This window comes from Pseudomonas sp. Choline-02u-1, from assembly GCF_002836515.1.
Classification (GTDB): domain Bacteria; phylum Pseudomonadota; class Gammaproteobacteria; order Pseudomonadales; family Pseudomonadaceae; genus Aquipseudomonas.
Window position 1 is genome coordinate 228,960 of sequence record NZ_PJBC01000067.1, and the last position, 95,146, is coordinate 324,105.

Consider the following 95,146-nt stretch of genomic DNA (forward strand, 5'->3'; position numbering starts at 1 on the left):
TGGGTGACCCGCATCGTCGAATCCGCAGCGTTTTCCCATAAACACTCGGCGCCGGATATACAGGCGCTGATCGTCGACCACGATGGCAAGGTGCTCTACCCCGAAGCGCTGATGGGTCAGCAGCTGGCAATGAACGATTCGGTATTGCCGGGCTGGACGGCGGCCAACGGTTTCCTGACCAGCATGGTCACCGTGCCGACGCCATCGGGTACGGCGCTGTCGTGGTCGATCGCTATTCGTCAACCACTGGAGACCGCCCTGCAACCGGCGCGGACGCTGCAATACGAATTGCTGATACTCGGCGTATTCGCCGCCATCGTTTTCGGGCTGGTGGCTTATTACCTGGCGCTGTATCTGAGCCGCCCGATCGAACAACTCGCGCGCTCGGCCAAACAAGTGCAAAACAATCAGGCCGGCGCGCAATTCCAGCTCCAGCATCCGGTGCTGGAAATCGCTCAGCTCGGCCAGTCCATCGATGCGATGACGCAATCACTGCTCGGCAAGGAACGCGAACTGCAGGAGGCCAATGCTTCCCTGGAAGACACCGTGGCGCAACGCACCGCCGCACTCACCCAGGCCAACGCCGAGCTGCTGAGTCTGGCGACACACGACGGCTTGACCGGGGTTTACAACCGCCGTCGCTTTGACGAAAAAATCACTGAGTATTCGCTGCTCTCCCGACGCACCGGGCGCCCATATGCCCTGCTGCTGATCGATGCCGACCACTTCAAACGCATCAATGACAGCCACGGCCACGCGGTGGGTGATGAGGTCCTGCAGCAACTGGCGACGTTGATTCAGAACAGCGTGCGCAGTACCGATTTCGTCGCGCGTTACGGTGGTGAAGAGTTCGCCGTGCTGCTGCCGGAAGTGGCACAACCCGACACCCCGGAGGTCGTCGCCGAGAAGATCCGCGCGGCGGTGGCCGAAGCGGACTTTCCCGGCGCAGGAAAAGTCACGGTGAGCGTTGGCCTGGCGCTGGCAGATCCGGCAGACAACAACCACACAGCCCTGATCAAACGCGCCGATCAGCAGCTGTATCAGGCGAAGGCTGCGGGGCGCAATCAGGTGGCGTTTCATGCCCACTGATACTTCGTATATCAGCCAGAGGCAGGTCGGCTCGCCGGCCGCCATCGCTGGCAGGCCTGCTCCCACAGGGATTGAGTCAACCTGTATCGCGAGCAGGCTCACTCCTACAAGAGCGAGAGCAAAAGATCGCAGCCTTCGGCAGCTCCTACAGAGATCGCGTCAACCATGAGGTCGAGTGTCAGCTCGCCTGCTCTTGATCTTGATCCACGGGCGACTTCGGAAGGCTGAGCGGATCGATCCCGCAGCGAAGGAGCCCGAGCCTGCGAGGGCCGAACGCAGAAGCAAGCGTTTTTTGCTTATTTTTTTACTGGGCCGGCATTCCGGGCGCTTGTAAAAAAAGTGAGTCGCCGTGAGGGCGAAACCCTAAGCAGCCGTTACCGCAGCAATGGATATGTACCCGGTCAAAACTACCCAAACACCCTGGAACAGCGCGTTCCCGTAGTTATTCAGCACTGAACTTCTGCAGATAAGCCAACAAATTATTCAACTTCTCCTCATCACTCAGCCCCCAAAAGATCATTCGCGTCCCCGGCACCACCCCTTTCGGATCCTCCAGATAAGCCTTCAACGTTGCCCGATCCCAGGTAATCCCGGAATTTTTCATCGCATCGGAATAAACATAATTGGCCGAAGTCCCCGCAGCCCGACCAATGATGCCGTTGAGCTGCGGGCCAAAACCCGGGCGGGCCGAGTCACCGACCTGATGGCAACCGCCGCACAGACGCGGAAAGATTTTCGCCCCGGCTGCAGGGTCGCCCTCAGCCTGGGCGCTGGCGCTGCAGATCAAGGCGAGAAGCAGTGTTGTGATGAATTTCATTGAACAGTCCAAACCTGGCTTTTCATGGCGTAGGCGCAGTTTACAGATAAGCGCCGACGATCGTTCTGACGGTGGTCAACGCCTGACGCAGCACCTGCATGTCCACCGAGCCGAGCGCCAGACGAATCGCATGGGGCGTGTTGGTCGACAGCGAAAACGGCTCGGCGGTAGTCACGGAAATCTGCTGCTGCATCAACTCGACCACGATCTGATCGGCGCGCACGTCTTCTGGCAACGGCAGCCACAGAAAATACGAGGCCGGATGAGCAATGCGGCGCAGCCCTTTCAGCACCTCGGCCGCCAGGGCCTGTCGCGCCATGGCATCCTCACGTTTTTGCTGTTCGAGCACCGTGACGGTGCCGTCATCGAGCCAGCCGCACGCAATCGCGGTCATGACCCCGGGCGTGTTCCACGTTGTCGCGCGAATGACCCGCTCCAGTGCAGGCACCTGAGCGAGAGGCGCCGCGATGAAGCCGACCCGCAAACCAGTGGCGATACTTTTCGACAGACCCGAGACGTAAAACGTCCGTTCCGGTGCCAGATCGATCAAGGTTCGCGGCGGGTTCTCAACCAGAAACGCGTAGGCGGCATCTTCAATGAGCGTCAGATCATACCTGCGGGCAATCGCGACCAATCGCTCGCGCTGTTCCAGTGGCATGACCCAGCCCAGCGGATTGTGCAGTGTCGGCATGCTGTACACGGCGCGTACCGCACGCTGGCGACAGAGCTTGTCGAGTGCCGGCAAATCCGGGCCATGTTCCGTCATCGGTATCGCCAGCACTTCCAGGCGCAGCGCTTCGGCCAGCACCTTGAAACCGGAATAGGTCAGCGCATCGGCGGCGATCACGTCGCCGGGTTTGAGCAGGGCCATCAGGGTCACCGCCAAACCTTGCTGAGCGCCATTGACGAACAGCACCTGGCCCGTTTCGACCGTCACGCCGCGTGCCGATAAATGCCGCGCGACCGAAGCACGTTCGTGGGCACGTCCTCCGTGGGGCTGATAACGCAGCAGCGCTTCCAGATCACCGGACAACGCCAGTTGGCGCAACGCCACGCGCAACAATTCGGCCTGACCGGGCAACGCTGGATAGTTGAAATTCAGGTCGATCATGCCGACCGCCACGTCTTTCTGATCGATGCCCTGCCCCGGCGCCAACGATGTTTCACGGACGAAGGTGCCGCGCCCGGCTTCGCCGCTGACCAGGCCCATCGCCTCGAGCTCGGCGTACACCCGTGATGCGGTGGCCAGCGCCAGTCCTTCCTGCGCGGCCAGTTGCCGATGCGTTGGCAATCGCATGCCCGGCGCCAGACGGCCGCAGCGAATGTCCGCCGCATATCGGTCAACCAATGTCTTGTAACGAGAACGGGGCATGCCGGCTGTATCCATGACAATTTTTTGATTGTGCTGATTCTCGGCTCTAGCATCGCAGCAATACAAGCCACTTTTGAGCGCCACCGACATGCACACAACATCGACTGCGGCCAACCCGGCTCTGGAAAAAACCAGTGGCTGGATCAACGGTTTCATCGGCGTGCTGATTTTCAGCGGCTCGCTGCCGGCCACACGGTTGGCGGTGCTGGAGTTCGAGCCGGCATTTCTGACCGTGGCGCGAGCTGCGATTGCCGGAGGGTTGGCCGTGGGGCTCTTGCTGCTGTTCAAACAGCGGCGACCGGCTCGCGAGCAGTGGCTGTCGTTGTTGATTGTGTCGTTGGGCGTAGTCGTAGGTTTTCCGCTATTAACCGCATTGGCATTGCAGCACGTGACGTCGGCGCATTCGATCGTGTTTGTAGGATTGCTGCCGTTGGCCACAGCAATATTTGGCGTATTGCGCGGCGGTGAACGACCACGGCCGGTGTTCTGGATTTTTTCGATTCTGGGCAGCGCGCTGGTGGTGGGCTTCGCTTTGTCCCAGGGGCTGAGCGCTTCACCGACGGGGGACTTGCTGATGCTAGCGGCGATTCTGGCCTGCGGCCTCGGTTACGCCGAAGGTGCGAAGCTGTCGCGCAGCCTCGGCGGCTGGCAAGTGATCTGCTGGGCTTTGGTGTTGTCCTTTCCGTTGATGGTGCTCTTGAGTCTGTGGCTGGCGCCCGCCTCGTTCGCCAACATCAGCCTGTCGGCGTGGATGTGCCTGGGTTACGTGTCGCTTTTCAGCATGCTGATCGGCTTCGTGTTCTGGTACCGCGGCCTCGCCCAGGGCGGGATCGCCGCGGTCGGGCAGTTGCAACTGCTGCAACCGTTTTTCGGTCTGGCACTGGCGGCGACGTTGTTGCGCGAGCAAGTCAGCGTCAGCATGCTGGGCGTGACGCTAGGAGTGATTTTGTGTGTGGCTGGGGCAAAGAAATTTGCCAAATAGGACTCAGTGTTCGGCTTTCCATTGCCGAGGACTGAACCCGGTCTTGCGCCGAAAGGCCCGGGCCAGCGCCGAAGGACTTTCGTATCCGACCTCCTCGGCAATCAGCGCAATCGGCCGGCCTTCGCGCAGACGTTTCTGGGCCAGGCTGACCCGCCAGCTCAACAGATAATCGGCCGGCGTCTGCCCGACTACGCGACGAAACTGCTCGGCAAAACCGGCGCGGGACTGGTTCGCGGCCGCAGCCAGGTCGGCGACGCTCCACGGCTTGTGCGGTTGCTCATGGATCAGGTTCAAAGCCTTGGACAAGCGCGGGTCAGCCAGCCCGGCCATCATGCCCGGCTGCTGATCGCGACTGCCGATGAGATGGCGCAGCAGCAGGATTACCAGCAATTCGAACAGGCGATCCATCACCGCCACTCGCCCGCAATGCCCTTCAAACGCCTCGTTGAACAACCAGTCAAGAGTGCTGCGCAATTGCGGTATGTCGGTGAGTTTCAATACCAGATAGTCGGGCAAGGAGGCTGCCAGGGCATTGCCCGAACCGCCATCGAAGGTCAGCGAGGCGCACACCACCCGGCTGGCCATGGCCTCGTCGGCAAACATGCGGTGGGTGAACGGGCGGGGAAAGAAAATCAGCGACGGCTCTTCCAGACGGATCTCCCGCTCGTTGCTCGGTATGAGCAGCAACGCCCCGGCCTGCAGAACATGCACATGCCCAACCGGCTCGCCCTGGTGAACACTGACGCCGCAAAACGCGCCGCTATGAAAAGTGCCGGCGTTCACGCCGAAATGACCGAGTAGTGTGGAAAGGCGATCCATGGCTGACTCCCAAAAGCATATCTGGACGATCTGCCGCATATCCTCGACGATTTGCCGCCAATACGCCATGGGCCGTCTTTAAGATCTCTCCATCGCCGCTGCACTTCGCAGCGCAACTGAGGAGAATCATCATGAGCCGCATCCCTGCAATCAGCCTCGACACCGCCACCGATGTCACCCGTCCTGCACTGGAAGGCGTGAAGAAAAAAATCGGTTTCCTGCCCAACGTCTTCACCACCCTCGCCCAGGCACCGGTGGCACTCGACACTTATCTGCAAGCTTCGGCCATCCTCGGCAAGACCTCACTGAACGCAAAGGAAAAAGAAGCGATTTACCTCGCCACTTCGCAGGTCAACGGTTGCGACTACTGCCTGTCCGCACACACTGTATTTGCCGACAAGGCCGGGCTTTCGGCACAGGACATCGTTGCGGCACGTCACGGCGAACTGAATGCCTACGCCGCCCTGGCCCGTCAATTGACCGAAACCCGCGGGCACTTGAGCGACGAACAACTCGCTGCTGCCCATGGCGCCGGTATCGATGACCGCAAGATCATCGAAGTGATTGCCTTGGTGGCCTTACAGACGCTGACCAACTACCTGAACAACACCGCACTCACCGATATCGACTTCCCGGCAATCGATGCCTGAGCAGTGGTTCAAAAAACCGTGATAAATCCGCTGGCGCAAGAGCAGGCTTTTGCGCCAGCCATCGGTTTTGCTGCCATGATGGCCGTCCAGAGAATCTGCTGCGCAAACAAGTGCCTGGTGTGCTGAAACCAAACACCCTGCGCGAAGGTCTCTGTCTCAGACAGACGCCCGGAAAAACACGAACCTCATGACAGACTGGTTGCAAGACAACGGCGAGATGGCCGGGCAGATCCGCCGTCACGACTGGGCGAATTCGCCCCTCGGCCCGTTGCAAGACTGGCCCGATGTACTCAAGACCACCGTCTCGCTCAGCCTCGCGTCTCATTTCCCTCAGGCGATCGTCTGGGGCCCGCAGTTGATCACCCTTTATAACGACGCCTTCGTGCCGATTCTCGGCGACAAGCCGCACGCCCTGGGGCGTCCGTTCAGCGATATATGGCAAGAGGCGTGGCACGAAATCAGTCCGATTGCCGATGCGGCGTACGCGGGCCAAGCCACTTACATCGAAAACTTCGCCTTGCAGATCGAGCGCGGCAATGGCCCGGAACAGGCGTTCTTTACCTTTTGCTATAGCCCTGTTCGTGATTCTCGAGGCCAAGTCGTCGGCATGATCGACACTGTCACCGAGACGACCCAGACGGTTTACCTGAACCGGCGACTGGCCGTCCTCGATGCGATTGGCAACGCAGTCACCAATGCCACCGATGCGCAGGCAATCCTGGCAGCGAGCACGCGGCTGATGGTTGAGCAACTGCGTCTGTCCAACTGCGCCTACGCCGACATGGACGCCGATGAAGATGGTTTTACCATTCGCGGCGACTATGCAGCGCCGGGTTCGCAAAGCATCGTCGGCCATTATCAGTTGCGCGATTTCGGTGAGAAGGCTGTGCGTCTGCTGCGCGCCGGTGAGCCGCTGGTTATCCACGACAATCGCAGCGAACTACCACCTGAAGAATCCGCCACGTTCCAGGCCATCGGCATCACCGCCACCATTTGTGTGCCGCTGATCAAACAAGGCCGCCTTACCGCATTAATGGCCATCCATGACAAAGAGCCGCGCATCTGGTCGAGCTTCGAACAGGCCCTGCTGAGTGAAGTCACCGAACGTTGCTGGGCGCACATCGAGCGGGTGCGGGCCGACGCCAACGTGCGCGAAGGATTGCTCGCGCTGGCGGAACTCAATGCCACGCTGGAGCAACGAGTCGAGGAACGCAGCCTGCGTCTGGCTCAAGCCGAATCGGCGTTGCGCCAGTCACAAAAGCTCGAAGCCATCGGGCAGTTGACCGGCGGCGTCGCCCATGACTTCAACAATCTGCTGACGATCATTCGCTCGTCGGTGGATTTTCTGCGTCAGCCCAACCTGTCGCAGGAGCGGCGTGAGCGCTACATGCGTGCGGTTTCCGACACGGTCGAGCGTGCCTCCAAACTGACCAGCCAGTTGCTCGCCTTCGCTCGTCGCCAACCGCTCAATCCGCAAGTGGTCGATGCCGGAGAACGTCTGGCCAACATCGGCGAGATGCTCGAGTCAGTCACTGGCGCGCAGATTCATGTGTGCGTCGAGCGGCCGGATCATCCTTGCTACATCCGTGTCGACCTCAGCCAGTTTGAAACCGCGTTGATCAACATCGCGCTGAACGCTCGCGATGCCATGAATGGTCAGGGCGAATTGAAATTGCGCCTGGAGTGCCACAAACCACTGCCGTCGATTCGCGGCCACGCCGGTTCCAGCAGTCACTTTGTGTCGATTGCCTTGGCCGACACCGGCGCTGGCATCGACGCACACACCCTCGAACACATTTTCGAACCGTTCTTTACCACCAAAGCGGTCGGCAAGGGTACGGGCCTGGGGCTGTCGCAGGTATTCGGCTTCGCCAAGCAATCGGGCGGCAATGTCGATGTTTCCAGCGTGCTCGGCCAAGGCACCGAGTTCACCTTGTACTTGCCGCAGGTACCGGCGGGCGAGGCAGAAGCGGACGAGACAGAGGACGATGGCGAGGTGCAGCCGGCGTGCGAAAAGCGCCGGGTGCTGGTGGTCGAGGACAATTTGGACGTCGGCCGTTTCGCCAATCAGATCCTCCAGGATCTGGGCTACGAAACCGCATGGGCGACCAATGCCGAAGAAGCCCTGCAACTGGCGGGCAGCGATGCCATGGCGTTCGATGCGGTGTTTTCCGACGTGGTCATGCCGGGCATTACCGGTGTCGTTTTGGCCAAAGAGCTGCGCCAGCGCCGTCCCGATCTGCCGGTGATTCTGACCTCCGGCTACAGCGAAGAACTGGCGCGTAGCGGTTACGAAGGGTTTGAGTTTCTCGCCAAACCCTACTCCGCCGAACAGGTCTCACGCATTCTCGGCAAGACCTGGCTCAAGGACGCCACGCCAGCGGCGTCAGTCGTGATCAACGCCAGCGCGCTTGAGTAATTTCTTGCAGCGTTCCGACAGATGAAACACCTGTAAATGCTTGCCAGCCTTGGCGTAGCGTTCACGCAGGGTTTTCAACGCGGCAATTGCCGAATAATCGACAAAGCTCAGATGCCGGCAGTCGAGAATGACCCTGGCCGGGTCGTTGGCCGGGTCGAACTGGTTGAGAAACGGCGTGGTCGAGGCGAAAAACAGTGTGCCGTGCAGGCGATAGAGTTTGCTGCCATCGGCCTCCAGATGTTCATCGGCGTACAACTCGCGCGCTTGCTGCCAGGCGAAATTGAGCGCGGCGATGATGATCCCGCACAGCACCGCCGTGGCCAGATCGGTGAACACGGTGATGGTGGTCACGGCGATGATTACCAGGACGTCGTGCAGCGGCACCTTGTTGATCACCCGCAATGAAGCCCAGGCAAAGGTCTGCTGCGACACCACGAACATCACCCCCACCAGCGCGGCGAGCGGAATACGCTCGATCAGCGGTGACAGAAACAGAATGAACAACAGAATCAGCACACCGGCAACCACGCCGGACAACCGCCCGCGTCCGCCGGAGCTGAGGTTGATCACCGTCTGACCGATCATCGCGCAACCGCCCATGCCGCCGAACGCACCGGACACCATATTCGCCGCGCCAAGCGCCACGCACTCACGGTCCGGGTAACCACGGGTTTCGGTGATCTCGTCGGTCAGGTTCAGCGTCAGCAAGGTTTCGAGCAGACCGACCATCGCCATCAGGATCGCGTACGGGGCGATGATGCGCAGCGTTTCGAAACTCCACGAAATGTCCGGCACAGCGAAAGTCGGCAAACCGCCAGCGATGTGCGCCATGTCACCGAGGGTGCGGGTCGGCAGGCCGAACAGGTAAACCAGCAGGCCGACGCCAAGGATCGCTACCAGTGCCGGCGGCACCGCTTTGGTCAGGCGCGGCAGGAGGTAAACGATGCCCATGGTCAGCAGCACCAGCCCGGTCATCAGGTACAACGGCGTACCGCTGAGCCAGTCTTCGCCGCTTTTGAAATGCTCCAGTTGCGCCAGAGCAATGATGATCGCCAGGCCGTTGACGAAACCGAGCATCACCGGATGCGGCACCATGCGCACCAGTTTGCCCAGGCGCAACAGCCCGAACGCCATCATGATCAGACCGCCGAGCAGCACCGTCGCCAGCAAATATTGCACGCCGTGTTGCACCACCAGCGCGACGATTACCACCGCCATCGAACCCGCCGCGCCGGAGACCATGCCCGGTCGACCGCCAAACAACGCCGTCAGCGTGCAAATAATGAAAGCGCCGTACAGGCCCATCAGCGGATTGAGATGCGCGACCAAGGCGAAGGCAATGCATTCGGGCAACAGGGCGAACGAGGTGGTGAGTCCGGCGAGGACATCGGCGCGCAGACGAATTGGTTTCATGGCTTACCTGATTGAGCGGCATCGAGCATGGCCGCTGTTTTCGCGAAAAAAGAGGGAGGCGAATGTTACGGAATTGTTTGGCCTCGGGCCAGTGAAACGCTGACGTGGATTGGCTCGCGCCAGAAATGGAAAACCCAGTTGCTCAATGATGGCACTCTGCCCATAATTCGCGCCCCTTTATGTTCTGTGCAAGGTATTGCCGTGAAGAAGTCTCTGCTGTTGATCCCGATGCTGGCGCTGCTGCTGCAAGGTTGTGGCATGACCATGACTCGCTACGAGCCGAGCTATGAAAATGTTCAGAAGCTCAAGCAGACCCCGCCGCTGCACGCTATCGGCCATCCGCAGGTCACCGCCGAATCAGGCGAAGGCTCGCTGGTGGTTCGCGCCAACCCGGTCCGCTCGCCGTCCGGCAGCATCCCGGCGCACATTCAGGACGCCATCACTGAAGAACTGCGCAAGGCCGGTCTGCTCGACCCCCAGGCTGAGCGCCAATTGAAGGTTCTCGTGGTGAAAAGCAACCTGTCCGCCGGTATGGGCACAGGTGACGGCCAGCTCGCTGCACGCTTCACTCTGCTCAACGGCAGTGATGTGGTGTATGACGCGACCAAAGATGTCAGCAGCCAGTGGAGCAGCAGCTTCTTCGGTTTCATTGCGATCCCGAACGCGGTCAATGCCTACAACCCGATGCTGCGTGATCTGCTCAAAGAACTGTACAGCGACCCGAAATTCATTCAGGCGCTGAAATAACTCACAAAAAAAAGAGCCGCGATTGCGGCTCTTTTTGTTTCACGCCCGGGGAATACCGGCGTCCAGCGCCGAGTACTTCAGGTTGTTGTTATCAACCATTTGTTTGAGCAGCGCATTGACCTGACGGGTGAAGGTGTCGTTCACGGCGTCTTTCGGCGTGTTGGCCATCAGCGGAATGAACCAGATGCCGATCCACGTACCGATGGCGTCGTGGTTGCTCGCCGTCGTTACAGCCTGACCCTGCCCATCCAGCGCTTCCAGGCTCAGGGTGTACTGATCGCTGCCATAGGCCGGGATGATCATCATGCTGAAACCACTGATGAAGGCCAGCACCATGGAACCGGCATTCGGCGGATGGTTGTACATTTTCAGGCGCAGGCTGTAGTCGCCCGGCTGTTTCTGGAATTCATCCAGCGTGACCCGACCAAACAGGCCGGAGTCGGTAAGAATTTTCTGCAGCTGTGGTTTCAGTTGGTCGCGCGCTTGCGGCACTTCTACAGCGGACGCACTTTTTGGCTCGCCCTGGTAGAAGTCGAAATCGACATAGACGTTTGGCTTGTTGGCGTAGTTGGCCATCGACGGCAGGGTTACCGGCGCCACTTCGTCTTTGGTGAAGCTGGCACAACCACCCAGCGCAAGAACCAGCCCCAGCGCCAGTATTTTCCCGAATTGCATGATGTCCGTCCCTTAAAGAAATACCAGATGATGGCAATACGCCTCCATCGCAGAAGCGGGCGAATTCTAGAGACAGCAATGGATAATGGAAAGACTGAACGGGAAAAATAGTGAGTGCGAAGATTCCAGTCTGGTCAGGGCATGAATTCCAGTTCCAGCGTTTGATTGCTTTTGAAGCGCTCGTACCAGGCTTGCAGAACGTCAGGGAGCTGCCGCTTCCACTGCTTCGCATTGGTGTAGTAACGAAGATGTTCCTTGCCCCGGTCATCGTAGCTTTTGAAGATCAACCAGACTTGCGCGTCGGCCGTACTCATCAGGATGCCGATACCACCGAGGCCGCGCATCCACATTTCTGAAACCTGAGCATCAGGCACATCTTTTGAGGCCTCGCCGACCTGCAAGGAGCCGGACGTCTCGACCAGTTTTTGGTAGTCGGTTTTGAGCAGCGAACGCAGTGCCTGATCTTCTGCGGGGGTGCGGGCCAGGCCCAGGCTGAGCAGATCGTAGTTCAGCTGCAGCGGTTGTACGGAGGCGACATACCGGCCGGCGTAATACACGCCCATGCCACCGCCGCAATCGAAATCGGCACCGGTTTGCGTGACGTTCAGTACGCCATTGATTGGCGTGAAGGTGAGTGTGCAGGCGTCCCTGGCGTAAACGGCTGTTCCATCCTTGAGTATGGCAACGCCGGTCAGGTCCCCGGAATTGGCGCCCTCGCCTGCTGAAATATCGATGTCGATATGCGTGGCATCTCGACGTTGGGTGACGAGCGTCGCCGAGGTCGAGGTGCCGGGCGGGATCAGTTGCCAGGTAGCGTCCCAACTGAACGGCTTGACCGCATGTTCGAGTTCGGTGACGCGCATCAGGTATTCGCGACGCAGACACGCACTCAGGCCGCCGCAGGCGTTGCGGTTTTTCAGCCACTGGCGTTGATCGGTTTTGAGGATTTGGGGATCGGCAACATTGCCCAGCGTGATCCGCCATTGGTCGGCGAGTTTATCGTCCAGCCTGGAGAGATAGGGATCCGCGCAGATGGCTTTTTCGGTTTTGCTGGCGGCGCTGCTGCAATCGAAACTGGTGGCGTGGGCAGAACATGCGAATACGAGAGATGTCAGCGCCACGGCGTGACGCAGGGAAACGGCGAACATCGGGAGATTCCATTCTTGAGACGGCGGCAAGTATGCCAGTACGCTCGGCCCAAATCTCAGGTGTTCCTGGATTTGGGCCGACCCCAATCCTTGTCGGCGCGTATCAGAAGGTGATGTCGGCAGCGGGTTTGACGTCGACTCGCGCCACGGAGCCAGTGAGCGCCGCGAAATCCTTGTTGTGTTGGGCAATGATGTCTTCGGCGCTCATGGTGCCGTTATCGACTGTCGAATGTGCATCTTCTGCAACAATGACGTCGTAGCCCAGCTCATGCGCGCTGCGCACGGTGGCATTGACGCAATAGTCGGTTTGCAGACCGCAGATGATCAGCCGCTCAAAATCTTCGCTGGGCAGCAGCTTGCCGAGATCGGTCTGGTAGAAAGAATTCCCGGTGGTTTTATTTACCCGCAAGTCTGTCGTCGAAGTCAGCAGACCTTTGGCCAATTGCCAACCGTCAGCGCCGCGCACGAATGGACCGTCCTGCTCTTCGTGTTGAATCAGCACCACCGGAACGCCGGCATCGCGGGCGCGCTGGCTCAGATCATTGATCGTGGCGATCACGCGGGCGATTTCAAAGCATTCATATTCACCAGCACACAGTGCTTGCTGGACGTCGATGATCAGTAACGCGGTGGTCATGTCGAGCCTTCCTTGATCAATCCTTGAGAATCGGGCGGGCTTGAGCCCGCCCCTTTTTACTCCGCTCAGTAACCCAATGACAAGCCAGTGTTGCGCCGTGGATCATTGGCGCCGTAGAAGCGGTTCTTGCCAACCGGTTTGCCACCCAGCGACGGCGCGCCGACCAGAATCGCGGCAATGTGGTTGGGATCCTGCGGACCGGCAAATTTGTGGCCCCAGCTTTCCAGGATCTTTTTCGTATCCGGGCTGGCGGCAAAATCCTCCAGGTTGGTTTCTTCCGGCATCCACTGCTGATGGAAGCGTGGTGCGTCGACCGCTTCCTGCAGGCCCATGCCGTAATCGATGACGTTAAGCATGGTCAGCAAGGTCGCGGTGATGATCCGGCTGCCACCCGGCGTGCCGACCACCATCACCACTTTGCCGTCCCTGGTGACGATGGTCGGACTCATCGACGACAGCGGCGCCTTGCCCGGCGCGATGGCATTCGCTTCACCCTGAACCAGCCCGTACATGTTCGGCACGCCGACCTTGGAGGTGAAGTCGTCCATTTCGTCGTTGAGAATCACCCCGGTCTTGCTCGCCATAACGCCCGCGCCGAACCAGTCGTTGAGGGTGTAGGTGACCGAAACGGCATTGCCCCACTTGTCGACGATCGAATAATGCGTGGTGTTGCTGCCCTCATGGGGCGCCACACCGGGTTTGAGTTCGGCCGATACGCCGGCCTTTTGCGGCTGGATGGCGTCGCGTAGTTTGGTCGCGTAATTCTTGTCCAGCAGATGCTCGATCGGATTCTTCACGAAATCCGGATCGCCGAGATAGCTGTTGCGATCAACATACGCATGGCGCATGGCTTCGATCTGATAATGCATACCCTGAGCGGAATGGAAGCCCAGGTCTTTCATTGGATAACCTTCGAGAATATTCATGATCTGGCAGATCACCACCCCGCCGGAGCTTGGCGGTGGCGCCGAGACCACGTGGTAGCCGCGATAATCGCACTCCACCGGAGCCAGTTCGCGAGTCTTGTATGTGTCGAGGTCAGCCTGAGTAATGATGCCGTTGTTGGCCTGGCTGGAGGTGACGATGGCATCGGCAACCCAGCCTTTGTAGAAGCCGTCGGCGCCCTTGTCGGAAATCGTCCGCAGGGTTTTCGCCAGATCCTTTTGCACCAGTTTCTGCCCGACCTGCATCGGCTCGCCGTTGCTGAGGAAGATCGAGCCCGAGTCGCGCATGTCCTTTTTGAACACATCCGTCGCGTATTCCAACAGTTCGACATCGCCCTGCTGCAGCTCGAACCCGTCTTCAGCCAGTTTGATTGCCGGGGCAATCATCTCCTTGCGCTGTTTGGTGCCGTATTTGCTCAGGGCCAGCTCCATACCGGACACGGTGCCCGGTACGCCGACCGCCAGGTGACCGCGCGTGCTCAGGTCTGGAATGACGTTACCTTCTTTGTCCAGGTACATGTTGGCGGTTGCTGCCAAAGGCGCTTTCTCGCGGAAGTCGAGGAAGGTCTTGCGCCCGTCCGCCAGCTGAATGGTCATGAAACCGCCGCCGCCAAGGTTGCCCGCAGCCGGATAGACCACTGCCAGCGCATAGCCCACGGCCACGGCTGCATCCACGGCATTGCCGCCGCTCTTCAACACATCGACACCCACGTGGGTCGCCAGATGTTGCGCGGTGACCACCATGCCGTTTTGCGCCGCAACCGGCGCCACTGACGCCGCGTGAGCCATGAGACAGCTGAGCGCCAGGGTGGTCGCAATGAGCGATCTGGCCAAAGGTTCGTACTTCATGAGTCGATCTCTTTTTTTGTTGTTGGGGGCTGCGCCAAACGCAGGCAACGCTTCAGGAGCAACAAGCAGTATGGTCGGCTTTGCGTATCGCGCCTCCCCGTTCAGCCAGTATGCTGAGCCACGTCATCGCCTTGAGCCGGAGTCGCCGTCATGTCTTACACGTTCATCACCTTGCCCTCGCCCGTGGGTGAGTTGAAGCTGGTCGCGAACGGCAGTCGACTCGCGGCCATCCTCTGGGAAAACGACAGACCGAATCGGGTAAGGCTCGGCCCGCTGAGCGAAGCGCCGGACAGTGCGATCCTGTTGCGGACCGCGCGCCAGCTTGAAGAGTATTTCGCCGGGACACGGAATCGCTTCGATCTCGAGCTGGACTTTGTCGGCAGCGAATTTCAGAAAAAAGTCTGGGCCGCCCTTCTGACGATTCCGTTTGGCGAGACACGCACCTACAGCCAGATCGCCTTGCAGATTGGCCATCCGGCGGCGGTTCGAGCGGTCGGCGCCGCAAACGGGCGCAACCCGATTTCCATTGTTGCGCCGTGTCATAGAGTGATCGGCGCTTCGGGAAAACTCACCGGGTTTGCCGGAGGGCTTGAAGCCAAAGAACGCTTGCTGATACTTGAAGGCGGCCGGTGGGCGCAGATTGGTAAAACCGGCGATCTTTTCTAGGCAGAAAGATCAAAAGATCGCAGCCTTCGGCAGCTCCCACATGAAAATGCGTTAAAGCCTGCGATCTTTCATCAACCGAACAGGTTATTCATCGCCGCGTATTGCAACAGCATGATGGTCTTGGCATCGCAGATTTCGCCGCGCTGAAACGCTGCCAGCGCCTCATCGAATCTCCATTCGAGCACTTCCAGTTCTTCGGTTTCCTCTTCCAGGCCGCCACCGTCGCTGACCTTGGAGGCGGCATCGTATTCGGCGATAAAGAAGTGCAACTTTTCGGTCACCGAACCGGGGCTCATGTACGCCTCGAATACTTTCTTCACGTCGTGCACGCGGTAACCGGTTTCCTCCTCGGCTTCGTCACGAATGCGCTGTTCAGGTGCGGCACCTTCCAACAGTCCCGCCGCCACTTCGATCAGCAGTCCATCGTGGCCGTTGACGAACACCGGCAAGCGGAATTGGCGGGTCAATACCACCGTGCGCTTTTCGCGGTTGAACAGCAGAATCGCCGCGCCGTTGCCCCGGTCGTAGACCTCACGGGTCTGGCGTTGCCACTCGCCGTTGTTGCGGTGGTAATCAAAAGTGATTTTCTTCAGCAGATACCAATCGTGGGACAACACCTGAGTGTCGACGATGTTGACCCGTGCGGCTGTGTTGGACATCGCGTCTGATCCTGTCTTCATGGTTGGACCGCAATGGTCGAACAAATGCACCGACAAAAAAAGCCCGGCAGCGCTACCGGGCTGGTTCAGTCGCCGCTGTTACTGGAAGTCGACGTCGAAGGCCTGGTAAAACGCGTTGCCGGTGTTGGCGACGATCCACATCAGCACATGACGTGCTGCCCTTGGCCGATCAAGACAATTGCGCCTGATACTCCTTTTCGTACTGTCCGGCGAGCTGTGTTTTCTGTTTGTCGTCGAGCAGCTTGCCGGCCATCTGGAAGAACTTGTGCTCTTCTTCTTCGAGGTGGTGATGAACCTTGTCCGAAAGTTTTTTCGCTGTGGCCAGCCAGGCCGGACTGGACATTTCCGTCTCGTCGAGTTCTTCCATCATCTCGTCCATTTCGTGGTGCTCGGCGATGGCGTGGCGGCTCAGATCAACGCCTTCGTCGATTTCCATCAACGGGATGTAGAAGTGCCGCTCTTCGGCGGTTTCATGCGCTTGCAGTTCTGCTTTGAGCTGCTTGTAGGCCTCGACCCGCTCAGGGCTGTCACCGCTGGTCGCGATCAGAGCTTTGGCGTAAGTGCGCTGGCGCTCGTGGCTTTCGCGCAGGGCTTCAAAAATATTCACGGGATTTCCTCATCAATCGCGCTCAGGGCAAGACGCGATAAAGCCTAGACCCCAGCGCTTGATCGACGGTTCCGCTTGTTTGGTCGAAGGGCTTGGAGGCGCTTGCCCGGACGCGTTAGGCTGGCGATCCGATTACACAAGGAAGTCATGCATGAATTTGCGCATCGAGTTGACGCAGAACCCTACCGAGGAACAGCGGCGGGCCATTCTGCAGCCGCTGATCGAGTACAACGATGCACAAACCGGCGGCTCGAAATCCGAGCCGTTCGCCTTGATGGTCAAAGACGAAAATGGCGCGATATTGGGCGGCTTGTATGGACGAATGATTTTTCGCTGGATGTTCATCGAACTGCTGTCAGTGCCGGAACAGTGTCGCGGACAGGGGATCGGCTCGAAATTGATGGCTCAAGCGCAAGCCCTGGCCAAGGAAAAGAATTGCTACGGCCTCTGGCTCGACACCTTCGATTTTCAGGCGCCGGAATTTTACAAGAAGCTGGGTTTCAGCCAGTTTGGGGAAATCGTTGATTACCCACCAGGGCACAAGCGGCACTACTTTCAGAAGCGCCTGATCGATTGAATGTGCCGCCGTCTTCGCGAGCAAGCTCGTTCCCACAAGTCGAACTTCGTTCCAATGTGGGAGCGAGCCTCCTGTCGAAAATACTGGCCATTTCGACGCAAAATCAGAGGCAGGTCGCCATCGCGGCCATCCGCCGCATCGCGACGAAATCATTTTGCTGCGCGTAATAATTCAACGTCGTGCCCGACGCTTCGGTGATCACATCGACAAACGACTCCGCCGAACGCGTGTAAACCGTCGTGCCGCCAGACTTGCGCGATTCCAGATAGGCTGCCGCGTCGACGCCGAACACCGCTTCGTCCTGCCAGGCGAATTGCACACAGCGGGCGACGTCTTTTTCGGGTTTGTCGGAGGTCAGGACCTTGTCAGGGCTCTTGGTGCGAGCATCGTTCATCACCGAACCGGCGCACCCGGCCAACAAGGCCGCCGCCAGCGCTACCATCAGCATTCGCATTGCATTTGCTCATCGTGAAAAAAGCGGACTGTAGCACCGCAACGCGGCAAATCGTTCTGCTTTACTGTTTTTATGCGCGACACGCGCGAGCAGCTGCGGCACCCTACCGTCATCCGTCACACAAGGAAATTACATGGCGCCTAGCGACCAGCGACATGAACAGGCTCTGAAACTGTTTCTCGAGGCGCGACCCGAATTGCGTGAAACCCTCGATCATCTCAACCCGCTGCTGGCCCAGGCCAAGGGCGAAACCCAGGCGCAGTATCGCGAAGAGCGCTTGCACGAAGCATTTGAGGCTGAGGCGGAAAGCCAGGGATTGTTTGCCTGGGAGCTGACGCTGCAGCTAACCGCTGAATCGCCAGAGGACTATCAGGCGCAACGGCTTGAGGTGCATCGGGAAGTCGCGGAAATGGCGGGGATGGACTGGATCGAGTATTGCGATCTCTACGGCATTACTCCGAATTGATGCAGGAGCTGCCGAAGGCTGCGATCTTTTGATTTTGCTCTTCAAGATCAAAAGATCGCAGCCTTCGGCAGCTCCAACAAAGGTATCTGCGTGAAACCCGGGTTTCGCGGCTGGCGTAATAAAGCTTTATCATGGCCGCAGTTTCGCTGATCGAGTCCACCATGAAGTTCGCCATTGCGCTGTTTTCTGCTGCCCATGCGCCCTCCTCGCGCCGGGCCCTGCTGTTCGCCCAGGCCGCGCTGGCCGGCGGGCACGAGATTGTCCGGCTGTTCTTCTATCAGGACGGCATATTCAATGCCTCCGATGCGGTGGTGACACCGCAGGATGAGCTGGACCTGCCCAAACAATGGCGCGCCTTTATCAACGAAAAGCAACTTGATGGCGTGGTCTGCATCGCCGCTGCTCTGCGCCGTGGCGTGTTGAATGAAGAGGAAGCCAAGCGTTACCAGCGTGAAGCGATTTCGCTGAGCGCGCCGTGGGAATTGTCCGGCCTTGGTCAGTTGCACGACGCCGTGCAGGACGCTGACCGTCTCATCTGCTTCGGAGGCGCGTGACATGGCCAAATCGCTTTTGATCATCAGCCGCCAATCGCCCTGGTCCGGCCCAGGCGCGCGGGAAGCGCTGGATATCGTGCTGGCCGGTGGCGCGTTCGATCTGCCGCTTGGCGTGCTGTTTCTCGATGACGGCGTGCTGCAACTGGCCGCCGGGCAAAACGCCAAAGCCTTGCAGCAAAAAGACCTCAGCGCCAATCTGCAGGCGCTGCCGATGTTTGGTGTCGAAGAGCTGTACTATTGCGCGCAAAGCGCCATTGCGCGCGGCCTCGGCAAGGTGTCGCTGGACGAAGCGCAGCCGCTTGCCATTGAACAAATCACCGCCCTTATTGACCGTTACGACCAGGTGATCACCCTCTGATGTCGACTTTGCATGTGTTGTCTCATTCCCCGTTCGGCGACGATCGCCTGAGCAGTTGCCTGCGCTTGCTCGGCAGCGCCGATGCTGTGTTGTTGTCCGGTGATGCGGTGTATGCGCTGCAGCCGGAGACAGCCCCGTTCGAAGCCCTGCAAGAGCGACCCATCAACCTCTTTGTGTTGATTGAAGACGCACAAGCACGTGCGATTGCGGTTCCGGACTGGGCCAAAGCCGTCGACTACCCGGCCTTCGTCGAGCTGTCGATCCATCATGACAAGGTCAACAGCTGGCTATGAATTCTCTGACCGTCGGCGCCCGCGCCATCGAACTGGACAAGGACGGTTTTCTCGTCGACCTCAGCGATTGGTCGACTGAAGTCGCCGCCGCCCTCGCCGCCGCCGAAGATATCGAGTTGACCCCCGAACACTGGGAAGTCCTTGAGCTGCTGCGCAGCTTCTACAACGAATTCCAGCTGTCCCCTGCCACGCGCCCGCTGATCAGGTACACCGCGTTGAAACTCGGCGCGGACAAAGGCAACAGTCTGCACCTCAACCGACTGTTCAAAGGCACCCCTGCCAAACTCGCCGCGAAACTGGCGGGCCTGCCCAAACCGACGAATTGCCTATGAACGACTTCCCTGCATTGACCCTCGAAACGCCCGCCGAGCACCCGTTCGCGCAATTCGTGCGCATTCTCGGCAAAGGCAAGCGCGGCGCCCGCGACCTGACGCGCGAGGAAGCCCGCCAGGCCATGGGCATGGTGCTTGACGATCAGGTTGAAGACACCCAGCTCGGTGCTTTCCTGATGTTGCTGCGGCACAAGGAAGAAAGCGCTGAGGAAATGGCCGGGTTCACCCAAGCCCTGCGCGAACGCTTGCAGGCGCCGGCATTGAATGTCGATCTGGACTGGCCGACCTACGCTGGCAAAAAGCGCCATCTGCCGTGGTACCTGCTGGCGGCGAAATGCCTGGCGCAGAACGGCGTGCGCATCTTCATGCACGGCGGCGGCGCACACACGGCCGGACGCCTGTACAGCGAACAACTGCTGGGCGAACTGAATATCCCTTTGTGCCGCACCTGGCAGCAGGTCGGCGCGGCGCTGGACAACGGTGCACTGGCCTTTATGCCGCTGATGGACTGGGCGCCGCCGTTGCAGAAGATGATCGATCTGCGCAATACCCTGGGCCTGCGCTCGCCGATTCACTCGCTGGCGCGAATCCTCAATCCGCTCGGTGCACGTTGTGGCCTGCAGAGCATTTTCCATCCGGGCTACCAGGCGGTGCATCGCGATGCGAGCGGCTTGCTCGGCGACACGGCCATTGTGGTCAAGGGCGATGGCGGTGAAATCGAGATCAACCCTGACGCCACCAGCCATCTGTATGGCACCAGCGGCGGCCAGAGCTGGGATGAAGAATGGCCACAACTGTCAGCGCAACGTCACGTCAAACCCGCCTCGCTGGACATCGAACACTTGAAAGCGGTTTGGCGAGGCGACGTGGTCGACAGTTATCCGCACATGGCCCTGATTGCGACCATGGCCCTCGCCCTGCGCGGCCTCGGTCAACAGCGTGAAGAGGCGTTTGCAACCGCCGAGCAGTATTGGGCGACACGCAACACATCGATCTAACCGATGATTAGCGCCCGATCTTTGCGCTTTTTGTTCGAACCCACAGGAATAGACTCGACTCCAACGAATATTGGTTTTCAGGAGTCTTGATCATGGGTTTACTTGTCGACGGCCACTGGCAGGACAAGTGGTACGAAAGCAGCAAGGACGGCGCATTCCAGCGCGAACAAGCGCAACGCCGCAACTGGGTAACCGCCGACGGCCAGCCCGGCCCCAGCGGTGACGGCGGTTTCGCTGCCGAAGCCGGGCGCTATCACCTCTACGTCTCCCTCGCCTGCCCCTGGGCACACCGCACGCTCATCGTGCGCAAACTCAAAGGCCTGGAAAGCCTGATTGACGTTTCGGTCGTCAGCTGGCTGATGCTGGAAAATGGCTGGACCTTCGACAAGGGGCTCGGCTCGACAGGCGATAAACTCGATGGCTTCGATTTCATGCACCAGCGCTACACCGCTGATACCCCTGACTACACCGGGCGTGTGACGGTACCGGTGCTGTGGGACAAACAGCTCAAGCGCATCGTCAGTAATGAATCGGCGGAAATCATCCGCATGTTCAACAGCGCCTTCGACGGCCTCACCGGCAATGACCTGGACTTCTACCCCGCGCCGCTACGCAACGAGATCGATGCACTGAACGAGCGGATCTATCCGGCAGTGAACAACGGTGTCTACCGCGCCGGGTTCGCTACGTCGCAGCAGGCCTACGAGCAGGCATTCGACGAAGTATTCGCTGAGCTGGACCATCTGGAACAGTTGCTCGGCGCCAATCGCTACCTGAGCGGCGAATACCTGACCGAAGCCGATGTGCGTCTGTTCACCACCATGATTCGCTTCGACGCGGTGTACCACGGGCACTTCAAGTGCAACCTGCGGCGCATTGCCGATTACCCGAACCTGTCCAATTGGCTGCGCGAGCTGTATCAATGGCCGGGGATTGCCGAGACGGTGGATTTGCAGCACATCAAACATCACTACTACGGCAGCCACAAAACCATCAACCCGACCGGGGTGGTGCCGAAGGGCCCGCAGCAGAATTTCACTGTGGCGCATGACCGGTCGCGGCTGAGCGGCAAAGGCGTCTGGCGTCAACGTTGATTGCTCGACTTGGCGCTCCAGGCTCTGTGGCAAGCGCTGCGACTGCACGCTGCCACAGGTCGGTACGGGAAGCGTTTTCAAACCGCCGAAATCATCCGCTGGCCGTCAAACTTCATCGGGTCTGCAGGAGGGGTTCGATCTGCTGACTGGGCGATTGCGGCGGACGCCATTGCACACCATCTGCCCCAAGCCCGACCGGCGGCTCCTCATGTGCACCCAAACTGCCCTCGACCTGCCCGGCCATGTGCAACGTGCCCGCCATCACCCCCGTAGTCGGATTCTGCAGCAACTTCAGCCAGGCCTTGTCGAACGTGTTGCCAAGGCTGCTGCGGATCAGCGCTTCGCTGTCGGGGCGATCGTTGGCCTGGATGATGGCGCGAATGCCGGCCACGCCAACCGAAATCATTGCTCCGGCCAGTTTGCCCGCCGCTGCCGCCACTGCACTGGCGGCGCCGCGCGGGGCCATTTCCGCTTCGATGCGCTGGCTGGCGCGTTTGGCCACCGGCGCCATCGCCGCGTCGGTGGAGGAAATGCCTTTGGTGCCGCCGTCGGTGTGGATCTTGTCGATCAGCGCGGCGTACGCCGGCAGAGTGTTCAGCGGTTCGGTGCTGATCACCCTGAACAGCGAAGCATCCCGTGCAGGCGGTGGGCCTAGGGCAATGGCAGGGATTTTCTGCAAGCGTGCGTTGAGCTGCGCAATCGGCACGCCATGACGCTGGGCGATGAGCGGCATCTGTTGCGCCATCAACTGCGCGTAAAACGCCGTGGCCTGAGCCAGGATCGCGTCCGGTTCAACCTCCACTGCGACCGGTGCGAGGACCTTTTCCTGATATTGCTCAAGCAGATACGCCGCCAGCCGTTTCGCCGAAGCGTCCTGCTCGCCGCCGGCGCTGATCGTGTACCAACTGACCTTCATCGACAGCCATTCCTGGGTCCAGTAGCTGCTGAACCAGGGGATGAAATTTTCTTCAGTTTGCTGATAGATACGAGTGCGCCAATGTTCCATCGAGCCACGGGCAAACAACTTCACCTGGTCGGTGGCTTGCTGCGAAGCGCTGAGAATTTCGCGGTCGATCTGCTGCCAGGTGTGCGCCGACACCACCACGGCTCGCGGCGCAGTTACCGGCGCCCGGGCCGAGGTGGAGCAGCCGGCAAACAGAAACAGTGCGGCGACGACCAGCGCGCGAGGGTTCACGGTGGTGGTGTCCTTTGGCTTGGGGAGGTGCAGATTTGAGTATAGGTGCGAGGCTTGTGGCTGCTTGGCTGATGTTAGTGGAGAACCCCGCGAACCAATGTGGGAGCGGGCTTGCTCGCGAAAGCGTCTTGCCAGTCGCCATCGATGTTGACTGCTCTGCCGCTTTCGCGAGCAAGCCCGCTCCCACAGGTTTTTCGGCATGGCTGTGGATTGGTGGCGTGCCAGGACCGGCTGGTTTGGAGGTTGCCAAGGCTCTGAGGAGTGTCAGCTATCGACTGTGGGAGCGGGCTTGCTCGCGAAAGCGGTGCGTCAGTCACCCCATGTATCGACTGAGATACCGTTCGCGAGCAAGCCCGCTCTCAAAGGGAATCCCGTTCATCATCACTGTCGTCGATATCCACCATCGCCACGATTGCCTTCCGCCCCTCCCTCGCCAAAGGCACGATTAGCTCATCCGACACACAACCAGGCGTTTACATCATGGTCCACACCCAAGTCACCCTCTCCGTGAGTTTCCCGGTGTTCGGCAGCAACTACTATCAACAGCACGTCGTGCCGCGCAAGGCGCAGGCGCTGGTGTTCAACGAAGACTTCGACGATCTGCTGATGCCCGCCGCAAGCAATCATTTCAGCAATGAAGTGGTCGGCCTCAACGATCAGTTCCGCTTTCTGAGCGACATACTCGCCACCCATTTGCTCGATCACGAGGCCTCGGTGCCTGCGCGATCCCGCGTCCAGGCGAACGCTCGTTTTTTCAACTGATGCACAGAGGGCGTTCCGTTAGCGGCAACGCCCTCTTCATTCATTCAGTCATCATCGCGATCGCGGTGATAACGACGGCCATCGCGGCGGTCGTCATCGCGGTCGTCCCAGCGCCGGTCATGGTCGTAATAGCGGCCATGGTCGCGGTCGTAATGCCGGCCATGCCGATGATCATCATCGAAATCCGCAATACAGCCGCTGAGCAATACGGCGGCGGTCACAGTGAGCAGCATGGTTGTCGCTTGCTTCATTCAACACTTCCCTAAAACCCAAGGTCTTGACGACGGAAAATAGCCACGCTGCCCGCGTCTTCGGGACGCAGTGCGCGCAGCCGCAAATACGACCGGGCAAAAGCACGTTGATTCACTGGCCACTATTGACCGTTTGTCGGCTTGTTCGTCGCAGCCGAACAGCGGCGTAACGCCACCTATACTGCTTGCAACCAACCCCCATGCAATGGATCTGCACCCTCAAATAACAACAAGCAGAGGTGGACCATGGTCTGGCAGCAAATCTATGACCCGTTCGGCAATCCGGTGCTTTCCACGCTGATGGCTGCGGTGCCGGTGGTGGTAATGCTTGCGGCGCTGGCGTTCTTTCACGTCAAGGCGCATCTGGCGGCGCTGCTGGCGCTGGCGTCCGCCCTGCTGATTTCGATCTTCGCCTTCGACATGCCGGCGGGCATGGCCGGCTCGGCGGCGTTGTTCGGTGCGGCGAATGGCTTGCTGCCGATCGGCTGGATCGTCCTCAACATCATCTTTCTGCATCGCCTGACCACCGAGAACGGCTCGTTCAAAGTGCTTCAGGATTCCCTCGCGCGCATCACCGACGATCGACGATTGCAACTGCTGCTGATCGCCTTCTGCTTTGGTGCGTTCTTTGAAGGCGCGGCGGGTTTCGGCACTCCGGTGGCGGTGACTGGCGCGATCCTGATCGGCCTCGGTTTCTCGCCATTGGCCGCATCGGGCCTGGCCCTGATCGCCAACACTGCGCCGGTGGCTTTCGGCGCCCTGGGCACACCGATCATTACCCTCGCCAAAGTCACCGGGCTGGACGAGATGGAGCTGTCGATGATGGTCGGTCGGCAGCTGCCGTTCTTCTCGGTGCTGGTGCCGTTCTGGTTGATCTGGGCCTTCGCCGGATGGCGCAAGATGCTCGAAGTGTGGCCGGCGATTCTGGTGGCCGGGGTCAGTTTCGCCATTCCGCAATTTCTCGTGTCGAACTACCACGGGCCGATGCTGGTGGACGTGATCGCCGCGCTGATTTCCATGGCCTGCCTGACGCTGTTCCTCAAGGTGTGGAAACCGGCGACCATCCACACTTCGGCGGCGCTGTCCGGGCGCGTCGACAACTCGAAAGTCGATGAAGAAACAGTCACCGCCAGTGACGCCTTCAGCGATCAGGCGCGCCCGGCCGTGATGCGCGCGTGGATGCCCTGGATCATTCTCACGCTATTCGTGTTCGCCTGGGGCACGCAGGGCTTCAAGAACATGTTCGACACGCGCCCGGTGATTGACCCGGTTACGCAATCGGCCAAGCTCGACCCGCAAGGCAAACCCGTGCGCGAGGCCAACCCGATCTTCGCCCCGGCAGTGACCTTCACCAACCTGCACCTGCAGATCGAGAAGGTGCCGCCAGTGGTTGGGGCGCCGAAAGCCGAGGAAGCGATTTACAAGTTCACTTGGCTGACCGCCACTGGCAGCGGGATTTTGCTGGCGGCGATTGTTGGCGGTTTGCTGATGGGTTATTCGATCCCGCAATTGATCAAGCAATACCTGCGCACGCTGTGGGTGGTGCGGTTTTCGTTGATCACGATTGCAGCGATGCTGGCGCTGGGCTTTCTCACGCGTTATTCGGGACTCGACGCGACGATGGGCCTGGCCTTTGCGGCGACGGGGATTTTCTATCCGATGTTCGGCACGCTGCTCGGCTGGCTGGGGGTGGCGCTGACCGGCTCGGACACCGCTTCGAACGTGCTGTTTGGCGGCTTGCAACGGGTGACCTCGGAACAACTTGGTATCAGCCCGGTGCTGATGGCGGCGGCGAACAGTTCCGGTGGGGTGATGGGCAAAATGGTCGATGCGCAGTCGATCGTCGTCGCTTCCACTGCGACCCGTTGGTACGGGCATGAGGGCGAGATCCTGCGTTACGTGTTCTTCCACTCGATCGTGCTGGCGATCCTGGTCGGCGGGCTGGTGACGTTGCAGGCGTATGTCGCGCCGTTTACCTCGATGGTGGTGGGTTCACATTAGTCAGATAGACCCATTCCCTGTGGGAGAGCTTGCTCGCGAAGACATACGCTCAGTCAATGAAGAAGTTGAATGTGCCGGCCTCTTCGCGAGCAAGCTCGCGCCCACGGAGTTGATTGATGAACTGCGCACATAACTCTTTAGCGCAAATCCGACAAAACCTTTTCCCCTCTTCGGCGGTCACTCCTTTTACGAGACTGGCATGCATGCCGGCGCGCCCGTTTGGGCCATTTGCAATCCTGCCGCCCGATGAGAGACAAGGAATCGAACCATGCCGATTTCCCGACGCAACTTCATGATCCTCGGCGCCGTAACCGCGACGGCGTTCGCCATGCCCCCCTTTATCAGCCTCAAGGCCTACGCGGCCAGTCTGGAGCAACCGGCCATGAGTCAAGTTACCCTGCAAGTGAACGGCAAACCGCAAACCCTCGAAGTCGACACCCGCACCACCCTGCTCGACGCCCTGCGCGAACACCTGCACCTGACCGGCACCAAAAAAGGCTGCGACCACGGCCAGTGCGGCGCGTGCACGGTGATCGCCGACGGTCGGCGGATCAACTCCTGCCTTACCCTGGCGGTGATGCACGAAGGCAGCGAAGTCACCACCATCGAAGGCCTCGGCATGCCCGACAAGCTGCACCCTATGCAGGCCGCGTTCATCAAGCACGACGGCTACCAATGCGGCTATTGCACGCCGGGGCAAATCTGCTCGGCGGTCGCTGTGCTAAAGGAAATTCGCGATGGCATTCCCAGCCACGTCAGCCCGAGCCTGACTGAGGCGCCCAAACTGATCGCCGCCGAACTGCAGGAACGCATGAGCGGCAATATCTGCCGCTGCGGTGCCTACTCGAACATCATCGAAGCCATCACTGAAGTCGCGGAGGTGCCGGCATGAGAGCCTTCAATTACAGCCGCGCCGACTCGCCTGCCGCAGCCGCTTCCCAGGCTGCGCAAGTCGAAGGCGCCAAGTTCATCGCCGGCGGCACCAACCTGCTCGACCTGATGAAACTCGACATCGAAACCCCAGTGCACCTGATCGACGTCAACCACTTGGGCCTGGACCAGATCGAAGCCACGCCCGAAGGGGGATTACGCATCGGCGCGCTGGTGCGCAACACCGATCTGGCCGCCGACGTGCGGGTGCGCAAGGACTACGCCCTGCTCTCCCGCGCCTTGCTCGCCGGGGCTTCCGGGCAGCTGCGCAACATGGCGACCACCGCTGGCAACCTGCTGCAACGCACCCGTTGCCCCTACTTTTACGACACCCACCAGGCCTGCAACAAACGCAACCCCGGCAGTGGCTGCGCGGCGATCGGCGGCGTCACCCGGCAGCTGGGGATCATCGGCGTCAGCGACGCTTGCATCGCCACCCACCCGAGCGACATGGCCATTGCCATGCGCGCGCTGGATGCGCAGATCGAAACGGTCAAACCTGACGGCAGCAAGCGCAGCATCGCCATGGCGGATTTCCATCAATTGCCGGGCAACACGCCGCACATCGAAACCAGTCTCACGCCCGGTGAATTCATCACCGCCGTGACCCTGCCCGCGCCAGTCGGCGGCACGCACATTTATCACAAGGTCCGCGATCGCTCGTCTTACGCCTTCGCGCTGGTTTCGGTCGGTTTGATCTTGCAAAAGGATGGCACCGGCCGCGTCGCCGTCGGCGGCGTTGCGCCGAAACCGTGGCGGGTCGAAGCCGCAGAAGCGCTGCTGCCCAAGGGCGCCAAAGCGGTCAGCGAACGCCTGCTCGAAGGCGCGACACCTACCGATGACAACCAATTCAAACTGACACTGGTCGAGCGCACGCTGGCCTCGGTGTTGGCGCAAGCGAGGGAAACCGCATGAAATTCGACACGCCCGCCACCACCAACCCCATCGATCGTCTGAAGGTCGTTGGCCAGCCTACCGAGCGCATCGAAGGCCCGTTGAAAACCAGCGGCCAGGCGACCTATGCCTATGAGCAACATGAAGCGGCGGCCAATCAGGCCTACGGTTTCATGGTTGATTCGGCAATCGCCAAAGGACGAATCAAAGCCATCCATCTGGGCGAGGCCAAAGCTGCCCCCGGTGTGTTGGCGATCGTCACTGCCGAGAACGCCGGCAAACTCGATAAAGGTGATTACAACGCCGCGCATCTGCTCGCCGGTCCCGAGGTGCAGCATTACCAGCAAGCCGTCGCATTGGTGGTTGCCGAGACCTTCGAACAGGCCCGCGCTGCCGCGCAGTTGGTCAAGGTCGATTACGAAACCCTCGAGGGCAAGTTCGATCTGGCCAGCGTCAAAGACCTCGGCGTCGAGCCGAAAGACGAGCTGCCCGACGTCAATCACGGTGATTTCGACAAGGCATTGGCCGCCGCACCGGTGCAGTTCGACCAGACCTACACCACCCCGGATCAGTCCCACGCGATGATGGAACCGCACGCGACACTGGCTGCGTGGAAAGGCGACCAACTGACCGTGTGGACGTCGAATCAGATGGTCGCCTGGAGTGTCGGCGACATTGCAAAAACCCTTGGCCTGCCGAAGGAGAACGTTCGCCTGGTCTCGCCGTACATCGGCGGCGGTTTCGGCGGCAAACTGTTCATTCGCGCTGATGTGATCCTCGCGGCCCTCGGTGCGCGCATGGCGGGTCGGCCGGTAAAAGTCGCCCTCGCCCGCCCGCAAATGGCTAACAACACCACCCACCGCCCGGCAACGATTCAGCGCATCCGCATGGGCGCCACGCCCGATGGCAAGCTGACCGCCATCGCCCACGAGGGCTGGTCGGGCAACCTCGCCGACGGCAAGGTCGAATTGGCCGCGCAACCCAGTCAATTGTTGTACGCCGCAGAAAATCGCCGCGTCAGCATGCGGCTGGCCCCGCTCGACCTGCCCGAAGGCAACGCCATGCGCGCACCGGGCGAAGCGCCGGGCCTGATGGTGCTGGAAATCGCCATGGACGAAATGGCCGAACAACTGAAAATGGACCCGGTGCTGTTCCGCATCGTCAATGACACTCAGGTCGATCCGGTGAAAACCGAGCGGCCGTTCTCTCAGCGTCAACTGGTCAAATGTCTACAGCTCGGGGCGGAGAAATTTGGCTGGGATCAGCGCAACGCGCAGCCGGGCACCCGCCGTGAAGGTCGTTGGCTGATCGGCATGGGCGTCGCGGCGGCGTTTCGCAACAACCTGCTGGTCAAATCCGGCGCCCGTGTACGCCTGGAGCGCGACGGCAAGGTGATCGTCGAAACCGACATGACCGACATCGGCACCGGCAGCTACACGATCATCGCGCAGACCGCTGCCGAGATGATGGGCGTCGGCCTGGATGATGTGGTGGTGCGTCTGGGCGATTCGGACTTCCCGGTGTCGGCCGGCTCCGGCGGCCAGTTCGGCGGCAACTGCTCGACCGCCGGCGTGTATGCCGCCTGCGTGAAACTGCGCGAAGCGGTCGCCGCCAAGCTCGGGCTGGCGGCGGATCAGGCCGAGTTTGTCGATGGTCAGGTGCGCATCGGCAACAAGAGCCTGCCGCTGCGCAACGCGGCTGAAGGCGGCGCATTGGTCGGCGAGGACAGCATCGAATTCGGCGATCTGGCCGAGAAGTATCAACAATCAACGTTTGGCGCGCACTTCGTCGAAGTGGCCGTCGATGCCGCCACCGGCGAAGTCCGGGTGCGGCGCATGCTCGCGGTGTGCGCTGCCGGGCGAATTCTCAACCCGACGTCGGCGCGCAGTCAGGTCATCGGCGCGATGACCATGGGCGTCGGCGCGGCATTGATGGAAGAGCTGGCGGTGGACAAGCGTCTGGGCTTTTTCGTCAACCATGACCTGGCTGGATACGAAGTGCCGGTGCACGCCGACATTCCGCATCAGGAAGTGATCTTCCTCGAAGAAACTGACCCGATCTCATCGCCAATGAAGGCCAAAGGCGTGGGTGAATTGGGGATTTGCGGCGTGAGTGCGGCGGTGGCGAATGCAATTTATAACGCCACCGGCGCGAGGGTGCGTGAGTATCCGATTACGCTGGACAAGATTCTTGATTCGTTGCCCGAGATGATCTGAAGAAACGTCGCCGTAAAAACACTCCTGTAGGAGCTGCCGCAGGCTGCGATCTCTTGATCTCCAAAGCAAGATCAAAAGATCGCAGCCTCGTTGCACTCGACAGCTCCTACAGGGTGTTTTGCTTAGCGCGGATATTGCTCATCACTGACCTGCTCCATCCAGTCCACGACCTTGCCATCCAGCACTTCCGCAATCGCGATGTGACTCATCGCCGTCGTCGGCGCCGCGCCGTGCCAATGCTTGGCGCCCGGGGCTATCCACACGGTATCGCCCGGACGGATTTCACGAACCGGCTGGCCCCATTCCTGTACGAACCCAGCTCCCGAAGTCACGATTAATGTCTGCCCCAGCGGATGGGTATGCCATGCCGTTCTCGCGCCCGGCTCGAACGTTACGGTGGCGCCACTGACGCGCCCCTCGTCGGTGCCCTTGAACGGGGCATCCACTCGCACCGTGCCGGTGAACCACTCAGCCGGCCCCTTGGCCGAGGGCTGGGAGCCATTCGGCGTAACGGTGACACGCGGTTTTTCGGTGGCCTGCACCTCGCCAGTCAGTAGCGACAGGGCCAGTGCGGAAGCAGCAATCGGGTTCATAGCGGTTCCTCCGGATAAATAATGGCTCACTGTAGCGGTCAGCACTCTTCGGATAATCGACTAGAATCCAAAAAAACTTATGCAGGACAATCATCAATGCTTCGGGAAAATGCAGCCGACCTGCTCGCCTTCCTCGCCGTTGCCCGTGAACGCAGTTTCACCAAGGCCGCCGCCAAGCTCGGTGTTTCGCAGTCGGCGCTCAGCCACACCATTCGTAGCCTCGAGGCGCGACTCGGCCTGCGCCTGCTGACCCGCACCACGCGCAGCGTGTCGCCGACCGAGGCCGGCGAACACTTGCTGCAAACCATCGGTCCGCGCTTCGATGAAATCGAAGGGGAACTGGCCGCCCTGAGCAACCTGCGTGAAACCCCGGCCGGGAAGATTCGCATCAGTGCCACTGACCACTCGTTGAACTGGATCCTGCGCCCGGTGTTGCAAGCGTTCCTGCCGCAGTACCCGGATGTCGCCGTCGAAGTCTGCTGTGATTACGGTTTCGTCGACATCGCCGGCCAGGGCTTCGATGCCGGGGTGCGTCTGGGCGAGGACGTGGCACAAGGGATGATCGCCACGCGCATCGGCCCGGACATGCGCATGGTCGTAGTCGGGTCGCCCGCTTATTTTGCCCGGCGCGGTACGCCGCAGACCCCGCGCGATCTGACCAACCATGCCTGCAATAACCTGCGCCTGCCCACTAATGGTGGACTGTATGCGTGGGAATTCGAAAAGGAGGGAGAAAGCCTGAAGGTTCGCGTCTGCGGACAAGTCACGCTGAGCGGCGTGTACCCGTTGCTCGACGCCGCGCTGGACGGTTTTGGTCTGAGTTACATTCCGGAAAACGTTGCTGCGCCCTTTCTGGCCGACGGCCGCCTGGTCCAGGTGCTGGCCGATTGGTGCCCGACGTTTTCCGGTTATCACCTGTACTACCCGAGCCGACGCCAGGCAGCGCCGGCGTTTGCGTTGTTGCTGGAAGCGTTGCGCTATCGCGGTTGATCCGGTTCAGCCCAGCAACGCAATCAGCTGATGCCGCTGCGCATCGGTCAGCATCGGCCCAAATCCAGCTCCGGCGTTCTCAGCCATGTAGCGCGGATTGCTCGTCCCCGGAATCACGCAAGTCACCGCCGGATGTGCCAGGAGAAACTTCAGTGCCAGTTGCGGCCAACTGTGGACCTGCACATCCGAGACCCAGGCCGGCAGTGGCTTGCCCTTGAGCCTGTTGAGCAGGTCGCCGCCGCCAAAAGGTCGATTACAGATCACTGCCACACCGCGTTCGCGGCACAGAGGCAGGATGCGCTTTTCCACGCCACGGTCATCGAGGGCGTAGTTGATCTGCAGAAAATCAAGCTTCTCGGCCTTCAACACCGCTTCGACCTCGTCATACGCCGACGGGGTGTAATGAGTGATGCCGATGTAGCGAATCCGCCCCTGCTCTCGCCATTCGCGCAGTGTCGGCAGGTGGGTTTGCCAGTCGAGCAGGTTGTGAATCTGCATCAGGTCGATGCGCTCTGTCTGCAGCAGGCTGAACGACTCCTCCATCTGCGCGATGCCCTCCTCGCGTCCGCGAGTCCATACCTTGGTGGCGAGAAAGGCCGGCGATCGCGGTTCGTGGATCGACAACAGTTCACCGGTGGTCTGCTCGGCGCGGCCGTACATCGGTGAGCTGTCGATCAGCGTGCCGCCCTTCCTGAACAGCGCTTCGAGTACGGCGGGTAATTGTCGGTAAACCGGGTCGCCCGGTGCAGCGTCGAAACCGCGATAGGTGCCCAACCCGACCATGGGCAGCGACTCGGAGCTGGAAGGGATGGCGCGGGTCTGCATGGTCTGGTCTCCTGCCGCGTGTGGCGCAGTGATGGCCGGCGGTGTACCGCTGGCCAACGCCCGATCAATCGTCAACACCACCGCAGCCTCGGCAGCCAGGGTCAGCAAGCGGCGACGGGTATAACCTTCAGTGTGGCGCATGCGGATCCTCCTGCTGCGCGGATCTGTTGCATGGTGTGTGCGCAGGCTGGCAGGCGCACTCGCTGAACTACACTGCCACAGCCACCTCCACACTCCGTTAAAAGTAGCCGAATGTCCCGAACCCTGATGTCACTCGTCGTTTTCATCATTGCCGTGTACCTGGTGCTGTGCGCCGCGCTGTTCGTGTTTCAGCGTTCGCTGATTTGGTTTCCCCAGCCTGCCGCGGTGGTTTCAGCAGATTCGCGATTGAAACTGTCGATGCCGGACGCTGACGTGTGGGTGACTGCGCGAGAACGCAGCGGATCACGGGCGCTGATCTATTTTGGCGGCAATGCCGAGGACGTCTCGCGCAATCTGCCGGAGTTCACTGATGCGTTTCCTGACTATGCGCTGTATTTCCTGCATTACCGGGGCTTCGGTGGCAGCACCGGCTCGCCTTCGGAAGCCGCGATTGCCGAAGATGCGCTGGCGTTGTTCGATCAGGTCTACGCCAGCCATCCACAGATTGCGGTGATCGGCCGCAGCCTCGGCTCGGGCGTGGCGGTGCGCCTGGCCAGTCAGCGGCCGGTGCACAAGCTGATCCTGGTGACGCCGTTCAACAGTCTCGAAGAAATCGCCGCCCGGCAATACCCTTGGGTGCCGGTGAAATGGTTGCTCAAGGATCGATTCGAATCGGGCAAATACGCGGCGCACCTTCGCGTGCCGACGCTGTTATTGGCGGCGAGTCATGACGAAGTGATTGGACGCAGCAGCACGCAGCTGCTGTTCGAGAGTTTTCCTGCGGGCGTGGCGACGCTGAAGGTGGTGCCGGACTCGGGGCATAACTCGATATCCGAGCGTGAGGAATATCTGCGGTGGATAGAGGATGTGTTGAATCGCTGAGGGATGTAGCGATCACGCGGCCGCCTTCGCGAACAAGCCCGTTCCCACAGGAGATTTGTGGGTTGGCGGGGATCCGGGTGCAGCCGAAAACTTGTGGGAGTGGGCTTGCTCACGAAAGCGGCGGGTCAGGTCAAAAATCTGTATCTGACACACTGCCTTCGCGAGCAAGCCCGCTCCCACAAGTGATTTGTGGGTTGGCGGAATCTGGGTGCAGCCGAAAAACCTGTGGGAGTGGGCTTGCTCACGAAAGCGGCGGGTCAGGTCAAAAATCTGTATCTGACACACTGCCTTCGCGAGCAAGCCCGCTCCCACAGGAGATTTGTGGGTTGGCGGGGATCTGGGTGCAGCCGAAATACCTGTGGGACTGGGCTTGCTCACGAAAGCGGCGGGGCAGGTCAAAAATCTGTATCTGACACACTGCCTTCGCAAACAAGCCCGCTCCCACAGGTGATTTGTGGGTTGGCGGGGATCTGGGTGCAGCCGAAATACCTGTGGGAGTGGGCTTGCTCACGAAAGCGGCGGGTCAGGTCAAAAATCTGTATCTGACACACTGCCTTCGCGAGCAAGCCCGCTCCCACAGGAGATTTGTGGATTGCCGGGGATCCGGGTGCAGCCGAAAAACCTGTGGGAGTGGGCTTGCTCACGAAAGCGGCGGGTCAGGTCAAAATCTGTATCTGACACAATGCCTTCGCAAACAAGCCCGCTCCCACAGGTGATTTGTGGGTTGGCGGGGATCTGGGTGCAGCCGAAATACCTGTGGGAGTGGGCTTGCTCACGAAAGCGGCAGGTCAGGTCAAAAATCTGTATCTGACACACTGCCTTCGCGAGCAAGCCCGCTCCCACAGGTGATTTGTGGGTTGCCGGGGATCCGGGTGCAGCCGAAAAACCTGTGGGAGTGGGCTTGCTCACGAAAGCGGCAGGTCAGGTCAAAAATCTGTATCTGACACACTGCCTTCGCGAGCAAGCCCGCTCCCACAGGTGATTTGTGGGTTGGCGGGGATCCGGGTGCAGCCGAAAAACCTGTGGGAGTGGGCTTGCTCACGAAAGCGGCGGGTCAGGTCAAAATCTGTATCTGACACACTGCTTTCGCGAGCAAGCCCGCTCCCACAAGTGATTTGTGGGTTGGCGGAATCTGGCTGCAGCCGAAATACCTGTGGGAGTGGGCTTGCTCACGAAAGCGGCGGGTCAGGTCAAAAATCTGTATCTGACACACTGCCTTCGCGAGCAAGCCCGCTCCCGCAGGAGATTTGTGGGTTGGCGGGGATCCGGGTGCAGCCGAAAACTTGTGGGGGTGGGCTTGTTCACGAAAGCGGAGGGTCAGGTCAAAAATCTGTATCTGACACACTGCTTTCGCAAACAGACTCGCTCCCACATCGGTTAGCGCATATGGCTATGGCTGACTGCTGCTCCGGGCATTTTCATCCCCAGGCGTGGCCGGGCGCGGCATGACGTGCTGATGCCCGGTCGGGTCGTTGAGCTGCACGGCATTGCCCTTCTGCCACGCATCAGCCCCTGGTGCGACAGGCGCGGGTTTGATGTCGGCGCGGGCCTTTTTCTTTTCGGCGCTATCGATGCCAAGACGCTGATCGCGCTGGCGGACCATTTGCGCATCCGCTTGGCCGTCAGCAGTGAAGCCCATCATCAGCTGCGGCACGCCCAGCGGCAGTTGCTTGTCCTGATCGGTGTGCCAGGTGTGCCAGGTCTTGCCGTAGGTGTTGGCGAGCTTCTCCATCAATCGCGTTTCTGCCACTTGCGGAATGCCTGGCGCGATCAACTGGCCGGACGTCACTTCGTGGGCGTGGCTGTGCCACAAGGCTTTTTCCTTCGCAGGCAATTGCGTGAACAGACGCTGGCTGATGATGTACTCCACGCCCATCAACTTCGCTTCAGCGCTGTTGCCGTCGTAGATCACACACTGGAAAACTTCCTCGTTGAGCGCCGAGCAGTAGTGGTGTGCTTCCATCTGCGCGCCGGGATGGCCGTTGTAAAAATGGAAACCATCCAGGTACATGTTCAATGCGCGGATCGGCGGTTTGTCCTGCAACCATTGCGCACCGACTTCGAGCATCTCTGTGTCGGAAGCCTTGGCGTGACCGGGAGTCTGCACCGGCGAATCGGTGTTGCTCATCGCGCAACCGGTCAGCACAGCGACCATGAAACCGATGGGAACCCAACGTCCCTGCGAGGTTGTAGTACGCATGTTTCGCTCCTCAAACATTCAGTGGCGGGCACGTGCTGGCCCTGTTCTGCAACTGAAAGCAGGAGAACGGCAGAGTTCGAAAAAGCTGCGTGCGAATCAGACGGGAGAGATCGTCGCCAGGACGCCAATCAGGATGGTCAAGGTCAGAAAGCCGCCGAGGAAAATCGCCATCTTGTACATGTTGCGCTCCTTGATGCTGAGTGTGCGGTGCACCGGACGCTTCGGAATGATGTCGGAGGGTGAATGTCCGCACTGCCGGGGCATTGTGAGGCTGAGGCTGTGCTGAATACAGAGGCAGATGAAACAGAAAAATACGGATCAGATGCGCATCTGATCCGCTTCGGGGATGAAGCGGTATTCAGGCTGAGACTTGAGGATCCACTTTCGGCGCGGTTGATCTACAGTCATTGCCGACCGACAACAAGAAAAACCGGAGTGACCATGCCCGACCTCGCCTTGCAGCCCAACGTCGCCGCGTCCCTTGAGCGCTGGCACGCGATGATCCGCAGCGGCAATCTCAAAGCCCTGCCCGAACTGCTCGATGCGCAAGCTGTGTTCCGCTCGCCCATGGCCCATACGCCCTACCCCGGCGCGCCGGTGGTGGCGATGATCCTCAACACCGTGTTCGAAGTCTTCGAAGATTTTGCTTATCACCGCGAGTTGGCGACGGCGGATGGCTTGAATGTGATTCTCGAATTCAGCGCCAGGGTCGGCACCAGGGAGCTGAAAGGCATCGACATGATCCGCTTCGACGCCAGCGGCAAGATCGTCGAGTTCGAAGTGATGGTGCGGCCGCTGAGTGGGTTGCAGGCATTGGGCGAGGAAATGGGAAGTCGTTTGGGGGCTTATCTGGCATCCACAAAAGCCTGAATCCAATTACCGGAGCGTAGGAGCTGACGAGTGCAACGAGGCTGCGACCTTTTGATCTTGTCTTCAAAACGTCAAAGTCAAAAGATCGCAGCCTCGTTGCACTCGTCTGCGCCTACCAACAGTCATAAAAAACCCACTGGCCGTCGCCGGTTCAGTGGGTTTGGTGTGTCAGGGTTCTGGTTACAGAGCCATGTCACGTGCAGCATTTTCTTTCGGCGCTACAGCTTTTTCAGCCGCAGGTGCCGCTGGAGCAACGACCTGGCCGATCACCGGAGGCGTCGGCAGTTCGAGGATCTTCGCGGTGTAAGCCCACTCGGCAGCGACCTTGGCCGGATCGCTGTTGAGCTGGGTGCCGTAGCTCGGCACGATCTGGTGCAGCTTGGCCTGCCACTCAGGTGTCGCGACTTTATCTTTGAAGACTTTCTGCAGCACGCTCAGCATGATCGGTGCAGCAGTCGACGCGCCTGGCGATGCGCCCAGCAGACCGGCGATCGAACCGTCTTGCGAAGCCACGATCTCGGTGCCCAGTTTCAGCACGCCGCCAGCGGCTTCATCACGCTTGATGATCTGTACGCGCTGGCCGGCTTGCCACAGGCGCCAGTCTTCAGCCTTGGCGTTCGGGAAGTATTCCTTCAGCGCGTTCATGCGGTCTTCATCCGACAGCATCAGTTGACCGGCCAGGTACTCGACCAGCGGGTATTCCTTGATGCCGACCTTGGTCATTGGCCAGATGTTGTGGGTGGTGGTGCTGGTCAGCAGGTCGAAGTACGAACCTTCCTTGAGGAATTTGGTGCTGAAGGTTGCGAACGGGCCAAACAGAATGACGCGCTTGCCATCCAGAACGCGGGTGTCCAGGTGCGGAACGGACATCGGTGGCGAACCCACCGAGGCTTTACCGTAAGCCTTGGCCAGGTGTTGTTCGGCAATCGTCGGGTTTTCGGTGACGAGGAACGAACCACCCACCGGGAAGCCACCGTATTCCTTGGCTTCAGGAATGCCCGACTTCTGCAGCAGGTGCAGGGCACCGCCGCCAGCGCCGATGAACACGAACTTGGCGTCGGTCTCGGTTTTGCTGCCGTCTTTGAGGTTTTTGTAGCTCACACGCCAGGTGCCGTCGGCGTTCTTGGTGATGTCCTCGACTTCGCTCGACAGTTTCAGATCGAAGTTGGGTTTGGTTTGCAGGTGAGCGGCGAACTGGCGGGTGATTTCGCCGAAGTTCATGTCGGTACCCAGCGGGCTCCAGGTGGCCGCGATTTTCTGGTTCGGGTCACGCCCTTCCATCATCAGCGGTACCCACTTCTTGATCACCGCCGGGTCTTCGGAGTACTGCATGCCAGCGAACAGCGGGCTCGCCTGCAGGGCTTCGTAGCGCTTTTTCAGGAACTTGATGTTGTCATCGCCCCACACGAAGCTCATGTGCGGTGTGGTGTTGATGAACGAGCGAGGGTTCTTCAGCACGCCTTGCTGAACCTGCCAGGCCCAGAATTGACGGGAAACCTGGAACGCTTCGTTGATCTCGACGGCTTTCGGGATCGTTACGTTGCCCTTGTCGTCTTCCGGGGTGTAGTTCAGCTCGGCGAGCGCCGAGTGACCGGTACCGGCGTTGTTCCAGCCGTTGGAGCTTTCCTGGGCGACGCCATCGAGACGCTCGACCATTTCCATCGACCAGGTCGGTTCCAGCTCATTGATCCACACACCCAGTGTGGTGCTCATGATGCCGCCGCCGATCAGCAGGACGTCAACTTTCTTGGCTTCGGCAGCATTGGCAGACGACATCCCCATCGCCAAAGCCAGACCGAGCAAGGCTGTGTTCACTTTCTTAAACATCTGTTGCACCTATGATAAAACGCCTTCCGCCCGTCGTTGTTATCAGTCTGCGTTGCGCTGTGTTGACGCTCAGGCTGGCGTCGCGCAATCGGCACACTTCAATATTGACGGGTGGGCACACAAGGCCGACCTGTAGCATCGACCTCAGTTAATGTCCCTTCTGAACTGACTTTTTATCGTTATTGGCTTCAGCTGCTTGAGCGACAGGGATCCCGTCGGCCCGCTGAAAAGCAGGCCAACCGAATTAGGTCAAAGCAAATTGGCGCGGAGAATATCACGTCAGGACGAACCCGCGCGTCTGTTCCCGACTTGAAAGTCTTTTTGCGCTCAGGGACTTATCGGCCATCAAGCTCCAAACATGACCCCGCTAAAGCATTGGCCAAGAAAATTCTTGCGCGATGCGCATCGCATCTCAGCGAATTTGCCAACGGCTCGTTGCTCACGTCGAAAATAACCTGCTAAGTTGTACGATGACTGACGAACAAGACGCCAGTTCTTCCAATCCAATAACAACAAGGAAACAACATGATCAAATCTCGCCTCCTTATCGGCTTGTTCTGCGCCTTCAGCGCTTGCGCCATGGCTGCCCCTGTCCCAGCGGAAAAAGAAGTGGCCCAAGCGGTCGACCACCTGACCCAGGCAATGCTGCACAAAGACATCGCCGAACTGAACGCTCTCACCGCACCGAACCTGACCTACGGCCACTCCAGCGGCAAGATCCAGGACAAGCAGGAATTCATCGCCGATATCGAAACCGGCCGCAGCGCCTTCAAAACCCTGGAAATGCAGAAGCAGACGATCACAATGTCCGGCGATACCGCGCTGGTGCGTCACCACTTTTCTGCGCAGGCATTAAAGGGAACCGAGGTGATTCCGACCGAGATCGAGAATTTTCAGATCTGGCAGAAACAGGGCGGGAAATGGCTGTTGGTCGGGCGGCAGGCGTTCAGGTTTTGATCAAGGGCACATTGGCCTGATCCACATTTGCCCGAGCCGGCCTCTGCGCGAGCAAGCCCGCGCCCACCAAGGACCCGACATTGCCAAACCTTGTGGGAGCGAGCCTGCTCGCGAAAGCGCCAGACCAGGCATCACAAAACCCTCACATGAATCTCACAACCGAAACCGATCCACCGACCGCGCCAACTGTCCCGCCAGATCCGACAACTCATCCGTGGTCGTCGCCGTCTGCCCGATCACGCGGCTATTGCCCTCGCTCATCCCGGCAATCATCTCCACCTGATGGGCGATTTCGTTACTGGCCATACTCTGTTCGCCAATCGTGCGGGTGATGTCATTGACCAGTTGCGTGGTGTTCAGCGTGGCGTCGAGGATTTCGCGAATCGCCCGCTCGACTTCCGCCGTCACCGCCATGCCCTTGTCGACCTGCGCCACGCCCGCCTCCATGCTGGTTACTGCTTCGCGCGTGCTGCTCTGAATCCGCGCGACCATCGCAGCAATTTCCTGAGTCGAGGCGCTGGTGCGTGCCGCCAGACTGCGCACCTCATCGGCGACCACTGCAAAACCCCGGCCCTGCTCACCTGCCCGCGCCGCTTCGATCGCGGCGTTCAGTGCCAGCAGGTTGGTCTGGTCGGCGATGCTCTTGATCACTTGAATGATGTTGAAGATCGCCTCGGATTCCTGGTCCAGCGTGCGGATCACCTGCGCCGACTGCTGCGCCGAGCGGGCGATGTCGTCCATGTCGCTGACCACTTGATGAATCACCCCGCCACCCTCCTTGGCCAGGGTTTCAGCTTGATTGGCCATGCTCAGGGCGCGCTCGGCGTGGCGGGTGATTTCTTCGATGCTGGCGGTCATCTGACTGGCGGCGGCGGCCATGGTCCCGGCGGCGACGCTCTGCTGCTGGCTACTGTCGGCGACCTGATGGCAGCCGTGGCTGAGCTGCTCGCTCATGCCACTGACGCCGTGAGCGTTGCGCCGGACCACGTCGATCATGTTGCGCAAATCGCGCTGCATGGTCGCTAGGGTGCGTATCAAAACGCTGGCTTCGTCCTTGCCGGCGGGCTCGACAATCGGTTCGCTGAGATTGCCATGGGCAATGCTTTCAGCGATGCGGCTGGCGGATTTGAGCGGCCCCATGATACTCAGGATCACCCAGCGCCCCTGAATCAGCAGCAGCAACAGACTGACGACCAGCACCACTGCCAGCGCAAGATTGGCGTGGCGGATGGCCGCTTCGGTGCCTTCGCTGGTGTGCAGGGTGTTGTTTTCGATCAGTTCGCTGAGCGCGCCCATCTGCTCTTCGAGCTGACTAAAGGCCCTATTGAAAGTACCAAGCTGCTGCTGGGCGGCATCCGGATTGTCCAGCGCCACGCCGACGATCTGCTCGGCGGATTTGATGTAGGTATCGAGGCTCGGCTTGATCTGCTCCAGCGCCGTGCGCAATGCCGGGTTGATCGGCAGCTTCAGGTTGTCATCCAGCACTTCACGAAAATGCCCGGCGTGCTCGGTGAGCGAATCGCGCACTTCTGTGGCGGTGGCGGTGCTTTTGCCCAGGCCGAACAGCATCGCCGAATAGACATCGGCGCGCAGGGCGTCGTGCATCATGTCGGCCTCCATGTGATTGCGCAGCGCGCTCATGCTCACCGTGTTGTCGCCGACCGCCGTGGCCATTCGCAGGTTGCCGACGTAACTGACCAGACTCACGATCAGCGCCGTCAGCAGGCTGGTCGCAATCAGCAGCACCAAACGCAGTTTGATCGACACCGTGGAATCTCCCGTGGGCACGCTGAATTGCGCTTGTCGGAATTCAGTTAAGCCTATTTGCATGGCACTGCCGACAAAGAGCGTATCGGCTGATGTCAGCGGCGACTTGAATCGGGCAAAACTTTTCGACTGCCCGCCCGGTCACACGTTGCAGCGCCTGGATAACGCCCTCATCGCCGGTAAACCCTGGCAGGCTATCAATCCAGCGTTTCGAACATTCATGCAGCTCAAGGAAACGCTTATGAAACGTGCACTGTGGTTTGGTCTGCTCGGCACCCTGGCGATTGGCACCGCACAGGCAGCAACCGAGAAAGTCGCGATCAATCTGGTCAGCGCCGACGGCGCTCCGCGGGCGATCGGCTCGGTGACTATCAGCGAGACGCCGTACGGTCTGCTGTTCACCCCGAACCTGAAGTCATTGCCGGCCGGCATTCATGGTTTCCATGTTCATGAAAACGGCAGTTGCGAAGCCGGCATGAAGGATGGCGTCAAAGGCGCGGCACTGGCCGCTGGCGGACACTTCGATCCGGCGAAAACCGGCAAGCACCTTGGCCCTTACGCCGATGGGCATCTGGGCGATCTGCCGGCGGTGTACGTGACGGCTGACGGTGTCGCTAACTACCCGGTGCTGGCGCCGCGCCTGAAGAAGCTTTCCGAGATCAAGGGCCACGCTCTGATGATTCACGCCGGCGGCGATAACCATTCCGATATGCCCAAGCCACTGGGCGGTGGCGGTGATCGCATGGCCTGCGGGGTGATCTGACCCATCAGCGCGGCGTGCGACGCCAGCGCGTCAACACCAGCAAGGACAGCCCGGCGCCGAACAGCGCCAGGGCCATGTCCTTCTGCGAATCCCATGGATCATTCTGCGCACCGACGAAAGCCTGGCCGGTGTCGTCACCCAGATAAGCGCCGCCAATCCACTCGATCAACTCGTACACCGCCGACGTCGCCAGCACCACATTCAACGTCATCAGCGCCAGCCACGCGCCACGCAATGGCGTCAGGCGCAGCAGCACTTCACGCATCGGCCAGACCAGCAGCAACCCATAGCTCAGGTGCACCAGCCGGTCATAGTGATTACGTTCCAGACCGAAGACTTGGTTGACGCTGACGCCGGTCAGCAGCGTGCTCCACTGGTCGTATGGCACGCGGGAATACGTGTAATGGGCGCCGACTTCATGAACGCACAGGAAGGCGAAAATCATCCCCAGCGACAGTGTCGACAAACGAAAACGCCGATGCGCCAACAGCAGCGCCAACACCAGCGCCAGTGCCAGAACATTCTCCAACAACCAGTCGACGCGGCTGCGCGGGGCGATGCCGAGGGCAAAGGCCAACAGGACAAATCCGCCGAGCAATGCGGCTTCGATTCGCGGATCTGCGGGGCGGGCAACAGTGGGGCTGACTCTGACGAGCATGGTTCGCTTCTCGGCAATACAGGCATGCGGTAGACCTGGGCCGTTTTACCCGGTTCCTTACCGCTGCGTTGTCGCCGCCACGGAACTCCGGTGCGCCGTTTACCTCTGAGGTTATGTAGTCCCTTCTCTTTTTGCTTCGCGCTTGTGGAGGAACACGTCATGCGCAAGTTAGTCCTGATTTCGTCTCTTATGCTTTGCCTGCCGGTTGGTTCGGCGCTGGCCCGCGTCGATGCGGGTGATGTCGCCACTTCGGCGGGTGTCTCCGCGTCGCTGTACTCGACCTTCAAGGATGACAAAATGGTCATTCCGGCCCGTGACGACGTGTCGGCGTTTGTCGCCAGCGGCGGCGCCATTCGTGGGGTTTATCTTGAGTCGGTACTGCAACAGGTGCGTCAGGCCAACCCAGGCCTTGATGCCAGCGATGAAGACCTGGCCAACGCCATTCTGGTGCAATACGAAGGCGTGCATCAGTAGTCACGCGGGAAGCAGCGGCCGATGGACGGCCGCTGAGTGCGCATAGGCAAATGTGTCCGACGGCCTCTATGATGGAGGCCATGACGACGAACGTGCCCTTGCGCTCACCCTGCCCACCCGGCGCCTGCATCTGCGGGCGCAATCCGTTGCTGGAAACGCCCGGCGCCGATCTGCGCATCCTGCGTCTGACCCGCGCCGAGGAGAAAATCCTCTTGGCGCGCCTGGAACAGCTCAAAGACCTCGACGACCTCAAACGCCTGCAGCAACGCATGTATGAACAGCTGGGCATTCGCGTCAACGTTGCCCCGGGCTTCAATGAAGTGCGCACCATGCGCGGCATTGCCATTCAGATCGACGAACTGCCGGGCTTGTGTCGCAAGACACGAGCGGCGATCCCGGCGGCGATCCGCAAAGGACTGGAAAACCATCCGCAAATCGCCTTCGAACTGCTCAACGCCCACGACTTGCTGCGCGACACCTGATCACTTTTTCATGCCGACCCGTTTGCGCATCTCGGCAGTGATCGTCTGACGGGTTTTCTTCATGTCTGCCCAAGGCTCGTCGCCGACTTCGGTCAAACGTTCATGAACGTTGTAAATGTTCCAGTGATTACCGCCCTTGATTTCAGCGACCTCTTCGCGGTACAGCGGCACGGAGACCGGCATGCCTTCACGAGCGCGTGCGGCGTAGGCGCAGATGGTGGTGGCGCCGAGGCCATTGCGCAGGTAATCGATGAAGATGCGGCCAACGCGGTTTTTCGGGCCGGACACCGCGGAAATACGATCCGGCAGCAACTTGGCCATATGGCTGACGATGGCGTGGCTGAAGTCCTTCACCTCGTCCCAGCCGTGCTTGCGCGTCAACGGCACCACCAGGTGAATACCCTTGCCGCCGCTGGTTTTCAAAAAGGCTTTGAGGCCCAGTTCATCGAGCACGGTGAGAGTCAGTGCGGTGGCTTCCACCATGCTTTTCCACGGCAACGCCGGATCCGGGTCAAGGTCGAGGACAAAGCGATCAGGCTTGTCCAGATCCACCTTCGTGGCGTTCCAAGTGTGCAGCTCGACGGTGCTCATCTGCACTGCGCCGACCAGCGCTTCGGGATTGTTGATCATCATCACTGGCTGGCCGGTCACGTCCTTGTCCAGTGCAGTGATCCCGGGGATGGCCAGGCGATCGGCGTTCTTCTGGAAGAACAGTTCGCCGGCAATGCCGTCCGGTGCACGCACCAGCGCCACGGGGCGATCCTTGAGTTGCGGCAGAATGTATTCGGCGACGCTGGCGTAATACTGCGCCAGTTGCATTTTGGTTGTGCCGCTGACTGCGTCGATCACCCGATCCGGGTGAGTGATGCGCACCTTGCCGCCGGCCAGTCCTGATTGCGACGGTGCGGTTTCGGCTTTGCTGGCAGCGGTTTTCATCGCCGGTTGCTTGCCAGCGGTTTTGGTTTTTTCGGTCTTCTCGGTTTTTTCCGACTTGGCAGCTTTCACAGGCTTCGCTCGCTCCTCTGTAATGTCCCTGGCCGGTTTGTCATCGCGCAGACCATGGAAGACGGCGTGGCGCACCGAGCCGTCCTTGGTCATCTCGGCGAATGCCACTTCCGCCAGCAGTCTGGGCTTGAGCCAGTGCACGCCTTTGGCCTCGAAACCACTGGGCGGATTGACCACCGCCGCGCTTTTGGTCTGTAACGGTTTGAGCTGGGCAAGGATGCTTTTCAACGTGGTTTCGTTGAACCCGGTGCCAACCTTGCCGGCGTAGCGCAACTCGCCGCTGTCACGGTCGTGCAGGCCAAGCAGCAAAGCGCCGAAGGCACTGCGCGCGCCTTTCGGATCGGTATAGCCGACGATGACGAATTCCTGGCGATGTTTGCACTTGAGCTTGATCCAGTCGCCGCTGCGCCGCGACACATAGGGCGAGCCAAGGCGCTTGCCGATCAGCCCTTCCATCTGCATCTGGCAAGCACTGTTGAGCAGCGCGTCCGGTGTTTCTTCGAAGGCTTCGGAGAAGCGCAGCGATGAAGAGTCTTTCTGTGCGCCAAGGATGGTGCTCAGCGCCGCGCGTCGCTCTTCCACCGGCACGTCGCGCAAGTCGACACCGTTCAGATATGGAACGTCGAACAGGTAATAAACGATGTTGCCGCTGCGCCCGGCGTCGAAGGCATTTTGCAGCGCCTGAAAATCCGGAACGCCCTGCTCGTTGGCCACCACCATCTCGCCGTCCAGCCACGCAGACTCAAGGCCCAGCGCCGCCAGCGCCTTGGCCTGCAGCGGCAGTTTGTGCGTCCAGTCGTGGCCGTTGCGGGTAAACAGCTGAACCTCATCGTGATCGATCCGCGCCATGATCCTGTAGCCGTCGAACTTGATCTCGTAACTCCACTGCCCTTCGGGTGCGCTGTCGACCAGCGTCGCCAGTTCCGGTTTTATCAGCGCCGGCAGCTTGGCCTTGCGCGCGCCGGTGAGCTGCCCGGACGCTTGCTTGCGCGCCTTGGCGGGGGCCTTTTTTACCGGTTTGGCCTTATCGACGGCAGGCGTAGATTTACCGACGATCGTGCGCTCGCTGAGCACGCTGTCGGGCTCGGCCACCAGCACGTCGAAGTCATCCTGCGGGCGCGCGGCGTTGTCCTGGTGCTTGATCAGAAACCATTGTTCCTTCTTGCCCGGCATATGCGTGCGCACCAGATTCCAGACACCGCCAAGCTTCTCGCCCTGCAGCTCGAACTTGAGCCGCCCCTTGGCATAGGCCTTGTGCGGATCCTCCAATGGAATCCACACGCCACGATCCCAGACGATCACATCGCCGGCGCCGTAATGCCCCTCTGGAATGCTGCCCTCGAACGTCGCGTAATCGAGCGGATGATCCTCGACATGAATGGCCAGGCGCTTGACCTTCGGGTCCAGCGACGGCCCCTTCGGCACCGCCCAGCTCTTCAGTGCGCCATCGAGTTCCAGGCGAAAGTCGTAATGCAGGTGCGAAGCGTCGTGCTTCTGGATGCAGAACTGCAAGGCGTGATCCTTGGCCGACTTACGGCCCGGGCGCTTGACCGCAGCCGGTTCCGAAGTCGCAGAAAAATCACGCATGCGGTTGTAATCGTCGAGGTTCCTGTTCATGAGCACACCGATGGCAAGCGGGTTCTGTTATGCAGAAGAGCGATACGGCAGCGGAAAAATTCAATCGAGGTAAAAAAGCCCCGGACGGATGGAATGGCCGAGGCGTTTAGCGACACATCGAGTAACTGCATGAGCTGGCTAAATAGAGTGCAGACGCTAAGGTTTTTTCAGGGTCTTGAAAGGGAGGCAATGGAATGCCTGCTGCTGCAAAAGCCTGTCGTCTGAGAACGGGCCGAAATTCTGAAACCGGAAGAGTTTATTTACTGACCGCTGTGGTTAACCAACGTGAGCGTGTCTTTACCAATTGGCACGACGGGAGATTAGTGGTCAACGAGTTGAGGAGGTGCAGTGAAGCCGGGTTAGCGATCTCTCTGGCTTGGGTCGTAATGCCAGACCATCTGCATTGGCTAATTGAACTTAATGAGGGCTCGCTTGCAGATTTGATGTGTCGCGTTAAATCACGAAGTTGCCAGGCATACAATCGACAACATGGTCGCCAAGGACAATTATGGCAGCGAGGGTATTACGATCGTGCCTTGAGACGAGATGAAGACCTCAAAGCCGCTGCGCTCTACGTAGTCAAGAATCCCGTGCGAGCCGGTCTGGTAGAGCGCCTTGCGGACTACCCTTTGTGGGATGCCATATGGCTCTGAAGATCAAAGGATCGCAGCCTTCGGCAGCTCCTACAGGTGAACCGTATTTCAAAGGTAGGAGCTGCCGAAGGCTGCGATCTTTTGGGATTTCAAGACGCCTTGCCCGGTGTGCCTTGCGAACCGGCTTGGTGGCGCGTTTGGGGGATTACCCTGGGTGAATGCCATATGGTTTCTGAAGATCAAAGGATCGCAGCCTTCGGCAGCTCCTACAGGTGAACCGTATTTCAAAGGTAGGAGCTGCCGAAGGCTGCGATCTTCATGGACCTCACACACGCCTTGCCCGGTGTGCCTTGCGAGCCGAGTGGTGGCGCGTTTGGGGGATTACCCTGGGTGAATGCCATATGGCTCTGAAGATCAAAGGATCGCAGCCTTCGGCAGCTCCTACAGGTGAACCGTATTTCAAAGGTAGGAGCTGCCGAAGGCTGCGATCTTCACGGATATCAAACACGCCTTGCCCGGTGTGCCTTGCGAGCCGAGTGGTGGCGCGTTTGGGGGATTACCCTGGATGAATGCCATATGGCTCTGAAGATCAAAGGATCGCAGCCTTCGGCAGCTCCTACAGGTGAACCGTATTTCAAAGGTAGGAGCTGCCGAAGGCTGCGATCTTCATGGACCTCACACACGCCTTGCCCGGTGTGCCTTGCGAGCCGAGTGGTGGCGCGTTTGGGGGATTACCCTGGGTGAATGCCATATGGTTTCTCAAGATCAAAGGATCGCAGCCTTCGGCAGCTCCTACAGATGAACCGTATTTCAAAGGTAGGAGCTGCCGAAGGCTGCGATCTTTTGCTGTTGATTCAGGCTTGCCCTTTGGCCTGCTGTTCCAGATGCACCTGCAGATCCGGATCGATGCGTAACGCTGCAGCGAGTTCATCCAGATAGCTGCGTTCGGCGGCCTGTTGATCGTCGACCAGCATGATGCTGGCCAGATACATTTCGGCGGCTACAGCCGGATCGCCATTAGCCGATTGCGCGACTTCACCGGCATCCAGCGGTTTGGCAACTTCGGCGTCGAGCCATTGTTGCAATTGCGGATCGGCGGTGTGTTTGCCGATTTCGCTACTGATCAGATGCTTTTCTGCATCGTCTATACGCCCGTCAGCCTTAGCGGCGGCGATCAAGGCGCGCAGCACCGCGTGGCTGTGAGTTTCGATTTGCGGGCCGGCGAGCAGGTCGGCGGTTTGTGGCAGTTCCTGCGGCGCCTTGCTCGCCTGGCTGCGTTGCCAGGCTTGATACGCCTGGTAGGCCATCATGCCCAGCGACGCGAGGGCCGCGTAATTGGTGCCCCCGGAACGACTTCGGCTGCCACCGCCTAGGGCACTTCCCAAGCCGCCACCGCCGAGCAGGCCACCGAGTAAACCACCGAGGCCGCCGAGGCCACCCGAAGCAGTCGCACCACCCGCTCCAGTCTGACTGCCGCCGCCCAACAGGCCACCGAGCAATCCGCCCAGACCGTCACCGGCCGAAGCGCCACGCTGTTGTCCCGCCGAGGCCTGGCCTCGCAGCAGTTGTTCAAGCAAATCGCTGGTGTTCATGACGTTAACCTCCGAGGCCCCGGCCTGATTGCGTCAAGCAACGATAGACCGACGCGGCCATAGCGCCAGCACCGTTTGGCTGACGCCGGGTCACCGTTGAAATCGCACCCGAGAAATTTTCCGCGAGCCAGCTAAGATTCATGGGTGGTGAACCTTATCCCGGCGAAACCGGTCGATAGCTGCAACCCGACCCGGTTTGCCGACGCCCTTTCTGACGATGGGCGATACCCGGCTTGCTTCACTTTCTGGAGAACGCCCCCGTGATATCCACCGTACACATCGCCAGGCTCAAAGCATGGGGCGCCCATGGTTTTACCGCGACCGGCGTGGTCACAGCCTTCCTTGCCACCCTCGCCCTGCTGGAAAACCAGCCAATCCATTGCCTGATGTGGCTGGGCGTGGCGCTGATCGTCGACGGCCTCGACGGCGCTCTGGCGCGCAAGGTCAATGTGCAATCGGTGTTGCCGAGTTTCGACGGTTCGATCCTCGATCTGGTCATCGATTACCTGACTTATGTATTCATCCCGGCATTGTTTATCTACCGCTACATTCCCCTGCCCGATTACACCCTGCTGCTGACGGTGTCGGTGATTCTGGTGTCGTCGCTGTTCTGCTTCTGCAACGTCAACATGAAGAGCAAGGACAACTACTTTGTCGGCTTCCCGGCGGCCTGGAACGTGGTTGCATTGTGTCTGTACATCATCGGCCCGGGGCCGTGGATTACCTTTCTCACCGTGATCGGTCTGGCATTGCTGACGGTGACGCGGATGAAGTTCCTGCACCCGTTCCGCGTGCGCCGCTTCATGCCGATCAATATTGCGGTGACGGCGATCTGGCTGTTGTGCAGCTTGTCGCTGGTGCTCAATCACCCGGTGATCAATCCGTTGGTGATGGGTTTGTGGCTGCTGATGTCGGCTTACTTTCTGGGGATCTGCATCTGGCGCACGGCGCTGGAGTGGTTTGACCGGCCTCAGATGAAATAGGAATCCGGACTGAAATGCAGGTCCTGTGGGGGCGGGCTTGCCCGCGAATGCGGTGTGTCAGTCAACACACAAACCGCCTGATGCACCGCATTCGCGAGCAAGCCCACTTGCACATTCGATTGTCGTACTGACGAATCGAACATCAGCGCTTGGTAATCACCACCTCCAGATACTCACTCGGCACCACCAGCGATTGCTCTCCCGCCCGATTCGATCGGCTGAGCAACTCTGTCAAATCATTCTCCAGCGCCTGCCCGGCCTCGGGCGACAGCACCGCAAATGCCTTGTGCACTGGCCCATACCAGTGCCGAAAGATGTCAATGAAATGCGCCGCCGACCGGTAGCGGAAGTTGAAATGGCTGCGCGTCACGCGCACGACAAAATCGCGATCATCGAAATGTTTGTGCAGCCACGCATCCGAGCCCCAGTTCGATGGAGGCTGAGCAACTGCGGGCGGGGGCAGATGCTGGCCGAGAATTTTGAACATCTGGCCGACAAAGCCCTCCGGCGTCCAGTTGGCCATACCGATCCGTCCGCCGCGACGACAGACTCGCCCCAACTCAGTCGCTGCGGTCACCTGATCGGGTGCAAACATCACGCCGAAAGTGGACAGTACGGCGTCGTAGCTTTCATCGGGAAAAGGCAGTGCCTCGGCATCGGCCACCTGAAAAATCACCTCCAGATGCTCGGCCCGGGCGCGGTCCTGGCCACGCTCCAGCAAAGCCGCCACATAATCGGTCGAGGTCACCACACAACCGCGCCGCGCCGCCGCCAGAGTTGCGTTGCCGTTACCGGCGGCGACATCCAGCACTTCCTCATCGCAGCGCAGATCGCAAGCCTCGGCGAGGCTTTCGCCGACGATTTGCAACGTGGTGCCGATCACGGCGTAGTCGCCACTGGCCCAAGCGACTTTCTGACGTTCCTTCAGGGCAGTGAGATCAATCGGGGTACTCATGACAGCGAGCTCCGTGGCAGAGAGAATGCACAGGCGTCGACGCGGCCCGTGCTTGCTCACTATCGCGCCGAGGCTGCCCGGCGTCCCTGTCAATCGTCCGGCAACCCCGTAAACCGGGCACTTTGCCGATGAGCGGCGGGGATCTGTCAAGCGCCTGATACACCTTGCGCATTGCCACCGCCGCTGGATTGGTTTCTGATGCCGGCTCGCCTCAGGAAAGGACTCGACCGATGTCACTTCAACTCGACTGGCTCGCCGCACACATGCAGCACAGCGATCGCTACGCGGCATGGATTCATCATCAATTTCATTACGAGTATGTCGACCAACCCTTGGCTCAATGGCAGCGGGAATTTGCCGAAGGCCAAAGCAATGGCGACTGGTCGTGCCTGATTGCCATCGACGGTGAACGGCTGCTCGGCGGCGCAGCACTGGCGCGCGATGACCTCGCTGATCGAGCCGATCTCGGCCCTTGGCTGGCCTGCGTATTCGTTGATCCCCAGGCGCGTGGTCAAGGCCTGGCCGAGCGGTTGATTGAAGGGATATGCGAAGAGGCGAAAAAACGAGGAGTGGCGCGCCTGTATCTGCACACGCAGGACAAACACGACTACTACAACAGACGCGGCTGGCAGGTCCTGCAGCATTTTCAAGCGTGGGACAAAACGCAATGGCTCATGGTCCGCGACCTTTGAGCCATTGCGTTGTTTTGATCAGGCGGCCGGTGCCTTGGCCTCTTCCAGCAACTGCTTGATCATGTGTTCCTGCGCCTCATAGCGACCTTCGCCGAAGTGGCTGTAGCGCACCTGGCCCTTGGCGTCGATCAGGTAATGCGCCGGCCAGTATTGGTTGTCGAAGTTGCGCCAGATCGCGTAGTCGTTGTCGATGGCCACCGGATAGGTGATGCCGAGTTTTTTCACCTGATCCTTGACGTTGTCGATGATGCGCTCATAGCCGTATTCGGGGGTGTGTACGCCGATGACCACCAGTCCATCCTTCGCGTATTTCTTCGCCCACTCTTTGACGTACGGCAGGGTGTGCTGGCAGTTGATGCAGTCGTAGGTCCAGAAGTCCACCAACACCACTTTGCCGCGCAGGGATTCGGCGCTCAGCTCTGGTGAGTTGAGCCATTGCACAGCGCCGGCAAGCGACGGCATCGGGCCCTGAGCTTCGTCCATCATCGAGTCGGCGCGGACTTTGCTGACAAAGTAGTCGACCACTTTCGGCACGTTTTCCAGGACGTTTTTCTCCACGCTGGCCACGCCTTCGGACGAGGTATTGGCGAGCAGGGATTTGTCCGCGCCCGTCGCAATCACCGCGACCGTAGCGAGCACCGCCACCCCGGCACCACGGCGCAACCAGCCGCTGAACGGGATCGACGGTTTCAGCCGATTGACCAACCCGCGCCCGGCGAAAATCAGCGTACCCAAGGACAAGGCGCTGCCGGCGCCGTAAGCCAGCAGCAACAGGCTGGTCTGGGCATTTGCGCCTTGCAGCATCGCGCCGGTGAGAATCACGCCGAGGATCGGCCCGGCACACGGCGCCCACAGCAGACCGGTGGCGACACCGAGCATGATCGAGCCCATCGGTCCTGCACGTTTACGTGTGTCCTGATCGAGACGGTTGCCCAGCGCGACAAAGGGGCGGGTCAGCCAGTCGCCGACGCGGGCCGAGATCAGTGACAGGGCGAACAGCGCCATCACCAACAGAGCAATGTGGCGGCTGGTGTTGCTGGCCTGAATCACCCACTCGCTGCTGACCACGGCGAGGCTTGCGATCAGCGCGAAGGTGAGTGCCATGCCGCCGAGGGTCGGCAGGATTGAGGAGCGTGTGCGGTTGGCGCCAGCGAACAGAAACGGCACCACCGGCAAGATGCAGGGACTGAGGATGGTCAGCAGACCGCCGAGAAATGCGATGAGGTACATAAGTGGTCACCTTGAAATGGGGGCTGGACACGCAACCGGACAGCGAGGAGAAACACCCCCCTCGCTAGCCTGTTTTGTTAACGCCGTGGCTCATGCGCTCTGGCCATCCAGCCATTGCCCCTGGGGCGTGCGACTGGCACCGTTTTCCGCGACCAGTTGGCCCTGAGGTGTACGGCTGGAACCATCAGCAGCAACCATCTGGCCCTGCGGCGTGCGGCTCGACCCATCAGCAGCAACCATCTGACCTTGCGGCGTGCGGCTGAAGCCGTCAGCGGCGATCAGTGCATCACTGCCCTCCTTCGCCACTGTGGTCAGCTGGAAGCATATGCTGCTGGCGCAACTGCTCTGCTCTACGGCACTGTTGGCGTGGGCGGCGGCGCCGGTGAAAGCGAAGGCTGCGGCAGTCAAAAAGCGCGAGACGTTGTTCATGGCAAAACTCCTTGCAGAAAAAGTAGGGATGGCTCAGTTCTGGTTGTTGCAGCCTTCAGCGAATTTGCTGTAATCGAGCTCGCGGGTTTTGCCGGCAGAATCGAGGTAGGTCATGCGCGCCTCGGTGATGCCACAAGTCACCGAGGTGTCCTCAGTCATCGACAGCACTTTCTTGATATCCAGATGGGTGCCGTAGGTGTAGGTTTGCCGGCTGACGTCAGCTTCGGCGTGGGCCGACAGGGTGCAGATGTTCAGCGCGGCGAACAGGCAAGCGGCGACTACGGATTTGTTGATCATGGTGGTGTCCTCAAGGCTTCAGTGGGTTTGAGCCGAGGCGGTCTGTGTGTGCCTCGATGGAGCCTATTTGAGGCTCTCGAGGTATCGCGTCTGTGTCAGGAAAGGACGAGAATCACTCGTTGTGTATCCACGCCGCGTGTAGATACACAGCGATACAAAACCCGCAGAAAATCGCGTTTTTGCGTCGGCGTGTATCCGCCGTTGCGGCAGATACACTGCAATACAAAGGCAGGCAGGCGTGCAGTTCACGGCGCTATAGACTGCACGGCATTCCCCCTTTGACAGAGGCTTGAACCGATGGAACATGTCGATCACATTCTCATCGTCGACGACGACCGCGAGATCCGTGAGCTGGTAGGCAACTACCTGAAGAAAAACGGCCTGCGCACGACAGTGGTCGCCGATGGCCGGCAGATGCGCAGCTTCCTTGATGCCAACACCGTCGACCTGATCGTGCTCGATATCATGATGCCGGGCGACGATGGCCTGCAGCTGTGCCGCGAATTGCGAGTCGGCAAACACAAGGCGACGCCGGTGCTGATGCTCACCGCGCGCAACGATGAAACCGACCGCATCATCGGCCTGGAAATGGGCGCCGACGATTACCTGACCAAACCCTTCGCCGCCCGTGAACTGCTGGCGCGGATCAACGCCGTGTTGCGCCGCACGCGTATGTTGCCGCCGAATCTGGTGGTCACCGAAGCCGGACGCCTGCTGGCATTCGGTCGTTGGCAACTGGACACCTCGGCCCGGCACTTGCTCGACAGCGACGGCACCATGGTGGCCCTCAGTGGCGCCGAATACCGCCTGCTGCGGGTATTTCTCGACCATCCGCAACGGGTGCTCAGCCGTGACCAATTGCTCAACCTGACCCAGGGACGCGAAGCCGATCTGTTCGACCGTTCCATCGATCTGCTGGTCAGCCGCCTGCGTCAGCGTCTGCTCGACGATGCCCGCGAGCCGGCTTACATCAAGACCGTGCGCAGTGAAGGTTACGTGTTTTCACTGCCGGTCGAACTGCTCGGGGCGTCGGCATGAAACTCAAGCTGCAATGGCCGCGCACACTCGCCTCGCGCCTGTCGCTGATTTTCCTGATCGGGCTGATTCTGGCGCAGGGCCTGTCGTTCGGCGCGCAGTATTACGAGCGTTACCAGAGTGCGAAAAGCACCATGCTCGGCAACCTCGAAACCGACGTCTCGACGTCGATGGCGATCCTCGATCGCCTGCCCGCCGCCGAACGCGAGGCCTGGTTGCCGCGTCTGGCACGGCGCAATTACGGCTACCTGCTCAATGAGGGCGAACCGGGCATGCCGGTGACCTCGGCTGAAGAGTCCGTTGCCATTGCCTCGATTACCGCGGCCATCGGCGATACTTATCCAATCGTGTTTACCGAGGTTCCCGGTGGGCAGAGACGACATTTCCAGGGCCATCTGCGCCTGAGCGACGGCAGCCCCGTGACCATCGATATCCGTCCGGCGATGGTGCCGTTGTCACCGTGGTTGCCGGTGGTGCTGCTCGGCCAACTGGCGTTGCTGATCCTCTGCACCTGGCTCGCCGTGCGCATCGCCATTCGTCCCCTCACCCGCCTCGCCAACGCCGTGGAAACCCTCGACCCCAACGCACACCCGGTCAAACTCGACGAGCAAGGCCCGACTGAAGTGGTTCACGCGGCGCGGGCGTTTAACGCCATGCAAACGCGCATTGCCGCCTACTTGAAAGAACGCATGCAACTGCTGGCGGCGATCTCCCATGATCTGCAAACGCCGATCACGCGGATGAAACTGCGCGCGGAGTTCATGGACGACTCGGTCGAGAAAGACAAACTGAGCAGCGATCTCGGCGAGATCGAGCATCTGGTGCGCGAAGGCGTGGCCTATGCCCGCAGCATTCATGGCGCCACCGAAGAAAGCCGCCGTACCGATCTCGACTCGTTCCTTGACAGCCTGGTCTTCGACTATCAGGACATGGGCAAGGACGTTCAGCTCGGCGGCAAAAGCAAAGCGGTAATCGAAACCCGTCCGCAAGCCCTGCGTCGGGTGCTGGTGAACCTGACCGACAACGCCCTGAAATTCGCCGGCGCCGCGCAATTGCAGGTCGAAGCGCAGGGCAACAGCCTGTCGGTGAAAGTCCTCGATCGCGGCCCGGGCATCGCCGAGGCCGAACTGGCGCAGGTGCTGGAACCGTTCTACCGCGTGGAAAACTCGCGCAATCGCGACACCGGCGGTACCGGGCTCGGATTGGCGATCGCCCAGCAATTGGCGATGGCGCTGGGTGGCTCGCTGCTGTTGAGCAATCGTGAAGGCGGCGGGCTCTGCGCTGAACTGAAGTTGCCGCTGCACGGCTGACAGCCACTGTTTAAATTTCCCTCCTGCCGCCCTGCTGTTTCCATCCGAACAGCAGGCATCTGCCTACAACCTCGCCGGAATTTCCCGACTGTTGCGCCCGGGCGAAGCCCCCTATGGTTATGCATGCGCAGACGCCTCGCTACTGTCAGACCTGACAGTAGCGAGGCGTCTGCCCTGTGCTGTTTGATGACGGCTCGCGAACCGTAACGAGGATCAGCCATGACTCTGCTCGAATCCGTCACCCAGGTATGTCATCGGCTGGCGCCCGGCGGCTGGCGTTCGCTGATGTTGGCCCATGGCCTTGATCTGTTGGCAGAGCCACTGGCAGCCGAGCTGCGACGACCACTGACGGTTAATCGCTGCCTGAGCGGATTCGAAGATTTCGACCCCAACGGAGTCTGCGCAATCGAAGCGGCGGCGCCCTCGCGCAGCTTGCTATATCACGCGCTGGCATCACCGCAAGTGACCGTCGACGAAACCGGAACAGATCTGCTGCTGTTGCCGACTCCGGGCGAAATCGAAACCGTTCTGAACTATGTCTACAGCATCGCCCCGCCCACCCTCGATCAACTGCGCCTGACCGCCGCTGGCGCGCCCTTGGCGGTAGTGGCCTTTGCCAGTGAATATCGCTGCGCGGCCGACACCGTGCACGGCCGACACGCCGATCTTTGCTTTTCGCGCACCGGCATTGCCCGCGTCGGCACGATGCCTGCCCGGTATGACGCCAGACAGCGATGCTTCCTGCCCTTTGTCGACGGCGACGCCCATGGCATCCGGGTCATGCCGGTGCGCTACAGCGCGTACATTGCCATGCAATTGCGTGGTGATGCGCAGCGCTTCGGGCCGATGGACTTTCAGGCCGACGTCGATCCCGAGCTGGATTTCTGGGTGCCGCTGCACAAGCTGTTCGATGGCGACCAGTGCCTGGCGGGCCTGCAACTGGCGGTGACCCTGGAAAATCATCAGATCAACGAGAAGTTGCGGCACATCCATTTACGTCACAGTGGCACCGGCTGGGCGGAACCGCAGATCAGCCAGCCGCCCTTTGTCGTGACCGATGATCTGGCTGCCTGGGCAACTGTGGAGGATTTCGGCACCGGACTGCTGCTGCCAGAGCCGAAAGCACGGCTGGTCGAGCCCGCCAGACTCGAGGGCCGACCGCTATCGTTTCTGATGCCAGCCAACACCGGCGGCATGGTGCATGGCCGACACAAGGTTGACGCAGACGGCAGCATCAATGATTTGAACAACCACCCCGATGTCGAAGCGCTGGTGCGTGCAGGCGGTTATGAGGCCCTGCACTACCAAGACGCGACAGCTGACGGATGGGTTCGGCCACACTGCCCGGTCCTCAACGACCTGCTGCCGACGGTGGCTGCCTATTCGATTATCGGCCCTCCGGATTTTTACCCACTGTGCAGTCAGCGCAAACTGCTGCGCTGGGTCCGCGAAGAGCCGCTTTTCCCCGATCCCGACATTTGGCACGCCCGCCTCGAAGCGCTTTCCAACGTGCGGTATTGCGCCAACCTGAATCTCAAGGATCAGTTGTTTTCTGACAAGGATCGAGGGGTGACGGCGATTGTCGCTTCGGCTGAACCGCGCCTGCGCGCGTCATCGCATATGCCGCTCGCTCAGAGTTCGCGACCTTCCTCGCTGCCCGACGGCGCCGCCGGGGTTTTCGGTCCGGGCTGGGAAGTAGGCTGGATTCGACAGAAAACTTCCGATGCGCAATGGATCAATGTGTTGGCCGGCTATCAGATGGCAAGCCCGTTTCCCGAAGATGCGAAAATCTGCGCGGCTCTGGGCTCCTTCTGGCCGGGGGTGGCACCGGACTCGGTGCGCGTTTTCGAACCACGTTCAAGTCTGCACACCATCATCCCGTTGACCGATCAGGAAATTAACCAGCACGGTGCCATTGCCTGGGACGATCAGCCGGGTCCGCAACTCATCGTTCAAGACAATCGCCTGTTTGCCCAGTACCACGCCTATGCCCACGCCGATTACACCCAGGTCGCCCTGGACGGGCTTTTTTCCCTGAGCCTGACCGGCCGCACATCACAACCCGCGTATGAGCGGCGGGTCGTTTCGATGCATCGGGTTTATCAGGTGCTTGGCGCTGACGATGACAACGCCCAGCGCAATGCCTGGCCGCTGCTGTCGTTTCTCGAGGTGCAGCAACCGGACAACGAACTCGATACGGCCCAGCAGGAAGCCGGCATTGTTCTCGAGGGCTGGGTGCAGCGTTTTTCGATGTACAAGCGCGGGGCTGTCAGCACTGCCGATGATGATTTCAAATTGCGTCACGTCGAAGTGGAGCGACAGGTCCTGTTGTTCGTCAGCACCGATACCATCCTGATGAAACAGGATGCAGAGGCCTGGCAGATCGCTGATGAAACACTTTGATGTTGTGGTGATTGGCGCAGGCCCTGCGGGCTGCGCCAGCGCCATCAGTTGTGCCCGCCGAGGGTTGCGCGTGGCTTTGCTCGAACGGCACGCGTTTCCCCGATTCCGCCCCGGCGAAAGCCTGCATCCGGGGATCGAACCGTTATTGCGACAGCTCGGCATCGCCGATCTGCTCGGTGCCTCGTCGACTCTGCGCTTTGAAGGCCAATGGGTGCACTGGCACGGCCCGGCGCGTTTCAACGCTTTCGGCACGGATGCAAATGGCCCATGGCGCGGCTTCCATATCAGCCGCGCGCAATTGGACAGGGCGTTGTTGCAGCAAGCGGCGTCCACGGGGGTCGAGGTGTATCAGCCATGTCGGGCGCAGCAGGTGCTCACCCATGGGCGCCGAGTCATCGGTGTGGAGACCGACAGCGGCTGCCTTTCTGCCTCGTATTTGATCGACGCCAGTGGAGCTACCGGCTGGCTTGGCCGCAAACTGCACCTGACGGAACAAATCGATTCTCCTGCGTTGGTGGCTCGCTACGGTTATTTGCAGGGTCGCTGCGAGCCCTACGCAAGCCATCCGCATTTGCTGGCTACCCCTGATGGCTGGACCTGGATCGCTCAGGTCAAGGCACAGTTGCTGCACTGGACACACCTGACGCTGGAAGCCGAGGCTACGCCGGGGATAAATCCTTGCCTGCGAATATTGCCCGCAGACCTGCAGGCATTACCGCAGGCGGGCCCGATACGCGGTGCGGATGTGAGCTGGCGCATAAGCGAGGTTGTGGCCGGTGATGGGTACTTTCTTGCGGGTGATGCTGCAAGCCGGCTCGACCCGGCTTCGTCGCACGGGGTGCTCAAGGCGTTGATGAGCGGCATGCAGGCCGCTCAAGCCATTCACGACGGCTGGTTCCGACCGCTACTGCGACCGCTCGCACAAGCACAGTATCAGCGATGGCTGCGCTGCTGGTATGAACACGACCTGACACAGCTGCGCAGTTTCTATGGTCAACACCCGTTCCCGCCCCGATGGCTGGGCACTGATTGAGCAAAAGGAGTCTAGACTCATTCATTACCCAGTCGAGGGGGCCGCAGGACTTCTGCTGTGCCCTGCCCCTATCCGTGACCACCGCCCGGTGGCGCCTGCCTCGACATTCAACGCCGCCGGACGGTGATCCTGTTTCAGGAGCACACGTGATGAATGAGGCGAAGCTCAACGAATTCATGGGCAAACTGGTCAACGACATGGGCGGCGCGGCGATGCTGGCCAATGTCATTGTCGGCGAAGAACTCGGTCTGTACCGGGCAATGGCCGACAGCCAACCGATCAGCCCCGAAGCCCTCGCGGCAAAAACCGACTGCAACCCGCGCCTGGTGCGCGAATGGCTGAGCGCCCACGCCGCGTCCGGTTACATGGAGCACCTTGACGGTCAGTTTCGCTTGCCGCAAGAACAGGCACTGGCGCTGGCAGTGGAAGATTCCCCTGTGTACGTGGCCGGCGGCCTCGGCGTGGTCGCGTCGTTTTTCCATGACAAGGACAAACTGGTCAAGGCCATGCGCGGCAACGGCGCTCTGTCCTGGGGCGATCACCACCCGTGCATGTTCAGCGGCACCGAACGCTTCTTCCGCCCCGGCTACAAAGGTCATCTGATCGCGGAATGGCTGCCGGCACTCGACGGTGTGGTGGCCAAACTCGAACGCGGCGCCAAAGTCGCCGACATCGGCTGCGGCCACGGAGCGTCGACGGTGATCATGGCCCAGGCGTTTCCCAAGTCACAGTTTGTCGGTTTTGACTTTCACGTGCCGTCGATCACGGTTGCCACGCAACGCGCCGAAGAAGGTGGCGTGGGCAACCGCGCCAGATTCTTCGAGGGCACGGCGAAAAACTATCCTGGCGGCGACTATGACCTGGTCTGCTTTTTTGATTGCCTGCACGACATGGGCGACCCGGTCGGTGCCGCCCGTCATGCGTATGAGTCACTCAAAGACGACGGAACAGTGTTGCTGGTCGAACCGTTCGCCAACGATAAACTGGACGACAATCTCAACGCGGTCGGGCGCCTGTTCTACGCCGCCTCGACGTTTATCTGCACGCCCAACTCACTGTCTCAGGAAGTCGGTCTCGGGCTCGGTGCGCAGGCAGGTGAATTGCGCTTGCGCAAAGTCTTTGCCGAAGCCGGGTTCAAACAGTTCCGCCGTGCCACGCAAACGCCGTTCAACCTGATTCTGGAGGCGCGCAAGTAACCCATGCGGATCGCGTGATAACCTGCGAGCACTGTCCAATCTGGAGTGCTGAGCATGCTCGACAGCCCGATCCGTGAACATTTCGACACGCTGCTGCAGGCCATGGCCGAAGACAAGTTTCTAGTGCTGACCGGCGCCGGCATCAGCACACCTTCGGGCATTCCGGACTACCGCGACAGCGACGGCGTGCGTCGCGGACGGCAGCCGATGATGTATCAGGAATTCCTTGCCGCCCCGCAATCACGTCGTCGCTACTGGGCACGGGCCATGCTCGGCTGGCCACGCGTGCGCCAGGCGCGACCGAACGCCGCGCATGAAGCGTTGGCGACGCTGCAACAGCGTGGCCGAATCAGCGCTTTGATCACGCAGAACGTCGACACCTTGCACGATCAGGCCGGCAGCCATGATGTGATCGAACTGCACGGCAGCTTGCATCGGGTGCTGTGCCTGGACTGCGGCCAGCGCAGCCAGCGCGACGAGATTCAGCAGCAGATGGAAGCACACAATCCCTATCTGAGAGGCGTTGACGCGGTGCAGGCGCCGGATGGCGATACCCTGCTTGATCCGGCGTTCGAGGCGCGCTTTCAGGTGCCACAGTGTCCGCATTGTGCGGGTGAGCGGATGAAGCCGGATGTGGTTTTTTTCGGCGAAAACGTGGCGCCGCCGACGGCGGCACGGGCAATGGCGGCTGTCGAAAATGCGGCGGGGTTGCTGGTGGTGGGGTCGTCGTTGATGGCGTATTCGGCGTTTCGCCTGTGCCGGGTCATCGCCGAGCGCGGCAAGCCGCTGATTGCGATCAACCTGGGCAAGACCCGGGCCGACGATTTGCTCGATTTGAAGATTGAAGGGTCGTGCGAAGCGCTACTGCCGCTGCTGGCACAGCGTCTGCAATTCTGAAGCCCACTTCGCAGGTGCTCAGGGCAGCAGACGTTCGCTCAGGTTTTCCTGCTGGAGAATATCGAACAATGCCTGGGCCGCCGCCGACAGCTCATTGCCCGGTTCGGTCAACACGCCAATTGCCCGCTCGACCGAATCATTCAAGGTCAGACACTGCGCGCCCAGCTCGCGCATTTGCCCCGCACACAACGCCGGCACCGCGCTGACCCCGAGCCCACTGGCCACCATCCGGCCGACCGTCGCCAATTGATGGCTTTCAAATTCCACGGGTAACTTCATCCCGCGCGCCTGCAGATGCTCTTCAAGCATGACCCGCACTGTCGAGGGCCGCTGCAGGGTGATGAACGGTTCTTGCAGCAAGGTCTGCCAATCAATGTCGGCGCGTTTGGCCAGCACTGAATCCGCCGGCACCACTGCGACAAAGCGGTCGACATAAAGCGGCGTGAACGTCATCGAAGTGCTCTGCATTGGCGCGAACGCCACGCCAAGTTCAACCTGACGATCGCGGACCATTTCCAGCACTTGCTCGTTGATCACGTCATTGACCGTCACGTTGACGTTCGGATATCGCGCGCGAAAACTCTTGAGGATCGGCGGCAGCAGATTGCCAGCAAACGACGGCATCGCCGCCAGCGTTACGCGCCCGCGCTGCAGGCTGAAGCGCTGACGCATTTCGTCCTCGGCGTTGTCCCAGTCGGCGATCAAGCGGCGCGCCAAAGGCAGCAGCGATTCCCCTTCCGCGGTCAGCGCGACATTACGGGTGTTGCGGCTGAACAGGCGCCCGCCCAAGCCTTCTTCCAGCGCCTTGATGGTCAGGCTGAGCGCCGACTGCGACAGGTGCAGACGCTCGCAGGCCACCGCGAAACTCAGACTATGGGCCACGGCGAGAAAGGCTCGGATCTGCTTGATGGTCATAATAGAGGCTCTGAGCATGAAACTCGGTCATGTAGGAGCTGCCGAAGGCTGCGATCTTTTGACGTTGATTTTTTAAGATCAAAAGATCGCAGCCTTCGGCAGCTCCTACAGGGAATCACCCATTTCAGTAATTTCGGCGATTGTTGAACTTTATCAATCAATCAACCGCAAAAATCAACTTAACAAATATATTTCACGGAGAGACACTCCAGTCATTCGGCTAGCCAGCCGCCCGCAAATAATAAAAGAGGTGCCTATGGCAGGTTTCGACAAGCGTGTGTATTCCTACGAGGAAGCGATGGCCGGGCTGGAAGACGGCATGACCGTTATCGCCGGCGGCTTTGGGCTATGCGGCATTCCGGAAAATCTGATCGCCGAGATCAAGCGCAAGGGCACCCGTGACCTCACCGTGGTTTCCAACAACTGCGGCGTCGACGGTTTCGGCCTCGGCGTGCTGCTCACCGATCGCCAGATCAGCAAAGTCATCGCCTCTTACGTCGGCGAAAACAAGCTGTTCGAGGAGCAACTGCTCAAGGGCGACATCGAAGTTATCCTCACCCCGCAAGGCACCCTCGCCGAGAAAATGCGCGCTGGCGGTGCCGGCATTCCGGCGTTCTTCACTGCCACCGGCGTCGGCACCCCGGTGGCTGAAGGCAAGGAAGTGCGTGAGTTCAAGGGTCGCAAGTACCTGATGGAAGAGTCCATCACCGGCGACTTTGCCATCGTCAAAGGCTGGAAGGCTGACCATTTCGGTAACGTCGTTTACCGTCACACCGCCCAGAACTTCAACCCGCTGGCGGCCACTGCCGGCAAGATCACCGTGGTCGAAGTCGAAGAAATCGTCGAGCCCGGCGAACTCGACCCCACGCAGATCCACACCCCGGGCATCTACGTCGATCGAGTCATTTGCGGCACGTTCGAAAAACGCATCGAACAGCGCACCATCCGCAAATAATTCAGGCCTACGGAGAACAACAACATGGCACTTACCCGCGAACAAATGGCTCAGCGCGTCGCCCGCGAAATGCAGGACGGCTACTACGTAAACCTCGGTATCGGCATTCCGACCCTGGTCGCCAACTACATCCCCGAAGGCATGGAAGTCATGCTGCAATCGGAAAACGGCCTGCTCGGCATGGGACCGTTTCCGACCGAAGAAACCATTGATGCCGACATGATCAACGCCGGCAAACAAACCGTGACCGCACGGATCGGCGCGTCGATCTTCAATTCCGCCGAATCCTTTGCGATGATCCGCGGCGGCCATGTCGACCTGACCGTACTCGGCGCGTTCGAAGTCGACGTCGGAGGCAACATCGCTTCGTGGATGATCCCCGGCAAACTCGTCAAGGGCATGGGCGGCGCGATGGATCTGGTGGCCGGTGCCGACAACATCATTGTCATCATGACCCACGCGTCCAAGGACGGTGAATCCAAGCTGCTGGCCAAATGCAGTCTGCCGCTGACCGGAGCCGGTTGCATCAAGCGCGTGCTGACTGACCTCGCCTATCTGGAAATCGAAAATGGCGCTTTTGTCCTCAAGGAACGCGCACCTGGCGTCAGCGTTGAAGAAATCGTCGCCAAAACCGCTGGTAAACTGATCGTCCCGGATCACGTACCGCAAATGCAGTTCGCTGCCGAGTGAGGAATTCGAAAATGCACGACGTTGTCATTGTTGCCGCCACGCGTACCGCGATCGGCAGTTTTCAGGGCTCTCTGGCCAATGTATCCGCAGTCGATCTGGGCGCGGCGGTGATCCGCCAGTTGCTCGAGCAGACCGGCCTCGACGGTGCGCAGGTCGATGAAGTGATCATGGGTCAGGTGCTGACCGCCGGTGCCGGGCAGAACCCGGCACGTCAGGCCGCGATCAAGGCCGGCCTGCCCCACGCGGTGCCGGCCATGACCCTGAACAAAGTCTGCGGTTCGGGCCTGAAAGCCTTGCATCTCGGGGCACAGGCAATCCGTTGCGGCGACGCTGAAGTGATCATCGCCGGCGGTCAGGAGAACATGAGCCTGTCCAACTACATCATGCCGGGCGCGCGCACTGGTCTGCGCATGGGCCACGCACAAATCGTCGACACCATGATCAGCGACGGCCTGTGGGATGCGTTCAACGATTACCACATGGGCATTACCGCCGAGAATCTGGTGGACAAGTATGAAATCAGCCGCGAACAGCAGGACGCCTTTGCTGCCGCTTCCCAGCAGAAAGCTGCCGCTGCGATTGAGGCGGGCCGCTTCGTTGAGGAAATCACGCCGATCCTGATTCCGCAGCGTAAAGGTGATCCTGTCGCGTTCAAGGTCGACGAGCAGCCACGCGGCGACACCAGCGCCGAATCCCTGGCGAAATTGCGCCCGGCGTTCAAAAAGGACGGCAGCGTCACCGCTGGCAACGCCTCGTCGCTGAACGATGGCGCTGCGGCCGTGATACTGATGAGTGCCGAGAAAGCCAAGTCGCTGGGCCTGCCGGTGCTGGCCAAAATCGCTGCCTACGCCAACGCTGGCGTCGATCCGGCGATCATGGGCATCGGCCCGGTATCGGCCACCCGCCGCTGCCTGGACAAGGCCGGCTGGAGCATCGATCAGCTCGACCTGATCGAAGCCAACGAAGCGTTCGCCGCACAATCGCTGGCCGTGGCCAAAGACCTGCAATGGGATCTGGCCAAGGTCAACGTCAACGGCGGCGCCATCGCCCTCGGCCATCCGATCGGTGCATCGGGCTGCCGCGTGCTGGTGACATTGCTGCATGAAATGCTCAAGCGCGACGCGAAAAAAGGCTTGGCGACTTTGTGCATCGGCGGCGGCCAGGGTGTGGCTTTGGCGCTGGAACGCGTCTGATACGAAGTTCAAGGCCAGCGGCGGATCCACGACATCCGCTGTTGGCTGGCAACAAAAAACCCGGTGCGACTGGCGTTGCACCGGGTTTCTTTTTGCCGTCGAGAATCGTAGGGATGGTCTGGCCTCTTCGCGAGCAGGCTCTCTCCCATTTTGCGATGCATTCCACTGTGGGCGCGGGCTTGTTCGCGAAGGGGCCAGGTCAGCCACCCAATCTATGGCTTGCGCAGCAAATAGGTATCCATGATCCACCCATGCTTCGCCCGTGCCGCTTTGCGCACCCGCTCAATCTCATCGGCGACATCCGCCAGCGTGCCGCTAAGCAGAACCTCGTCCGGCGTGCCCAGGTAAGCCCCCCAGAAAATCTCGGTCTGCCGGTCCGCCACCCGCTGATACGAATCTTCGGCATCAAGCATCACCACAACACTGTCCGCCTCACTCACCTGCCCCGCCGCCAACTGCCGGCCGGTGGTGATTTCCACCGAACGGCCGATCGTATTCAGCGGTATCTTGTGCTGCGCAGCCAGAGCCTGGACGCTGGTAATCCCGGGGATCACCTCGTACTCGAACGCGCAGCGGCCTGATGCCCGAATCGCTTGAAGGATCCGCACTGTGCTGTCGTATAACGCCGGGTCGCCCCAGACCAGGAAACCGCCGCACTGGCCGTCGGACAATTGTTCATCAATCAGCCGTTCGAAGGTCTGTTGTTTGGTGCGGTTCAGTGCATCGACGCTTGCCGTGTAATCGACATCACCCCGCTCGCGCTCCGGACTGCTGGCTTCGACAAAGCGATAAGCGTGATCGGTGATGTAGCGCTCGCAAATCTCGCGGCGCAGATCGATCAGCTTCTGCTTGCCCTCGCCTTTATCCAGCAGAAAGAACACATCGACCCGGTTCAGCGCTTTCACCGCCTGCATCGTGATGTAGTCCGGATTGCCGGCGCCAATGCCGATGACCAGCAGCTGTTTCATCACAATTCCTCTCCCAGAGCCGTGCCCGGCAAGCGTAGTCGCCAGATGCCATTGAAGCGCAGCTCGATCATCGATAGCGGTTCGACGTCGATCGCGTTGAACGTTACGCCTTGCAGCACCTGCATCAACGCCGCGCGCATGACGAACGGATGGGTGACCGCCATCACGGGCCCCGGCGTTGCGGCGATGCTGTCGAGCCATCTTGAGACCCGTTCCGTCAGTTGCCTAAGCGACTCGCCGCCGTGGGGTGCCGCGTCTGGATCGGCCAGCCAAACCCGCAACGCGTCGGCGTGATTGGCCTGCAAACCCTTGATCGACTGGCCGTGCCAGCCTCCCCAATCGCAATCGCGCAGGGCTGAGTCAATGTGCGCGTCGACGCCCAGCCACGCCGCCGTCTGCCGGGTCCGCAACTCTGGCCCGCAAATCAGTCGCGATGGCGGAGCGAATCGCGCCTTGAAGGCGTCAGACGCTGCAGGCAAATCTTCAACAGGCTCGTCCGTAGGAAAACGCGCCAGTTTTTGTGCGACGGTTCGCGCATGGCAAATCAATGTCAAACGGCTACTTGGCACAAGCAGGTTCTCGGTTGAAAGTTAATACAAGTGACGGCACAGCCAATCCGCGAGCCATTGTGCCGTAAAACCGTGGGTATCAGGATTGCCGTCCTGCCATCCGCAGAAGCTTGGATAGGCAATGTCTCACACCAACCAAGGCAATGGACTACAACGCCGAGCTACTTCGGTGTAGCCCTTGTTAAACGGGAACCTTGCACGTTTTTGGTGCTCGCTGCACGTGTACAAAAATTCGCTAGACATGTAGCACTCATTACATAAATACTCTTTTTAACGGATTGTGAAACGAATTCGACACCCCATCCAGCAGGAGCACGGATGCCCCCTCTCAGAGACCTGATCACCGATCCCGGCCTGGATCTGACGCCGTCAGAGCGCAAAGTCGTCCGCGCCCTGCTCGATCAGTATCCGCGTAATGGTCTCGGACCGATGGCGCGGCTGGCCGAACATGCCGGTGTCAGCGATCCGACCATAGTCCGCCTGGTGAAAAAGCTCGGTTTCGGCGGTTATGCCGAGTTTCAGGAAGCCTTGCTCAGTGACATGGACCATCGCTTGCGTTCGCCACGCACACTGTTGCAGCCACGCTCGCAGCAGAACAAGGACGATGCCTGGGCCCATTACCTGGCCGACAGCCACCGTTTGCTGGTCGACACCCAAGCCCTGACCCAACCCGAAGATGTGCGAATCCTCGTCGAATGGCTGCTCGACAGCCGTCATCAGGTCTACTGCTTCGGTGGCCGCTTCAGCATTCTCATGGCCCATTACCTGCTCAACCACTTGCGCCTGCTGCGTCCCGGCTGCTTTGCCCTGGAAGACAACGCCCTGTTGCCTGACCGCTTGTTCGATCTGCAACGCCAGGACGTGGTGCTGGTGTTCGACTACCGGCGCTACCAGACCCAAGCCCTGCGTGTAGCCACTGCGGCGAAAAACAATAACGCGCGAGTGGTGCTGTTCACCGATGTCTACGCCTCGCCGTTGCGCGAAATGGCTGATCTGATCATCAGCGCGCCGGTGGAGTCGGCATCGCCGTTCGATACCATGGTGCCAGCGCTGGCGCAGGTCGAGGCGTTGATTGCCTGCCTGACCTTGCGCGTGCCGGATCCGGCCGATCGCCTGGAAGGCATCGATGCCCTGCGCAACGACTTTGCGACTCATCTGCTGGAGGAAAAATAAGGATGTTCAGCCTTCCCCACCGCTCGCCTCGGGATCTGCCGTTTGCGTTCGACCACACGGCTTTGTTGCTGGTGGACATGCAGCGCGCCTGGCTCGAACCGCAATTCGACCCGCACCTGAGCAGGCCCGATGCCGAGTATTTCCTCCGGCGCACGCGCAGCCAGGTGGTGCCTAACCAGCAACGACTGCTCAGCGCCGTTCGCCAAGCGCAGCAGAACGTGCTGCACACGATTATCGAAAGCCTGACCGCCGATGGTCGCGACCGCTCGCTGGATCACAAACTGTCGGACATGCACCTGCCCAAAGGCAGCTTGCAAGCGCAGATCATCGCTGAACTGACCCCGACGGAAAATGAAATCGTGCTGCCGAAGACCTCATCCGGGGTGTTCAACTCGACCACTATCGATTACGTGCTGCGCAACCTGCAAACCCGCCATCTGATCATTGCCGGCATCGTCACCGACCAGTGCGTCGACATGGCCGTACGCGACGCCGCCGACCGTGGCTATCTGGTGACACTGGTGGAGGACGCCTGCGCCACTTACAGCGCTGAACGCCATCACGCCTGCCTCAACGCCATCAAGGGTTACTGCTGGATCACCAATACTCAGACTGTGCTCGGCCGTATACAGGAGATGCAGCCATGAGCGCACGCCTGACGCCGCTGCCGATGACCACGCTGGTCACCACTGACCTGATCGGCATCACCCGTGGCCGTTCGTTTCCAACCGATGAGCTGGAGCATTACCAGGCAGCCGGTTGCGGCTGGGTTCCGGCCAACAGCGCATTGACGCCGCAAGACATCATCGCTTCAAGCAATCCGTGGGGCGCGTATGGCGACCTGCGGCTGGTACCCGATCTGGACAGCCGCGTCACCGTTGGCAGCGGCCCGGATGCCAATGCACCGGTGCTCGATTTCATCCACGCCGATATTCGCGAGACCGACGGCCAAGCCTGGGGCGCTTGCCCACGCACATTGCTGCGCGATGAGATCGAGCGCTATCGCGATGAACTGGGCTTGCAGGTCAACGCGGCGTTCGAACATGAATTCAATCTGCATGCAGGCTTCGCCGAACACGCAGCGTTCTCCCTGGAAGCTCAGCGCCAGGGCGCCGAATTCGGCGGCTGGCTGCTCAGCGCCCTGCGCGCCGGTGGCGTCGAGCCGGAAATGTTTCTGCCGGAATACGGCAAGCACCAATACGAAATCACCTGCCGTCCGACCCTTGGCGTGGCGGCGGCGGATCGCGCGGTCAATGTGCGCGAAATCAGCCGGGAAATCGCCCGGCAGATGGGCCTCGAACTGAGCTTCGCGCCCAAGGCTGCCGCCGAAGCCGTGTGCAACGGTGTGCATCTGCACGTCAGCCTGCACGACCTGGCCGGCCAGCCGATGCTGTACGACGCCGGCACCAGCAATGGCCTGTCGAGCATCGGCCAGCACTGGGCTGCCGGGATCCTGCATTTTCTGCCGGCGCTGTGCGCGTTCACTGCGCCGACGCCGCTGTCGTACGAGCGCTTGCAGCCGCACCACTGGAGCGCGTCGTACGCCTGCCTGGGGCAGCAGAACCGTGAAGCAGCGCTGCGCATCTGCCCGACCGTGACGTTGGGTGGCAAGTCCGCCGCGCAACAGTTCAACCTGGAATTCCGCGCCATGGACGCCACTGCCTCGCCGCACCTGGCCATGGCCGCGCTGCTGATTGCCGGGCGGCTGGGCATCGAGCAGCGCTTGGCGCTGAATGCGATCACCGATGAAATCCCCGATTCACTCAACGATGAGCAACGCAAGGCCCGGGGTATCGTCGCCCTGCCCGCCTCGCTGTCCCAGGCGCTGGATTGCCTGCGCGACAGTGCAGCTTTCAATGAATGGCTGCCAAAGCCGCTGCTCGACACGTATTACGCCCTGAAAACCGAGGAACTGGCGCTGACGGAACAGCTCTCGCCCGCTGACTTGTGTGAGCACTATGCACACCTGTACTGAATCGGCCGAGCTGGGGTTGTTCGCTCGCCCGGTCTACGACCTGAGTCGCGAGGACTCGACGAACCCGTTGATCCTGGTGTGCGAGCACGCCAGTCGTTATATCCCCGAGGCTCTGAACAATCTGGGCCTGGACGAGGCGGCCGCACGCGAACATATCGCCTGGGACATCGGCGCGCTGCAACTGGCTGAAGCGTTGTCGCAACAGCTCGGCGCTACCCTGCTCAGTGCCAACTATTCACGGCTGTTGATCGACCTCAACCGCCCGCGCCATGCGCCGGACAGCATTCCACTGCAAAGCGAGATCTATCAGATCCCGGGCAATCACGATCTGGATGAAGCAGCCCGCGAATACCGCCGGCAGACCCTGTTCAAACCGTTTCATGCGCGTTTGCAGACCTTGATCGACGAGCGCATTGCCAAAGGCCAAGCGGTGCGGGTGGTCGGCATTCATAGTTTCACTCCGGTGTATTACGGTCAGCCGCGACCGCTGGAAGTCGGCGTGTTGTTCGGTCAGGCGAAAGCCTACGCCCAGCGCCTGCTCGACGGGCTGCAAGCGCATCCGTTGAAAGTCGCGGGCAACCAGCCGTACAGAATCGATCCTTTGGGCGATATGACCGTGCCGGTGCACGGCGATGCCCGCGGCCTTGAAGCGGTGCTGATCGAGGTGCGCAATGACTTGCTGCGCAGCCCCGCAGAAGTATCGCGGTGGGCCGCCTATCTCGCACCGTTGCTGTAGCAATCGCAGTAAATGATGAACCGACGGAACAACTGAAACGACCGATGGCTGACAAGGAGTTGCGCTTCATGGAAATTGAAGAATTCGGCTACAAGCAAGAGTTGAAACGTAGCCTGACGCTGACCGATCTGGTGGTGTACGGGATGATTTTCATGATCCCCATCGCACCGTTCGGAGTGTATGGCTACGTCAACGCCGAAGCTCCAGGGATGGTGCCGCTGGCCTACATCATCGGCATGGTCGCGATGCTGTTCACCGCGCTCAGTTACGGCAGCATGGCCAAGGCCTTTCCGATTGCCGGCTCGGTATATTCCTACGCGCAACGCGGCCTTAATCAACATGTCGGGTTCATCGCTGGCTGGCTGATGCTGCTCGACTATCTGCTGATTCCGCCGTTGCTGTACCTGTATGCGGCGATGGCGCTCAACCATCTGTACCCGGACATTCCCAAGGTTGGCTTCATCCTGGCGTTTCTGGTCAGTGCGACATTCGTCAACCTGCGCGGCATCACTTTTACCGCGCGAATGAACATCCTGTTCCTGCTGGCGCAACTGGTGGTGTTGGGCATCTTCCTGTTCTACGCTTGGAACGCGTTGCACAACGGCGGGGGAAATGGCGAGCTGACCATGGCGCCGCTGTATCACCCGGAAACCTTCAACTTCGCCCTGCTGATGCAAGCGGTGTCGATCGCCGTGCTGTCGTTCCTGGGCTTCGACGCGATCTCGACCCTTGCCGAAGAAATCAAGGGAGACCCGGGCCGCAGCGTGGGTAGAGCGGCGCTGATTACCCTCGCGGTCATGGGCACGATTTTCGTCGTACAGACGTGGATTGCCACCGATCTGGCGGCGGGCATGGGCTTCAAGTCCGCAGACACCGCATTCTATGAAATTGCTGAAATCGCCGCCGGCAGCTGGCTGGCGACCCTGACTGCGGTGGCGACGGCGCTGGCCTGGGGCGTGGCCGTGGCGATCACCTCGCAGGCCGCCGTCTCTCGTCTGCTGTTCGGCATGGCCCGCGACGGCAAGCTGCCGAAGGTGCTTGCCAGGGTTCACCCGAAACACAACACACCGTACCTGAGCATCTATCTGGTGGCGGTGTTGTCGTTGCTTATCTGCTACCTGTTCATCAATGCAGTGGACATTCTCACTTCGCTGATCAACTTCGGCGCCCTCAGCGGTTTCATGCTGCTGCATCTGACGGTAATCAACCACTACTGGCGTCGGCAGAAGTCGGGGCAGGTTGTACGCCATCTGCTCTGCCCCGTGATCGGCTTCATCATCGTCGCCGCCATCATGTACAACATGGGCGTCGATGCGCAGAAGCTCGGCCTGATCTGGATTGCCCTGGGTCTGGTTTACCTGTTCTTCCTCAACAAGCTCGGCGCCAGCACCGCGCTGCCCGATCCGAGTAAAGGCTGACAAGAAAAAGAGCGGCGTCTGACAACAAATCAGGTAACCGCCGATTTATCGCGTGGACATCGACAGTGATAGTCAGGTTCGGCGAACGGGCCGAACCTTTTGATACAGGAGTACATCCATGCTGGTCTTACGCCCAGTCGAGCAGAACGATCTGCCCCAGCTACAGCGCCTGGCCCGCGAGAGCATGATCGGCGTCACCTCGCTGCCGGATGACAGCGAACACCTGCGCGAAAAAATCGCCGCCTCGTGCGCCTCCTTCGACAGCGCCGCCACAGCGCAGGGGCCGGAGAACTATTTCTTTGTGCTCGAAGACCTCGAACGCCAGCAACTGCTCGGCTGCTCGGAGATCCTTGCCACCGCCGGCTTCAAGGAGCCGTTCTACAGCCTGCGCAATCGCCACTTCACCAGCGCTTCGCGGGAATTGAACATTGAGCACGGCGTGCCGGCGTTGTCGCTGTGCCATGACCTCAGCGGGCACACCTTGCTGCGCGGTTTCCACATCGATGCCGCGCTGGTGCGCACACCCTTTTGCGAACTGTTGTCGCGGGCGCGCCTGCTGTTCATTGCCGCGCATGCACAGCGGTTCTCTGAGGCGGTAATCACCGAGATCGTCGGCTACAGCGACGAGCACGGTCACTCGCCATTCTGGGATGCCCTGGGCAAACACTTCTTCGACCTGTCCTACGCGGAAGCCGAGCGTCTGTGCGGGTTGCAGAGCCGCACGTTCCTCGCCGAACTGATGCCGCAATACCCGATCTATGTGCCGATGCTGCCGCAAGCGGCGCAGGATTGCATCGGTCGCGTACACCCGGACGGCCAGGAAGCGTTCGACATTCTCGAGCGTGAAGGCTTCGAAACCAACAGCTACATCGACCTGTTCGACGCCGGTCCGACGCTGTATGCGCGTACTGCGAACATTCGCTCGATCGCTGACAGCCAGACCGCCATCGTTCGCCAACAAGCATCGACCGACGCCCGCGGCCGTTATCTGCTGAGCAACGACGGCCTGCATGATTACCGCGCGATTGTCACCGAACTCGACTATCACACCGACCAGCCGCTGCCCCTGTCGCCCGCCATCTGCGCGGCGCTGAAAGTCAGTGATGGCGGTTCGATACGACTGGTCGCGCTGTGAGCCGCGTTTGCCGTGGGTACCAGAATCGGTACGCAGAAGGAGTTGGAGCATGATAGTTCGTCCGGTAAAAGTCAGCGACCTGCCCGCCTTGATGACCCTCGTCGAACAGGCCGGACCGGGGTTCACCACCCTTCCTGCCAACGAAGACCGCCTGGCGCATCGGGTGCGCTGGGCGCAACGGGCTTTTGCCGAACAGGTGGAGCGGGCCGATGCCGATTACCTGTTCGTGCTTGAAGACGACGAACAGCGCGTCGTCGGTGTCAGCGCGATGGCCGGCGCCGTTGGCTTGCGCGAGCCCTGGTACAACTACCGGCTCGGCATGACGGTCAGTTCGGCACCTGACCTGGGCATTCAGCGGCAGATCCCGACGTTGTTCCTCAACAATGAACTGACCGGTCAATCGGAGCTGTGCTCGCTGTTCCTGCGCCATGACCAGCGCAGCGGCAGCAATGGCCGCCTGTTGTCGCTGGGTCGTTTGCTGTTCGTCGCCGAATTCCCGCATCTGTTTGGCGAGAAAATGATCGCCGAGCTGCGAGGCAGTGCCGATGAAAATGGTTGTTCGCCGTTCTGGGACAGCCTCGGCCGGCACTTCTTCCAGATGGATTTCACCTACGCTGATCACTTGTCGGGCCTGGGCAACAAACCCTTCATCGCCGAACTGATGCCTCGCCAGCCGTTGTACACCTGTCTGCTGACCGAGCAGGCGCAGGCCGCGATCGGCCAGACTCATCCGAATACCCAGCCGGCATTGAAAATCCTTCAGGCGGAGGGTTTTGCGCACCAGGGTTACATCGACATTTTTGACGGTGGTCCGGTCATCGAAGCGCCGATCCGCAGCATCCGCACGGTACGCGACAGCCTCGAACTGGCCCTGAGCCTTGGCACCCCGGACGAGCAGGCACCGCTGTGGCTGATTCATAACCGCCGGTTGGAAAACTGCCGCATCACCGTGGCGCCCGGTCGAATGGTCGGAAACAGCCTGATGGTCGATCGCCTCACTGCCAAACGCCTGCAGCTTCAGCCGGGCAATTCGGTACGCGCGGTGCGCCTGCCCCATCAACAACCACACGCCGTGGCAGCCTGATATTCCCGGCGCGAGAGGTTAAACCTTTCAGCCGCCAGTCCTGCCGCGCAAATTCGTCATGATTCCTGACCCATTCGCGTGATAGCCTTTTCATTCTTCGGCGTTGACACCTTTGCTCAAGCCTTTCCATTTCTTATGTATTGGTGGAACTCGTATGACCAGGCTTTCCCATCAAGATTTGCGCCGTAATTTCCGTCAGCTGCTGGCCTCCGACACCTGCTACCACACGGCTTCGGTGTTTGACCCGATGTCCGCCCGCATCGCCGCTGACCTGGGTTTTGAAGTGGGTATTCTTGGCGGTTCCGTGGCCTCCCTGCAGGTGCTCGGCGCACCGGACTTCGCCCTGATCACCCTCAGCGAATTCGCCGAACAGGCCACGCGCATCGGTCGCGTCGCCCAACTCCCCGTGATTGCCGACGCCGATCACGGCTATGGCAACGCCCTCAACGTGATGCGCACCATTGTCGAACTGGAACGCGCCGGTGTTGCGGCACTGACCATCGAAGACACCTTGCTGCCAGCGCAATTCGGGCGCAAATCCACTGACCTGATTACGGTGGCAGAAGGCGTCGGCAAGATCCGCGCGGCGCTGGAAGCCCGGGTCGACACCGAAATGGCCATCGTCGCCCGCACCAACGCCGGCATTCTGCCGATCCAGGAAATCATCAGCCGCACCCGCCAATATCAAGCGGCCGGCGCTGACGGTATCTGCATGGTCGGCGTGCAGGACTTCGACCAACTGGAACAAATCGCCGAGCACCTGACCGTGCCGCTGATGCTGGTCACCTACGGTAACCCGGCCCTGCGCGATGACAAACGTCTGGCAGAACTCGGGGTGCGCGTGACCATCGACGGCCACGGCGCCTACTTCGCTGCGATCAAAGCGACTTACGACAGCCTGCGCGAACAGCGGCAGATCTTCACCCAGGCCGCCGATCTGAGCGCGACCGAATTGACGCACACCTATACCCAACCCGAGGAATACATTCTCTGGGCCAAGGAGTACATGAGCGTCAAGGAGTAAACGTTGGCTGGGCCAGCGCCATCGCTGGCAAGCCAGCTCCCACAAAGTTTGCGTTGAACCATCAATTGATGTTCAACGCGCAACCTGTGGAGTCTGGCTTGCCAGAAATGAGGGCAGCCGTCACAGCGCTGAACCGGCGTAAGTAACTGAGTAACGTCTCGGCCAATCGATCAATACCGATAAACCGCTGCCGCCCCCGTCTCGGTCGGCATCGAGCGTTCCGGCGGTACAACCACCACCTCACCGCCCTGGCGGATCACCGCCAGAATCAGTTCGTCGAGTACGTCCTTCGAATGAATTTTGCGGCTATCGGCAGCCTCGCGGTTCAGCGCATTGGCCGCAATGGTCCCGGCAATTTCACGTTCGGCCTCAACCAGCAACAAAGCCACCCTGCCCTCTACCGCTGCCTGGGCAATCTCCGACAAATGTTGCCCCACCGCTCCCTGACCGAGCGCCACGCCATAGCGATCGAATGCTTTATTCAGCCCATCGTCATGACGCTTGCGCAACACAACCGCGCAGGCTGCCGCCAGTTGCGCAGGCTGAAGCGTCGCCGGATCCCGCTCGATGCCGTCGGGTAACAGAAACGGGTTATGGCTCACCGTACGGAAGACCGCCTGGTTCTCCGGCAGCGCAACGAGCACCAGCGGCAGGCTGGACTGGCGCGAGCAATGCTCGGTGACAGCTTTATCGACCGCGCGGAAAAACCGCTCTCGGTCGAGGTTGATTTCATCCTGCTTACCGCCACCGCCCGACTCGTGCATCATCGGATCACCACGCTCCCCCCCACCGCTGAAGCCATCAGGGTGGCCCTGCTGATCGCGTGGCGTGAGCTCGTTACCGAGCGCATCCGCCAGTCGGGTGGGCACCGCTTCGGGCAGCTCGACCTCCTGCATCTGCTGCCCCGTCCCTTGATACATCTGCACGCTGTCACGGGACAGGCACAGCACCTGGCAACGATCAATCACCGGCGCCAGGCGCAGCAACGGCTTGAGATACGGATGGCCGTTGACGATGACCGCTTCGCGAACCGCCTGATGCAGGCCGACCACGATGAAATGCTCCTCGCCGCCGAAAACTGCGATGGACTCGGGGCAGGTATTCCAGAAGGACTGATCATCCAGCAGCTCATGAAATGGCGCGAGCACGCTGTCCCTGGGCGACTCGGGAGAATGTTGTTCGAGCAAACCTTCCAGCTGCCTGACCAGATTCTTGAAACGGATCGGGTCTTGCGAGCGTTCCGGAAAGGTTCGATGCGCCGGCATGTACAGGCTGAGGTTGAGACGGTCATTCAGGGCCAGCAGTGTGCTCAGCGTTTCGTGGGTAAAGGGTTGAATCCGGGCCATGACGACACTCCTTACTCTTTCTCCAGGTCAGCTTGTCTGGCGAGAAACTCGTCTTCGAGCATGGCGTCGATTTCCGCTGGCGAATCCTCCCGAACCGGCGGTGCCGTCAGGCGTCCGGTCGATTCGACGCGCGGCGACAGGCGCCCCACCAGATGCTCCAGCGCATGGGCAATCTTTTTTGCCGCTCCGGCGACGGCCAGCTCCAGACTTTCGGCATGATGGCTGGCCGACAGCGAGGTGTGCCCCTTGGGATGCGCCTCGATCTGGCAGCGCTTGTCTTGCGCACCGGATTTCTGTGCGTTGACGTCGCCAACGTGAATTTCCAATCGGGTCAGAAATGACGAATAGCGGTCCAGTTCATCGACCACCGTACTGCCCACCCACTTCTGCAGTTCGGCGCTGCCTTCGATATGGTTGCTGTCTACTTGTACTTGCATGGTGAAATACTCCGCGTGCTCTGGGCTTGAGGGGTAATCAGCAGCTTCCCGGCGGGATGCCGTCCTTGTTGAAGTCCTTCAAGCGCTCGCGCTCCTGTTCGGTGGAATGCGCAGGCATGGTGTCGTTCGGCTCATTGTTCGGCGGGTTGCTCGGTTGATCTTTCTTCTCATCACTCATGATGACGCTCCCATTGGTTGATACGCATGCGGCGCCTTGCGGGCGCTGGGGCTGGTCGTCTTCCTGGCCTGTCGGTAGTCGAAGCGACGAGATTTTCAGGCAATCGCGCTGCTCACGCGCGAGGCTCTCGAGGGTAAATTCACGCGCGTCATCCGCCGCGTTTATCAGCAACTGCCAATCGTCACGGGTGATCCATTCGTGCAGCAGCAATTCGTCGGCACGCTGGATCAGGGTGCGGTGATAATCGTCGGGGAAATCCAGGCGATAGGCGTCGTCCTCCAGCAACAGACGCCACGCTTTCAGTTCCATTTCAAGATCGGTTTCACTCACGGCGGTGTCCTTCTCGGATCGGTGGTTGCACGTTGTCCTCGGTACAGAACCAGGCGTTGCGCACGGCTCAGCTCACCTGCTTCAGCGCATGTTTGAGCGCTTGGCAATCAGCGGATGGCCACTCACCGTGCAAAGTCGACTGCGCCTATCGTGCGCTCATTCCTCTGCGTCGACGGACGGCGTGATACAGCGAAACGGCCGCATTGAAAGGGCTGCGGCCTCATGGAGATGACAAGCAAGCAATCAGGAAGCTTCGGTTTTTTTGCATTGAAAACCGATGAGCGGATGTAGCTTCAATGGGATTGAAGCGCAGCGAGGTTGGCAGAACCGGCACAATCTCAGCGCTTGTGGCGGCTCTTGCAGTGCGCAAGGAACTGTTTCAGGCACAGGCGCAGCTCACTCGAGGAGCCGCGCTCTGGTCTTTTACCGACTGGTGTTCTGATCGTGCCCACCATCAAGACACCCCATGCTTCATCGCGGTTTGGCCAGTTCCATGATCATCCGCGACAACAGATAAATCCGCGGCGCCACGCTCGCCACTTCGGCATATTCTTGCGGGGTGTGAATATTGCCGCCGACAATCCCGAATCCATCCAGCGTCGGCGTCCCCACCCCGGCAGACAGACTGGCATCCGCCGCGCCACCGCTGCCCTCTTCCGTCAACTGGCGGCCGATCTCGCCGTAAATCCCCTGCGCCATGGCCATCAAGCGATCCGACTCGGCTGTCTGCGGCATCGGCGGCAAACCGCGTTGCAAGGAAGTCTTCACTTCGGTTTCAGCTATGAGTTTGTCCTGCGAGACCCGCGCCAGATCCTTCTCGATGCGATCGAACTCTTCCGGCACCGCCGCGCGCACATCCGCCTTGGCCGTGGCCTGATCAGGAATCACGTTGGTGCGATCGCCGGCCTTGAGCACGGTGAAGTTGATGGTGGTTTTCTTCGCCTCATCGCCGAGCTTGCCCAGTTGCAGAATCTGATGCGCCGCTTCCATCGCCGCGTTCCGTCCAAGCTCTGGCGCGACGCCGGCGTGGGCGGCCTTGCCTTTGACTTCGACCAGCGCCGTCGCACTGCCCTTGCGCCACACCACCAGGCCATCGGCCGGGCGGCCCGGTTCGAGGTTGAGGGTCACATCGTGCTGTTTGGCGGTTTTCTTGATCAGGTCGGTAGCAACGTCCGAGCCGGTTTCTTCGCTGGCGTCGAGCAGGAAAGTGATCTGCGCGTAATCCTTGAAGTCGAGGTTTTTCAGCACTTTCAGCGCGTAGATACCGGCGACGATCCCGCCCTTGTCGTCCATCACCCCCGGCCCGTAGGCACGGCCGTCCTTGATGTGAAATGGCCGCTCGGCAGCGGAGCCTTCCTTGAACACCGTGTCCATGTGCGCCATCAGAAGGATTTTTGCCTTGCCGGTGCCTTTGAACGTGGCCAGCACGTGGTTGGATTTTTCCGGCGTGTTCGGCACCAATTCAATGGTTGCGCCAAGTTTTTTGAGCTCATCGATGGCGATGTCGCTGACCTGTTTCAGGCCCGGTTCATAGCCGGATCCGGAGTCGATATTGACCAGTCGTTCCAATAACTTCAGCGCTTCGGGCTGGTACTGCTCGGCATCGGCGAGCACTTGCTTATGCGGTTCAGCGGCGTTTGCGGCCGAGAACGCGAGGGACAGACCGAGGCTGGCGGCCAGCAGGGAGCGGGGAAATGAGAACGTCATGAAGCAGTCCTTGTTTCGTGTCGGAGGGATTCAACCGTAACCGACATTGGCGCAAGGCTCTATAGCGGATGCGACACTTGCCCGACCGCCACCGAACAAATTGCAGGAACTGCCGACATCCATCAAACCGAATCCAGCAGCGCCTGCCTCGGTTTGTTATCGCTGTTGCAGATAACGCGATTGCGCCCACTGGCCTTGGCTTCGTACAAGGCCTGATCGGCATCATCCAGCCACCGCGTGGCGTCGGCATGGCTCGGGTCGTACGCGGCCAGGCCAATGCTCAGACTGACCTTCAGCGCCGGGCTCTGCTCATAGCCCAGAATCGCGAAGCGCTCGCGCAGGGCTTCCATGGCTTGGGCGGCATTGAATAGCGGCAGGTCCGGCAGGATCACGCAGAACTCATCCCCGCCATATCGCCTGGCCACATCGCTGGCGCGCAGGTTGTGCTTGAGCAGTTTGCTCAACTGGCGCAGGACGATATCGCCAGCGACGTGGCCATAGGTGTCATTGATTGCCTTGAAATGATCGATGTCGATCAGCGCAATCGCCGCGCCCTGCTGCTGGCGTGTGCAACGCTGGAACGCAAGGTTCAGTTGATCTTTCCATGCGCCGTGATTGAGCAAACCGGTCAGGCTGTCAGTGCGACTCAACGCCAGCAGCTCACGCTTGTGTCGACCGAGGGTCGAGGCCTGGCGAAAGCAGATCCAGCCCAGCGCCAGCGGATACAGCAACAGCAACGGCAAACAGGCGTAAAGCTGCAGCGGCGTTGTCTGCGGGATGAACGTCGGCGCAAACACCACCAGCCCCACGCCCATACCGAGCAGCTGTGCCGCCGTCCCCGCCAGCAGAAACCGGCCGCCACCGATGGCGACGTTGTTCATGGCCATCATTGAAACCGTGGTTGCACTGGGCAGCGGATTGAACTGCATGGCAGCGACCCAGAAACCGCCCATGAACGCGTCGATCAGTAAATTGCGGTGTTCGGCGCGGAACGGCACGCTCGAGCGGCGCGCCCAATGGAAAGCCAGATGCGGCCAGACCAGGCCGTTGAACAGCATCAGGCCCCACACCCACAGCGGCGGATCGAGGGAATACATTGCGGCGCTGATGCATATGAGCCCGAGCAGCAGCCCGAACACCCGCGACGTATACAGCCTCCTGGCCAGTGAAAGTCCCTTTCCTCGCGTATTTCCCATAAGGGCCTCGACCGCGCGATGCATGGTTACACCCCGACACGGTGTGTTCGGAGTCTATCAGGGCACCGTTAAATAGCCATCACCGGCCAGCGGCCTGAATAGAGCGCTATCAGCGCCGCACACGCGGCCCAGAGTTGGCTATAAATGAAAGAGGGAAAAGGAACGACAATTCTAAGAAGGGGGCCCATGCACACCTACCATGTGTTGATCATCGGCAGCGGTTTCGGCGGCCAGTGCGCAGCGGTCAACCTGCTCAAGGCCGGGATCGATGACTTTCGCATATTGGAACGACGCGAATTTTTCGGTGGCACCTGGTGCCAGAACACCTACCCCGGTGCCGCAGTGGACGTGCCGTCGCCGCTGTATTCTCTGTCGTTCGCGCCCTACCGCTGGTCGCAGATGTTTGCCGAACAGGCGGAACTGCAGCGCTACACCGAACAGGTGATCGAGCAATTCGGTTTGCGCGACCGGGTCGAGTTGCAAGCCGATGTCGAGCGCGTCGAATGGGACGAAGCGGAAAAATACTGGACGGTGCACACCCGCGCCAAGGGCATCTTCCATACGCAATTCCTGATCAATGCTTCCGGGCCGTTGAGTCAGCCGGTCATTCCACACTTCCCTGGGATTGATCGCTTTCAAGGCAAGACTTTTCATACAAATCATTGGGATCACAGCTACGACTATCGCGGTAAACGCGTGGCGATTGTCGGCAGCGGTGCCAGCGCTGCACAGGTAATTCCGGCGATCGCAACCCAGGTCGAACATCTGCATGTGTTCCAGCGCACGCCGCATTGGGTGCTGCCGCGTGCCGATCGTAAATTCGGCCGGCTCCAGCGCTGGCTGCTCGGCTTGAAGCCGGCGTACAAGCTGTTGCGCTGGCTGATCTACTGGCAATTCGAAACCCGGGTCATCGCCTTCAAATACTCGAAACCGGCGATTCACCTGGTCCAGCGACATGCGCTGCGGTTCCTCAAGCGTCAGGTTCCAGACCCGCTGCTGCGGCAGAAGCTAACCCCGGATTTCACCATCGGCTGCAAACGCGTGCTGGTGTCGAGCACGTACTACCCGGCGCTGAACCGCGCCAACGTCACGCTGCACAGTCGCGACCACGGCATCGCTTCGATCGACGAAAGCGGGATCAACACCGTAGACGGCGAGCATGTCAATGTTGATCTGATCGTCTGGTCGACCGGTTACGACGCCACGGACGGGGTGATTTCCTACCCGGTCAGCGGCAAAAACGCCGTGCAACTCAGAGATGTCTGGGCCGAATATCCGCGCGCTTACCTGGGCACCAGCCTGCCAGACTTCCCCAATCTGTTTATCGTCACCGGGCCGAACACCGGCATTGGCCACACCTCGGCGCTGTTCATCATCGAATCGCAGATGAACTACATCCTCGACTGCATCCGTACCGTGCAGGCCAAAGGCCTGCGCAGCATCGAAGTGCGCCCTGACGCGGAACGTACCTACACTGCAATGATCCACCGGGAAATGCAGCGCACGGTATGGAAGTCCGGTGGCTGCCACAGTTGGTACCAGAGCAAGAGCGGCCATGTAATCGCCATGTTTCCCGGCTTCAGTTTCAGCTATCACCTGCTGACCCGGGCGCTGAAACCGGCCGACCATATTTTGTCCTGAACACGTATAAGGAAGACGTCGATGCTTTTGCTGTTTGTCACACTCGCGGTGTTCGTGGCCTGGAGCTGGTTGAGTTACCCAGCGGTGGGCCATTGGCTGTACGACCTGGCCATGGCCATCGAGGCCAAGCTGTACAAACTGCACAAGATCGAAGTGCCGATCGCCGAAATGACCGTGTCGACCTGGCAAGGCGGGCCGTACGAGGCGTCCAGTGCGATTCTGATGCTGCACGGCTTCAGCGCCGACAAAAATCTCTGGCTGCGCTGCGCCCGGCATTTCGTGCGCCGGTACCGGGTGATCATCCCGGATCTGGCCGGCCACGGTGAAACCGGCTTCAAGGCTGGCGGCGGTTATGACATCGCGGTGCAGGCCAAACGCATGATTCAACTGCTCGATGTGTGCGGCGTGGAAAAAGTCCACGTCATCGGCAACTCCATGGGCGGCTACATTGCCGCGTGGCTGGCGGCGACCTATCCGGAGCGAATTGCCTCGCTGGCCTTGATCGACCCGGCCGGCGTCACCGCACCGCAGCCCAGCGACATGGAGCGACACCTGGCGCGCGGGCACAATCCGTTTCTGATCAATTCCCGCGAAGAGTTTCAGCGCTTCTATGCGATGACCATGGAGTCGCCGCCGTGGGTGCCGAAACTGGTGCTCGATGCCGTCGCCCAGCGTTATGAGCAGCAACGTGACGAACTCGAAGAAATATTCCGCGACTTCCATGCCAGTGCGCCGATGGAGCCGAAACTGGCCGCCATCAAATGCCCGGCGCTGCTGCTATGGGGGCGCAAGGATCGCCTGATCGACGTCAGCAGCGTGCCGGTGTGGAGCAAGGGCATCGCCAATCTCGAAGTGGATGTATGGGAACACGTCGGGCACATGCCGATGGTCGAACAGCCGGGAAATACCGCGCGGCTGTACGGGGAATTTCTGGAACGACAGCGATGAACATGGATATTCGCAATGCCCCAGGTGGCGCAACTGATCGTTCCCATGCTCTGCGTGGGAATGCCTCAGGGGACGCTCTGCGTCCAGTGACGCGGAGCGTCACGGGCTACATTCCCACGCAGAGCGTGGGAACGATCAGCGGAGACAGAAGGTTGGCGTTCCCATGAACATCCTTTACGACGAACGCCTCGACGGTCCCTTGCCCGAGGTGAACAAGGCCGAACTGCTAAAGGCCTTGCAACAAGCCCTGCCGGACCTGGACATCCTCTGGCGCGAGGATGAGCTCAAACCCTACGAATGCGACGGCCTCTGCGCCTACCGCACCACGCCGATGCTGGTGGCCCTGCCCCGGCGTCTGGAGCAAGTGCAAACCCTGCTGAAACTCTGCCATCAGAACAATGTGCCCGTGGTCGCGCGGGGTGCCGGCACTGGATTGTCCGGCGGCGCCCTGCCACTGGAAAAAGGCCTGCTGCTGGTGATGGCGCGGTTCAACAGCATCCTGCACATCGACCCCGCTGCACGTATCGCGCGGGTTCAGCCTGGCGTGCGCAACCTCGCCATCTCCCAGGCGGCGGCCCCGTTCGGCCTGTATTACGCGCCGGATCCGTCATCGCAGATCGCCTGTTCGATCGGCGGCAACGTTGCGGAAAACGCCGGTGGCGTGCATTGCCTCAAGTACGGTCTGACAGTGCATAACGTGTTGAAAATCGAAGTGCTGACCATCGAGGGCGAACGTCTGACGCTGGGCTCCGAGGCGCTCGATTCAGCCGGTTTCGACCTGCTCGCCTTGTTCACCGGCTCCGAAGGCCTGCTGGGGATCATCACCGAAGTCACGGTGAAACTGCTGCCCAAACCGCAAGTCGCCAAGGTGCTGCTGGGCAGTTTCGACTCGGTCGAAAAGGCCGGCCGCGCGGTCGCCGAAATCATCGCCGCCGGGATCATTCCGGGTGGTCTGGAAATGATGGACAACCTGGCCATTCGCGCCGCCGAAGATTTTATCCACGCCGGGTATCCGGTCGACGCCGAGGCGATTCTGCTCTGCGAACTCGACGGCGTTGAAGCCGATGTGCACGACGATTGCCAGCGGGTGCGCGAACTCATGACAGCGGCCGGCGCGACTGAAGTGCGTCAGGCTCAGGACGAGGCCGAGCGCGTGCGTTTCTGGGCAGGGCGCAAAAATGCCTTCCCGGCGATCGGTCGATTGTCGCCCGATTATTACTGCATGGACGGCACTATCCCGCGCCGCGAATTGCCCGCTGTGCTGCAAGGTATCGCCAGCCTCGGCGAGGAATATGGCCTGCGCGTAGCAAACGTTTTTCACGCCGGCGACGGCAATATGCACCCGCTGATCCTGTTCGATGCCAACCAGCCGGGGGAGCTGCATCGCGCCGAGGCACTGGGCGGCAAGATCCTCGAATTGTGCGTCAAGGTCGGCGGCAGCATCACCGGCGAGCACGGGGTCGGTCGCGAGAAAATCAATCAGATGTGCGCACAGTTCAACAGCGATGAGTTGCTGCTGTTTCATGCGGTGAAAGCCGCGTTTGATCCGCAAGGCCTGCTCAACCCCGGCAAGAACATCCCGACCCTGCACCGCTGCGCCGAATTCGGCGCGATGCACATCCACGCCGGGCAACTGCCCTTCCCCGAGCTGGAGCGATTCTGATGGCTGATTTCGACGCCGCCAACGCCCTGCTCAATCAGGTCAACGCCGCGCGGGCCAATGCCACGCCGCTGAAGATTCAGGGCGGCAACAGCAAGGCGTTTCTCGGTCGCGAGGTGGCCGGCGAAGTGCTCGACATCCGCGCTCATCGCGGCATCGTTCAGTACGACCCGACGGAACTGGTGGTCACCGCACGTGCCGGCACGCCGTTGTCCGAGCTGCTCGCGGCGCTAGATGACGCCGGGCAAATGTTGCCCTGCGAACCGCCTTCCTTCGCTGATAGCGCCACCGTCGGCGGCATGATCGCCAGCGGACTGTCCGGGCCACGCCGACCATGGTCCGGCTCGGTGCGCGATTTCGTCCTCGGCACGCGAGTGATTACCGGCCTGGGGCAGCATTTGCGCTTCGGTGGCGAAGTGATGAAAAACGTCGCCGGTTATGACCTGTCGCGGCTGATGGCCGGCAGTTTCGGTTGCCTCGGCGTGCTCACCGAAGTGTCGCTGAAAGTCCTGCCGAAACCGCGCCAGTGCCTGAGCATTCGCCTCGATATCGACTGCGCTCGGGCGTTGAGCAAACTAGCCGAATGGTCCCAGCAACCGCTGCCGATCAGCGCCGCGTGTCACGATGGCCAGAGTCTGTATTTGCGTCTGGAAGGTGGCGAAGGCTCGGTGACGGCGGCGCACCAACGCCTCGGTGGTGAGCCGCTGGACTTGGTTTTCTGGCGCGACCTCAACGAACACCGCCTGAGTTTTTTCGAAGAAGGTTTGCCGCTGTGGCGCCTGTCATTGCCCAACAACCTCGGCCCGCTCGAGCTGCCCGGCGAGCAACTGATCGATTGGGCCGGGGCGCAACGCTGGCTTAAATCCGACAGCACCGAGATTCATGCACTCGCCCATTCCTTCGGCGGCCACGCGACGTGCTTCACCCATGGCGCCACCGATTCGCCGTTTCAACCCTTGGCGCCGACCCTGCTGCGCTACCATCGGCAACTCAAGGCGCAACTCGACCCGCAAGGGCTGTTCAACCCCGGGCGAATGTACGCGGAGGTCTAGCCATGCAAACCACCCTCAGCGAGCAATCGCGGCAATTGCCCCGCGCTGGCGAAGCGGAAAAGATCCTGCGCACCTGCGTGCATTGCGGCTTTTGCAACGCGACGTGCCCGACGTATCAATTGCTCGGCGATGAGCTCGATGGGCCGCGCGGGCGCATTTACCTGATCAAGCAAGTGCTGGAAGGCGCACCGGCCACCGAGCAGACGCAACTGCATCTGGATCGTTGCCTGTCGTGTCGCAACTGCGAAACCACCTGCCCATCCGGCGTCGATTACCACAACCTGCTCGACATTGGCCGCGCGGTGGTTGATCGCCAAGTGGCGCGCCCGGCTGCCCAGCGTTTGCTGCGTGAAGGCCTGCGCGCGTTGGCGCCGAATCCGGGGTTGTTCAAAGGCTTGCTGCGCATGGGCGCGACCTTTCGGCCGCTGCTGCCGCGCCGGCTGGAAAGCAAACTGCCGCAGCACGTCGCGGTTATGGGGTCGCGCCCTGCTCCTCGGCATGCGCGCCGGGTGTTGTTGCTCGAAGGCTGCGTGCAGCCGGGCCTTTCACCGAACACCAATGACGCAACCGCGCGGGTGCTCGATCGCCTGGGCATCAGCGTCATAGCTGTGAGCGAAGCCGGTTGCTGCGGCGCCCTCGATTATCACCTCGACGCTCAGGCCAAAGGCCTCGACCGTGCTCGGCAGAATATTGATGCCTGGTGGTCACATCTTGAAAACGGTGCCGAAGCTATCGTGCAGACGGCCAGTGGTTGTGGCGCGTTCATCAAGGATTACGGGCATTTGCTGGCGGATGATCCGGTGTATGCAGAGAAGGCTCGGCAGATCAGCGAAATGACCCGGGATCTGGTGCAAATCCTCGCGGAGGAACCGCTGGAGCAAGTGTGTGCCGCCAGCGAACGACGCATCGCCGTGCATTGCCCGTGCACGTTGCAGCACGCACTGAAACTCGGCGGCGCCGTCGAGGCAGTTCTGACCCGACTCGGCTTCAACCTCACGCCAGTGCCGGACGGCCATTTGTGCTGCGGCTCGGCGGGCACTTACTCGCTGACGCAACCGGCGCTGGCGCGGCAACTGCGCGATCAGCGCCTCAACGATCTGGAAAGTGGCCGGCCCGAGTTGATCGTCACTGCCAATGTGGGCTGTCAGAGTCATCTGGCCAGCGCCGGGCGCACGCCCGTGAAGCATTGGATCGAGTTGGTGGATCAGTCGCTGGCAGAATGAAGTTCGTCGGATTCTTCGTTTGCCCGCGTGGGCGAAGGCTGCGATCTTTTCCAGCACTCATTCCGTGACCATGGCAGGAATTTTTTTCATGACTGTGCAGCCGTTCGTCAGCCCCGACCTGATCCGCCAACGCTTCTCCCGAGCGATGTCCGACATGTACCGCGAAGAGGTGCCACTGTACGGCGCGCTGATGGAACTGGTGGAAAACACCAACCGCGCGGTGCTATCGCAGCAGCCTGATGTCGCCGGACAGCTCAAGCGCAGCGGCGAAATCGAACGGCTGGACATGGAGCGCCACGGCGCCATCCGCGTCGGCACCGCGAGCGAACTGGCCACCCTCGCCCGCCTGTTCGCGGTGATGGGCATGCAACCGGTGGGTTATTACGACCTGACCCCGGCAGGCGTGCCGGTGCATTCAACGGCGTTTCGTGCGGTGCATGAAGAGGCGCTGCAGGTCAGCCCGTTTCGCGTGTTCACCTCGTTGCTGCGGCTGGAGCTGATTGAAGATGCTGAATTGCGTGAGTTTGCCGAATCGGTGCTGGCCGGTCGTTCGATTTTCACCGACTCCGCGTTGCGCCTGATTGAACAGGCGGAAACGGCGGGCGGGCTGAATGACGCCGAAGCCGCAGAATTCGTCCGACAAGCACTGGAGACTTTTCGCTGGCACCACAGCGCCACCGTCAGCGCCGCGCAATATCAGAAACTCAGCGCACAACACCGCTTGGTCGCGGACGTCGTTGCGTTCAAAGGCCCGCACATCAACCACCTGACGCCGCGCACGCTGGACATCGACACTGTGCAGCAACAGATGCCTGTTCATGGCATCACACCGAAAGCCGTGATCGAAGGGCCACCGCGCCGCAACTGCCCGATCCTGCTGCGCCAGACCAGCTTCAAGGCGCTCGACGAGCCGATCGCTTTCATCGATCAGCCCGAAACCCTTGGCAGCCACAGCGCGCGTTTCGGCGAAATCGAACAACGCGGCGCAGCCCTGACGCCAAAGGGTCGAGCGCTGTACGACCGCCTGTTGAATGCCGCACGGGATGAACTGGGCGACTTTCCCAATGAAGCCAACGCCGTACGCTACAACGCGCTGATGAATCAGCACTTTGCGCAATTTCCTGACAGCGTCGAGGGCATGCGTGAACAGGGGCTGGCGTATTTTCGTTATTTCGCTACGGAAAAAGGATTGGAGGCGCAAGGACTTGGCGAATCGTCCCTGCAGGACTTGCTGCGCGAAGGCTATGTAAAAGCGGAGCCGCTGGTGTACGAAGATTTCCTGCCGGTGAGCGCGGCGGGGATTTTTCAGTCGAACCTGGGGGATGCTGCACAGGCGCATTACGGCGAACACTCCAATCGACAGGCTTTCGAACAGGCGCTGGGGCGTTCGACTATTGATGAACTAGCGTTGTATGCCGAGACGCAACGGCGGTCGATTGAGGAGTGTTTGACCCGACTTGCGCGTTAAAACATCAAAAGATCGCAGGCTGCGGCAGCTCCTATAGTGCAAAGTGGCGGGGTTGCATGGATGAAATGTGAGCAACCCAGTTCGTCTGCTTCTTTCAATTTTCAACATCTGTTAAAACGTTAAGCCGATTTGTTTCGGTTTATCCGAGACCATAAGTCGAAAATTTCGAGTCTGAAAACCCAATGAAAACCCGTCACATAATTCTCGCCAACGGATGGACCGCGACCTTCGAAAACATCGGCGAGTTTCGCATGGGCGTCGAGGGCTGGAGCTTGCTTCTACAGGGCCCGGATGATCAGGCGATCAAATACTTTGCCGACCAGATTGTTCTGGCGAACGACGAGGACGGCAACCAAGCCAACACCTGCATCCTGCTCTCGGTCGATGGTGTTTACGGCTATTTGCGTACGGCCGTAGACGGCGACTGGGTGATCGATTTTGCGCGAGGGATGATTGCCCCTCATCGAGTAACGATTCGCCACCATCACGACGTTTACGACGAAAGCCTTGCGCTGTATGAACAGCCGGCCTTCAAACGTGTGCGCCAGTACCTCAGTGTTGCCGGGAAACACATCTATCTGACCTTTCCGCTAACCAGAGATGAGGATTTTCCTAAGTTGTGGGAGCAATACCTGGCAATCCGCAGGCGCCAACTGGATGAGCTTTACTTCGCAAGCTGATGAACGCATGAAGACATCCGGAACACATCCGAACCGTTTTACGTCCTCTCATTCCCCCAGGTTCGACCCTGCCAAATTAAGTTTCACCTAAGCTTCCCCCGCTAGCATCCCGGCTCAACAACCTGTCGTCTTGAGCCGTGGATGAGTCCCTCCGACATGAAAGCCTTCGACCTGCCTGCCCCGCCGCATCCCAACTTCAGCCTCGTCCTGGTCAATTACAAAACCCCGGACATTACTCGCATGTGCCTTGAACTGCTTCGCGAGCATGTTCAGGCGCAGCGCATTCCGGTGTGGGTGGTGGACAACGATTCGGCGGATGCCAGCCTTGATTATTTGCGTTCGCTGGACTGGATCAATCTCATCGAGCGACCGTCGCCGGGCAAGGAAATGGGGCATATTGCCCATGGCAAGGCGCTGGATCTGGCGTTGGCGAAAGTTGAGACGGACTACTTGTTTCTGCTGCACACCGATACCTTTGTCTACGACATGGAAGTGTTCGCGATGATGATGCGCGAGTGCACGAAAAGTGCGGACATGGCGGCGGTCGGTTGTGTGGAGCAACTTGATCGCGGGTTACTTCGCGATACCTGGCGATTAACTTCGCGCTTCTGCAAACATCATGTCCGGCGGCTGAAAGTCCATCTTGGCCTGCGTTCGAAACCACCACGTCCGTATAAAGAAACGCATCTGAAAAGTTTCTGCACGCTATGGAATGCGCGCTTGATGAAGTCCCAGGGGTTGCACTTCTGCATGGATGAGGAGGTGCCGGGATACGCCCTGCAGGATCGAATGGTCGAGTTGGGTTATGGCGTCAGGTTCCTCTCGCCGCGGACGATTTTCCGTTACCTCGATCATATCCAGGCCGGGACCGTCGCGGCGGCAGGCACGTATGGCAAGGATCATCGCCGTACGAAGATGTATCAGGCGACGCTCAAACGCTTTCAGGGGCAGCAAGGCAAGACTGGCGTGCAAGCTTCGGCTTAATCCACGACTACAAAAAAGGGCGACTTCGAAGTCGCCCTTTTTTGTTGTTGAATTTTGTATACATCTGCTGTCGTGGTGGAGTTCGCCCAGTGTTATGGCCTGGCAATCCATGCACCGGTAAAGAGCCGCGACACTGGGCGAACGCCGAGGATTTTAATTCAAACGAGTGCACATGTCCTCATGCACAAAGATGAAATTTTTGAACTGAAAAGTTAAAAACCGTGTTTTACCGATTTTCCTCCAGAATTGTCTTACAAAATATTTAATATAATTGCTCTCACACACAAAGTTGTACAAGAGCAATAAACTTGTAGAGCTAATACTCAACTATCGTGCTGACTGGTCACTTTCAGGATATCGGTGTAAGTGACAATAACGCTCTGCCCTACTTTGAGATCTTTCAACTTGGCTTGAATCTCCGGCTTCTTCACCTCGAGCGTCTTCGATTGTCCGGAAGGATTTTCCAGAGTGACCTGATGGGTCTTCAAATCAATTTTGCTGATTTTCAGCTGCACCTGAACCTGACGATAGGCCTCACCCCCAGGGTTGTCGCTGCCCGGTGCTTTACGGAGTTCGCCGGTGCGTTCGGTGGTGCCAGGCAGACCTTTATCCACTTCGGTGTCGAGATAGGCGGCGACAGACCGCTGCACCTCGATCTTCACCAGGTCGCCCACTTTAAGATTGGCGAGGTTTTTCGCTTTGTCGCTGAGCTGGACGTGGACCTGACGACCTTCGGGACCTTCCAGCACCACCTGATGGTTGGCCGGGTCAACGGCGAGCACTTTGGTGGTAACGGAATCAGCCTCAACGACGGCGGATAATGGAATGTCGGCAGCCAAAGCGCCGAGACTCACGGCAGAAAGCAGTGTTGCGAGGGTGATGGCCTTGGCCAGTGCGTTGAGCTTCATATGCATTACTTTCCCTGTGATGAAATGGCGAAGCCCGCCGCCGAAGCGACTTCAGCGGCGGGCGTGCCAGTGAGCATAGACGCTGTTCAGGGCTTGACCTGGGTTTGTGGCCCGCGGGTGTGTGGCTCGGCGGTCTCCTGGGCGGTGGACTCGCCACTCGCTGTGCCTTTGCCGCTGTCCTGCCGCTGTTTGGGGTCGGTCGGGCGCAAGGCGTCGTTGTCGCGTTCGGTTTCGCCGGCCGGGCGTGGTTCATCGGGGTTATCGTTTGGCTTGCTGGATTTATTCACGGCGCTAGTCCTCAGGCTTCGGGATCGTCGAGTTCGCGGGCGACGTTGACCTCGGGTGAGCGCCGGTGCAGATCGTCTGCTTTGGCACGCAACAACTGCCATTGCTCAAGATCGATCGCGCCTTGGCCGAGCAGGTCGTCGGCGATGCGCTGCAGATCGAGGTAGTGAGCGTCAGGGGAGTCCTGCCAATAGGCCTGATCGTCGAACAGCCGCTGCCAGGTATCGAGGTCTGGGGGTTGCAGGTCGTCGCTCATGGATGGATCCGAAAATGGCGGGTTTCCAGGTAGAGCGATGGGCGCTGGTGAGAGTTCAGTCAGTTCGCTCAACGGTCACGGCGCTGGCGCCTTCGCGAGCAGGCTCGCCGCCGGCGGGAGAGCGGTTCCCGCCGCTAATATCCGGTCATTTCCAGATAACCCTGGCCAGGATGGCTGCCATCGATCTTCACCGGGCCTTCCCAATAGGGAATTCGCAAATCCATCCACGCATTGCGGTTGATCGCGTCGACGCGGATATCGAGTTTCTTGTCTGGAATGCGGATCGACCACGTCACTGGCATCGGTCGACCGGCAACCTTGGCCGTATCCTGCGGCACAAGACTGATCTGCTCGCGGTGCAACGTCTGGATCTGGCCATCTGCGGCGATCCAGGTGCCGGTGAGATAAGGCGCGCCGTCCTTTTGTCGCATGCGATAAAGCATCACGTGTTCGCCGCTGTCCAGGTGCAGCGAGAACCAGTCCCAGCCAGTCTGATTGGCGGTCAGCGGCTGGCTGCTCCATTCGCGATCGAGCCACGCCGGGCCGCTGACGGTGTAAGTCTGGCCGTCGATTTGCAACGTACCGTTGGCTTGGAAAAACGGCTGACTGTAGTAGTACGAGGCCTGGCCTTCTTCAGATTTCTGGCTGAAGCCGTTGTTACCCTGCAGCACCGGCGGGCGACTGGAGGTGAGTCGCAGTTGATAGGCGAAATTTTTGTCACGAGCGCTCAGTTGCATATCGCGCAACGGATCCTGCGCCTGGCTGGCAAACATCCAGTCATCGATCCACGCCTCGAACGGCGCCAGGCGCACGCCCGCCTGCCCTACTCCGCCCCGGGCGTAGCGCTCGGCGGCGTGATGCACCGAGCGCGAGGTGACTGCCGCATGGCCAAGCCAGATTGTCTGATTGCCCCAGCCGGCCTGGTCGGCAACCGGTTTCAGGGCGCTGCGAAACAGCGTCCATTGCACGCCGAAATCGTTGCCCTGCTGATCCTTGAGATTGGCGGTGACGTACCACCACTCGATGCGAAAACCATCATGCGCGCCGTGATCGGCCGGGAAGCTGAATACCCGATCGGGCACCACCGGCGTGAACGATTGCGCTTGATCACCCATGCCGGCAAAGCCCTTTTCCTCGGGTGCAGGCTGATCGCAGCCACCGAGCAGCAACGCCAGCATCAGCACGCGCCATTTAATCCTCATGGGCAAACGTCCTCAGCAAATCCGCCGGTTGCGTGCGGTACAGAGAATACAGCGGCCATGCCGACGCCATTAATGTCGCCAGCAAGGCCAGCCCCATCAGTTGCAACAACTGCCACGGGAACACCCGCAACGGCAGTCGCCAGCCGAACGCCTGCACGTTGATCACCGCATCCAGGCACCATGCCAGAGCGATGCCCAACGGCAGCGCCAAGAGCAGGGTCAGCACTGCCAGCAGCCAGGTCTGGCCGAGGTTGAGCAACATCAATTGTTTGCGCGTCACGCCCAGCGCCCACAGCGGTGCGAGTTGACCGAGTCGGCTCTGGCTCTGGGTCAGCAGACTGATGAACAGCGCCACGCCAGCCACGGCCAAGGTCAGGCTGTTCAACGCTGCCGTCGCGGCAAAGGTGCGTTCGAAGACTTGCACCGACCAGCCTTTGAGCCGCGCCTGATCGACGATGTGGTTGTCATCCAGCTCAAAGCGCGCCTGCAAGGTCTTGAGCAGCGCCGGAATCTGTGGCGGATCGATGCGCAAATTAAAACGGTTTGGCGTCAGCTGCGGCCAGCCCTGCAACAAGTGCCGACTGCTGATCAGCACGTGCCCTTTCGGATTGCCGTAGTCAGCGTAGATGCCGACGATGCGCGGCGACCACGTGCCGTTCGGTGTGGGAATGGGCAGATGGTCGCCAGCTTTGAGTTTCAGGCGTCGCGCCAGTTGTTCGCTGAGCATCACCGCATCATCCGTCGCCAGTTTCCCCCATGGATCGCTGCCGCTGCTGTCGAGCAACGGCCAATGCTGGCGATAGTGCGGGTGGTCGATAATGCCGTAGACATCGGCCGGCCAGCCTTTCAACGTTACCGAGACTTGCCAGTTGGGCAGCACTGCGGCCACGTTGGGCTGCTGGTTGAGCCAGCTGTGCATCTCGCGGGCCTGCGCCGGGTTGGCCGGGTTGATGTACAACTCGGCGCTCAGGCGTTGTTCGAGCCAGTCATTGAAGGTCTGGCGAAAACCGGCGGTCATGCTGCCGGCGCCGATGTTGGCGGCGAGTGCCAGCAGCAGCGCCATCAGCGCCAGACTCAGGGCTGGCAATTGCTGGCGACAGTCGGCGAGAAACCACTGGCCGAGCACCGAACGACTGCGCCCGAGCAACGGATTCAACAACGCACTGAGCAGCACCGGCAAGGCCAGCGCGGCACCGAGCAACAAACCGGCCATGAGCACGAAGCCGCTGCTCAGGCTGTCACCCCAGATCAGCGCCGCCAGCGCAATCGCCAGCAGCACCGTCGCCAGCCAACCCTGCCGGCGCAACCAACGCGAATACTGTTGATGCCAGGCCTGCGGATCGGCGACCGCCAGCAACGGCAGGCGCGCCGCCCGCAGCAGGCTGTTGGCCCCGGCCAGCAACGCGCCGAGCAGACTCAGACCGATACCGCTGAGCCACCACCAGGGACTCAAACGCAACTGCCCCGCCACTTCCGCGCCATACAACCCGCGCAAGCTGGCGGCGACGTCCGGCAGCAGAACGCTGGCCAGCCAATAGCCGCTGATCACGCCGAACAATCCGCCGATCAGCGCCAGTACACCCAGTTCAACCACCAGACACGCGATCAGCATTCGCGCATTGACGCCACAGGCGCGCAACGTGCGCAGCAAGCCTCGGCGCTGTTCCAGAGCGAGGCCAATGGCGGCGTGGGCGATGAACAAACCGACCAGAAACGATAGAAATCCAAGGGCATCGAGATTGAGGTGAAAGCTCTCGGTCAGCCGCGCCAGATTGTTTTCTTCACCGCTGCTTTTGAGCTGCAAGCGATCCTTGAAACTGGCTGGCAAATCCTGATGAAAATCCTTGGGCAACAGAAGCCGCGACAACTGCTCGGGTTGTTCCAGCAAGCTTTGTGCTACGCCGATGTCGACCAGTAACAGGCCCGGCGCCATGTCCTTCTGCGCGAGCAGCGGCGGCAGAGTCTGGCCTGCCGCGGTTTGCGGTGTGTCACCTTCGCGCAAGCCGAGCAACTGCAAGGTTTCCGGGGAAATCCAGGTACTGCCCGGCGGGCTGAAAAATTCGACGATTCCCTCAATCGGCATCGCCTGCCCGGCCACTGCGGAGTCCGCCGGCAGCGACACCGGCTCGATGCCCATCACCTGAATGCGTTGGTCTTCGTGGCCCTTGAGCGTCAGCCGGCCCTGCAACACCGGCGACACCGGCCAGCCCTGACGGCGCAGCTCGATGAACCAGCCTTGGGGAAACGGTGCGCCATTCGGGGTGCTGAGGCTGGCTTGCGGTTCGCCGCCGATCATCTGGCTGGCCCGCGCATAGCTGTCGCGGGCCTGGCTGTTCAGCGCCTCGACGCCGGTGAGCAGACTGGTAGCCAGCCACAACCCGGTCAGCACACTGAAAAACTGCACGGGATGGCGCCGCCAGTGGCTGAGCAGCGCGCGCAGGGTTTGCCGCCAGATCATCAGGCGACCCGCCCGTTCGACAACACCACGCGCTGGGCCAATCGTGCCGCGACGCGTTGGCTGTGGGTGACCATCAATAAGGTCGTCGGTGTGTCATCAAGTAGTTCGAGCAGCAGCCGTAATACTTCATCGCTGGTGGCTTCATCGAGGCTGCCGGTGGGTTCATCGGCCAGGAGCAATTTCGGCTGCGAGGCCAGCGCACGGCCCAGCGCGACCCGTTGCTGCTGGCCACCAGAGAGTTGCTCGGGATACCGCGAGAGCAGATCCCCTAGCCCCAGACGCTGCACCAGATGCGCCTGCCAACGCGGCTCATGGCGCCCGGCCAGGCGCGCTTGAAAGGCCAGATTGTCTTCTACGCGCAGGCTACCGATCAGGTTGAACTGCTGAAACACCAGACCGATTTCCGTGCGCCGCCAATTCGCCAACTGCGCTTCGCTCATCGACTCCAGTCGATGCTCGCCGCTGCGGATGCTGCCGCTATCGACCTTGTCCAGCCCGGCCACCAGATGCAGCAGCGTGCTTTTGCCACTGCCCGATTCGCCCATCAGCGCCAGGCTGCCACCGGCCTTGAGCGTCAGATCGACGCCTTGCAGTACCGGCAACAATCCCTGGGGCGTGGCATAGCTTTTGAAAACCTCGCGAACCTCAAGCATGAGCAAACCCGATCAGTGAACCTGGGTCTAGGATAGCGGCCCTGAAGGGTTTTTGTCCGCTGATGATCGGCCCGGTTGCTCAAGAGCTAAGCGTTTCGCTGCCTGTCCGGGGCC

The 95,146-nt window shown here is 60.3% G+C and carries 93 protein-coding genes and 2 pseudogenes (1 of these 95 running past the window's edge); 54 read left to right on the forward strand and 41 right to left on the reverse strand.

Annotation, left to right across the window (positions count from 1 at the left end; genetic code table 11):
* On the forward strand, positions 1-1,089 hold the 3' portion of the coding sequence (locus tag CXF97_RS27400; protein WP_101162606.1) for a diguanylate cyclase. It extends 567 nt beyond the left edge of the window; 1,089 of the gene's 1,656 nt are visible here — the last part of the coding sequence; its start codon lies beyond the left edge, outside the window; it ends in the stop codon at positions 1,087-1,089.
* A gap of 442 nt (positions 1,090-1,531) precedes the next feature.
* Here the strand turns inward: CXF97_RS27400 and CXF97_RS27405 are convergent, their stop codons facing one another.
* Together CXF97_RS27405 and CXF97_RS27410 are read right to left on the reverse strand one after the other, a co-directional pair.
* Complete coding sequence (locus CXF97_RS27405) at positions 1,532-1,906, reverse strand: c-type cytochrome (RefSeq protein ID WP_101162607.1); 375 nt, start codon at positions 1,904-1,906, stop codon at positions 1,532-1,534.
* Between the two features lie 40 nt (positions 1,907-1,946).
* Entirely contained in the window at positions 1,947-3,278 is a 1,332-nt protein-coding gene (locus CXF97_RS27410; protein ID WP_101162608.1) for a PLP-dependent aminotransferase family protein, read from the reverse strand.
* An 88-nt stretch (positions 3,279-3,366) separates the two neighbouring features.
* Between CXF97_RS27410 and CXF97_RS27415 the strand changes: the two genes are divergently transcribed.
* Complete coding sequence (locus CXF97_RS27415; protein WP_101162609.1) at positions 3,367-4,260, forward strand: DMT family transporter; 894 nt, start codon at positions 3,367-3,369, stop codon at positions 4,258-4,260.
* Positions 4,261-4,263: 3 nt separating this feature from the next.
* Here CXF97_RS27415 and CXF97_RS27420 read toward each other — a convergent pair whose 3' ends face one another.
* The gene (locus CXF97_RS27420) at positions 4,264-5,079 is read right to left on the reverse strand and encodes an AraC family transcriptional regulator (protein ID WP_101162610.1); all 816 of its coding nucleotides are present in this window, start codon (positions 5,077-5,079) and stop codon (positions 4,264-4,266) included.
* Between the two features lie 131 nt (positions 5,080-5,210).
* Here CXF97_RS27420 and CXF97_RS27425 point away from each other — a divergent pair, with 131 nt between their 5' ends.
* Positions 5,211-5,729: a carboxymuconolactone decarboxylase family protein gene (locus CXF97_RS27425; protein WP_101162611.1), complete on the forward strand. Its 519-nt coding sequence runs from the start codon at positions 5,211-5,213 to the stop codon at positions 5,727-5,729.
* 187 nt (positions 5,730-5,916) lie between these two features.
* Positions 5,917-8,148: an ATP-binding protein gene (locus CXF97_RS27430; RefSeq protein WP_101162612.1), complete on the forward strand. Its 2,232-nt coding sequence runs from the start codon at positions 5,917-5,919 to the stop codon at positions 8,146-8,148.
* On the opposite strand, the gene CXF97_RS27435 is transcribed toward CXF97_RS27430, so the two are convergent.
* On the reverse strand, positions 8,116-9,561 hold the full coding sequence (locus CXF97_RS27435) for a SulP family inorganic anion transporter (RefSeq protein ID WP_101162613.1): 1,446 nt from the start codon (positions 9,559-9,561) through the stop codon (positions 8,116-8,118). The genes CXF97_RS27430 and CXF97_RS27435 overlap by 33 nt on opposite strands.
* A gap of 201 nt (positions 9,562-9,762) precedes the next feature.
* Here CXF97_RS27435 and CXF97_RS27440 point away from each other — a divergent pair, with 201 nt between their 5' ends.
* Entirely contained in the window at positions 9,763-10,308 is a 546-nt protein-coding gene (locus tag CXF97_RS27440; RefSeq protein WP_101162614.1) for a hypothetical protein, read from the forward strand.
* Between the two features lie 39 nt (positions 10,309-10,347).
* Here the strand turns inward: CXF97_RS27440 and CXF97_RS27445 are convergent, their stop codons facing one another.
* The 4 genes from CXF97_RS27445 to ggt all read right to left on the reverse strand — a co-directional run bounded on the left by CXF97_RS27445 (position 10,348) and on the right by ggt (position 14,561).
* Positions 10,348-10,983 carry a hypothetical protein gene (locus CXF97_RS27445; protein WP_101162615.1) on the reverse strand — a complete coding sequence of 212 codons (636 nt, stop codon included), beginning with the start codon at positions 10,981-10,983 and terminating at the stop codon, positions 10,348-10,350.
* A 134-nt stretch (positions 10,984-11,117) separates the two neighbouring features.
* Entirely contained in the window at positions 11,118-12,320 is a 1,203-nt protein-coding gene (locus tag CXF97_RS27450) for a hypothetical protein (RefSeq protein WP_313002929.1), read from the reverse strand.
* Complete coding sequence (locus CXF97_RS27455; protein ID WP_101162617.1) at positions 12,235-12,768, reverse strand: cysteine hydrolase family protein; 534 nt, start codon at positions 12,766-12,768, stop codon at positions 12,235-12,237. The genes CXF97_RS27450 and CXF97_RS27455 overlap by 86 nt, the downstream gene beginning before the upstream one ends.
* 65 nt (positions 12,769-12,833) lie before the next feature.
* Positions 12,834-14,561 (reverse strand): gamma-glutamyltransferase, encoded by a 1,728-nt coding sequence (gene ggt, locus CXF97_RS27460; RefSeq protein ID WP_101162618.1) that lies wholly within the window; start codon positions 14,559-14,561, stop codon positions 12,834-12,836.
* 150 nt (positions 14,562-14,711) lie between these two features.
* On the opposite strand from ggt, the gene CXF97_RS27465 reads away from it, so the two are divergent.
* The gene (locus CXF97_RS27465; RefSeq protein ID WP_101162619.1) at positions 14,712-15,227 is read left to right on the forward strand and encodes a methylated-DNA--[protein]-cysteine S-methyltransferase; all 516 of its coding nucleotides are present in this window, start codon (positions 14,712-14,714) and stop codon (positions 15,225-15,227) included.
* Between the two features lie 71 nt (positions 15,228-15,298).
* On the opposite strand, the gene CXF97_RS27470 is transcribed toward CXF97_RS27465, so the two are convergent.
* From CXF97_RS27470 to CXF97_RS27480, 3 genes and pseudogenes are all read right to left on the reverse strand, one after another.
* A complete protein-coding gene (locus CXF97_RS27470) occupies positions 15,299-15,886 on the reverse strand; it encodes an NUDIX domain-containing protein (RefSeq protein WP_101162620.1) in 588 nt (195 codons plus the stop codon).
* Positions 15,887-15,985: 99 nt separating this feature from the next.
* A pseudogene (locus CXF97_RS27475) lies at positions 15,986-16,060 on the reverse strand (chitin-binding protein); the annotation flags it as partial.
* 16 nt (positions 16,061-16,076) lie between these two features.
* Entirely contained in the window at positions 16,077-16,514 is a 438-nt protein-coding gene (locus CXF97_RS27480) for a hemerythrin domain-containing protein (RefSeq protein ID WP_101162621.1), read from the reverse strand.
* A 151-nt stretch (positions 16,515-16,665) separates the two neighbouring features.
* Here CXF97_RS27480 and CXF97_RS27485 point away from each other — a divergent pair, with 151 nt between their 5' ends.
* A complete protein-coding gene (locus CXF97_RS27485; protein ID WP_101162622.1) occupies positions 16,666-17,091 on the forward strand; it encodes an N-acetyltransferase in 426 nt (141 codons plus the stop codon).
* 103 nt (positions 17,092-17,194) lie between these two features.
* Here CXF97_RS27485 and CXF97_RS27490 read toward each other — a convergent pair whose 3' ends face one another.
* Entirely contained in the window at positions 17,195-17,545 is a 351-nt protein-coding gene (locus CXF97_RS27490) for a hypothetical protein (RefSeq protein ID WP_101162623.1), read from the reverse strand.
* 133 nt (positions 17,546-17,678) lie between these two features.
* On the opposite strand from CXF97_RS27490, the gene CXF97_RS27495 reads away from it, so the two are divergent.
* The 7 genes from CXF97_RS27495 to CXF97_RS27525 all read left to right on the forward strand — a co-directional run bounded on the left by CXF97_RS27495 (position 17,679) and on the right by CXF97_RS27525 (position 21,640).
* Positions 17,679-18,011, forward strand: coding sequence for a DUF6388 family protein (locus tag CXF97_RS27495; protein ID WP_101162624.1), 333 nt, complete (start codon positions 17,679-17,681; stop codon positions 18,009-18,011).
* Between the two features lie 161 nt (positions 18,012-18,172).
* On the forward strand, positions 18,173-18,565 hold the full coding sequence (gene tusD, locus CXF97_RS27500; protein ID WP_101162707.1) for a sulfurtransferase complex subunit TusD: 393 nt from the start codon (positions 18,173-18,175) through the stop codon (positions 18,563-18,565).
* 1 nt (position 18,566) lies between these two features.
* Positions 18,567-18,923, forward strand: coding sequence for a sulfurtransferase complex subunit TusC (gene tusC, locus CXF97_RS27505; protein ID WP_101162625.1), 357 nt, complete (start codon positions 18,567-18,569; stop codon positions 18,921-18,923).
* Positions 18,923-19,216, forward strand: coding sequence for a sulfurtransferase complex subunit TusB (gene tusB, locus CXF97_RS27510; protein WP_101162626.1), 294 nt, complete (start codon positions 18,923-18,925; stop codon positions 19,214-19,216). The genes tusC and tusB overlap by 1 nt, the downstream gene beginning before the upstream one ends.
* Entirely contained in the window at positions 19,213-19,548 is a 336-nt protein-coding gene (locus CXF97_RS27515) for a TusE/DsrC/DsvC family sulfur relay protein (protein ID WP_101162627.1), read from the forward strand. The genes tusB and CXF97_RS27515 overlap by 4 nt, the downstream gene beginning before the upstream one ends.
* Positions 19,545-20,546 (forward strand): glycosyl transferase family protein, encoded by a 1,002-nt coding sequence (locus tag CXF97_RS27520; RefSeq protein WP_101162628.1) that lies wholly within the window; start codon positions 19,545-19,547, stop codon positions 20,544-20,546. The genes CXF97_RS27515 and CXF97_RS27520 overlap by 4 nt, the downstream gene beginning before the upstream one ends.
* A 92-nt stretch (positions 20,547-20,638) precedes the next feature.
* On the forward strand, positions 20,639-21,640 hold the full coding sequence (locus CXF97_RS27525) for a glutathione S-transferase family protein (RefSeq protein ID WP_101162629.1): 1,002 nt from the start codon (positions 20,639-20,641) through the stop codon (positions 21,638-21,640).
* 112 nt (positions 21,641-21,752) lie between these two features.
* Here CXF97_RS27525 and CXF97_RS27530 read toward each other — a convergent pair whose 3' ends face one another.
* Positions 21,753-22,835, reverse strand: a complete 1,083-nt coding sequence (locus tag CXF97_RS27530; protein ID WP_101162630.1) for a hypothetical protein — start codon at positions 22,833-22,835, stop codon at positions 21,753-21,755.
* 480 nt (positions 22,836-23,315) lie between these two features.
* Here CXF97_RS27530 and CXF97_RS27535 point away from each other — a divergent pair, with 480 nt between their 5' ends.
* Positions 23,316-23,597 carry a hypothetical protein gene (locus tag CXF97_RS27535; protein ID WP_101162631.1) on the forward strand — a complete coding sequence of 94 codons (282 nt, stop codon included), beginning with the start codon at positions 23,316-23,318 and terminating at the stop codon, positions 23,595-23,597.
* 44 nt (positions 23,598-23,641) lie between these two features.
* Here the strand turns inward: CXF97_RS27535 and CXF97_RS27540 are convergent, their stop codons facing one another.
* Positions 23,642-23,848, reverse strand: a complete 207-nt coding sequence (locus tag CXF97_RS27540; protein ID WP_016775135.1) for a hypothetical protein — start codon at positions 23,846-23,848, stop codon at positions 23,642-23,644.
* A 246-nt stretch (positions 23,849-24,094) separates the two neighbouring features.
* On the opposite strand from CXF97_RS27540, the gene CXF97_RS27545 reads away from it, so the two are divergent.
* From CXF97_RS27545 to paoC, 4 genes are all read left to right on the forward strand, one after another.
* Complete coding sequence (locus CXF97_RS27545; RefSeq protein WP_101162632.1) at positions 24,095-25,849, forward strand: L-lactate permease; 1,755 nt, start codon at positions 24,095-24,097, stop codon at positions 25,847-25,849.
* Positions 25,850-26,117: 268 nt separating this feature from the next.
* The gene (gene paoA, locus CXF97_RS27550) at positions 26,118-26,741 is read left to right on the forward strand and encodes an aldehyde dehydrogenase iron-sulfur subunit PaoA (protein ID WP_101162633.1); all 624 of its coding nucleotides are present in this window, start codon (positions 26,118-26,120) and stop codon (positions 26,739-26,741) included.
* Positions 26,738-27,694: a xanthine dehydrogenase family protein subunit M gene (locus tag CXF97_RS27555; protein WP_101162634.1), complete on the forward strand. Its 957-nt coding sequence runs from the start codon at positions 26,738-26,740 to the stop codon at positions 27,692-27,694. The genes paoA and CXF97_RS27555 overlap by 4 nt, the downstream gene beginning before the upstream one ends.
* The gene (gene paoC, locus CXF97_RS27560; RefSeq protein WP_101162635.1) at positions 27,691-29,889 is read left to right on the forward strand and encodes an aldehyde oxidoreductase molybdenum-binding subunit PaoC; all 2,199 of its coding nucleotides are present in this window, start codon (positions 27,691-27,693) and stop codon (positions 29,887-29,889) included. The genes CXF97_RS27555 and paoC overlap by 4 nt, the downstream gene beginning before the upstream one ends.
* 122 nt (positions 29,890-30,011) lie before the next feature.
* Here paoC and CXF97_RS27565 read toward each other — a convergent pair whose 3' ends face one another.
* A complete protein-coding gene (locus CXF97_RS27565; protein ID WP_101162636.1) occupies positions 30,012-30,482 on the reverse strand; it encodes a cupin domain-containing protein in 471 nt (156 codons plus the stop codon).
* 96 nt (positions 30,483-30,578) lie between these two features.
* Between CXF97_RS27565 and CXF97_RS27570 the strand changes: the two genes are divergently transcribed.
* A complete protein-coding gene (locus CXF97_RS27570; protein ID WP_101162637.1) occupies positions 30,579-31,472 on the forward strand; it encodes a LysR family transcriptional regulator in 894 nt (297 codons plus the stop codon).
* Between the two features lie 6 nt (positions 31,473-31,478).
* On the opposite strand, the gene CXF97_RS27575 is transcribed toward CXF97_RS27570, so the two are convergent.
* Positions 31,479-32,438 (reverse strand): aldo/keto reductase, encoded by a 960-nt coding sequence (locus tag CXF97_RS27575; protein WP_178081247.1) that lies wholly within the window; start codon positions 32,436-32,438, stop codon positions 31,479-31,481.
* Positions 32,439-32,549: 111 nt separating this feature from the next.
* Here CXF97_RS27575 and CXF97_RS27580 point away from each other — a divergent pair, with 111 nt between their 5' ends.
* Positions 32,550-33,320 carry an alpha/beta hydrolase gene (locus tag CXF97_RS27580; RefSeq protein ID WP_101162638.1) on the forward strand — a complete coding sequence of 257 codons (771 nt, stop codon included), beginning with the start codon at positions 32,550-32,552 and terminating at the stop codon, positions 33,318-33,320.
* A gap of 1,390 nt (positions 33,321-34,710) precedes the next feature.
* On the opposite strand, the gene CXF97_RS27585 is transcribed toward CXF97_RS27580, so the two are convergent.
* Positions 34,711-35,520 carry an OBAP family protein gene (locus CXF97_RS27585; RefSeq protein ID WP_101162639.1) on the reverse strand — a complete coding sequence of 270 codons (810 nt, stop codon included), beginning with the start codon at positions 35,518-35,520 and terminating at the stop codon, positions 34,711-34,713.
* Positions 35,521-35,961: 441 nt separating this feature from the next.
* Between CXF97_RS27585 and CXF97_RS27595 the strand changes: the two genes are divergently transcribed.
* Positions 35,962-36,390: a nuclear transport factor 2 family protein gene (locus tag CXF97_RS27595; protein WP_101162640.1), complete on the forward strand. Its 429-nt coding sequence runs from the start codon at positions 35,962-35,964 to the stop codon at positions 36,388-36,390.
* Positions 36,391-36,570: 180 nt separating this feature from the next.
* Here the strand turns inward: CXF97_RS27595 and mqo are convergent, their stop codons facing one another.
* Positions 36,571-38,217 carry a malate dehydrogenase (quinone) gene (mqo, locus tag CXF97_RS27600; protein WP_101162641.1) on the reverse strand — a complete coding sequence of 549 codons (1,647 nt, stop codon included), beginning with the start codon at positions 38,215-38,217 and terminating at the stop codon, positions 36,571-36,573.
* A 525-nt stretch (positions 38,218-38,742) separates the two neighbouring features.
* Between mqo and CXF97_RS27605 the strand changes: the two genes are divergently transcribed.
* Positions 38,743-39,174 carry a nuclear transport factor 2 family protein gene (locus tag CXF97_RS27605; protein ID WP_101162642.1) on the forward strand — a complete coding sequence of 144 codons (432 nt, stop codon included), beginning with the start codon at positions 38,743-38,745 and terminating at the stop codon, positions 39,172-39,174.
* Between the two features lie 153 nt (positions 39,175-39,327).
* Here CXF97_RS27605 and CXF97_RS28865 read toward each other — a convergent pair whose 3' ends face one another.
* Both CXF97_RS28865 and CXF97_RS28870 read right to left on the reverse strand, forming a co-directional pair.
* The gene (locus tag CXF97_RS28865) at positions 39,328-40,191 is read right to left on the reverse strand and encodes a methyl-accepting chemotaxis protein (RefSeq protein WP_371918404.1); all 864 of its coding nucleotides are present in this window, start codon (positions 40,189-40,191) and stop codon (positions 39,328-39,330) included.
* Positions 40,186-41,004: pseudogene (locus CXF97_RS28870) on the reverse strand (MCP four helix bundle domain-containing protein); the annotation flags it as partial. The pseudogene CXF97_RS28870 and the gene CXF97_RS28865, both read right to left, overlap by 6 nt.
* Before the next feature lie 178 nt (positions 41,005-41,182).
* Here CXF97_RS28870 and sodC point away from each other — a divergent pair.
* The gene (gene sodC, locus CXF97_RS27615) at positions 41,183-41,704 is read left to right on the forward strand and encodes a superoxide dismutase family protein (RefSeq protein WP_101162709.1); all 522 of its coding nucleotides are present in this window, start codon (positions 41,183-41,185) and stop codon (positions 41,702-41,704) included.
* A 4-nt stretch (positions 41,705-41,708) separates the two neighbouring features.
* On the opposite strand, the gene CXF97_RS27620 is transcribed toward sodC, so the two are convergent.
* Positions 41,709-42,362: a DUF2238 domain-containing protein gene (locus CXF97_RS27620; protein WP_101162644.1), complete on the reverse strand. Its 654-nt coding sequence runs from the start codon at positions 42,360-42,362 to the stop codon at positions 41,709-41,711.
* A 159-nt stretch (positions 42,363-42,521) separates the two neighbouring features.
* On the opposite strand from CXF97_RS27620, the gene CXF97_RS27625 reads away from it, so the two are divergent.
* Together CXF97_RS27625 and CXF97_RS27630 are read left to right on the forward strand one after the other, a co-directional pair.
* A complete protein-coding gene (locus tag CXF97_RS27625; RefSeq protein ID WP_101162645.1) occupies positions 42,522-42,836 on the forward strand; it encodes a DUF2388 domain-containing protein in 315 nt (104 codons plus the stop codon).
* An 80-nt stretch (positions 42,837-42,916) separates the two neighbouring features.
* Positions 42,917-43,318 carry a hypothetical protein gene (locus tag CXF97_RS27630; protein ID WP_178081248.1) on the forward strand — a complete coding sequence of 134 codons (402 nt, stop codon included), beginning with the start codon at positions 42,917-42,919 and terminating at the stop codon, positions 43,316-43,318.
* Here CXF97_RS27630 and ligD read toward each other — a convergent pair whose 3' ends face one another.
* On the reverse strand, positions 43,319-45,940 hold the full coding sequence (gene ligD, locus CXF97_RS27635) for a DNA ligase D (protein WP_101162647.1): 2,622 nt from the start codon (positions 45,938-45,940) through the stop codon (positions 43,319-43,321).
* A 194-nt stretch (positions 45,941-46,134) separates the two neighbouring features.
* On the opposite strand from ligD, the gene CXF97_RS27640 reads away from it, so the two are divergent.
* A complete protein-coding gene (locus tag CXF97_RS27640) occupies positions 46,135-46,593 on the forward strand; it encodes a transposase (protein WP_101162648.1) in 459 nt (152 codons plus the stop codon).
* Between the two features lie 794 nt (positions 46,594-47,387).
* Here the strand turns inward: CXF97_RS27640 and CXF97_RS27645 are convergent.
* A complete protein-coding gene (locus CXF97_RS27645; protein WP_101162649.1) occupies positions 47,388-48,125 on the reverse strand; it encodes a tellurite resistance TerB family protein in 738 nt (245 codons plus the stop codon).
* Positions 48,126-48,385: 260 nt separating this feature from the next.
* Here CXF97_RS27645 and pcsA point away from each other — a divergent pair, with 260 nt between their 5' ends.
* Entirely contained in the window at positions 48,386-49,108 is a 723-nt protein-coding gene (pcsA, locus tag CXF97_RS27650) for a phosphatidylcholine synthase (protein WP_101162650.1), read from the forward strand.
* A 142-nt stretch (positions 49,109-49,250) separates the two neighbouring features.
* Here the strand turns inward: pcsA and CXF97_RS27655 are convergent, their stop codons facing one another.
* Complete coding sequence (locus CXF97_RS27655; RefSeq protein ID WP_101162651.1) at positions 49,251-50,063, reverse strand: class I SAM-dependent methyltransferase; 813 nt, start codon at positions 50,061-50,063, stop codon at positions 49,251-49,253.
* 230 nt (positions 50,064-50,293) lie between these two features.
* Here CXF97_RS27655 and CXF97_RS27660 point away from each other — a divergent pair, with 230 nt between their 5' ends.
* A complete protein-coding gene (locus CXF97_RS27660; RefSeq protein ID WP_101162652.1) occupies positions 50,294-50,755 on the forward strand; it encodes a GNAT family N-acetyltransferase in 462 nt (153 codons plus the stop codon).
* Positions 50,756-50,773: 18 nt separating this feature from the next.
* Here the strand turns inward: CXF97_RS27660 and CXF97_RS27665 are convergent, their stop codons facing one another.
* The 3 genes from CXF97_RS27665 to CXF97_RS27675 form a co-directional block, all read right to left on the reverse strand.
* Positions 50,774-51,985 (reverse strand): cytochrome c biogenesis protein DipZ, encoded by a 1,212-nt coding sequence (locus CXF97_RS27665; protein WP_101162653.1) that lies wholly within the window; start codon positions 51,983-51,985, stop codon positions 50,774-50,776.
* A 90-nt stretch (positions 51,986-52,075) separates the two neighbouring features.
* Entirely contained in the window at positions 52,076-52,414 is a 339-nt protein-coding gene (locus tag CXF97_RS27670; protein ID WP_101162654.1) for a hypothetical protein, read from the reverse strand.
* A 33-nt stretch (positions 52,415-52,447) separates the two neighbouring features.
* On the reverse strand, positions 52,448-52,711 hold the full coding sequence (locus tag CXF97_RS27675; RefSeq protein WP_101162655.1) for a DUF2790 domain-containing protein: 264 nt from the start codon (positions 52,709-52,711) through the stop codon (positions 52,448-52,450).
* 297 nt (positions 52,712-53,008) lie between these two features.
* Between CXF97_RS27675 and CXF97_RS27680 the strand changes: the two genes are divergently transcribed.
* The 6 genes from CXF97_RS27680 (at position 53,009) to CXF97_RS27705 (ending at position 60,585) form a co-directional block, all read left to right on the forward strand.
* Positions 53,009-53,749: a response regulator gene (locus CXF97_RS27680; RefSeq protein WP_039762337.1), complete on the forward strand. Its 741-nt coding sequence runs from the start codon at positions 53,009-53,011 to the stop codon at positions 53,747-53,749.
* Positions 53,746-55,056 carry an ATP-binding protein gene (locus tag CXF97_RS27685; protein WP_101162656.1) on the forward strand — a complete coding sequence of 437 codons (1,311 nt, stop codon included), beginning with the start codon at positions 53,746-53,748 and terminating at the stop codon, positions 55,054-55,056. Before CXF97_RS27680 ends, CXF97_RS27685 begins: the two co-directional genes overlap by 4 nt.
* A gap of 219 nt (positions 55,057-55,275) precedes the next feature.
* Entirely contained in the window at positions 55,276-57,459 is a 2,184-nt protein-coding gene (locus CXF97_RS27690) for a hypothetical protein (RefSeq protein ID WP_101162657.1), read from the forward strand.
* The gene (locus tag CXF97_RS27695; protein WP_101162658.1) at positions 57,446-58,492 is read left to right on the forward strand and encodes an NAD(P)/FAD-dependent oxidoreductase; all 1,047 of its coding nucleotides are present in this window, start codon (positions 57,446-57,448) and stop codon (positions 58,490-58,492) included. Before CXF97_RS27690 ends, CXF97_RS27695 begins: the two co-directional genes overlap by 14 nt.
* Positions 58,493-58,641: 149 nt before the next feature.
* Positions 58,642-59,688, forward strand: coding sequence for a class I SAM-dependent methyltransferase (locus tag CXF97_RS27700; protein WP_101162659.1), 1,047 nt, complete (start codon positions 58,642-58,644; stop codon positions 59,686-59,688).
* Positions 59,689-59,742: 54 nt separating this feature from the next.
* The gene (locus tag CXF97_RS27705; RefSeq protein WP_101162660.1) at positions 59,743-60,585 is read left to right on the forward strand and encodes an NAD-dependent protein deacetylase; all 843 of its coding nucleotides are present in this window, start codon (positions 59,743-59,745) and stop codon (positions 60,583-60,585) included.
* An 18-nt stretch (positions 60,586-60,603) separates the two neighbouring features.
* Here the strand turns inward: CXF97_RS27705 and CXF97_RS27710 are convergent, their stop codons facing one another.
* On the reverse strand, positions 60,604-61,500 hold the full coding sequence (locus CXF97_RS27710; RefSeq protein WP_101162661.1) for a LysR family transcriptional regulator: 897 nt from the start codon (positions 61,498-61,500) through the stop codon (positions 60,604-60,606).
* Positions 61,501-61,756: 256 nt separating this feature from the next.
* Between CXF97_RS27710 and CXF97_RS27715 the strand changes: the two genes are divergently transcribed.
* From CXF97_RS27715 to CXF97_RS27725, 3 genes are read left to right on the forward strand one after another with little or no spacing between them, the layout of a single operon-like run.
* The gene (locus CXF97_RS27715) at positions 61,757-62,455 is read left to right on the forward strand and encodes a CoA transferase subunit A (protein ID WP_076567492.1); all 699 of its coding nucleotides are present in this window, start codon (positions 61,757-61,759) and stop codon (positions 62,453-62,455) included.
* A 24-nt stretch (positions 62,456-62,479) separates the two neighbouring features.
* Positions 62,480-63,145 carry a CoA transferase subunit B gene (locus CXF97_RS27720; protein ID WP_101162662.1) on the forward strand — a complete coding sequence of 222 codons (666 nt, stop codon included), beginning with the start codon at positions 62,480-62,482 and terminating at the stop codon, positions 63,143-63,145.
* Between the two features lie 11 nt (positions 63,146-63,156).
* Positions 63,157-64,338 carry an acetyl-CoA C-acetyltransferase gene (locus CXF97_RS27725; protein WP_101162663.1) on the forward strand — a complete coding sequence of 394 codons (1,182 nt, stop codon included), beginning with the start codon at positions 63,157-63,159 and terminating at the stop codon, positions 64,336-64,338.
* 212 nt (positions 64,339-64,550) lie between these two features.
* Here the strand turns inward: CXF97_RS27725 and cobF are convergent, their stop codons facing one another.
* Together cobF and CXF97_RS27735 are read right to left on the reverse strand one after the other, a co-directional pair.
* Positions 64,551-65,306, reverse strand: a complete 756-nt coding sequence (gene cobF, locus CXF97_RS27730; protein WP_101162664.1) for a precorrin-6A synthase (deacetylating) — start codon at positions 65,304-65,306, stop codon at positions 64,551-64,553.
* Positions 65,306-65,785: a histidine phosphatase family protein gene (locus CXF97_RS27735; RefSeq protein ID WP_313003118.1), complete on the reverse strand. Its 480-nt coding sequence runs from the start codon at positions 65,783-65,785 to the stop codon at positions 65,306-65,308. The genes cobF and CXF97_RS27735 overlap by 1 nt, the downstream gene beginning before the upstream one ends.
* Before the next feature lie 408 nt (positions 65,786-66,193).
* On the opposite strand from CXF97_RS27735, the gene CXF97_RS27740 reads away from it, so the two are divergent.
* From CXF97_RS27740 to CXF97_RS27775, 8 genes are all read left to right on the forward strand, one after another.
* Positions 66,194-67,048: a MurR/RpiR family transcriptional regulator gene (locus CXF97_RS27740; RefSeq protein ID WP_101162666.1), complete on the forward strand. Its 855-nt coding sequence runs from the start codon at positions 66,194-66,196 to the stop codon at positions 67,046-67,048.
* A gap of 2 nt (positions 67,049-67,050) precedes the next feature.
* Positions 67,051-67,695 carry an isochorismatase family cysteine hydrolase gene (locus CXF97_RS27745; RefSeq protein ID WP_101162667.1) on the forward strand — a complete coding sequence of 215 codons (645 nt, stop codon included), beginning with the start codon at positions 67,051-67,053 and terminating at the stop codon, positions 67,693-67,695.
* Entirely contained in the window at positions 67,692-69,023 is a 1,332-nt protein-coding gene (locus CXF97_RS27750) for a glutamine synthetase (RefSeq protein WP_101162668.1), read from the forward strand. The genes CXF97_RS27745 and CXF97_RS27750 overlap by 4 nt, the downstream gene beginning before the upstream one ends.
* Entirely contained in the window at positions 69,007-69,759 is a 753-nt protein-coding gene (locus CXF97_RS27755; protein WP_101162669.1) for an N-formylglutamate amidohydrolase, read from the forward strand. The genes CXF97_RS27750 and CXF97_RS27755 overlap by 17 nt, the downstream gene beginning before the upstream one ends.
* A gap of 68 nt (positions 69,760-69,827) precedes the next feature.
* Complete coding sequence (locus tag CXF97_RS27760; RefSeq protein ID WP_101162710.1) at positions 69,828-71,177, forward strand: APC family permease; 1,350 nt, start codon at positions 69,828-69,830, stop codon at positions 71,175-71,177.
* Positions 71,178-71,295: 118 nt separating this feature from the next.
* Positions 71,296-72,312 carry an arginine N-succinyltransferase gene (locus tag CXF97_RS27765; protein ID WP_101162670.1) on the forward strand — a complete coding sequence of 339 codons (1,017 nt, stop codon included), beginning with the start codon at positions 71,296-71,298 and terminating at the stop codon, positions 72,310-72,312.
* Positions 72,313-72,361: 49 nt separating this feature from the next.
* A complete protein-coding gene (gene astA, locus CXF97_RS27770) occupies positions 72,362-73,396 on the forward strand; it encodes an arginine N-succinyltransferase (RefSeq protein ID WP_101162671.1) in 1,035 nt (344 codons plus the stop codon).
* A 154-nt stretch (positions 73,397-73,550) separates the two neighbouring features.
* On the forward strand, positions 73,551-74,420 hold the full coding sequence (locus CXF97_RS27775; RefSeq protein WP_101162672.1) for an oxaloacetate decarboxylase: 870 nt from the start codon (positions 73,551-73,553) through the stop codon (positions 74,418-74,420).
* Positions 74,421-74,590: 170 nt separating this feature from the next.
* Here CXF97_RS27775 and CXF97_RS27780 read toward each other — a convergent pair whose 3' ends face one another.
* The 5 genes from CXF97_RS27780 to CXF97_RS27800 all read right to left on the reverse strand — a co-directional run bounded on the left by CXF97_RS27780 (position 74,591) and on the right by CXF97_RS27800 (position 79,614).
* A complete protein-coding gene (locus tag CXF97_RS27780) occupies positions 74,591-75,766 on the reverse strand; it encodes a hypothetical protein (RefSeq protein WP_101162673.1) in 1,176 nt (391 codons plus the stop codon).
* 11 nt (positions 75,767-75,777) lie between these two features.
* Complete coding sequence (locus CXF97_RS27785) at positions 75,778-76,203, reverse strand: HPF/RaiA family ribosome-associated protein (protein WP_101162674.1); 426 nt, start codon at positions 76,201-76,203, stop codon at positions 75,778-75,780.
* Positions 76,204-76,240: 37 nt separating this feature from the next.
* Positions 76,241-76,711: a hypothetical protein gene (locus CXF97_RS28295; protein ID WP_178081239.1), complete on the reverse strand. Its 471-nt coding sequence runs from the start codon at positions 76,709-76,711 to the stop codon at positions 76,241-76,243.
* 471 nt (positions 76,712-77,182) lie between these two features.
* Entirely contained in the window at positions 77,183-78,418 is a 1,236-nt protein-coding gene (locus tag CXF97_RS27795) for a M20/M25/M40 family metallo-hydrolase (protein WP_101162675.1), read from the reverse strand.
* 122 nt (positions 78,419-78,540) lie between these two features.
* Positions 78,541-79,614, reverse strand: coding sequence for a diguanylate cyclase (locus CXF97_RS27800; RefSeq protein WP_101162676.1), 1,074 nt, complete (start codon positions 79,612-79,614; stop codon positions 78,541-78,543).
* Between the two features lie 186 nt (positions 79,615-79,800).
* Between CXF97_RS27800 and CXF97_RS27805 the strand changes: the two genes are divergently transcribed.
* The 8 genes from CXF97_RS27805 to CXF97_RS27840 all read left to right on the forward strand — a co-directional run bounded on the left by CXF97_RS27805 (position 79,801) and on the right by CXF97_RS27840 (position 89,270).
* Positions 79,801-81,255, forward strand: a complete 1,455-nt coding sequence (locus tag CXF97_RS27805) for an NAD(P)/FAD-dependent oxidoreductase (protein ID WP_101162677.1) — start codon at positions 79,801-79,803, stop codon at positions 81,253-81,255.
* Positions 81,256-81,276: 21 nt separating this feature from the next.
* On the forward strand, positions 81,277-82,203 hold the full coding sequence (locus CXF97_RS27810; RefSeq protein WP_101162678.1) for an alpha/beta fold hydrolase: 927 nt from the start codon (positions 81,277-81,279) through the stop codon (positions 82,201-82,203).
* 163 nt (positions 82,204-82,366) lie between these two features.
* A complete protein-coding gene (gene glcD / locus CXF97_RS27815; RefSeq protein ID WP_101162679.1) occupies positions 82,367-83,866 on the forward strand; it encodes a glycolate oxidase subunit GlcD in 1,500 nt (499 codons plus the stop codon).
* Positions 83,866-84,915 (forward strand): glycolate oxidase subunit GlcE, encoded by a 1,050-nt coding sequence (gene glcE / locus CXF97_RS27820; RefSeq protein WP_101162680.1) that lies wholly within the window; start codon positions 83,866-83,868, stop codon positions 84,913-84,915. Before glcD ends, glcE begins: the two co-directional genes overlap by 1 nt.
* A 2-nt stretch (positions 84,916-84,917) precedes the next feature.
* Positions 84,918-86,138: a glycolate oxidase subunit GlcF gene (gene glcF, locus CXF97_RS27825; protein ID WP_101162681.1), complete on the forward strand. Its 1,221-nt coding sequence runs from the start codon at positions 84,918-84,920 to the stop codon at positions 86,136-86,138.
* An 88-nt stretch (positions 86,139-86,226) separates the two neighbouring features.
* Positions 86,227-87,606 carry a VOC family protein gene (locus tag CXF97_RS27830; RefSeq protein WP_101162682.1) on the forward strand — a complete coding sequence of 460 codons (1,380 nt, stop codon included), beginning with the start codon at positions 86,227-86,229 and terminating at the stop codon, positions 87,604-87,606.
* A 182-nt stretch (positions 87,607-87,788) separates the two neighbouring features.
* Positions 87,789-88,286, forward strand: coding sequence for a hypothetical protein (locus CXF97_RS27835; RefSeq protein ID WP_101162683.1), 498 nt, complete (start codon positions 87,789-87,791; stop codon positions 88,284-88,286).
* 156 nt (positions 88,287-88,442) lie between these two features.
* On the forward strand, positions 88,443-89,270 hold the full coding sequence (locus CXF97_RS27840) for a glycosyltransferase family 2 protein (protein WP_101162684.1): 828 nt from the start codon (positions 88,443-88,445) through the stop codon (positions 89,268-89,270).
* A 323-nt stretch (positions 89,271-89,593) separates the two neighbouring features.
* Here CXF97_RS27840 and CXF97_RS27845 read toward each other — a convergent pair whose 3' ends face one another.
* The 6 genes from CXF97_RS27845 to CXF97_RS27870 all read right to left on the reverse strand — a co-directional run bounded on the left by CXF97_RS27845 (position 89,594) and on the right by CXF97_RS27870 (position 95,032).
* Positions 89,594-90,178, reverse strand: a complete 585-nt coding sequence (locus tag CXF97_RS27845; protein ID WP_101162685.1) for a hypothetical protein — start codon at positions 90,176-90,178, stop codon at positions 89,594-89,596.
* Positions 90,179-90,264: 86 nt separating this feature from the next.
* Positions 90,265-90,465: a hypothetical protein gene (locus CXF97_RS27850; RefSeq protein WP_101162686.1), complete on the reverse strand. Its 201-nt coding sequence runs from the start codon at positions 90,463-90,465 to the stop codon at positions 90,265-90,267.
* Between the two features lie 11 nt (positions 90,466-90,476).
* Positions 90,477-90,719: a hypothetical protein gene (locus CXF97_RS27855; RefSeq protein WP_101162687.1), complete on the reverse strand. Its 243-nt coding sequence runs from the start codon at positions 90,717-90,719 to the stop codon at positions 90,477-90,479.
* A gap of 134 nt (positions 90,720-90,853) precedes the next feature.
* The gene (locus CXF97_RS27860) at positions 90,854-91,921 is read right to left on the reverse strand and encodes a lipocalin-like domain-containing protein (protein ID WP_101162688.1); all 1,068 of its coding nucleotides are present in this window, start codon (positions 91,919-91,921) and stop codon (positions 90,854-90,856) included.
* A complete protein-coding gene (locus CXF97_RS27865) occupies positions 91,911-94,379 on the reverse strand; it encodes an FtsX-like permease family protein (RefSeq protein WP_371918401.1) in 2,469 nt (822 codons plus the stop codon). The genes CXF97_RS27860 and CXF97_RS27865 overlap by 11 nt, the downstream gene beginning before the upstream one ends.
* Complete coding sequence (locus CXF97_RS27870) at positions 94,379-95,032, reverse strand: ABC transporter ATP-binding protein (RefSeq protein WP_101162690.1); 654 nt, start codon at positions 95,030-95,032, stop codon at positions 94,379-94,381. Before CXF97_RS27870 ends, CXF97_RS27865 begins: the two co-directional genes overlap by 1 nt.
* Positions 95,033-95,146: the final 114 nt, after the last annotated feature.

Excerpts from the sequence above, each read along its gene's own strand:
- CXF97_RS27405 (WP_101162607.1), bottom strand. The coding sequence starts at position 1,906 with ATGAAATTCATCACAACACTGCTTCTCGCCTTGATCTGCAGCGCCAGC.
- CXF97_RS27410 (WP_101162608.1), bottom strand. The coding sequence starts at position 3,278 with ATGCCCCGTTCTCGTTACAAGACATTGGTTGACCGATATGCGGCGGAC.
- CXF97_RS27415 (WP_101162609.1), top strand. The coding sequence starts at position 3,367 with ATGCACACAACATCGACTGCGGCCAACCCGGCTCTGGAAAAAACCAGT.
- CXF97_RS27420 (WP_101162610.1), bottom strand. The coding sequence starts at position 5,079 with ATGGATCGCCTTTCCACACTACTCGGTCATTTCGGCGTGAACGCCGGC.
- CXF97_RS27425 (WP_101162611.1), top strand. The coding sequence starts at position 5,211 with ATGAGCCGCATCCCTGCAATCAGCCTCGACACCGCCACCGATGTCACC.
- CXF97_RS27430 (WP_101162612.1), top strand. The coding sequence starts at position 5,917 with ATGACAGACTGGTTGCAAGACAACGGCGAGATGGCCGGGCAGATCCGC.
- CXF97_RS27435 (WP_101162613.1), bottom strand. The coding sequence starts at position 9,561 with ATGAAACCAATTCGTCTGCGCGCCGATGTCCTCGCCGGACTCACCACC.
- CXF97_RS27445 (WP_101162615.1), bottom strand. The coding sequence starts at position 10,983 with ATGCAATTCGGGAAAATACTGGCGCTGGGGCTGGTTCTTGCGCTGGGT.
- CXF97_RS27455 (WP_101162617.1), bottom strand. The coding sequence starts at position 12,768 with ATGACCACCGCGTTACTGATCATCGACGTCCAGCAAGCACTGTGTGCT.
- ggt (WP_101162618.1), bottom strand. The coding sequence starts at position 14,561 with ATGAAGTACGAACCTTTGGCCAGATCGCTCATTGCGACCACCCTGGCG.
- CXF97_RS27465 (WP_101162619.1), top strand. The coding sequence starts at position 14,712 with ATGTCTTACACGTTCATCACCTTGCCCTCGCCCGTGGGTGAGTTGAAG.
- CXF97_RS27470 (WP_101162620.1), bottom strand. The coding sequence starts at position 15,886 with ATGTCCAACACAGCCGCACGGGTCAACATCGTCGACACTCAGGTGTTG.
- CXF97_RS27485 (WP_101162622.1), top strand. The coding sequence starts at position 16,666 with ATGAATTTGCGCATCGAGTTGACGCAGAACCCTACCGAGGAACAGCGG.
- CXF97_RS27490 (WP_101162623.1), bottom strand. The coding sequence starts at position 17,545 with ATGCGAATGCTGATGGTAGCGCTGGCGGCGGCCTTGTTGGCCGGGTGC.
- CXF97_RS27495 (WP_101162624.1), top strand. The coding sequence starts at position 17,679 with ATGGCGCCTAGCGACCAGCGACATGAACAGGCTCTGAAACTGTTTCTC.
- tusD (WP_101162707.1), top strand. The coding sequence starts at position 18,173 with ATGAAGTTCGCCATTGCGCTGTTTTCTGCTGCCCATGCGCCCTCCTCG.
- tusC (WP_101162625.1), top strand. The coding sequence starts at position 18,567 with ATGGCCAAATCGCTTTTGATCATCAGCCGCCAATCGCCCTGGTCCGGC.
- tusB (WP_101162626.1), top strand. The coding sequence starts at position 18,923 with ATGTCGACTTTGCATGTGTTGTCTCATTCCCCGTTCGGCGACGATCGC.
- CXF97_RS27515 (WP_101162627.1), top strand. The coding sequence starts at position 19,213 with ATGAATTCTCTGACCGTCGGCGCCCGCGCCATCGAACTGGACAAGGAC.
- CXF97_RS27520 (WP_101162628.1), top strand. The coding sequence starts at position 19,545 with ATGAACGACTTCCCTGCATTGACCCTCGAAACGCCCGCCGAGCACCCG.
- CXF97_RS27525 (WP_101162629.1), top strand. The coding sequence starts at position 20,639 with ATGGGTTTACTTGTCGACGGCCACTGGCAGGACAAGTGGTACGAAAGC.
- CXF97_RS27535 (WP_101162631.1), top strand. The coding sequence starts at position 23,316 with ATGGTCCACACCCAAGTCACCCTCTCCGTGAGTTTCCCGGTGTTCGGC.
- CXF97_RS27540 (WP_016775135.1), bottom strand. The coding sequence starts at position 23,848 with ATGAAGCAAGCGACAACCATGCTGCTCACTGTGACCGCCGCCGTATTG.
- CXF97_RS27545 (WP_101162632.1), top strand. The coding sequence starts at position 24,095 with ATGGTCTGGCAGCAAATCTATGACCCGTTCGGCAATCCGGTGCTTTCC.
- paoA (WP_101162633.1), top strand. The coding sequence starts at position 26,118 with ATGCCGATTTCCCGACGCAACTTCATGATCCTCGGCGCCGTAACCGCG.
- CXF97_RS27555 (WP_101162634.1), top strand. The coding sequence starts at position 26,738 with ATGAGAGCCTTCAATTACAGCCGCGCCGACTCGCCTGCCGCAGCCGCT.
- paoC (WP_101162635.1), top strand. The coding sequence starts at position 27,691 with ATGAAATTCGACACGCCCGCCACCACCAACCCCATCGATCGTCTGAAG.
- CXF97_RS27565 (WP_101162636.1), bottom strand. The coding sequence starts at position 30,482 with ATGAACCCGATTGCTGCTTCCGCACTGGCCCTGTCGCTACTGACTGGC.
- CXF97_RS27570 (WP_101162637.1), top strand. The coding sequence starts at position 30,579 with ATGCTTCGGGAAAATGCAGCCGACCTGCTCGCCTTCCTCGCCGTTGCC.
- CXF97_RS27575 (WP_178081247.1), bottom strand. The coding sequence starts at position 32,438 with ATGCGCCACACTGAAGGTTATACCCGTCGCCGCTTGCTGACCCTGGCT.
- CXF97_RS27580 (WP_101162638.1), top strand. The coding sequence starts at position 32,550 with ATGTCCCGAACCCTGATGTCACTCGTCGTTTTCATCATTGCCGTGTAC.
- CXF97_RS27585 (WP_101162639.1), bottom strand. The coding sequence starts at position 35,520 with ATGCGTACTACAACCTCGCAGGGACGTTGGGTTCCCATCGGTTTCATG.
- CXF97_RS27595 (WP_101162640.1), top strand. The coding sequence starts at position 35,962 with ATGCCCGACCTCGCCTTGCAGCCCAACGTCGCCGCGTCCCTTGAGCGC.
- mqo (WP_101162641.1), bottom strand. The coding sequence starts at position 38,217 with ATGTTTAAGAAAGTGAACACAGCCTTGCTCGGTCTGGCTTTGGCGATG.
- CXF97_RS27605 (WP_101162642.1), top strand. The coding sequence starts at position 38,743 with ATGATCAAATCTCGCCTCCTTATCGGCTTGTTCTGCGCCTTCAGCGCT.
- CXF97_RS28865 (WP_371918404.1), bottom strand. The coding sequence starts at position 40,191 with ATGCAGCGCGATTTGCGCAACATGATCGACGTGGTCCGGCGCAACGCT.
- sodC (WP_101162709.1), top strand. The coding sequence starts at position 41,183 with ATGAAACGTGCACTGTGGTTTGGTCTGCTCGGCACCCTGGCGATTGGC.
- CXF97_RS27620 (WP_101162644.1), bottom strand. The coding sequence starts at position 42,362 with ATGCTCGTCAGAGTCAGCCCCACTGTTGCCCGCCCCGCAGATCCGCGA.
- CXF97_RS27625 (WP_101162645.1), top strand. The coding sequence starts at position 42,522 with ATGCGCAAGTTAGTCCTGATTTCGTCTCTTATGCTTTGCCTGCCGGTT.
- CXF97_RS27630 (WP_178081248.1), top strand. The coding sequence starts at position 42,917 with ATGACGACGAACGTGCCCTTGCGCTCACCCTGCCCACCCGGCGCCTGC.
- ligD (WP_101162647.1), bottom strand. The coding sequence starts at position 45,940 with ATGAACAGGAACCTCGACGATTACAACCGCATGCGTGATTTTTCTGCG.
- CXF97_RS27640 (WP_101162648.1), top strand. The coding sequence starts at position 46,135 with ATGCCTGCTGCTGCAAAAGCCTGTCGTCTGAGAACGGGCCGAAATTCT.
- CXF97_RS27645 (WP_101162649.1), bottom strand. The coding sequence starts at position 48,125 with ATGAACACCAGCGATTTGCTTGAACAACTGCTGCGAGGCCAGGCCTCG.
- CXF97_RS27655 (WP_101162651.1), bottom strand. The coding sequence starts at position 50,063 with ATGAGTACCCCGATTGATCTCACTGCCCTGAAGGAACGTCAGAAAGTC.
- CXF97_RS27660 (WP_101162652.1), top strand. The coding sequence starts at position 50,294 with ATGTCACTTCAACTCGACTGGCTCGCCGCACACATGCAGCACAGCGAT.
- CXF97_RS27665 (WP_101162653.1), bottom strand. The coding sequence starts at position 51,985 with ATGTACCTCATCGCATTTCTCGGCGGTCTGCTGACCATCCTCAGTCCC.
- CXF97_RS27670 (WP_101162654.1), bottom strand. The coding sequence starts at position 52,414 with ATGAACAACGTCTCGCGCTTTTTGACTGCCGCAGCCTTCGCTTTCACC.
- CXF97_RS27675 (WP_101162655.1), bottom strand. The coding sequence starts at position 52,711 with ATGATCAACAAATCCGTAGTCGCCGCTTGCCTGTTCGCCGCGCTGAAC.
- CXF97_RS27680 (WP_039762337.1), top strand. The coding sequence starts at position 53,009 with ATGGAACATGTCGATCACATTCTCATCGTCGACGACGACCGCGAGATC.
- CXF97_RS27685 (WP_101162656.1), top strand. The coding sequence starts at position 53,746 with ATGAAACTCAAGCTGCAATGGCCGCGCACACTCGCCTCGCGCCTGTCG.
- CXF97_RS27690 (WP_101162657.1), top strand. The coding sequence starts at position 55,276 with ATGACTCTGCTCGAATCCGTCACCCAGGTATGTCATCGGCTGGCGCCC.
- CXF97_RS27695 (WP_101162658.1), top strand. The coding sequence starts at position 57,446 with ATGAAACACTTTGATGTTGTGGTGATTGGCGCAGGCCCTGCGGGCTGC.
- CXF97_RS27700 (WP_101162659.1), top strand. The coding sequence starts at position 58,642 with ATGAATGAGGCGAAGCTCAACGAATTCATGGGCAAACTGGTCAACGAC.
- CXF97_RS27705 (WP_101162660.1), top strand. The coding sequence starts at position 59,743 with ATGCTCGACAGCCCGATCCGTGAACATTTCGACACGCTGCTGCAGGCC.
- CXF97_RS27710 (WP_101162661.1), bottom strand. The coding sequence starts at position 61,500 with ATGACCATCAAGCAGATCCGAGCCTTTCTCGCCGTGGCCCATAGTCTG.
- CXF97_RS27715 (WP_076567492.1), top strand. The coding sequence starts at position 61,757 with ATGGCAGGTTTCGACAAGCGTGTGTATTCCTACGAGGAAGCGATGGCC.
- CXF97_RS27720 (WP_101162662.1), top strand. The coding sequence starts at position 62,480 with ATGGCACTTACCCGCGAACAAATGGCTCAGCGCGTCGCCCGCGAAATG.
- CXF97_RS27725 (WP_101162663.1), top strand. The coding sequence starts at position 63,157 with ATGCACGACGTTGTCATTGTTGCCGCCACGCGTACCGCGATCGGCAGT.
- cobF (WP_101162664.1), bottom strand. The coding sequence starts at position 65,306 with ATGAAACAGCTGCTGGTCATCGGCATTGGCGCCGGCAATCCGGACTAC.
- CXF97_RS27740 (WP_101162666.1), top strand. The coding sequence starts at position 66,194 with ATGCCCCCTCTCAGAGACCTGATCACCGATCCCGGCCTGGATCTGACG.
- CXF97_RS27745 (WP_101162667.1), top strand. The coding sequence starts at position 67,051 with ATGTTCAGCCTTCCCCACCGCTCGCCTCGGGATCTGCCGTTTGCGTTC.
- CXF97_RS27750 (WP_101162668.1), top strand. The coding sequence starts at position 67,692 with ATGAGCGCACGCCTGACGCCGCTGCCGATGACCACGCTGGTCACCACT.
- CXF97_RS27755 (WP_101162669.1), top strand. The coding sequence starts at position 69,007 with ATGCACACCTGTACTGAATCGGCCGAGCTGGGGTTGTTCGCTCGCCCG.
- CXF97_RS27760 (WP_101162710.1), top strand. The coding sequence starts at position 69,828 with ATGGAAATTGAAGAATTCGGCTACAAGCAAGAGTTGAAACGTAGCCTG.
- CXF97_RS27765 (WP_101162670.1), top strand. The coding sequence starts at position 71,296 with ATGCTGGTCTTACGCCCAGTCGAGCAGAACGATCTGCCCCAGCTACAG.
- astA (WP_101162671.1), top strand. The coding sequence starts at position 72,362 with ATGATAGTTCGTCCGGTAAAAGTCAGCGACCTGCCCGCCTTGATGACC.
- CXF97_RS27775 (WP_101162672.1), top strand. The coding sequence starts at position 73,551 with ATGACCAGGCTTTCCCATCAAGATTTGCGCCGTAATTTCCGTCAGCTG.
- CXF97_RS27780 (WP_101162673.1), bottom strand. The coding sequence starts at position 75,766 with ATGGCCCGGATTCAACCCTTTACCCACGAAACGCTGAGCACACTGCTG.
- CXF97_RS27785 (WP_101162674.1), bottom strand. The coding sequence starts at position 76,203 with ATGCAAGTACAAGTAGACAGCAACCATATCGAAGGCAGCGCCGAACTG.
- CXF97_RS27795 (WP_101162675.1), bottom strand. The coding sequence starts at position 78,418 with ATGACGTTCTCATTTCCCCGCTCCCTGCTGGCCGCCAGCCTCGGTCTG.
- CXF97_RS27800 (WP_101162676.1), bottom strand. The coding sequence starts at position 79,614 with ATGGGAAATACGCGAGGAAAGGGACTTTCACTGGCCAGGAGGCTGTAT.
- CXF97_RS27805 (WP_101162677.1), top strand. The coding sequence starts at position 79,801 with ATGCACACCTACCATGTGTTGATCATCGGCAGCGGTTTCGGCGGCCAG.
- CXF97_RS27810 (WP_101162678.1), top strand. The coding sequence starts at position 81,277 with ATGCTTTTGCTGTTTGTCACACTCGCGGTGTTCGTGGCCTGGAGCTGG.
- glcD (WP_101162679.1), top strand. The coding sequence starts at position 82,367 with ATGAACATCCTTTACGACGAACGCCTCGACGGTCCCTTGCCCGAGGTG.
- glcE (WP_101162680.1), top strand. The coding sequence starts at position 83,866 with ATGGCTGATTTCGACGCCGCCAACGCCCTGCTCAATCAGGTCAACGCC.
- glcF (WP_101162681.1), top strand. The coding sequence starts at position 84,918 with ATGCAAACCACCCTCAGCGAGCAATCGCGGCAATTGCCCCGCGCTGGC.
- CXF97_RS27830 (WP_101162682.1), top strand. The coding sequence starts at position 86,227 with ATGACTGTGCAGCCGTTCGTCAGCCCCGACCTGATCCGCCAACGCTTC.
- CXF97_RS27835 (WP_101162683.1), top strand. The coding sequence starts at position 87,789 with ATGAAAACCCGTCACATAATTCTCGCCAACGGATGGACCGCGACCTTC.
- CXF97_RS27840 (WP_101162684.1), top strand. The coding sequence starts at position 88,443 with ATGAAAGCCTTCGACCTGCCTGCCCCGCCGCATCCCAACTTCAGCCTC.
- CXF97_RS27845 (WP_101162685.1), bottom strand. The coding sequence starts at position 90,178 with ATGAAGCTCAACGCACTGGCCAAGGCCATCACCCTCGCAACACTGCTT.
- CXF97_RS27855 (WP_101162687.1), bottom strand. The coding sequence starts at position 90,719 with ATGAGCGACGACCTGCAACCCCCAGACCTCGATACCTGGCAGCGGCTG.
- CXF97_RS27860 (WP_101162688.1), bottom strand. The coding sequence starts at position 91,921 with ATGAGGATTAAATGGCGCGTGCTGATGCTGGCGTTGCTGCTCGGTGGC.
- CXF97_RS27865 (WP_371918401.1), bottom strand. The coding sequence starts at position 94,379 with ATGATCTGGCGGCAAACCCTGCGCGCGCTGCTCAGCCACTGGCGGCGC.
- CXF97_RS27870 (WP_101162690.1), bottom strand. The coding sequence starts at position 95,032 with ATGCTTGAGGTTCGCGAGGTTTTCAAAAGCTATGCCACGCCCCAGGGA.